Annotated in this window: 105 protein-coding genes (2 of these 105 only partly in view); 57 read left to right on the top strand and 48 right to left on the bottom strand. The window is 65.9% G+C overall.

Annotated features, from left to right (window positions below; all coding sequences use genetic code 11):
* The 6 genes from G6R31_RS13270 to paaI form a co-directional block, all read left to right on the top strand.
* Positions 1-35 carry the 3' portion of an aldo/keto reductase family protein gene (locus tag G6R31_RS13270; protein WP_017870612.1) on the top strand. The gene continues 913 nt to the left of window position 1, outside the view, so the window shows 35 of its 948 coding nt (coding positions 914-948); the start codon falls outside the window, past its left edge; it ends in the stop codon at positions 33-35.
* A gap of 305 nt (positions 36-340) precedes the next feature.
* Positions 341-955: a hypothetical protein gene (locus G6R31_RS13265; RefSeq protein WP_017870611.1), complete on the top strand. Its 615-nt coding sequence runs from the start codon at positions 341-343 to the stop codon at positions 953-955.
* A gap of 37 nt (positions 956-992) precedes the next feature.
* Positions 993-1,916 (top strand): LptA/OstA family protein, encoded by a 924-nt coding sequence (locus G6R31_RS13260; RefSeq protein WP_017870610.1) that lies wholly within the window; start codon positions 993-995, stop codon positions 1,914-1,916.
* A 24-nt stretch (positions 1,917-1,940) separates the two neighbouring features.
* On the top strand, positions 1,941-2,906 hold the full coding sequence (locus G6R31_RS13255) for an LptA/OstA family protein (protein ID WP_017870609.1): 966 nt from the start codon (positions 1,941-1,943) through the stop codon (positions 2,904-2,906).
* 71 nt (positions 2,907-2,977) lie between these two features.
* Positions 2,978-3,862, top strand: a complete 885-nt coding sequence (locus G6R31_RS13250) for a hypothetical protein (protein ID WP_152524819.1) — start codon at positions 2,978-2,980, stop codon at positions 3,860-3,862.
* A gap of 36 nt (positions 3,863-3,898) precedes the next feature.
* A complete protein-coding gene (paaI, locus tag G6R31_RS13245; RefSeq protein WP_017870607.1) occupies positions 3,899-4,279 on the top strand; it encodes a hydroxyphenylacetyl-CoA thioesterase PaaI in 381 nt (126 codons plus the stop codon).
* 60 nt (positions 4,280-4,339) lie between these two features.
* Here the strand turns inward: paaI and G6R31_RS13240 are convergent, their stop codons facing one another.
* The 3 genes from G6R31_RS13240 to G6R31_RS13230 form a co-directional block, all read right to left on the bottom strand.
* The gene (locus G6R31_RS13240; RefSeq protein WP_017870606.1) at positions 4,340-5,926 is read right to left on the bottom strand and encodes a S8 family peptidase; all 1,587 of its coding nucleotides are present in this window, start codon (positions 5,924-5,926) and stop codon (positions 4,340-4,342) included.
* A 717-nt stretch (positions 5,927-6,643) separates the two neighbouring features.
* Positions 6,644-7,966: a hemolysin family protein gene (locus G6R31_RS13235; protein ID WP_017870605.1), complete on the bottom strand. Its 1,323-nt coding sequence runs from the start codon at positions 7,964-7,966 to the stop codon at positions 6,644-6,646.
* Positions 7,963-9,249, bottom strand: a complete 1,287-nt coding sequence (locus G6R31_RS13230) for a hemolysin family protein (protein WP_017870604.1) — start codon at positions 9,247-9,249, stop codon at positions 7,963-7,965. Before G6R31_RS13230 ends, G6R31_RS13235 begins: the two co-directional genes overlap by 4 nt.
* Before the next feature lie 450 nt (positions 9,250-9,699).
* Here G6R31_RS13230 and G6R31_RS17045 point away from each other — a divergent pair, with 450 nt between their 5' ends.
* The 8 genes from G6R31_RS17045 (at position 9,700) to G6R31_RS13190 (ending at position 17,313) form a co-directional block, all read left to right on the top strand.
* A complete protein-coding gene (locus G6R31_RS17045; protein WP_164993988.1) occupies positions 9,700-10,539 on the top strand; it encodes a TM2 domain-containing protein in 840 nt (279 codons plus the stop codon).
* 53 nt (positions 10,540-10,592) lie between these two features.
* The gene (locus G6R31_RS13220) at positions 10,593-11,255 is read left to right on the top strand and encodes a response regulator transcription factor (RefSeq protein ID WP_017870603.1); all 663 of its coding nucleotides are present in this window, start codon (positions 10,593-10,595) and stop codon (positions 11,253-11,255) included.
* A complete protein-coding gene (locus G6R31_RS13215) occupies positions 11,252-12,712 on the top strand; it encodes a sensor histidine kinase (protein WP_017870602.1) in 1,461 nt (486 codons plus the stop codon). Before G6R31_RS13220 ends, G6R31_RS13215 begins: the two co-directional genes overlap by 4 nt.
* Positions 12,713-12,877: 165 nt before the next feature.
* Positions 12,878-13,672, top strand: a complete 795-nt coding sequence (locus tag G6R31_RS13210) for an NTP transferase domain-containing protein (RefSeq protein WP_017870601.1) — start codon at positions 12,878-12,880, stop codon at positions 13,670-13,672.
* A 289-nt stretch (positions 13,673-13,961) separates the two neighbouring features.
* Complete coding sequence (locus G6R31_RS13205; RefSeq protein ID WP_017870600.1) at positions 13,962-14,198, top strand: ferredoxin; 237 nt, start codon at positions 13,962-13,964, stop codon at positions 14,196-14,198.
* Positions 14,199-14,330: 132 nt separating this feature from the next.
* Positions 14,331-15,092 (top strand): metallophosphoesterase family protein, encoded by a 762-nt coding sequence (locus G6R31_RS13200; protein WP_017870599.1) that lies wholly within the window; start codon positions 14,331-14,333, stop codon positions 15,090-15,092.
* On the top strand, positions 15,089-16,060 hold the full coding sequence (locus G6R31_RS13195) for a DNA polymerase III subunit delta' (protein WP_017870598.1): 972 nt from the start codon (positions 15,089-15,091) through the stop codon (positions 16,058-16,060). The genes G6R31_RS13200 and G6R31_RS13195 overlap by 4 nt, the downstream gene beginning before the upstream one ends.
* 38 nt (positions 16,061-16,098) lie before the next feature.
* Positions 16,099-17,313, top strand: coding sequence for an NADH:flavin oxidoreductase/NADH oxidase family protein (locus tag G6R31_RS13190; protein WP_017870597.1), 1,215 nt, complete (start codon positions 16,099-16,101; stop codon positions 17,311-17,313).
* Positions 17,314-17,587: 274 nt separating this feature from the next.
* On the opposite strand, the gene G6R31_RS13185 is transcribed toward G6R31_RS13190, so the two are convergent.
* Positions 17,588-18,241: a DsbA family oxidoreductase gene (locus G6R31_RS13185; RefSeq protein ID WP_017870596.1), complete on the bottom strand. Its 654-nt coding sequence runs from the start codon at positions 18,239-18,241 to the stop codon at positions 17,588-17,590.
* A 151-nt stretch (positions 18,242-18,392) separates the two neighbouring features.
* Between G6R31_RS13185 and G6R31_RS13180 the strand changes: the two genes are divergently transcribed.
* From G6R31_RS13180 to recA, 3 genes are read left to right on the top strand one after another with little or no spacing between them, the layout of a single operon-like run.
* The gene (locus tag G6R31_RS13180) at positions 18,393-19,619 is read left to right on the top strand and encodes a CinA family nicotinamide mononucleotide deamidase-related protein (protein WP_017870595.1); all 1,227 of its coding nucleotides are present in this window, start codon (positions 18,393-18,395) and stop codon (positions 19,617-19,619) included.
* Positions 19,616-20,329: an RNA 2',3'-cyclic phosphodiesterase gene (gene thpR / locus G6R31_RS13175; protein ID WP_017870594.1), complete on the top strand. Its 714-nt coding sequence runs from the start codon at positions 19,616-19,618 to the stop codon at positions 20,327-20,329. The genes G6R31_RS13180 and thpR overlap by 4 nt, the downstream gene beginning before the upstream one ends.
* Positions 20,326-21,420, top strand: a complete 1,095-nt coding sequence (gene recA, locus G6R31_RS13170) for a recombinase RecA (RefSeq protein WP_017870593.1) — start codon at positions 20,326-20,328, stop codon at positions 21,418-21,420. Before thpR ends, recA begins: the two co-directional genes overlap by 4 nt.
* A 192-nt stretch (positions 21,421-21,612) precedes the next feature.
* Here recA and G6R31_RS13165 read toward each other — a convergent pair whose 3' ends face one another.
* Positions 21,613-22,545 carry a bifunctional biotin--[acetyl-CoA-carboxylase] synthetase/biotin operon repressor gene (locus tag G6R31_RS13165; protein ID WP_017870592.1) on the bottom strand — a complete coding sequence of 311 codons (933 nt, stop codon included), beginning with the start codon at positions 22,543-22,545 and terminating at the stop codon, positions 21,613-21,615.
* A gap of 72 nt (positions 22,546-22,617) precedes the next feature.
* On the opposite strand from G6R31_RS13165, the gene G6R31_RS13160 reads away from it, so the two are divergent.
* From G6R31_RS13160 to G6R31_RS13150, 3 genes are all read left to right on the top strand, one after another.
* Entirely contained in the window at positions 22,618-23,049 is a 432-nt protein-coding gene (locus tag G6R31_RS13160; protein WP_017870591.1) for a Fur family transcriptional regulator, read from the top strand.
* Between the two features lie 9 nt (positions 23,050-23,058).
* Entirely contained in the window at positions 23,059-23,721 is a 663-nt protein-coding gene (locus G6R31_RS13155; RefSeq protein WP_017870590.1) for a hypothetical protein, read from the top strand.
* Positions 23,722-23,880: 159 nt separating this feature from the next.
* Positions 23,881-24,534 carry a MarC family protein gene (locus tag G6R31_RS13150; RefSeq protein ID WP_025567720.1) on the top strand — a complete coding sequence of 218 codons (654 nt, stop codon included), beginning with the start codon at positions 23,881-23,883 and terminating at the stop codon, positions 24,532-24,534.
* 173 nt (positions 24,535-24,707) lie between these two features.
* On the opposite strand, the gene G6R31_RS16790 is transcribed toward G6R31_RS13150, so the two are convergent.
* The 3 genes from G6R31_RS16790 to G6R31_RS13135 form a co-directional block, all read right to left on the bottom strand.
* Entirely contained in the window at positions 24,708-25,148 is a 441-nt protein-coding gene (locus G6R31_RS16790; protein ID WP_017870588.1) for a hypothetical protein, read from the bottom strand.
* A 200-nt stretch (positions 25,149-25,348) separates the two neighbouring features.
* Entirely contained in the window at positions 25,349-26,275 is a 927-nt protein-coding gene (locus tag G6R31_RS13140; RefSeq protein WP_025567718.1) for a metallophosphoesterase, read from the bottom strand.
* Positions 26,276-26,353: 78 nt separating this feature from the next.
* Entirely contained in the window at positions 26,354-27,568 is a 1,215-nt protein-coding gene (locus tag G6R31_RS13135) for a BioF/Kbl family PLP-dependent acyltransferase (protein WP_017870586.1), read from the bottom strand.
* Positions 27,569-27,912: 344 nt separating this feature from the next.
* Between G6R31_RS13135 and G6R31_RS13130 the strand changes: the two genes are divergently transcribed.
* The 12 genes from G6R31_RS13130 to G6R31_RS13075 all read left to right on the top strand — a co-directional run bounded on the left by G6R31_RS13130 (position 27,913) and on the right by G6R31_RS13075 (position 40,849).
* Complete coding sequence (locus tag G6R31_RS13130; RefSeq protein ID WP_225983483.1) at positions 27,913-28,833, top strand: roadblock/LC7 domain-containing protein; 921 nt, start codon at positions 27,913-27,915, stop codon at positions 28,831-28,833.
* On the top strand, positions 28,830-30,434 hold the full coding sequence (locus tag G6R31_RS13125; protein ID WP_017870722.1) for a hypothetical protein: 1,605 nt from the start codon (positions 28,830-28,832) through the stop codon (positions 30,432-30,434). The genes G6R31_RS13130 and G6R31_RS13125 overlap by 4 nt, the downstream gene beginning before the upstream one ends.
* 230 nt (positions 30,435-30,664) lie before the next feature.
* Positions 30,665-32,797, top strand: coding sequence for a coiled-coil domain-containing protein (locus G6R31_RS13120; protein ID WP_025567952.1), 2,133 nt, complete (start codon positions 30,665-30,667; stop codon positions 32,795-32,797).
* A gap of 2 nt (positions 32,798-32,799) precedes the next feature.
* Positions 32,800-33,231 carry a tRNA (adenosine(37)-N6)-threonylcarbamoyltransferase complex ATPase subunit type 1 TsaE gene (gene tsaE, locus G6R31_RS13115; RefSeq protein WP_017870720.1) on the top strand — a complete coding sequence of 144 codons (432 nt, stop codon included), beginning with the start codon at positions 32,800-32,802 and terminating at the stop codon, positions 33,229-33,231.
* A 66-nt stretch (positions 33,232-33,297) separates the two neighbouring features.
* Positions 33,298-34,230, top strand: a complete 933-nt coding sequence (hemC, locus tag G6R31_RS13110; protein WP_025567954.1) for a hydroxymethylbilane synthase — start codon at positions 33,298-33,300, stop codon at positions 34,228-34,230.
* Positions 34,227-34,409: a hypothetical protein gene (locus tag G6R31_RS13105; RefSeq protein WP_017870718.1), complete on the top strand. Its 183-nt coding sequence runs from the start codon at positions 34,227-34,229 to the stop codon at positions 34,407-34,409. The genes hemC and G6R31_RS13105 overlap by 4 nt, the downstream gene beginning before the upstream one ends.
* 32 nt (positions 34,410-34,441) lie before the next feature.
* Complete coding sequence (locus tag G6R31_RS13100) at positions 34,442-35,410, top strand: asparaginase (RefSeq protein ID WP_017870717.1); 969 nt, start codon at positions 34,442-34,444, stop codon at positions 35,408-35,410.
* A 169-nt stretch (positions 35,411-35,579) separates the two neighbouring features.
* Complete coding sequence (gene pheS, locus G6R31_RS13095) at positions 35,580-36,599, top strand: phenylalanine--tRNA ligase subunit alpha (protein WP_025567956.1); 1,020 nt, start codon at positions 35,580-35,582, stop codon at positions 36,597-36,599.
* Entirely contained in the window at positions 36,596-37,318 is a 723-nt protein-coding gene (locus tag G6R31_RS13090; protein WP_017870715.1) for an aspartate/glutamate racemase family protein, read from the top strand. The genes pheS and G6R31_RS13090 overlap by 4 nt, the downstream gene beginning before the upstream one ends.
* Entirely contained in the window at positions 37,315-37,812 is a 498-nt protein-coding gene (locus G6R31_RS13085) for an NUDIX hydrolase (protein WP_017870714.1), read from the top strand. The genes G6R31_RS13090 and G6R31_RS13085 overlap by 4 nt, the downstream gene beginning before the upstream one ends.
* Positions 37,809-38,255: an NUDIX hydrolase gene (locus tag G6R31_RS13080; protein WP_017870713.1), complete on the top strand. Its 447-nt coding sequence runs from the start codon at positions 37,809-37,811 to the stop codon at positions 38,253-38,255. The genes G6R31_RS13085 and G6R31_RS13080 overlap by 4 nt, the downstream gene beginning before the upstream one ends.
* Before the next feature lie 128 nt (positions 38,256-38,383).
* Positions 38,384-40,849: a phenylalanine--tRNA ligase subunit beta gene (locus G6R31_RS13075; RefSeq protein WP_017870712.1), complete on the top strand. Its 2,466-nt coding sequence runs from the start codon at positions 38,384-38,386 to the stop codon at positions 40,847-40,849.
* A gap of 275 nt (positions 40,850-41,124) precedes the next feature.
* Here the strand turns inward: G6R31_RS13075 and G6R31_RS13070 are convergent, their stop codons facing one another.
* The 3 genes from G6R31_RS13070 to G6R31_RS13060 all read right to left on the bottom strand — a co-directional run bounded on the left by G6R31_RS13070 (position 41,125) and on the right by G6R31_RS13060 (position 44,697).
* Positions 41,125-42,189: an agmatine deiminase family protein gene (locus G6R31_RS13070; RefSeq protein ID WP_017870711.1), complete on the bottom strand. Its 1,065-nt coding sequence runs from the start codon at positions 42,187-42,189 to the stop codon at positions 41,125-41,127.
* A gap of 28 nt (positions 42,190-42,217) precedes the next feature.
* On the bottom strand, positions 42,218-42,556 hold the full coding sequence (locus G6R31_RS13065; protein WP_017870710.1) for a hypothetical protein: 339 nt from the start codon (positions 42,554-42,556) through the stop codon (positions 42,218-42,220).
* A 317-nt stretch (positions 42,557-42,873) separates the two neighbouring features.
* The gene (locus G6R31_RS13060) at positions 42,874-44,697 is read right to left on the bottom strand and encodes an acyl-CoA dehydrogenase C-terminal domain-containing protein (RefSeq protein WP_017870709.1); all 1,824 of its coding nucleotides are present in this window, start codon (positions 44,695-44,697) and stop codon (positions 42,874-42,876) included.
* A 389-nt stretch (positions 44,698-45,086) separates the two neighbouring features.
* Here G6R31_RS13060 and G6R31_RS13055 point away from each other — a divergent pair, with 389 nt between their 5' ends.
* From G6R31_RS13055 to bshB1, 4 genes are all read left to right on the top strand, one after another.
* Complete coding sequence (locus tag G6R31_RS13055; RefSeq protein WP_017870708.1) at positions 45,087-45,782, top strand: Crp/Fnr family transcriptional regulator; 696 nt, start codon at positions 45,087-45,089, stop codon at positions 45,780-45,782.
* A 110-nt stretch (positions 45,783-45,892) separates the two neighbouring features.
* The gene (locus G6R31_RS13050; protein ID WP_025568164.1) at positions 45,893-46,369 is read left to right on the top strand and encodes a universal stress protein; all 477 of its coding nucleotides are present in this window, start codon (positions 45,893-45,895) and stop codon (positions 46,367-46,369) included.
* Positions 46,366-47,280 carry an L-lactate dehydrogenase gene (locus tag G6R31_RS13045; RefSeq protein ID WP_017870706.1) on the top strand — a complete coding sequence of 305 codons (915 nt, stop codon included), beginning with the start codon at positions 46,366-46,368 and terminating at the stop codon, positions 47,278-47,280. Before G6R31_RS13050 ends, G6R31_RS13045 begins: the two co-directional genes overlap by 4 nt.
* Positions 47,277-47,996, top strand: a complete 720-nt coding sequence (bshB1, locus tag G6R31_RS13040) for a bacillithiol biosynthesis deacetylase BshB1 (protein ID WP_025568165.1) — start codon at positions 47,277-47,279, stop codon at positions 47,994-47,996. Before G6R31_RS13045 ends, bshB1 begins: the two co-directional genes overlap by 4 nt.
* A gap of 167 nt (positions 47,997-48,163) precedes the next feature.
* On the opposite strand, the gene G6R31_RS13035 is transcribed toward bshB1, so the two are convergent.
* From G6R31_RS13035 to G6R31_RS13025, 3 genes are all read right to left on the bottom strand, one after another.
* Entirely contained in the window at positions 48,164-48,523 is a 360-nt protein-coding gene (locus G6R31_RS13035; protein WP_017870704.1) for a hypothetical protein, read from the bottom strand.
* Between the two features lie 203 nt (positions 48,524-48,726).
* A complete protein-coding gene (gene rpmF, locus G6R31_RS13030; RefSeq protein ID WP_017870703.1) occupies positions 48,727-48,909 on the bottom strand; it encodes a 50S ribosomal protein L32 in 183 nt (60 codons plus the stop codon).
* Positions 48,910-49,056: 147 nt separating this feature from the next.
* The gene (locus tag G6R31_RS13025; RefSeq protein WP_025567362.1) at positions 49,057-51,084 is read right to left on the bottom strand and encodes a cation:proton antiporter domain-containing protein; all 2,028 of its coding nucleotides are present in this window, start codon (positions 51,082-51,084) and stop codon (positions 49,057-49,059) included.
* A gap of 126 nt (positions 51,085-51,210) precedes the next feature.
* Between G6R31_RS13025 and G6R31_RS13020 the strand changes: the two genes are divergently transcribed.
* Positions 51,211-51,858, top strand: coding sequence for a trimeric intracellular cation channel family protein (locus tag G6R31_RS13020; protein WP_017870702.1), 648 nt, complete (start codon positions 51,211-51,213; stop codon positions 51,856-51,858).
* Positions 51,859-51,974: 116 nt separating this feature from the next.
* Here the strand turns inward: G6R31_RS13020 and G6R31_RS13015 are convergent, their stop codons facing one another.
* A complete protein-coding gene (locus G6R31_RS13015; protein ID WP_017870701.1) occupies positions 51,975-52,451 on the bottom strand; it encodes a hypothetical protein in 477 nt (158 codons plus the stop codon).
* 285 nt (positions 52,452-52,736) lie between these two features.
* Between G6R31_RS13015 and lpdA the strand changes: the two genes are divergently transcribed.
* Complete coding sequence (lpdA, locus tag G6R31_RS13010; protein ID WP_017870700.1) at positions 52,737-54,140, top strand: dihydrolipoyl dehydrogenase; 1,404 nt, start codon at positions 52,737-52,739, stop codon at positions 54,138-54,140.
* Positions 54,141-54,282: 142 nt separating this feature from the next.
* Here lpdA and G6R31_RS13005 read toward each other — a convergent pair whose 3' ends face one another.
* The 3 genes from G6R31_RS13005 to G6R31_RS12995 all read right to left on the bottom strand — a co-directional run bounded on the left by G6R31_RS13005 (position 54,283) and on the right by G6R31_RS12995 (position 55,966).
* Positions 54,283-54,843, bottom strand: coding sequence for a DUF4126 domain-containing protein (locus G6R31_RS13005; RefSeq protein ID WP_017870699.1), 561 nt, complete (start codon positions 54,841-54,843; stop codon positions 54,283-54,285).
* Between the two features lie 80 nt (positions 54,844-54,923).
* Positions 54,924-55,559, bottom strand: a complete 636-nt coding sequence (gene pth, locus G6R31_RS13000; protein ID WP_017870698.1) for an aminoacyl-tRNA hydrolase — start codon at positions 55,557-55,559, stop codon at positions 54,924-54,926.
* On the bottom strand, positions 55,556-55,966 hold the full coding sequence (locus tag G6R31_RS12995) for a hypothetical protein (RefSeq protein ID WP_017870697.1): 411 nt from the start codon (positions 55,964-55,966) through the stop codon (positions 55,556-55,558). Before G6R31_RS12995 ends, pth begins: the two co-directional genes overlap by 4 nt.
* Before the next feature lie 559 nt (positions 55,967-56,525).
* Here G6R31_RS12995 and G6R31_RS12990 point away from each other — a divergent pair.
* Together G6R31_RS12990 and G6R31_RS12985 are read left to right on the top strand one after the other, a co-directional pair.
* Complete coding sequence (locus G6R31_RS12990; RefSeq protein WP_017870696.1) at positions 56,526-59,513, top strand: adenosylcobalamin-dependent ribonucleoside-diphosphate reductase; 2,988 nt, start codon at positions 56,526-56,528, stop codon at positions 59,511-59,513.
* 80 nt (positions 59,514-59,593) lie between these two features.
* A complete protein-coding gene (locus G6R31_RS12985) occupies positions 59,594-60,031 on the top strand; it encodes a type II toxin-antitoxin system VapC family toxin (RefSeq protein ID WP_152524811.1) in 438 nt (145 codons plus the stop codon).
* Here G6R31_RS12985 and G6R31_RS12980 read toward each other — a convergent pair.
* A complete protein-coding gene (locus G6R31_RS12980; RefSeq protein ID WP_017870694.1) occupies positions 60,028-60,336 on the bottom strand; it encodes an AbrB/MazE/SpoVT family DNA-binding domain-containing protein in 309 nt (102 codons plus the stop codon). The genes G6R31_RS12985 and G6R31_RS12980 overlap by 4 nt on opposite strands.
* A gap of 78 nt (positions 60,337-60,414) precedes the next feature.
* Here G6R31_RS12980 and G6R31_RS12975 point away from each other — a divergent pair, with 78 nt between their 5' ends.
* Together G6R31_RS12975 and G6R31_RS12970 are read left to right on the top strand one after the other, a co-directional pair.
* Positions 60,415-60,897 (top strand): GreA/GreB family elongation factor, encoded by a 483-nt coding sequence (locus tag G6R31_RS12975; RefSeq protein ID WP_017870693.1) that lies wholly within the window; start codon positions 60,415-60,417, stop codon positions 60,895-60,897.
* Between the two features lie 100 nt (positions 60,898-60,997).
* The gene (locus G6R31_RS12970; RefSeq protein WP_017870692.1) at positions 60,998-61,606 is read left to right on the top strand and encodes a TetR/AcrR family transcriptional regulator; all 609 of its coding nucleotides are present in this window, start codon (positions 60,998-61,000) and stop codon (positions 61,604-61,606) included.
* A gap of 419 nt (positions 61,607-62,025) precedes the next feature.
* Here G6R31_RS12970 and G6R31_RS12965 read toward each other — a convergent pair whose 3' ends face one another.
* From G6R31_RS12965 to G6R31_RS12920, 10 genes are all read right to left on the bottom strand, one after another.
* Complete coding sequence (locus tag G6R31_RS12965; protein WP_017870691.1) at positions 62,026-62,682, bottom strand: SRPBCC family protein; 657 nt, start codon at positions 62,680-62,682, stop codon at positions 62,026-62,028.
* Positions 62,683-62,806: 124 nt separating this feature from the next.
* Positions 62,807-63,031 carry a hypothetical protein gene (locus G6R31_RS12960; protein ID WP_017870690.1) on the bottom strand — a complete coding sequence of 75 codons (225 nt, stop codon included), beginning with the start codon at positions 63,029-63,031 and terminating at the stop codon, positions 62,807-62,809.
* A gap of 255 nt (positions 63,032-63,286) precedes the next feature.
* Positions 63,287-64,270: an IS4 family transposase gene (locus G6R31_RS12955; RefSeq protein ID WP_164994000.1), complete on the bottom strand. Its 984-nt coding sequence runs from the start codon at positions 64,268-64,270 to the stop codon at positions 63,287-63,289.
* A 497-nt stretch (positions 64,271-64,767) separates the two neighbouring features.
* Entirely contained in the window at positions 64,768-66,894 is a 2,127-nt protein-coding gene (gene paaZ, locus G6R31_RS12950; protein ID WP_017870861.1) for a phenylacetic acid degradation bifunctional protein PaaZ, read from the bottom strand.
* Between the two features lie 12 nt (positions 66,895-66,906).
* Complete coding sequence (locus G6R31_RS12945; RefSeq protein ID WP_152423670.1) at positions 66,907-67,626, bottom strand: CBS domain-containing protein; 720 nt, start codon at positions 67,624-67,626, stop codon at positions 66,907-66,909.
* Between the two features lie 56 nt (positions 67,627-67,682).
* On the bottom strand, positions 67,683-68,192 hold the full coding sequence (paaD, locus tag G6R31_RS12940; protein WP_051056496.1) for a 1,2-phenylacetyl-CoA epoxidase subunit PaaD: 510 nt from the start codon (positions 68,190-68,192) through the stop codon (positions 67,683-67,685).
* 20 nt (positions 68,193-68,212) lie between these two features.
* Positions 68,213-68,983 carry a 1,2-phenylacetyl-CoA epoxidase subunit PaaC gene (paaC, locus tag G6R31_RS12935; RefSeq protein WP_017870859.1) on the bottom strand — a complete coding sequence of 257 codons (771 nt, stop codon included), beginning with the start codon at positions 68,981-68,983 and terminating at the stop codon, positions 68,213-68,215.
* A complete protein-coding gene (locus tag G6R31_RS12930; protein ID WP_017870858.1) occupies positions 68,980-69,621 on the bottom strand; it encodes a phenylacetic acid degradation protein in 642 nt (213 codons plus the stop codon). The genes paaC and G6R31_RS12930 overlap by 4 nt, the downstream gene beginning before the upstream one ends.
* On the bottom strand, positions 69,621-70,586 hold the full coding sequence (gene paaA / locus G6R31_RS12925) for a 1,2-phenylacetyl-CoA epoxidase subunit PaaA (protein WP_017870857.1): 966 nt from the start codon (positions 70,584-70,586) through the stop codon (positions 69,621-69,623). Before paaA ends, G6R31_RS12930 begins: the two co-directional genes overlap by 1 nt.
* 327 nt (positions 70,587-70,913) lie before the next feature.
* Positions 70,914-71,381, bottom strand: coding sequence for an S-ribosylhomocysteine lyase (locus G6R31_RS12920; protein ID WP_025566903.1), 468 nt, complete (start codon positions 71,379-71,381; stop codon positions 70,914-70,916).
* Positions 71,382-71,398: 17 nt separating this feature from the next.
* Here G6R31_RS12920 and lspA point away from each other — a divergent pair, with 17 nt between their 5' ends.
* On the top strand, positions 71,399-71,965 hold the full coding sequence (gene lspA / locus G6R31_RS12915; RefSeq protein ID WP_017870855.1) for a signal peptidase II: 567 nt from the start codon (positions 71,399-71,401) through the stop codon (positions 71,963-71,965).
* A 94-nt stretch (positions 71,966-72,059) separates the two neighbouring features.
* Here the strand turns inward: lspA and G6R31_RS12910 are convergent, their stop codons facing one another.
* The gene (locus G6R31_RS12910) at positions 72,060-72,329 is read right to left on the bottom strand and encodes a GlsB/YeaQ/YmgE family stress response membrane protein (protein ID WP_025566899.1); all 270 of its coding nucleotides are present in this window, start codon (positions 72,327-72,329) and stop codon (positions 72,060-72,062) included.
* Between the two features lie 539 nt (positions 72,330-72,868).
* On the opposite strand from G6R31_RS12910, the gene thrB reads away from it, so the two are divergent.
* Complete coding sequence (gene thrB / locus G6R31_RS12905; protein ID WP_017870853.1) at positions 72,869-73,798, top strand: homoserine kinase; 930 nt, start codon at positions 72,869-72,871, stop codon at positions 73,796-73,798.
* A 32-nt stretch (positions 73,799-73,830) separates the two neighbouring features.
* Here the strand turns inward: thrB and G6R31_RS12900 are convergent, their stop codons facing one another.
* A complete protein-coding gene (locus G6R31_RS12900; protein WP_017870852.1) occupies positions 73,831-75,042 on the bottom strand; it encodes a vWA domain-containing protein in 1,212 nt (403 codons plus the stop codon).
* Positions 75,043-75,604: 562 nt separating this feature from the next.
* Between G6R31_RS12900 and G6R31_RS12895 the strand changes: the two genes are divergently transcribed.
* The 5 genes from G6R31_RS12895 (at position 75,605) to G6R31_RS12875 (ending at position 87,492) form a co-directional block, all read left to right on the top strand.
* A complete protein-coding gene (locus G6R31_RS12895) occupies positions 75,605-77,899 on the top strand; it encodes a DUF11 domain-containing protein (protein ID WP_017870851.1) in 2,295 nt (764 codons plus the stop codon).
* Positions 77,900-78,036: 137 nt separating this feature from the next.
* On the top strand, positions 78,037-80,790 hold the full coding sequence (locus G6R31_RS12890; RefSeq protein WP_017870850.1) for a DUF11 domain-containing protein: 2,754 nt from the start codon (positions 78,037-78,039) through the stop codon (positions 80,788-80,790).
* Between the two features lies 1 nt (position 80,791).
* Positions 80,792-84,397: a hypothetical protein gene (locus G6R31_RS12885; protein WP_017870849.1), complete on the top strand. Its 3,606-nt coding sequence runs from the start codon at positions 80,792-80,794 to the stop codon at positions 84,395-84,397.
* Positions 84,398-84,542: 145 nt separating this feature from the next.
* A complete protein-coding gene (locus G6R31_RS12880; RefSeq protein WP_025566895.1) occupies positions 84,543-85,463 on the top strand; it encodes a DMT family transporter in 921 nt (306 codons plus the stop codon).
* A 187-nt stretch (positions 85,464-85,650) separates the two neighbouring features.
* Positions 85,651-87,492: an N-acetylmuramoyl-L-alanine amidase gene (locus G6R31_RS12875; RefSeq protein ID WP_025566893.1), complete on the top strand. Its 1,842-nt coding sequence runs from the start codon at positions 85,651-85,653 to the stop codon at positions 87,490-87,492.
* 98 nt (positions 87,493-87,590) lie between these two features.
* Here the strand turns inward: G6R31_RS12875 and G6R31_RS12870 are convergent, their stop codons facing one another.
* Positions 87,591-88,883 carry a cation:proton antiporter gene (locus G6R31_RS12870; RefSeq protein ID WP_017870846.1) on the bottom strand — a complete coding sequence of 431 codons (1,293 nt, stop codon included), beginning with the start codon at positions 88,881-88,883 and terminating at the stop codon, positions 87,591-87,593.
* 94 nt (positions 88,884-88,977) lie between these two features.
* Between G6R31_RS12870 and G6R31_RS12865 the strand changes: the two genes are divergently transcribed.
* Positions 88,978-89,574: a TetR/AcrR family transcriptional regulator gene (locus G6R31_RS12865; RefSeq protein WP_025566891.1), complete on the top strand. Its 597-nt coding sequence runs from the start codon at positions 88,978-88,980 to the stop codon at positions 89,572-89,574.
* Positions 89,575-89,622: 48 nt separating this feature from the next.
* On the opposite strand, the gene surE is transcribed toward G6R31_RS12865, so the two are convergent.
* From surE to G6R31_RS12850, 3 genes are all read right to left on the bottom strand, one after another.
* The gene (surE, locus tag G6R31_RS12860) at positions 89,623-90,432 is read right to left on the bottom strand and encodes a 5'/3'-nucleotidase SurE (RefSeq protein WP_025566890.1); all 810 of its coding nucleotides are present in this window, start codon (positions 90,430-90,432) and stop codon (positions 89,623-89,625) included.
* A gap of 211 nt (positions 90,433-90,643) precedes the next feature.
* On the bottom strand, positions 90,644-91,579 hold the full coding sequence (locus G6R31_RS12855; protein ID WP_017870843.1) for a magnesium transporter CorA family protein: 936 nt from the start codon (positions 91,577-91,579) through the stop codon (positions 90,644-90,646).
* Between the two features lie 15 nt (positions 91,580-91,594).
* On the bottom strand, positions 91,595-92,512 hold the full coding sequence (locus G6R31_RS12850; protein WP_017870842.1) for a metallophosphoesterase family protein: 918 nt from the start codon (positions 92,510-92,512) through the stop codon (positions 91,595-91,597).
* A gap of 71 nt (positions 92,513-92,583) precedes the next feature.
* Here G6R31_RS12850 and G6R31_RS12845 point away from each other — a divergent pair, with 71 nt between their 5' ends.
* Genes G6R31_RS12845 through G6R31_RS12835 form a run of 3 tightly spaced genes read left to right on the top strand, consistent with a single transcriptional unit; the run spans position 92,584 to position 93,614 of the window.
* Positions 92,584-92,856: a hypothetical protein gene (locus tag G6R31_RS12845; protein ID WP_017870841.1), complete on the top strand. Its 273-nt coding sequence runs from the start codon at positions 92,584-92,586 to the stop codon at positions 92,854-92,856.
* A gap of 23 nt (positions 92,857-92,879) precedes the next feature.
* Complete coding sequence (locus G6R31_RS12840; RefSeq protein WP_017870840.1) at positions 92,880-93,266, top strand: MmcQ/YjbR family DNA-binding protein; 387 nt, start codon at positions 92,880-92,882, stop codon at positions 93,264-93,266.
* A gap of 9 nt (positions 93,267-93,275) precedes the next feature.
* Positions 93,276-93,614, top strand: a complete 339-nt coding sequence (locus G6R31_RS12835; protein ID WP_017870839.1) for a hypothetical protein — start codon at positions 93,276-93,278, stop codon at positions 93,612-93,614.
* Here G6R31_RS12835 and G6R31_RS12830 read toward each other — a convergent pair.
* On the bottom strand, positions 93,583-95,424 hold the full coding sequence (locus G6R31_RS12830) for an ABC transporter ATP-binding protein (RefSeq protein ID WP_017870838.1): 1,842 nt from the start codon (positions 95,422-95,424) through the stop codon (positions 93,583-93,585). The genes G6R31_RS12835 and G6R31_RS12830 overlap by 32 nt on opposite strands.
* A gap of 382 nt (positions 95,425-95,806) precedes the next feature.
* On the opposite strand from G6R31_RS12830, the gene G6R31_RS12825 reads away from it, so the two are divergent.
* On the top strand, positions 95,807-97,039 hold the full coding sequence (locus G6R31_RS12825; protein WP_164994013.1) for a transposase: 1,233 nt from the start codon (positions 95,807-95,809) through the stop codon (positions 97,037-97,039).
* A gap of 358 nt (positions 97,040-97,397) precedes the next feature.
* Here the strand turns inward: G6R31_RS12825 and G6R31_RS12820 are convergent, their stop codons facing one another.
* Entirely contained in the window at positions 97,398-98,060 is a 663-nt protein-coding gene (locus tag G6R31_RS12820) for an IS630 family transposase (RefSeq protein ID WP_164993987.1), read from the bottom strand.
* 170 nt (positions 98,061-98,230) lie between these two features.
* On the opposite strand from G6R31_RS12820, the gene G6R31_RS12815 reads away from it, so the two are divergent.
* A complete protein-coding gene (locus G6R31_RS12815) occupies positions 98,231-99,214 on the top strand; it encodes an IS4 family transposase (RefSeq protein WP_164994000.1) in 984 nt (327 codons plus the stop codon).
* 148 nt (positions 99,215-99,362) lie between these two features.
* Here the strand turns inward: G6R31_RS12815 and G6R31_RS12810 are convergent, their stop codons facing one another.
* Positions 99,363-100,235: an ISAs1 family transposase gene (locus G6R31_RS12810; protein ID WP_164993986.1), complete on the bottom strand. Its 873-nt coding sequence runs from the start codon at positions 100,233-100,235 to the stop codon at positions 99,363-99,365.
* A 170-nt stretch (positions 100,236-100,405) separates the two neighbouring features.
* On the opposite strand from G6R31_RS12810, the gene G6R31_RS12805 reads away from it, so the two are divergent.
* Positions 100,406-101,389: an IS4 family transposase gene (locus G6R31_RS12805; RefSeq protein ID WP_164994000.1), complete on the top strand. Its 984-nt coding sequence runs from the start codon at positions 100,406-100,408 to the stop codon at positions 101,387-101,389.
* Here the strand turns inward: G6R31_RS12805 and G6R31_RS12800 are convergent.
* The 8 genes from G6R31_RS12800 to G6R31_RS12765 form a co-directional block, all read right to left on the bottom strand.
* Positions 101,379-101,678, bottom strand: coding sequence for a transposase family protein (locus G6R31_RS12800; RefSeq protein WP_081608370.1), 300 nt, complete (start codon positions 101,676-101,678; stop codon positions 101,379-101,381). The two genes, G6R31_RS12805 and G6R31_RS12800, sit on opposite strands and share 11 nt — an antisense overlap.
* Before the next feature lie 32 nt (positions 101,679-101,710).
* Positions 101,711-103,096 (bottom strand): IS66 family transposase, encoded by a 1,386-nt coding sequence (gene tnpC, locus G6R31_RS12795; RefSeq protein ID WP_380026032.1) that lies wholly within the window; start codon positions 103,094-103,096, stop codon positions 101,711-101,713.
* Positions 103,097-103,143: 47 nt separating this feature from the next.
* A complete protein-coding gene (locus tag G6R31_RS12790) occupies positions 103,144-103,575 on the bottom strand; it encodes a helix-turn-helix domain-containing protein (protein ID WP_017872099.1) in 432 nt (143 codons plus the stop codon).
* A 45-nt stretch (positions 103,576-103,620) separates the two neighbouring features.
* Positions 103,621-104,466 carry a transposase gene (locus tag G6R31_RS12785; RefSeq protein ID WP_017871958.1) on the bottom strand — a complete coding sequence of 282 codons (846 nt, stop codon included), beginning with the start codon at positions 104,464-104,466 and terminating at the stop codon, positions 103,621-103,623.
* A 68-nt stretch (positions 104,467-104,534) separates the two neighbouring features.
* Positions 104,535-105,233 (bottom strand): M48 family metallopeptidase, encoded by a 699-nt coding sequence (locus tag G6R31_RS12780; RefSeq protein WP_017871959.1) that lies wholly within the window; start codon positions 105,231-105,233, stop codon positions 104,535-104,537.
* Between the two features lie 19 nt (positions 105,234-105,252).
* Positions 105,253-108,450 carry a type I restriction endonuclease subunit R gene (locus G6R31_RS12775; protein ID WP_017871960.1) on the bottom strand — a complete coding sequence of 1,066 codons (3,198 nt, stop codon included), beginning with the start codon at positions 108,448-108,450 and terminating at the stop codon, positions 105,253-105,255.
* Between the two features lie 12 nt (positions 108,451-108,462).
* Positions 108,463-109,281, bottom strand: coding sequence for a YecA family protein (locus G6R31_RS12770; RefSeq protein ID WP_017871961.1), 819 nt, complete (start codon positions 109,279-109,281; stop codon positions 108,463-108,465).
* Positions 109,278-109,634 (bottom strand): restriction endonuclease subunit S, encoded by a 357-nt coding sequence (locus tag G6R31_RS12765; protein ID WP_081608351.1) that lies wholly within the window; start codon positions 109,632-109,634, stop codon positions 109,278-109,280. The genes G6R31_RS12770 and G6R31_RS12765 overlap by 4 nt, the downstream gene beginning before the upstream one ends.
* 238 nt (positions 109,635-109,872) lie before the next feature.
* Between G6R31_RS12765 and G6R31_RS12760 the strand changes: the two genes are divergently transcribed.
* Entirely contained in the window at positions 109,873-110,856 is a 984-nt protein-coding gene (locus G6R31_RS12760) for an IS4 family transposase (RefSeq protein WP_025567528.1), read from the top strand.
* Here G6R31_RS12760 and G6R31_RS12755 read toward each other — a convergent pair.
* Positions 110,850-111,698: a restriction endonuclease subunit S gene (locus tag G6R31_RS12755; protein ID WP_017871785.1), complete on the bottom strand. Its 849-nt coding sequence runs from the start codon at positions 111,696-111,698 to the stop codon at positions 110,850-110,852. The two genes, G6R31_RS12760 and G6R31_RS12755, sit on opposite strands and share 7 nt — an antisense overlap.
* On the bottom strand, positions 111,695-112,069 hold the end of the coding sequence (locus G6R31_RS12750; protein ID WP_017871784.1) for a type I restriction-modification system subunit M. Its footprint extends 1,128 nt past the window's final position; only the last 375 of its 1,503 coding nucleotides appear in the window; its start codon lies off the right edge, out of view — the gene reads right to left on this strand; it ends in the stop codon at positions 111,695-111,697. The genes G6R31_RS12755 and G6R31_RS12750 overlap by 4 nt, the downstream gene beginning before the upstream one ends.

Genomic DNA, 112,069 nt, shown 5'->3' with positions numbered 1-112,069 from the left:
AGGGGCGAATCGAGGAAATCCTCAAGCCGTCTTGAGCGGAGGGGAGAGGGTGGAGAGGTAATACGGATTCCGCTTAATTCCTGCACAGTCGGGAAAGCGCCGCCTGTGCGTCCATATCGCAGAATCCGTATTTTTTCCTACTCGCATCCGCTCTGCTGCGCAGCTTTGCAAGTCGGATTGAATCTGAAACGACCAGATTCAATCGGAATCCGTATGAGGGTAGAGAGCAGAGGGGCACTGGCAAACGCTGGTGCCCCCACTTTTTTCTCCCTCCGCTCTCCCCTTCCCCCTCACCCCAGGTCAGCCCTGCCCCACCTCTCTCATGAGAGCGGGGGCTAGAGTGCGGCCCGTGCAGAAAGTCGGCCCACTCGCCCTCCTGGGGATTCTGGTCTTTGCGCTGGTGTTTGCCCTGCTGCCGAGTGGGAGTGGGCCTGGGGCGCAGACCGGCGTGACCCTGCGAGGCGTGGAGCTGGCCCTGTACCCGGCCCGTGACCCCGACGCGGTGTGGCAGTTCCGGGCCGCCGAGGTGCGAAACGACCCGGTGGGCAGCACCACCGAACTCAGCCGTATCGAGGGCGGTCAGCGCCTGTTGCGCGGGCGAGGGCCGGACGGCAGCTTCAGCGGCACCGAGACGCTGGACGCGACCATCACGGCCCCCGGCCTCACCATCAACGGCCAGGACGACATGGTCACCTCCCGCGCCGACATCACCCTGGTCAAGGAATGCGCCGACCTGTCGCTTTTCGGCACGCCCGAGCAGCCGGTCAGAATCGAGCAGGGCGCGGGGTTTTCCGCGTCGCGGGCCGAACTCGATGCGCCTGCGGTCAAGGGCGAGATTCTGGACCTGCGGATGGACTTTCAGTTCAACGTGGAGCAGGCCAGTCCCGAGTCCAACTGGGGCTGGGACCCCGACGCCACCGAAACCTGCCGCGACGGTCAGCGCGTGCCGCTCTGAACCCGATGTTCCCCGAAGCCCCACAAGGAGACTTGTCATGAAAAAGATTGCCCTGTTCGCCGCCGTGACCGTTGCCCTGGCTCCCGCCGTCCTCGCCGCCCAGTCCAAGCCGGGCACGACCACCCCGGGCAGCAGCACCGAGAAACGCATCATCAATTTTCAGGGCGCGCCCACCGGCAACCTGCGCACCGGGCCGCTGACGTTTACCGGCAACCCGGTCAGGGCGACGGTGAGCACGCTGCAAATCACCGCGCCCAAGGCGGTCCTCAGCGCCCCCGCCGGGACGCCCATCGTGGAAGCCAAGGGCAAGCGCACCGGCGAATTCAGCGGCCCGGTCAACGTGTCGCGGGGTCGCCTGAGCGCCAAGGGCGGCAGCCTGACCTACAGCGAAGCGTCGGGCACCGGCGTCCTGAAGGGCAACCCCAGCGCGACTTTCGTGCCGGAAGACAAGAAGGACGGCGACACCGTGACCATCACCGCCGGGCAGATGAGCCTGGACGTGGACACCAACGTCTCGACCAGCACCGGCAGCGTCAAGCTGGTCAGCGGCGACCAGACGGGCCGCGCCGACAAACTGGTGTTCGACGAGGACCGCGAACTCGCGCAGCTCACCGGCAGCCCCAGCCTGACCCGTGCGGCGGGGGCGGGCCAGAAGGAACTGGTCATCAGCGGCGCCGAGGTGCGGGCGCTGACCAAGGACAAGACGCTGTACGTGCGCGGCGGCGTCAAGCTGGTGCAGGGCACCACCACGACCACGGGCGACGCGGTGTACTACAACGACGCCAAGGACGTGGCCTACGTGGTCGGCAACGCGGTCAGCGTGGACTCCAGGAGCAAGGTGACGCTGCGGGCGCCCAAAAGCGGCTACCTGGAGCAGAACACCAAGTTCGCCCGCGTGAGCGTGAAAAACAGCGGCTTCAGTATCCCGGCGGCGCAGTTCAAGCTGCGCGGCGAGAAGTAAGGCGCGGCGGGGAGGGGCGGAGTCATGCCCGAACGCCGAGCACTTGCGGTCCTGCTCCTGACGCTGGCGCTGGGGGGGGGCGTCTGGGCACAGGACCGGGCGTCGGCCCCTCCTCCGGTCACGCCCACCGCCCATGAACAGGCCGGGCGCTGCGTGGAAGGGACCGAGCAGACCTGCATGGACCTCGTGCGCCGCAGCAAGGACGGTCAGGAGCGCCGCATCATGGTGATTCGCACCGGCAGCGACGACAGCACCGGCATCTATACCCTGTGCACCCCGCAGGAGGACGAACCCGAGGACGCCCCGAACGTGGGTGTGTTCAGCGAAAGCGGCGCGGGCGGCATCCGCATCATCATCGACAAGAACCTGATTCAGGCGCCGCTGGCGGTGGTGACCCAGCAGTCTGCCGAGGGCAACCAGGAGGGCAGCGACGGCAAGGTAGAGGCCAGCAGCGGCACCGCCCGTTTTCTCGACGAGGTGCCGGAGGGCCAGACCGACCGGCTCTCGCGCTGCGGCGTGGCGGTCGAGCGCCAGCCCAGGCCCGGTACGGTGCAGGTGACCCAGGGCAAGACCCAGCTGACCGGACAGACGCTGAACTACGACGGCGCCGACGGGATTGCCCGCATTGCCGGACCCATCACCTTCCAGCGCGACGACCAGGCAGACCCGCTGTCGGGCGAGAGCAAAAACATCGAGATCAATGTAGACACCGAGGCGACCCTGCTGGTCGGGGACGTGGTGCTGCGCAGCAAGGGCGGACGGGTAAGCAGAGCGGGCCGGGTCGAGTACGACGATCAGGCCAGCACCGCTCGGCTCTACGCCACCCCCGAGCAGCCTGCCGAAAGCGTGCGCGGCAACGACGTGCTCAGGATCACCAGCGGCGTGATCGTCTATAACCTCGAAAAGAACGAGGTCTACGCCAATGCGGGCGAGGGCGGCAACATCAGTGGCGAGTTTCTGGATGAGGCGGCGCCCGATAGAGCGCCCTGAACTTGCAACCCTTGCTGCGGCGACCCGCTCCTTTCACGGAACCTGGCGGGTCGCCGCCTCGTAGTCAAAGCATGTCACAATCTGCTGCTCCTCGGCTGCCGTTGAAGTTGCCGAACCTTTCGCTGTCCGTACTGGGCGCGTCCGGCACAGTGCTGCTGGCGCTGGCGGCGTGGGCGCTGGCGCTGCTGCGGCGGGCCTGGCCGGTCACTGCACAGGTGACGGGCCTCGTGGAGCGCGAAGAGGTGCCTGCCACCTTCGCCAGTACGGTCAGCATTCATCTGGGCACCGAGCTTCTGATAGCGGTGCTCTGCGGGCTGGCGGGCGGCCTACTCCTGACACTGCTCGTCTACCTGCGTGGACTGGCGGCGGGACAGTCGCTGTCGCGGGCACCGGTGAAGGTCTTTGCCTGGGGGCTGCGGCTGGCCGTTCTGCTGGTGCCCCTGGGTGTATTCGCGTGGCAACTCTGGGGCAGAGGGGACCCTTACGGCCCGGCCCACGCGCTGACGGCAGGCAACTTCAAGGTCATGATGCTGGCCCTGACTGTGATTCTGCTGCTGCCCCTCTCGGCATTGACCTGGCTGACCCTGGGCCGGCTCGAAGCCTGGTTGCATCAGGCCGGGTCGTTCGTGCAGACGCCGGACACCGATCGGCAGCTTCAGCGTCAGTTTCAACAGGTCAGTCACCCGCTCCTCATCAGCACCGTGGTGCTGGTGCTGCCGCTCCTGGTGCTGTTTCCGGTCATCCTGATCGGCGAGGCGCCCAGCAGCGCGATTCAAACCCCAGCGCAGCAGCTTATCGCCACCCAGCAGACCCCGCTGATGCAGCTCTACGCGCTGGCTGCCCTGGCTGCCGCCGCCGGAACGTGGCTGCTGCGCGGGCTTCTCAACCTGCTGACCCACCACCTCGATCCGCAGATCAGCCGTCTGTCGCGTTTTCTGGGCACCGCCCCCCTGTAATCCGGGGATCTGACCTCAGGGCAGGTAGGCTGGGGCATGTCCTACACCGAAGCCCTGGGGATGACCGTACTCGAAGCCTCGCCCGAACGGACCCGCGTGGCCCTGACCGTCACGGCGGCGGGGCTGAACATGCACGGCACGGCGCACGGCGGGCTGGTGTTCAGCCTGGCCGACGAAGCCTTCGCCGTCATCAGCAATCTGGACGTGCAGGCGGTGGCCGCCGAGACGCATCTGAGCTTTTTCCGCGCTGCCCGTGAAGGCGAGCGGCTGGTGGCCGTCGCGACCCCGGAACGGGTGGCCCGCACCCTGGCGACCTATCGGGTGGAGGTGCGCCGGGGGGAGGAAGGCGAGGTGCTGGCCCTCTTTCTGGGCACGGTGTCGCGGCGGGACAGGCAAGGCGAAGAGAGAACCAGTTGACAGCCAGATGAAAAGGCGGCGGCGGGAAGCACAGGCCCCCCACCGCCGGTCTGCTCAGATTTACTTCGTTTCGGTCAGGGTGTAGCTGCCGGAGCCGGAGTAGGCGTAGACCTCCCAGCGGTAGGTGCCCGAGGTCGCCGCGTAGTTGATGCTCTCGGTGCTGCCGCTCCCTTCGCTGGCAGCGACGTCCACCCAGCTGCTGCCGTTGTACTTCTGGAGGTAGAGGTCAAAATCGGTCCCGCTCGGGCCACTCAGCTTGCCGGTGAGGGTGCCGCCCGCGTAGGAAAAGCCTGCGGTGCCGGGCTTGTAGCTGTTCGCGCCGCTGCTCACGCTGCCGCTGTAGGTGGTGGTCGTGCCGGGCGTGGGGGCCGGGGCCGCCGAGCCGCTGCCGGTGTAGAGCAGACGGTTGGCGCTGCCGTTGGCGCCCGTGACCTTGCCGGTGGTGGCATTGTTCAGCAGGGCGCTCGTCACGGCGCTGTTGGTCGTGTTGCCCGCCGCGATCAGCAGGGCGGCGGCGCCCGCCACGTGCGGGGTCGCCATGCTGGTCCCGCTGATGGTGTTGGTGGCGGTGGTCGAACCGATCCAGGTGCTGGTGATGTCACTGCCGGGAGCGAAGAGGTCCAGGCAGCTGCCGTAGTTGCTGAACGAGCTGCGGGCGTCGGTCCGGGTGGTGCTGCCGACAGTGATGGCACTCGCGGCGCGGGCCGGGGACACGTTGCAGGCGTTCTGGTTTTCGTTGCCCGCCGCGACCGCCATGATGAGGTTCTTGGCGGCGGCGCTGTTGACCGCGTCGTCGGTGGCCTGGCTGGCGCCGCCGCCGAGACTGAGGTTGGCGACAGCCGCAGCGCTGCCCTTGTTGCTCACCGCCCAGTTGATTCCGGCGATGATGCCCGAGTTGGTGCCCGAGCCGTCGCAGCCCAGCACCTTCACGGCAACCAGGGACACGCCCTTGGCGACGCCGTAGGTGCCGCTGCCGACCGTCCCGGCGACGTGGGTGCCGTGGCCCTGGCAGTCGTAGTTCTTGCCGTCGCCGGTGGTGTTGGTGCCCCAGACCGCGCGCCCGCCGAAGTTGGTGTGGCTGGTGTTGATGCCGGTGTCGATGATGTACGCCTTCACGCCGCTGGCGGTGGAGCCATAGACGTAGTTGCCGTCGAGCGGCAGGTTGCGCTGGTCGACGCGGTCCAGGCCCCAGGTGGCGCCCGACTGGGTGGCGCTGGCGTACATTCTGCCGTCCTGCTCGATGTACTTCACGCGCTTGTCGGCCCGCAGCGCCTGAAGGTTCTGGGCGCTGAGCTTGCCGGAAAAGCCTTCGAGGGCCTGGTCGTAGATGTTCTGGACCGTCACGCCCTGGGGGTCGAGGTTCAGGGCGCGCACGAGCTGGTCGGCGCTGAGGCCGCTCAGGCGGCTGCCCGCACTCTGGGCGCTGAGGCCACCGCTGGACGCTCCTTCGCTGAACACCACGATGTACTGACCGGGGATGGCGTCGGCCTTGTCGGTGCCGAGCAGCGGTGCCAGGGCGCGGGTGCGCTGGGGGGCCGAAGCCGCCGCATCCGGCTGGGGGGTGGCCGCAGGCACGTTTTGCTGCGAGCCGCAGGACGCGAGAATCAGGGTGAGGGTAAGGGTGCCAGCAACCAGACGTGCGTTCATGGTGGACCTCCTGACTTCCTGCGCAGAGACCGGCACGGGCAGCCGACCGGCGCTGGCCCCCATCAGGACCGGCGCCCAGCCACCTCGGCGACTTTCTCGGGCTTGGAATTGCCCAGTAAGATAAGCGGCGCAGCCGACATTGTGAAGAGCGCGCAATCTTTCTCACGACCCACTGGCGGGGCCTAACCGCTCTTCGGGAAAGCCGCTTTCCTGTGCCCGACCATCGAAAACCCGTCCCGATATACCGAACACCCGCTTCGTGGCAGAAACTTGGCTCGAAATGCCCGGGAGGTCTTTCAGGCCAGCACAGCAACTTTATTTCCCAAAACTGTCAAGTTGACGGGGTTTAAAATCATTTTTGCCAAATTCTTCACAGTTTTTTTGCGCTACAGGACCCCGCAAGCCTCCGTGCCCCCACCTGGGCAGTCTAGACGGGAGGGAATGGAGCAACGGAGAAAGCGGGTCCAGTCCGCCATCTCCCTTGCTTCATTCTGTAATTTCCTTTGACCCGCTCCGCTCGGAAACAGAGACAGCCTGCCTCATCTCTTTTTCAAAGCGGTATCATACGGATTCCGCTTAATTCCTGCACAGTCGGGAAAGCGCCGCCTGTGCATCCATATCGCAGAATCCGTATTTTTTCCTACTCGCATCCGCTCTGCTGCGCAGCTTTGCAAGTCGGATTGAATCTGAAACGACCAGATTCAATCGGAATCCGTATCAGTCCGGCGTAGCCACCGGGCGCACCCGCACCCGCACGATTTTGATGCCCCGCACGGCCTCGGCGGTCAGGTCGTGGCCCTGAACGTGGACGGTGGTGCCCACCTCCGGCACGGTGCCGTGTTCGGCCAGGAGCAGCCCCGCCACCGTGTTCACCTCGTCGTGGTGGAGGTTCAGGTCATAGTCCTCGCGCAGTTCGGCGAGGGTGACTTCGCCGTCCAGCGTCAGCGAGCCGTCGGGATGGACCTGCACCCAGTCGCCTCCGGTCACTTCCTCCTCCTCGATCACGTCGGCAATCAGGTCGTCCATGGTGACGAAGCCCAGGGTGCCGCCGAATTCGTCCACCACCAGGGCGGCGTGGACGCGCTCGCGTTTGAACAGGGCGAGCAGGTCCTCGGCGGTGGCACTCGCGGCCACGTTCGGCAGGGGCCGCACCAGGCCCGCAAGGTTCAGGCGCTGCCCCTGCACCCGCGCCCGCATGAAGTCCTTGACGTGCAGCACGCCCACGATCTGGTCCAGCGAGCCGTCGCTCACCGGGTAGCGGCTGCGCGGCGACGCGGCGAGGCGGGCATAGACCTCGGCGGGCGCGGCCCCCGCCGGCAGCACTTCCATGCGGCTGCGCGAGGTCATCAGTTCCCCGGCGGTGCGCTCCTCCAGCTCGAAGATGTTGTGAATCAGGCTGCGCTGCACGTCCCCGATCTGCCCGCTCTCGGCGCTTTCCTCGGTCACGATGGCGAGTTCCTTGGAGGTGTAGAGCGAGGCGCGTTTGTCGGGTTCAGGAACACGCAGCAGCCGCATCAGCGCCAGCGCCAGCCAGCCCAGCACCGCCACCAGCGGACGAAACACGAACCCGAAGACCCGCATGAGCGGATTGATGCGGAGGCTGACCTGCTCCGGCGTCTGCAGCGCCAGCGCCTTGGGAATCATTTCCCCGAACACCACGTGCATGAAGGTGATGAAGCTCAGCGCGACGATAAAGCCCGCCGTGTGCGCGGCGTCGTGGCCCAGACCCCAGCGTTCGAACGGGCCGTAGAGCCACTTGGCCACCGCCGGTTCGCCGTACATCCCCAACCCGATGCTGGCGAGGGTGATGCCCAGCTGCGCGACAGCGATGTAGCCGTCCTTGCCGTTGGGCCGGTCGAACACCCCCAGCAGCCAGCGGGCCGCGCCGCTCCCGCCCTCGGCGAGCTGTTCCAGCCGCGAGCGCCGCGCCGCGACCAGCGCGAATTCGGCGGCCACGAACAGGCCGTTGACCAGCACCAGCGTCACGATGACCGCCACCGGCACCACCACCGTGCCCAGCACGTCTCCCCCGGCGCTCACGCTTCACCCCGGGGCAGGGTCAGGCCGACGCGGGTGACCGCCCGCTTTTCCATCGCTTCCACGCGCAGGACCGGGTTGTCGCCGAGCTGCACCTCGTCCCCGATCAGCGGCAGCCGCCCCAGGGCGTTCCACACCAGCCCGCTCATGGTGTCCACCTCGTCGGTGGGGTAGTCGAGATCGAAGCGGGCGTTGAGGGCCTCCACCAGCACGTCGCCGCGCACCGCGACCCGGCTCCCCTGCACGACGATGGGGTCTTCTTCGTGGTCGAATTCGTCCTGCATTTCTCCGAAAATCTCCTCCAGCGCGTCTTCCAGCGTCACCATGCCCGACACGCTGCCGTACTCGCTCACGACCACCGCGCTGTGGCGCCCGGCCTCGCGCAGCTTGCGCCACAGGTCCGGCACGCTCATGACCTCGGCCACGACCAGCGGCTGACGCATGACGGCGCGGACCAGCGTGGCCGGGTGGGTTTCGGCCACCAGATACAGCGAGCGCAGATGCACGACCCCCACCACGTCGTCGCCTTCGCCGGTCACCGGAAAGCGCGAGTAGGGACTGGCGGTCAGCCGGGGCAGCGCCTCGCCCACTCTGAGGTCCTGGGACACCGTGACCAGCCGGGTGCGCGGCGTCATGATTTCGCGCACCACGCGCTCCTCCACGTTCAGCACCCCGGCGAGCATGTCGCGTTCGGCGGCGTCGATCAGGCCCCCCGCCGCACTCTCGCGGTACAGCCCCTCAAGTTCCTCGGGCGAGTGGACGTGGGCGTGGCTGTGGTCGGCGTTCAGTTTCCAGGCCCGCATCAGGGCAAAGGCGGTGCCGTTGAACAGTTTGATGAGGGGCGTAAACAGCCACTGGCTGAACTGCATCGGCACCAGGGTGGCGAGCGCCAGACGCTCCGGGTAACGCAGCGCGACCGTCTTGGGCAACAGCTCCCCGAGGACGACCTGCAACGCCGTGATCAGGACGAGGGTGAGCAGCACCGCCACGCCCTGACCCGCCGCCCCGAAATACGGCGTGAGCAGCGGCGTGAGCTGGGCCTGACCGTAGGCACCGGCCACCAGACTCGAGAGCGTGATTCCGATCTGGCAGGCGGCCACGTAATTGTCGAGGCGCTTGGGGTCTTTGAGGATGTCGAGGAGGCTGACCGCCGCCCGGTTGCCGTTTTCGGCGGCCTCCTGCACCCGCGAGCGCCGCGAGCCGACGGTGGCGAACTCGGCGGCCACGTACAGGGCATTGACCGCGACCATCACCAGGATGACCAGCACGGGCAGGAGGGCACTCAACGGAGCCTCCCGGCGGCGCGGGGTCCGGCGTCGTGGGATACGGCGTCTTGGGGTCCGGACACGAAGCCTGCGGGCAACCCCGCCTGCAAGCGGAAGCAGGCGGAACGGGGATCACGGCGTAAATGTGAAGGGTCGGCGCTGTCACTGCTGGGCAACGTCATGACCTTCAGGTTAAAGCAAGGGGCCACCTGGCGTGCTCGTACCTTCCTTGAGAGTTTCCAGAGCTTGAGGGGTTATACGGATTCCGATTGAATCTGGTAGTTTCAGATTCAATCCGAGCGGATGCGAGTAGGAAAAAATACGGATTCCGCGATATGGATGCACAGGCGGCGCTTTCCCGACTGTGCAGGAATTAAGCGGAATCCGTATCAGAGCTTGCCCCGCCCGCTGCCCCGGCCCACAACTTTCGGAGGACGCAACCTTGACACTTGCCGGTGCGTACTATCAGGCATGACCGACAAGGACCGTGACCTGACCCCGCAAGGCAACGCCCCGTCGTGGGTGGACGAAGTGCTGGCTTCGTCGTCGCCCGCCGCCCCGCGCCCGGTGGAAGGTCGGCACGGCCCCGTGAGCGACGCGGCCCCCGACAGCGCCGGCCGCACGGCGAGCGGCTGGGAGGACTGGCCGCCCAGCCCCAGCACTTCGGGACACACCGCTCCGGGATACGGGGCTTCGGGACACGGAGCTTCGGGATACAGCGACCCGGCGCGTGACCTGCGCCTGCCCGAAGACCCCCCCCGCCCGGTGGCCCCTCCCCCCGCCGCTGCCAGGACCGACTCGCCCCGCTTCGATGCCGACGACTGGGTGGCCCGCGCCACCGGGGGACAGGTGCGCGACCCGCGCGTGGGCGGCGCACCGACCCGGACCACCACGACCACCTACGCGGCGGCGCCGCAGACCGACGCCTGGGGCGAGCCGCTGCGCTCCGGGCCGGTGCCCGGTTCCCCCGCCTCCCCGGTGGCCCTGCCGCTGCGCGAGGACATCGGGCAAAAGAAGCTGGTGGCCGGGTTGCTGGGCATTTTTCTGGGCAGCCTGGGCGTCCACAAGTTCTACCTGGGCCAGAACACGGCGGGACTGCTGATGCTGGCGGTCAACCTGGGGGTGTGGGCACTCGCCATCGTGCTTTCTCTGCTCACGCTGGGGTTCGGAGCGGTCGTGCTGTTTCCGCTGGCCGGGTTCGTCAGCAGTGTGCTGGGCGTCGTCGGGCTGATTGAGGGCATCATCTATCTGACCAAGTCCGACGCCGACTTTCAGCGCGATTACCTCTACGGCAAAAAAGCCTGGTTCTGACCCTGACTCCAGCTTTTTTCCCTCTTTTCACCGCGCCCGCCTAGACTGCCCCCATGCGCCTGCTGCTTGTGGAGGACGACCCCCGAATCGCCGAGCCGACCGCCGCCGCCCTGCGTGAGGCGGGCTACGCGGTGAGCTGGGCCAGCACCGGAGACGAGGGGCTGGAAGCGGCGATGCTGGGCGAGTTTCCGCTTATCGTGCTCGACGTGATGCTGCCGGGACTGGACGGCTTTTCGGTGGCGCGGCGGCTGCGTGAGGCGGAGGTGGACTCGCCCATCCTGTTCCTGACGGCGCGGGGTGAAGTGGAAGACCGGGTGCAGGGGCTGGACCTCGGGGGAGACGCCTACCTCGTCAAGCCGTTTGCCGTGCCCGAACTGCTGGCCCAGTTGCGGGCGCTGACCCGGCGCGAGCGCGGGCAGAGTACGCCGCGTGCCACGTTTGCGGGCGGGCGCGGCGGGCTGGACACGGTGGCCCGTACGGTGACCTGGGACGGGCAGGAAGTGGCGGTCACCGGGCGCGAGTACGAACTGCTCAGCACGCTGGCGCTGGCGCCCGAGCGCTGGCTGACCCGCGAGGAACTGCTCGACCGGGTCTGGGGGCCGGAGTTCGGCGGCGAAGCCCGCATCGTGGACGTGTACGTGCGTTACCTGCGGCGCAAACTGGCCCCCGAAGCCATCAGCAGCGAGCGGGGCCGGGGCTACCGGACCGAGAAATGAAACTGTCGCTGCGCGCGCGCTGGGCGCTGTGGGCGGCGCTGGCGACCGGGCTGGCCGCCGTGCTGGTGTCGGTGGGCCTGTTCGTGGCGGTCAGCCGCCTGCTGGCCCAGGCACAGGACGACCGGGCACTGGCGGCGGCGCGGGACGCGGGCGAGCGCTTGGAAACCCTGATCCGGCAGCGGCGCGACGACCCGCTGGGCCTGGGCGCGGGCCACGCCGGGTCCCCCCTGCCCGGCCCGCTGGACGCGCTGAGCGTACTGACCGGAAGGGTCACGGTGACGGCGGCGGACCTGGAACGGGTGGCGAGGCAGGGCGGCGAGCGGGGCACGGAGCTGCGCCTCTCGGTGTTGGGGGCAGGAGCGCAGGCGGGGCAGTGGGTCAGCGTTCAGACGGGCCGCTTTCCGGGGGGCGTTCCGGCGGGGCTGTCCCCGAGAAGCGAGCGGCTGGGCGACGTGCTGGTGGTGGTGCGTCCCCTGCGCGGCGGGGGCCTGCTCACCGTGACGCAGGACATCCGGGCACTGGGCGCGGCGCGGGAAGCGTTCGCGCGGGCGCTGGCGTGGCTGCTGCCCGCCGCCCTGCTGCTGTCGCTGGGACTGGGATGGTGGGTGGCCGGGCGGCTGCTGCGTCCGGTGGGGGCGCTTGAGGGCGCGGCGCGGGCCATCGGCGCGGGGGGGGACCTGCGCACGCCGCTGCCGAACGCGGGCGAGGACGACGAACTGGCGCGGCTGGCGCTGACCCTCCAGCAAAGTTTCGGTCGGCTGGCCGACTCGCGTGAGCGTGAACAGGCCTTCCTGCGGGCCGCCGCCCACGACCTGCGCAGCCCCCTCACGGCGCTTCAGGCGCGGGTGGACGGCACGCTGGCGCGGGAGCGCGACCCCGAACGCTACCGCCACGACCTGCGCGAACTCGGGCGCGACATCACCCGGCTCTCCACCCTCGCCAACCACCTGCTGCTGCTCGCCCGTGACCCCTCGGCGCTGGCCTCGGCGCCGGTGCCGCTGCGCGACCTCGCGGCGGAGGCGGTGGACCGCGCCCGCGAACTCGACCCCCACGCCGACGTGGACCTGCTGCCCTCTGCGCCGCTGACCGTACAGGGGGACCGCGTGCTGCTGGGGCAGGCGGTCTGGAACCTGACGGTCAACGCGGTCCGGCACGCGCCGGGGGCCAGCGTGACGGTGCGCGTTTCAGGCGACGGCCACCGGGCGCGGGTCACCGTGCAGGACGACGGCCCCGGCGTGTCCCCCGAGGTGCTGGGCAAGCTGGGGGAGGCCTTTTACCGCCCCAGCGAAAGCCGCAGCGCGGACCCCGGCGGCGTGGCCGGGCACGGCCTGGGGCTGGCCCTGGCGCGGCGGGCCGCCGAGCTGCACGGCGGCGAGCTGACGCTGCGCAGTGCGCCGGGCGCGGGGTTTTGCGCCGAACTTTCTCTGCCCTCTTCTCCCGCAGCCTCTTCCCCTTAGAGCATTTGACAAAAAGACGTTGCGTCTTTTTGGCGAGCGGACTGGGACAGCTCGCAGAGAGCGAGTGCAAAACACTGAGCAGGGCAGAGAATGGAGTGATGCGGGGTGCCATTCCGCGCATCACGTAATTCGGAGAACTGCTCTAAGCCTGCTACCCTGCCTCTCATGTCCCTGCCCCGTCCGGATCACCCCCGCTGGAACGCCGTCGTGCTGGGGGGCGGCGACCCCGGTGACGCTTTTGCCGCCGCGCACGGGGCAGCGGTCAAGGCGCTGATCGAGCTTTCCGGCGAGCCGCTGGCGCTGCATGTGCTGCGTGCCCTGCGGGAAAGTGGCCGGGTGGACCGGGTGGCCTACGTCGGCCCGACCACGCCCGAGATGAACAGCCTCATCGACGAGCGCGTGACCGACGCGGGCAGTCTGCTCGCCAATCTGGAGGCCGGGGTGCGGGCGCTGCCGGGCGGCGAGCAGGCCGCGCGGGTGCTGGTCGTGACCGCCGACATTCCGCTGGTCACGCCGGAGCAGCTGCGCGACGTTCTGGACCAGGCGGCCCACGAGTCGCCGAACGCCGCGCTGGTCTACCCGGTGGTCCGGCGTGAGGCGTGCGACGCGGCCTTTCCGGGCGTGAAGCGCACCTACGTGCGGGTCCGCGACGGCACGTTTACCGGCGGCAACCTGTTTTTGCTCGACCCCCGCCTCATCGGTCAGTTTCTGCCCCGGCTGCGCGAGGTCCTGGCCGCCCGCAAGGCCCCGCTGAAACTCGCGGGCCTGATCGGGCCGTCGGTGCTGCTGCGGCTCGTGACCGGGCGGCTGGACGTGGCGACCCTGGAGCGCAAGGTGAGCGAGCTGCTGGGCGTGCAGGCGCGGGCGCTGATTACCCCGCACGCGGCCATCGGCACCGACATCGACAAGGACAGTGACCTGGAGCTGGCGCGGCGGGCGGTCCTGACGCGCCCCGGCTAAAGCGCCTGGGCCAAGGCACCCGGCCTGACCCCTGCCCGGTCTAAACCCGACTTTTACGGATTCCGCTTAATTCCTGCACAGTCGGGAAAGCGCCGCCTGTGCATCCATATCGCAGAATCCGTATTTTTTCCTACTCGCATCCGCTCGGATTGAATCTGAAACTACCAGATTCAATCGGAATCCGTATTTCATACTCGGGTTTTTGACGGTGCAGACGCACAGTTTCGCGGCAGTGGCGCGGCGGCGTTCGCCCTTGCCATGCCCTGACGGGCTGTGCATACTGTCCCCCATGCCCCATGTGATCGCCAGCCCCTGCATCGGTGTGAAGGACCAGGCCTGCACCGAAGTCTGCCCCGTGGAATGCATCTACGACGGCGGCGAGCAGTTTTTCATCCACCCCGACGAGTGCATCGACTGCGGCGCCTGCGTGCCCGCCTGCCCGGTGAGCGCCATCTTCCCCGAGGAAGACGTGCCCGAGGGCGAGCAGGAATTCATCGTCAAGAACCGCGTCCACTTCGGGCTGTAAGGCCCGGCTCATTTCCGGCTTCTGGCCGGAGACTGTCGGATTCCGGCACAGGCACGCTTGCGGGCGTGCTTTTTTCATGGGTCGCCACACCCGTGAGCGCACACGGCGTCCCCGGACCGATTGAGGGCTATCATGGCGCGCGTGCGGCTGCTGCTGCTTTCCGACATCCACGCCAACCTGACGGCTCTCCAAGCGGTACTGGAGGACGCCGAACAACGTCGTTACGATCAGATCATTCACCTCGGCGACGCCCTGGGCTACGGCCCGCACCCCCACGACGTGCTTGAAGTGCTGCGCGACCTCGACGCCAAATGCATCGTCGGCAACCACGACCAGATGCTGCTCGAATACGCCGACGGGCAGCGGGTCTACAAGGAAAGCACGGTGGCCTCGGTCCTGAAGTGGCAACTCGGGCGACTGACCGAGCGCGACCTGCGCTGGGTGCGCACCTGGCGCGACGGCATCGACGACCCCGACGTGGGCGCCCGCTACCGCCACGGCACGCCGACCAGCCTCGACGACTACATGGACTCGGTGCCCGCCGCCCGCGACGCCTTCGCGCAGTGGCAGGGAATGCTGGCCTTCGTGGGCCACACCCACGTTCCGGCGGTGTACGCCACCCTCAATGCCCCGGTGGGCGACTGGATCAAGGGCCACGCCCTGAGCGACACCACCACCTACATGGTGCCGCCCCGCGCCCGCGTGATTCTCAACCCCGGCAGCGTGGGGCAGCCGCGTGACCACGACCCCCGCGCCAGCTACGCGGTGTTCGACACGTCGCGCTCGGTCTTCGAGGTGTTCCGGGTGCCCTACGACGTGACGCGCACCCAGAGCGCCATCCGTGAGGCCGGGCTGCCCGAGGTGCTGGCGGCGCGGCTGTCCGTCGGCAAATGAGCGCGCCCGCCCCCACGCCCCCCGTGCCCGCGCTGGCGGCGGCGGCGCTGCACGGCCCCCTGCTCGAACAGACCGGCAGTTTTGGCGGCAACGCGCTGCTGCTTTCCGGCCCGGCGCGGGTGGGCAAGCTCGACCTCGCCTACGCGATTGCCGCGCAGCACAATTGCAGCGGGGCACGCGGCATGTACGGCGAAGCGTGCGGGCAGTGCCCGTCGTGCCGCGCCCTGCTCGCCGGGGCACACCCGGACGTGCTGCGGCTCGAACCCCGCGCGACCACCAGCACCGGCAAGGCGGCCCGCAGGCGCATCATCCCCATCGGCGCGATTTTGCAGAGCCGTGACAGCGGGCGCGAGTACGAAACGCACGTCTACGAGTTTCTCGAACTTCGCCCCACCTTCCTTCGCCGGGTGGTCATCGTGGCGGGGGCCGAGTTCCTCAACCCGCAGGCGGCGAACGCGCTGCTCAAACTGGTGGAGGAGCCGCCGCACCGCGCCCTGTTTCTGTTTCTGGCCGAGGACCTGCGCTCGGTGCTGCCCACGATCGTCAGCCGCAGCGCCCGCCTGAGCGTGACCCCGGCCAGCGACAGCGCCATGTCCCGCGCCCTGCTTCAGTCGGGGCAGGAGGCCGACGACGACCTGCTCGCCTTCGCCGCCGGACGCGCCCGCGTGCTCAGCGAGACGGAAGCGGTCCGGGGCGCACTCGCCGACGCCCGCACGCTGACGGACGCGCTGAGAGAGGGTCTGCTGACCGCCCTGGACGCCGCCGCCACGCTGGAAAAAGCCTGGGACCCGGCCTGGCACCCCGAAGCGCTGCGCTTCGTCTGGCGCGGACGCCCGCCCGAGCAGCGTGCCCGCGCCGACCTCGCGCTGGGCGAACTCGAAACGGCCCTGGAAGCCTACGCCAACCCCGCGCTGAGTTTTCAGGTCTTCGCGCTGGCGCTGCGTGAAGCGTTCGGGGAAAGCCGCTGAAGGACGTTTCCCGCGCGCCCAGGTCTTACCCTGTCCCCATGACCGCCCCCACCGAACCCCTGACCCTGCCCTGCGGCGTGACCGTGAAAAACCGCCTGCTCAAAGGCGCCATGAGCGAGGCGCTGGGCACCCATGACCACGCCCCCCGGCCCGAGTTGCCCGCGCTGTATGCCCGCTGGGCCGGGGGCGGCACCGGTATCCTGCTCACCGGGAACGTGATGGTGGACGCCCGCGCCCTGGGTGAACCGGGCAACGTGGTGCTGGAGGACGAGCGGCACCTGGCCGAGTTCCACGCCTGGGCGGTGCAGGGCAGTCGGGGGGGCGCGGCGCTGTGGATGCAGCTCAACCACCCCGGCAAGCAGGCCCCGCGTGGACTCAATGCGGGCGGCACCGTCGCCCCCAGCGCCGTGCCCTACCCCGGAGGCATGGCCCGCGCCTTCGAAACCCCGCGTGCGTTGACGGTGCCCGAGATTCACGACCTGACCGCCCGCTTCGCCCGCTCGGCGCGGCTGGCGCAGCGGGCCGGCTTCGGCGGGGTGCAACTGCACGCGGCGCACGGCTACCTCTTGTCCCAGTTTCTCTCGCCCCGGCACAACGTGCGCACCGACGAGTACGGCGGCAGCCTGGACAACCGGATGCGCTTTCTGCTCGAAACCTTCGACGCGGTGCGCGCAGCGGTGGGGCCGCGCTTCCCGGTCAGCGTGAAGCTCAATTCTTCCGACTTCGTGCGCGGCGGCTTTTCGGAGGAGGACAGCCTGGCGGTGGTGGCGGCGCTGGGCGAGCGCGGCTGCGACCTGATCGAGATTTCGGGCGGCACCTACGAAAAACCGATGATGATGCTGGGGCAGGGCGAACGCGGCGGCTTTTTTGCCGATTTCGCGGGCCGGGCACGGGCGGCGGCGGGCGTGCCGCTGTGCGTGACCGGGGGCTTTCGCGACGCCGCCACCATCCGGCAAGTGCTGGCAGAGGGCAGTGCCGACGTGGTGGGGCTGGCCCGCCCGCTGGTCACCGACCCCGACTTCAGCGCCCGCGTGCTGCGCGGCGAGGACGTGAGCAGCGAGGTGCGCCCCCTGAAAACCGGCATCGGCCTGCTGGACGGCAGCGGTTACCTGGAAATCGCCTGGTACGAGGACGCCATGCGCCGTCTGGCAGGCGGGCAGCAGGTGCGGGCAGGCGAGGCCCCGCTGCTGGCGCTGGCCCGCATCGCCGCCGAAACCGGGCTGGGCGCGGTGCTCAGGCGGCGGCGGGCGTAGAGCCGCTTTCGTGGAACAGGCCACTCGACTGACCTCGGCCGCCCGGCCCGTGTTATACGGATTCCGCTTCATTCTTGCACAGTCGGGAAAGCGCCGCCTGTGCATCCATATCGCGGAATCCGTATTTTTTCCTACTCGCATCCGCTCTGCTGCGCAGCTTTGCAAGTCGGATTGAATCTGAAACGACCAGATTCAATCGGAATCCGTATTATGACCGGAACGTCGAGCAGTCCAGAGGTCAGGCTGGCCTTCCCCAACCCCTCAACCCTTTCCGTCAACCCTTTCTGGGCACCGGACGGCGAACCGTCGCCACCTGCGCCTCACTGTGCAGCGTGCCGGTGAACAGGCTCCAGAGGTTCTGCGCCTCGTGCGGGTCACGGGTCAGCTTCTCGAATTTGAAATAGGCCGCGTCCCCACTGCCGAGCACGAAGGTCGGGGTGCCGAACACGCCGAGCGCCGCCGACGCTTCCAGATCCTCACGCAGTTCGCGGCGCAGGGCCGCTTCGTCCTGGCGGTCCTTCTGCCACCCGGCGAGGTCCAGCCCCGCGTGCTCGGCGGCGTCCTGAAAGGCAGTTTCGTCCAGTTCGCGACCGTCCTCGTGGTGCAGGCGGAACAGGGCGAGGGTAAAGGCCCAGCTTTTTTCCTCGCCCTGACGGTACGCGGCGCGGGCGGCCAGAAACGCGCTCAGGCTGGGGCGCTGGTACTTCATGGAGCCTTTGCCCCCCTCGGCGCCCAGCGGCTGGTCGGTCAGCCACCACCGCACCTCGCCGCTCCCTTTCGTGTCCGGGGCGTTGTTGTCCGGGTGGTTGCCCTGGACCAGCGAGAAGTGACGCAGGCGAAACGTCTCGCCGCACCCACGCAGGGCGTGCGCCATCTCGACACCGCGCCAGGCGTAGGGGCACAGGAAATCGAAGTAGAGGTCGGTCATGCCCTGACGCTAGCACCTGCCGCCGGGGGGCAGGCCCCTGGTTCCAGCGCAGAGGTCGGAGACGGCAGATCACCTCCCCCCAACCCCCCGTTTCAGGACCGTTCCCTGTAGACACCGGTTACGCCCTCCCATATACTCCGGCGAGGTTGTTATGCTGCTAGCAGAAATTATCAGTGTGGGCACGGAACTGCTGTTCGGAGAAATCGTGGACAGCAATGCCGCTTTTCTGGCCCGCGAACTGGGCGAACGGGGGGTGACGCTTCACCGCAAGACGGTGCTGGGCGACAACCTGAACCGGGTGTCGGAAGGCGTGGCGCTGGCGCTGTCCCGCGCCGACCTGGTCATCGTGGGCGGGGGCCTGGGTCCCACCGACGACGACCTGACGCGTGAAGCGATCGCGGCGGTCATGAACGAGACGCCCGCCGAGGACCCCGAGCTGCTCGCGTGGCTGCGCGGCCTGTACGCGGCGCGGGGCCGGGAGATGCCGGAAGGCAACCGCAAGCAGGCGTGGCTGATTCCAAGTGCCGAGGCGCTGCCCAACCCCGTTGGCACGGCGCCGGGCTGGTTCGTGCGTCACGGCGAAAAGGTCATCGTGGCGCTGCCCGGCCCGCCCCGCGAGATGCAGAAGATGTGGCGCGAGCAGGTGCTCCCGCGTCTGCCGCTGCCCCAGCGGGCGCTGGTCCACACCACCGTTCACACCCAGGGCCTGGGAGAGAGCAACGTGGCCCAGCTCCTGGGCGAACTCACGCGGCAGGCCAACCCCAGCGTGGCGACGTATTTCCGCAAGACCGGCATAGACGTACGCGTGGCCGCCAGCGCCGACACCGACGCCGAGGCCCGTGCCCTGCTCGCCCCGGTGCTGGACGACGTGCGCGGCAGGCTCGCCCGCTGGACCTGGGGCGAGGGCGACGCGACCCTGGCGGGCGTGGTGGGCGAGCGCCTCGCCGGGCGCACTCTGGGCGTCATCGAGGCCGGGAGTGGGGGCGCCCTGTCGCTGCTGCTGGCCGACGAGCCGGGCCTGTCCGGGACCATGCCGCACGACGCCGCCGTGACCCAGGACCACCGCCGCCTGATTACGCTGGGCCTGACGCCTGTGACCCTCAAGGAGCAGGGGCTGGTCAGCGAGCAGGCCGCCCGCGAACTCGCTGCCGGAGCGCGCGAACACCTCGCCTCCGACGTGGGGCTGAGCGTGGTGGTGGCCGCATCGGGCGAGGAGGCGGGGCTGGCCTACGCCGCGCTCGACACCGGCACGGCGCAGTACACCGCGTCGGTCAACTGGCCCGGCGACCCCGCACAGGTGCGCGAGCGGGCCGCCGTCACCGCGCTGGGGCTGGCGTTCCGGGCGCTGGCGAATCCGGCCCAGGGGGGTGAGGGATGAAGAAGGCAGAGAGCAGAGGGCCGAGGGCCGAGGGGCAGAAGGCGCAGGCCGGGGCACGTTCCGCGCGGCCTCCGGCGTCTGGAAAACAGACGAACCGGGAGGAGCCGCACCAGCCTTCCACCTACCGCCTGTTTTACGCCCTGCGCGTGCCTGCCGAGATTGCCGCGCCGCTGGCGCAGGCGCAGGCCAGGCTGCGCGGCAACTGGCGGGCGGTGCGGCCCGACCAGATGCACGTCACCCTCTCGTACCTGCCCGCCGTGCCGCCGGAACGCGTGGAAGACCTCAAGCGACTCGGCACCCGGCTGGCGCAGGACGTGCCGCCGCTGGACGTGCGGCTGCGCGGCACCGGGTACTTCCCCAACGAAGGCAGCCCCCGCGTCTGGTTCGTCAAGACCGAAGCCGAGGGCCTGACCGAACTGGCCGAAGGGCTGCGGGCCGGGATTCGTGACCTCGGCGTCGAGACCGACGACCTCGCGTTCAAGGCGCATATCACCCTCGCCCGCAAGAAGGGACCGGCGCCGCGCCTTCCTCCCCTCATCTTCGACCAGGGTTGGACGGCCCCAGGACTGACGCTCTACCGCTCCATCCTGCGTAAGACCGGCCCGATCTACGAAGTCCAGAGCACCTTCCGTTTCCGGGGACCCGCTTCCGGGGACCTTTTTGAATCCGCCCCCCCCGCCGCGCCGAGTGCGCCACAGGAGCAACCATGAGCAAGGACAACCCGAAGGAAATCACCGCCGCCCCCACCGACGCCAAGGAGCGCCTCAAGGCCATCGAAACGGCCATGAGCCAGATCGAGAAGGCCTTCGGCAAAGGCTCGATCATGAAGCTGGGTGCCGAGAGCAAGCTCGACGTGCAGGTGGTCAGCACCGGCAGCCTCAGCCTCGACCTCGCACTGGGCGTCGGCGGCATTCCGCGCGGCCGCGTCACCGAGATCTACGGCCCCGAGTCGGGCGGCAAGACCACCCTGGCGCTCGCCATCGTCGCGCAGGCCCAGAAGGCGGGCGGCACCTGCGCCTTTATCGACGCCGAGCACGCCCTCGACCCGGTGTATGCCCGCGCGCTGGGGGTCAACACCGACGAACTGCTTGTCTCGCAGCCCGACAACGGCGAGCAGGCGCTCGAAATCATGGAACTGCTGGTGCGCTCGGGCGCGATTGACGTGGTCGTGATCGACTCGGTGGCCGCGCTGACCCCGCGCGCCGAAATCGAGGGCGACATGGGCGACTCGCTGCCCGGCCTCCAGGCCCGGTTGATGTCGCAGGCGCTGCGCAAGCTGACGGCGATTCTCTCCAAGACCGGCACCGCCGCCATCTTCATCAACCAGGTTCGCGAGAAAATCGGCGTGATGTACGGCAACCCCGAAACCACCACCGGGGGCCGGGCGCTGAAGTTCTACGCCAGCGTGCGCCTCGACGTGCGTAAGATCGGCCAGCCCACCAAGGTCGGCAACGACGCGGTCGCCAACACCGTCAAGATCAAGACCGTGAAGAACAAAGTCGCCGCCCCCTTCAAGGAAGTCGAACTCGCGCTGGTCTACGGCAAGGGCTTCGACCAGCTCAGCGACCTCGTGGGTCTGGCCGCCGACATGGACATCATCAAGAAGGCCGGCAGCTTCTACTCCTACGGCGACGAGCGCATCGGCCAGGGCAAGGAAAAGACCATCGCCTACATCGCCGAGCGCCCCGAGATGGAGCAGGAAATCCGCGACCGCGTGATGGCCGCCATCCGCAACGGCAACACCGGCGAAGCGCCGGCCCTGGCCCCGTCACCTGCCGCGCCCGAAGCCGCCGAAGCGTAAGCCTCTTTTTCCCCAGCCCCCCACCTGGCCCCCCACCTGGGGGGTTTTCCTTTCTCCGCCTTTTGGCGGATGCGCTCGCCGCGCCGCGCTGTCAGACTGGCCCTACGCTTCGGGCAGGGCTTCCCCTGTGGGCGCATCGACAACCTGCCTGAAGACGCCTCCCCTGTCCGGGTGAAGACAGGGGGGGGTTTTTTATGGCTTCGGCAGTGGGTTCAGCGTCCCGACCAGCTGCACGTCGCCCGCGCCGACGGTCTGCACGCCCGCTTCCGTTTCCACCAGCAGATTGCCCTGCTCGTCGAGGTCGCGCGCCACGCCCTCGACCACGGCGCGGGCGGTGGCGACGCGCACCGGGCGGCCCAGGGTCAGGCTGGCGGCTTTCCAGGCGGCGAGGACAGCGGGGGCCGGTTGCGCCAGCCAGTGTTCGAGCTGTCCCAGCACTTCGCCCAGGACTTCGGCGCGGGTCAGTTGGGGGACTGCCTCCTGCAAATGGGCCGCTCCCTGCGGCGCGGCGCCCACGTTGATGCCGATGCCCAGCACTGCCCGCCGCGCTTCCTCGCCGCGCAGGTCGGCTTCGAGCAGGATGCCCGAGAGCTTGCGCCCGTCCGGGGTCAGCAGGTCGTTGGGCCATTTGAGGCCGCAGGGCACGCCGAGGTCGGTGCAGGCGGCGTGCAGGGCGACTCCGGCGGCCAGCGGCATACGGGCAAGTTCGGGCAGGGTCAGGGCCTCGCGCAGCAGCAGGCTGAAGGCGAGAGTGCCGTGGGTGGTGTCCCAGGTGCGTCCCCGCCGTCCCCGTCCAGCGGTCTGCCGCTCAGCGACCACGACGGCGCCGTGGGGGGCCGGGTGGCGCTCGGCATCGGCCCACAGGCGCAGGTCGTCCTGGGTGCTGCTCACGGTGCCCCGGTAGCACAGCGCCCGCCCGAACTCGCCGCGCAGCGGCACCAATCCCGGCGCGGGGGTGCCCGGTTCCAGGGCGTACCCGGCGCGGCTGACCCTGACCGGCACGCCCTCCTCCTGAAGTCGCCGCGCCAGCGTGTTGACCGTGACTCGGCCCACCCCCAGCAGCTGGCCGAGGTGGTCTCCCGACTGCGGTCGGTCGGTCAGCAGGGGCAGCAGGCGCAGGGGCATAGGCCCAGGGTAACGCCGGAACGTCACCGGGGTCGCCCTGAAGCGGCGGGGCAATCTGCTATAAGAAAAGCGATGACGATGGTGCGGCAAACCAAGCAGCGGGCGGCGGTGATGGAGGTGCTCCGGACCGCACGTTCGCACCCCGACGCGGCGCAGGTGCATGCCCAGGTGCGCGAGCAACTGCCGCACGTCAGCCTCGGCACGGTGTACCGCACCCTCGACGCCCTGGTCCGCGACGGCGTGGTCACGACCATAGAGCGGGCCGGGCAAGCCACCCGCTACGATTACCGTCACCCCGGCGAGGAGCACCACCACGCCGTCTGCCGCTCGTGCGGCGCCATCTTCGACGTGGAGGTCACGGCCCTGCCGCAACTGCCCGCCGACGCCCTGCCCGCCGGTTTCGAGGTCACGGACGTGCGCCTGGAATTCATGGGCGTGTGCCCCGAATGCCAGCGCCGGGACGCGGGCGGCTCCCCGGCACCTGTCCCCTGGCCCCCGCGCTAGCCTCGGCCCATGACCGCGCCCCTGTCCGAGCCGCCTTCGTTTCCCGAGTTCCGCGCACAGCAGGCGCTGCCGGCATTTTTGCTGGGCTGGGGGCTGGGCGCGGCGCTGCTGTTCGGGGTGCGCGGGCTGGCCGACGCCCTGATCACCGACCCCTGCCGGGGCCGCACCCTGATTGCGCTGTTCGTGCCGCTGCTGCTGGGACCGGGGGGCTTCGCGCTCGCCGCACTGCACCGGGGCAGCATGCGCCGCGCCGCGCTGGGGCTGGGGCTGGTGGTGGCTTCCCTGTTTCCTTCTCTCTACGTGAGCGCCCTCGACATCGGCAAATTGCGGACCGGCGGCTGCGCGGGCGGGTACCTCGTTCTGAGCACGGCGGGCGAGAAGTCGGTCAGCCGGGTGCAGCTGCGGGCGGGCGAGTCGCGCGAGTTGCAGGGCCGCATCGGGGGCTACACCCGCGACACGCATCCCGGCACATTTCAGTTGCAGGGCAAAAGCAGCGTGCCGGGCATTCAGGTCATCCTGCCGCGCCCGCAGACCCGGGTGGGCGAGACTTTTCCGGTGCGTATCGTGGCGGCGCCGGGCATGCCTATCAACACCTACACCGTGAACGTGGTGGCGACCCAGGGCCAGGGCATAGGCGCCCCCGCCACGCTGGAAGTGGACGTGCGCCCCTGAGCGCAGGCAGTGCCACCCGCTCGAGCAGTGCTCCAAATTACGGCGTTCGTGGAAAGGCACCCCAGACGCCTGCATTTTCCATCCTGCTCGACATTTTGCACTCGCTTCGCTCGCCAAAAGGCTGCGCCATCTTTTTGGCAAATGCTCTAAGCTCTCCCGGTGGATTGGTCCGAGGTCTTTACCCTGAGTTACCGGACATTTTTGACCATGCTGGTCATCATGGACCCGGTGGGCCTCGCGCCCATGTTCATCGCCCTGGCGCGGGACCGGCCCGCCTTCGAGAAGCGGCGGCTGGCCCTCAAAGCCACCCTGGTCGCCGGGGGCATCATTTTCGTGTTCGGCCTGTTCGGGCGGGCGCTGCTCGAACACCTCGGCATCAGCCTCAGCGCCTTCCGGATTGCCGGGGGCATCCTGCTGTTCATGGTGGCGCTCGACATGGTGTCGGCCCGCCAGAGTGCCACCAAGGAAACGCCGGAAGAAGAACGCGAGGCGCAGGAACGCGAGGACATCAGCGTTTTTCCGCTTGCCATTCCCCTCATCGCCGGTCCCGGCACCCTCGCCAGCATCATGATTCAGACGAACGCCGCGCACGGCGACCCGCTGCTGATGTTCGCCGTGTTTCTGGTCACGGGCGTGGTGCTCGCGCTGTGCTATCTCGCCCTGCGCCTGAGCAACCAGATCGCCAAGGGCCTCGGTCTGACCGGCGTCAATGTGGTCACGCGCGTCCTCGGCGTGCTGCTCGGCGCCCTGGCCGTGCAGTACATCGCCGACGGCACCCTGGAACTGATGCGCGGCGGCCTGCGTCTCAATTGATACGGCTCCGAAAGCTGCCCAGCAGTTCGAAAGCCGCGCAGCAGAGCGCATTCGGGCGCTTTTTCTGGAGGCGCGAAGTGGAGTTCAAACCCGTACCAGTACGCTCAGACAAGAAGGACGGCAAAGCCCCCCAGACGAAAGGTGTCTGGGGGGCTTTGCCGTACCGCTGCGGCTTAGCGGCGGTTTTGGTCGTTCTGGGTGGTGGTGCCGGTCACGACGGTGGTGTCACGGCGGGGTTCGGTGTGGGTGGTGGTGTGAACCACGGGAGCGGGCTGGGGGCGGCCACGGTTCATCAGACCGGCGAGGCCCAGCAGACCCAGCAGACCCCAGGGGAAGCCGGCAGGCTCGCGCTCGTTGCCGGGAACGCCGTCGGTTTCGCTGCTGGTGGTCACGGCGTCGTTCTCGACATCGGTGGTCTCGACGCTGGTGTCGGTGGTTTCGACACTGGTGTCGGTGGTTTCGACACTGGTGTCGGTGGTTTCGACGCCGGTGTCGGTGGTGGTTTCAGTGGTGGTGGTTTCGGTGGTGGTGTCGGTGCTGGTGTCGGTGCTGGTGTCCTGGGCGTAAGCGACGGAACCGAGCAGGATGGTCAGAGCAAGAATAGACTTTTTCATGGGAATCTCCTTATCAGGTGTGGTGGGCCTCGCTAGAAGGCCTTCTCCTGAAGCTTCTGAAGTGTGGCAACTGACACAGGTTCTTGAATGAGGTGTCCTGTAAGGAAGCTTTATATGCCGCGGAACAAGACGCCGGGCCACCCAGAGCGTTTCTTTAAACTCAGGGTGAGGTGCGCCGTGCGGCAGGTCGGGAGGACAGGTCAGGTCGCCGGGGGCGTGAGGGTCAACAGCGTGATTTCCGGTTTGCAGAGGTTGCGGAAAGGCAGCCCGCTCATGCCCAGGCCGCGACTGACATAGGCCGGGGCGCCCTGCGGTCCCTGCACCCAGCCCGCCGTGAACCGGGGATCGGCGGGAACCTGAAGGGCACCCACCCACGGCAGCCGCACCTGCCCGCCGTGGGTGTGGCCGCTGAGCGTCAGCCCCGGTTGTGCGGGCAGCTGCAGCAGAACGTCGGGGTTGTGGGAGAGCAGGACGGTGGCCCGGCGACCTGCCCCCCGCAGCGCCGCCGCCACGTCGGGTTCGCCGAGCCACAGGTCGTCCACCCCACCCAGCCACAGGTCGTCGCGCAGCGGTCGGCCCCCGTTGAGCAGGACGGTCACGCCCTGGCGCTCCAGGGCCAGGCGCAGGGCTTCACGCCGGGCGGCCCAGTCGGTCACGGGCGGCCCCAGACGCCGCGTTCCGTAGCGGCCGAAGCTGCCGTAATCGTGGTTGCCCCACACCGCGTAGACCCCCAGCGGCGCCCGCAGGCGACCGAGTTCGGCCAGCAGCGCCCCGAGCGGGCGGCTCCCCTGCGCCCCGGCAAAGCGGCGGTCCACCAGGTCTCCCCCGAGCAGAATCAGGTCGGGGCGCTGCGCCAGGGTCGCGTCCACCCAGCGCCGGGCACTGCCCGCGCCGATGTACAGGCCATAGTGCAGGTCGGTGAGCAGCGCGAGGCGCACGGGCCGGGTCAAGCCCGTCAGCGCCCGCTGCTCGTGCGTGACGCCGAAGCGGTAGCCCTGGGCCACGAACGAAGCCCCCACCCCCCCGGCCAGCGTTCCGGCGAGGAGCCGACGCAGCAGGACGCGGCGCTGTGGGTCGGGGGGCGGGTCGTGTGGAAGGCGGGCAGGACCGGGCCAGGAAACGGACATGGCCGGACCCTAACAATCCAGGGGCCGGCCAGCGTCCACCGGAAGGTGGAGAGAAGGGGAAGCAGATATGGGATCAGGTCAGGCGATGACGCCCAGATCGCGGCCCACCTGTTCGTAGGCCGTCAGCGCCTGCTCCAGGTCCTCGCGGGTGTGCTCGGCGGTCACGATGTTGCGGATGCGGGCCAGATCACGCGGCACGGTGGGAAAGCCCAGGCCCACGGCAAAGATGCCGAGGTCGAACAGGCGGCGGCTGGCCTCGAACGCGGCGCTCGCTTCTCCGAAGACGACGGGGGTAATCGGCGTGACGCTGCCCAGGGTGTCGAAACCCAGGCGGCCCAGTTCCGCTTTGAAAAAGCGGGTGTTGTCCCACAGCCGCTCCATCAGGCTGGGGTCGCGCTGCACCTCGTCCAGGGCCGCTGCCAGCGCCCCGACCACCGCCGGGGGCTGGGCGGTGGAAAAGAGGTAAGGCCGGGCGCGGTTAATCAGCAGTTCGCGCAGGTCGGGGTGCCCCGCCGCGTATCCGCCCACGCCGCCCCAGGCCTTGGAGAGCGTGCCCACCTGAATCACGTCGTCGGCGTACTCGAAGCCGAAGTGGTGGACCGTGCCGCGTCCGGCTTCGCCCATCACGCCCGAGCCGTGCGCGTCGTCCACATAGGTCACGGCCCCGTAGCGGCGGGCGACCTCCACCAGACGGTCGAGCGGAGCCACGTCGCCGTCCATGCTGAACACGCCGTCGGTGACGACCAGTTTCAGGCCCTCGCTGGGGTTCTCGCGCAGCACCCGGTCGAGGTCGTCGGGGTCGGCGTGCTTGAAAATCTTCTTGGTCGCCTTGGTCAGCCGCAGCCCGTCGATGATGCTGGCGTGGTTGAGTTCGTCGCTGACCACGAGGTCGCCCTCGCGCAGCAGGCCGCCGAGCACCCCCTGGTTGGTGGAAAAGCCGCTGTGCAGCACCAGCGCACTGCCGGTGTGCTTGAACTCGGCCAGTTGACGCTCGAAGTCCTCGTGAATGCGCAGCGTTCCGGCGATGGTCCGCACGGCTCCGGCGCCCGCGCCCCACTGCTCGAGGTACTGGGCGGCCCGTTCCTTGAGGCGGGGGTGGTTGGCGAAGCCGAGGTAGTTGTTGCTCGCCAGGTTCACGACCTCGCGCCCGTCCACCCGCGTGCGGGCGTGCTGCGGCGCGTCGAGGACACGCGGCGAAATCAGCAGGCCGCTCTCGCGTAGCCCGGCGAGGTCCTGCCTGAGCCGGTCACCCAGGGTCAGGCCCGGAGCGGTGGGGTCCGTCTTGGTGGTCATGGCGAGCAGTTTATACGCACTCCGACGAAATCTCCCAGCAAGAGGGAGGAAAATCCGGGTGGAAGGAGCAGCAGAACATATGGGTTTCGGGAGATGGAACTGGCAGGAAGTCGGCAGACGCGGGTTCAGTGCCCCCCCCTCCCCCACCCACCCCCCCAGCAGACGCTTTCCCCAGGTCTGTTCTCCGGGGTCTGTGTGCTCCAGGCCGCACCCGTATACTCAGGAACGTTAAGCTTTTCTCATGACCGGCCTGGGCTTCCTTTCTCCCTGTCTGTGCTCCCTGCTGCGCCGCCTGAGACTCCCCGACCGAGGTATTTCCTGCTATGCCCAATGACGTGTACACCATGAGTCTTCAGGCCCTGGCCCGGAGCGTGTCCGAGCGGGGCGCCGACGCCCTGCTGAAGGCGGCACTGCGCGAACGCGACCTGTCGCCTGACGAGGTCACCGCCGCCCAGATGCAACTGGTGCTGACGGGACCGCTCGTTCACCGGCTGAGCACCATTCTGTCGCCCGAACAGGCCCGGGCCGAACTCGGCGCCCTCGCCGCCCGGCTGGAACACGAGTTTCCCCGCACGCCCACCCTGTTTACCGACGTGGGCAGCTTTTCCCCCTGGGACGAAGGCTCCACCGTGAACGAAAGCTCCGCCGTGAGCGACTGGGACCACGCGGGCGACCTGCGCGGGGCGGCGGGTGGCAGCAGTGGCGGGAGAAAGAACGGGCAGCCCTCCGGCGCCAGTCCACTTGGGGCCAGTTCTCTTGGGGCCAGACCACTCGGGGCCAGTCCAGTCAGGGCCAGTCCAGTCAGGGCCGACACGCTCGAGGGGGACGACTTTGAAGGCGACGAATTTGAAGGCGACGAATTTGAAGGCGACGAATTTGGAGCCGACGACTTCGAGTTCGACGACCCCGAGTACGCCGCCGCGCCGAGCACGCGGCACTACGCGCTGAGCGGCGAGGCCGGGCAGGACGCCCTGATCCGCGACCTGGGACGGATGCAGGGGGTGCTGGGCGTGATGGTGACGCGGGAAAACGGCGAGGTGCTGCGGGTGGGGGCGCTGCGCGACGTGACGCAACTGGGCAGCGTGATCGCCGCCACGGGGCTGTTGCTGCGCCAGCGCGGGCTGAAACTGCTCGCCGCCGACCTGGGACAGCAGACGGTGTGCATGCGGCCCCTGGGAAACTACTCGGTGGCGGTCATCGCCGGGCCGCAGGTCAACGTGGGGCGGCTGCTGACCGAGTTGCAACAGCTGGAGGCGAGCGGGTGAGGCGCCACCTTCTCCTGTGGGGGCTGCTGAGCAGCGCAGGCGCGGCGGCGCAGGACCTGACGGCGTACCGGACGCTGGCCTACACGCTGGACCGCGCGGCGGCGCAGGTGGGCCGCGACCCCGCAGCGGCCAAAGCCGAGCTGGACCGGGCCGACGCAGCGCTCTCGGTCCTGGGCCCCACCCTCCCCGGCGGCGAACAGGGGGCGCTGGCGAGCAACCTGCGCAGCACCGTGACGCAGGCCCACTCGGCCCTGAGCCGCACGCCCGCCGAGGTGCAGGCCCATGTGCTGCTGGCGCGGGGGCTGCTGCGCCGCGCCCTGTACGACCAGGCCCTCGACAGTTTGCAGCCGCAGCCGGGACCGGCCAACGACACTGCCGCGCTGCGCCTGCTGGGGCGTGAACTGGGGCTGCAAGGCGAGGCGCTGGCGGCCCTGAGCCTGCAAGCCCGGCTGGGCGAGCGCGACACCGTGCGCTGGCAGGTGCAGCGGGTGGCCGCCGGCAAGGTGCGGGCCGCGCTGCAGGGCACCGGCCCCGAGCAGCCGCGCACCGTCAACTACCTCGCGCTGACCCGGGCATCGAGCTGGTTCGCGCTGGTCCGTGAGCCTGGACGCGAAAGCACCCCGCCGCTGGGGGTGCCGCAGTTCGACCGGGCGCTCCGGCAGGTCAGCGGCGGCGACCAGACCGGGCTGGCCCAGTCCCTGACCGACCTGCAGGCGGGCGCCGCCGACCTGGAACGGCGACTGGCAGCGGGCGCACCCGCCCCCAGTTCCCAGGCGGTGCCCCCTGCCGGGGAATCTCCCAATGCCCAGGAACCTCCGGTGCCGGGCACGACTCCAGGGATGGGCACGACCTCGGGGACGAGCACGTCCGCTCAGAATCTCGACGCCGTTTATGCGGCCCTGGCACGTGCCCTGACCGCCAGCGGGCACGGCGACCCGGCCCAGGCGCGGGCGACGCTGGCACAGGTCACGCCGCTGCTTTCCGAGGTGCCGCCGGCGGTGCGGGCGGCCCCGGCCTTCGCGCAGTTCGGGCGCGACGTGCAGACCATGCAGCGGCGCACCGGCCTGCGGCCCGACGACGTGCAGGCACTTATCGCCACGCTGGGCAGCGCCGAGCGTCAGGCCGCCGGGCAGGCGACGGCGGGCAGCGACGGCTTCGCGGCGGGGGCGTCGCGTGCCCTGGGCGGCGGGGTCCGGGCCTGGCTGGGGCTGGGGCTGGCGGCGCTGTGCCTGCTCCCGCTCTACCTGCTGCGCCTGGCGTTCGGGGGCAGCAACGTGTACTGGCGCTCCATCTGGGCCGGGCTGCTGACCCTGACGCTGCCGCTGCTGCTCTCGGGAACGTTCGGGCTGCTGGCCTGGCTGGGCGACCTGCTGGACCTGCCGCTGCTGCGCGGCGCCGTGAACCTCACCCTGTCGCAGGGGGCGGGCGGCCTGCTGCTGCGCGGGCTGCTGAGCGCCGCCGGGCTGGCCCTGCTCGCCTACGGATTCTGGGGCCTGTGCCAGCAGTTCGGGCTGCTGGGGCGGCGCACCGTGCCCGGCCCGGTCTCGCGCCCACCGAGCCGCTACACCCAGCACGACCTGGACTGGGACGAGGAACTGTGATACGGATTCCGCTTAATTCCTGCACAGTCGGGAAAGCGCCGCCTGTACATCCATGTCGCGGAATCCGTATTTTTTCCTACTCGCATCCGCTCGGATTGAATCTGAAACTACCAGATTCAATCGGAATCCGTATGAGACGAGGAACTGTGAATGGCTGAACTGCTTTTTGCCCCCGCCCGACCGGACACGGCCCGCGCTGCCCGAAGCCCTTTTCTGACAGGATGGACCGCATGACGGCCACCACCCCACCCCACAAGCTGCCGGTCCGGATGCTCGGTGATCTGGTGTCGGCCCGCTCGCTGGAAAAGACCTTGCAGGACGCCGCCCTCTCACGCGGCGTGACGGTGGAGCAGCTCTGGCCCTCGGCGCTGGCCGACGTGCTCAAGCACGAGGTCTACCGCCGCCTGCTGCTGGGCGTCTCGCCCATGCTCGCCAAGAAGCGCATTCTCGACGTGCTCAGCGAACTCGACGCGCTGCCCGCCCAGGCCCCGGAGCCTGCCGAAGTCAGCCCGGTGGGCGGCCTGGAAGAAGCGTCGAAGCGCTTTACCCTGTATTTCGACTGGCCGGAAGCCCAGCGGCTGCGCGGCGTGCTGGGCACCGCCCGCACCGAGAGCGAGGCGGGGCGTGACATTTCGGCGCTGGTGCAGGAAGGCCAGAACCTGATCGACCAGATGCAGCGCCGCCTTCAGGAAGGGCTGGTGCAGCAGGAACAGGAACTCGGCGACCTGCGCGACGCTTTTGCCCGGGTGCAGCCGCTGGGCGGCAAGGACGTGCGGCGTCTGGAAAGCCTGATCGCGCAGCTTGAGGACGCGCAGAAACAGGGCACCCTGCTGCCCGCCGAACTGGAACGCGCCCGCAACCTGTCGTTCAAGCTGCGCCGGACCCTGGAAAGCAGCGTGATGCAGGGCACGGACGACGCCGGAGATGCCCAGGCGCGGGTGCTGGCGCTGGAACAGGAAGAAGTGACCCGCAAACTGGTCGCCATTCAGCGCGACTACGCGCCGCTGCTGCGTGCCCGCCCCGAACTGGAGCGGCAGCAAAACGAGTTCCGGGTCCGGCAATCGACGGGCCGCCTGAGCGAGACGGCGGTGGACGCGTGGCGCGAGTCGCTGGAAACGGCGCGGCTTCAGACCCTGCAGGCGCAGCGCGAGGAGCTGGCCGAACTGGCCGAGCACCTGGGGCAGCGTGCGGGCGGACAGGCCCTGAACGACGCCCGCGTGGCGCTCGACGTGGCCCGCATGACCCTGCAGGGCGGCGGCCTGGCGACCGAGGAACTGCGCGAGCTGCGGGCGGTGGCCCAGGCGCTGACGCACTCGCCCGAGCTGGCCGGGCGCATTCTGGTCGGGCAACGCGAACTGGCCGAACTCGAGCGCAGCGCCCGCGACGTGCCCGGCGCGGTCACGGCCCTGGGCGAGACCCTGAACGAAGCCCGCCGGGCTGTCGAGCGGGGCGAAGCCTACGACCTGGCCCCGCTGTGGGCGACGCTGGAGCGGCAGATGAGTCAGGCGGCGGCGCAGCGCCAGGATTTCGACGCCCGCGCCGACTTCGTGATTGCCGAGTACGACGAGGTGCGCAGTCTGGCCGGCGAAACGATTCAGCGCCTGGGCCGACTGGCCGACGCCCTGCGTGCCCAGCGCCGCCTGGGGCCGATGAGCGCAGGCGCCCGCGAGCGCTACGCCCAGACCCTGGAGGGGGCCGAGGCCCTGCTGGGCGAGGCCCGCGCCGAGTACGAAGCCGCCCAGAAGGTGACCGCCACCTTCGGCGAGGCCGCCCTCGACGACCTGCTCGACGTGTTCGACTTCGGCGGCGAGAGCCTGGACGACGCGCCGGGGGGCCAGGGCGAAGGCCTGTTCGGTTCCGGCCCGGCGAGCGGCGCGACGGGCTGGCCCGGTCTGGTACCGCAGGGCGCGGACGAACCCCCGGCCCGCGATCTGGACCACGCCGAGCTGGCGTCTTCGGCCCTGCTTTCCCCATCACCAGCTTCCACAGCCCCGGCCTCCACCCCAGCAGCGTCAGCGGGCAGCGACCCCTTCGCCGCGCTGCTCGCGCTCGGAGCGGCAGGCGCCCCGAAAGAGGAGAACCGCGTTCCCGCCGTGCGCGGTCTGCCTGCCGGAGTCCGTGCCGAGGTCTGGCAGGTAAGCGCAGGGGAACTGCGAGCCGGTACACCCGGCGCCGCCGCCCAGGGCATGGCGACGTTGCTGGCCCAGGCCGCCGCACTGGGCCTGCACCGCCTCGACATGGCCGACGACACCCACGTCTGGTCGGCCCGTTCAGTAGGCGGCGACGGCTGGCGGCTGGCCCGCGCTGCCGACTGGGACAGCCTCGACGACGCGGGGACCTGGCTCGACACGGGTGAGTTCTGAACGTGCTCGCCGCAGGAGAAACCCGGCTGCTGCGCGGGGTGCAGGAGCAGCGGGCGCTGGGCGCGGCACTGGCGCAGGCCCTCGCGCCCGGCAGTCTGCTGTTTCTGGAAGGTGAACTCGGGGCGGGCAAAACCACGCTCACCCAGGGGCTGCTCGCCGCGCTGGGCTTCGGCGGCCACGTCACGAGTCCCACCTACGCGCTGATGCAGGTCTACCCGGTGCCCGCCGGGCAGGTGCTGCATGTGGACGCCTACCGCGTGCGCGACGTGAGCGAGCTGTACGAGATGGACCTCGACGAACTGGTGGCCGGAAGCCGCCTGAGCGTCATCGAGTGGGGAGAGCGGCTCTATGGCGATTACCCCGAGGCACCCATCTACCTGCTCGAACACGTGGGCGGCGACCCCGAGTTGCGGCGCGTGACCCGGCGGCGCTGACCCCCGCATCCGGGAAGGCAAGCCCGGCACGTTCCACCGGGCCGACCCCGCTATACTGCCCCGGTTATGCGGATGGTGACCGTTGGAACGCGGGGCAGCAACTTGGCGCTCGCACAAACGCGCTGGGTGGTGGCCCGCCTGAAAGAAGAATGGCCCGAAACCGAGTTCCGGATTCAGACCATTTCGACCAAGGGGGACCGCAACCGCGAGAGCCTGGAACAGCTCGCCCAGAAGGGCGACAAGGGCTTCTGGGTCAAGGAGATCGAGGAAGCCCTGCTCCAGAAAAAAATCGACATCGCGGTGCACTCCCTCAAGGACCTGCCCACCGAGCAGCCGGAGGGGCTGGAAGTGTCCAGCATTCCCAAGCGGGTGGACGCCCGTGACGTGCTGATCGGGCGCGAGGGCATGAAAAAGCTCTCCGAACTGCCCCAGGGCGCACGGGTCGGCACCAGCAGCGTGCGGCGCAAGGCCTTCTTGCGCTCCTACCGCCCGGACCTGATCGTCAAGGACCTGCGCGGCAACATCGACACCCGGCTGGCGGCCCTGGGCAGCGGCGAGTACGACGCCATCATCCTGGCGGCAGCGGGCCTGATTCGCACCGAACAGCGCCACCGCATCGACGAATTCGTCGAGCCGGACATCCTGCTGCCTGCCCCTGGTCAGGGCGCCCTGGCCCTGGAAACCCGCACCGAGGACGACCTGACCACCGAAGTCGTCTACGCCATCCACGACCACGCCACCGACGACCGGATTACCGCCGAGCGCGAATTCCTGGCCGGGCTGGGCGCGGGCTGCATGGCCCCCGTGGGCGCCCACGCCGTCATCAAGGGCGGGCTAATTACCCTGGAAGGCTGGGTGGGCGCGCTCGACGGCTCCAAGGTCATCCGCGCCACCTCGCAGGGCGACGCCGCCGAATGCGCCGACATCGGGGCCGAACTCGCCGCCGACATGCTGGAACGGGGCGCCGCCGAGCTGATCGAATCCGCCCGCGAGAAGTGAAGATTCCGCCCCGCGCCTGGACCCTCGCGCTGCTCGCTGGCCTGCTGTGGCTGGGCATCGGCCTGTTTCAGAAGACCGGGCGCGGGATAGCCTTCGGGGAGGCGCTCCTCAGCGAATTGCCCGTCACTGCGCTGGTGTTCGTGGTGGCGCTGGTGGTGGCCGCGCAGCGCAACCGCTGAACGTGCGGGCCGGGGGCCGTTACCCTGGTCCCATGCCCGCTTCTGCGCCCCGCCTCGCCCTGATTCATACCGGCGGCACCATCGCCAGCCGTCCCAGTCCCGACGGACGCGGGCTGACGCCGCAGACGCCGCCCGAACTGCCCGGACTGGAAGGCGTCCGTGTCAGCGAATTTCAGCCGTTCAATCTGCCCAGCCCCCACGTCACGCCCGCGCACATGCGGCAACTCGCGCAGCTGATCGGGGAGCTGGCCGCCGACCACGACGCGGTGGTGGTCACGCACGGCACCGACACGCTGGAAGAAACGGCCTTTTTCCTGCACCTGTGCCTGCCCGCCGCCGTTCCCGTCGTCCTGACCGGCTCCATGCGTCACGCCGAGGAAGTCTCCTGGGACGGCCCCGGCAACCTGCTCGACGCCGCGCAGGTCGCGCTGTGCCCGGACACGGCGGGGCGCGGGCCGCTGGTCGTGTTCGGCGGGGACATCTTCGACGCCCGCACCGTGACCAAGGTGCATACCAGCGCGGTGGACGCGTTCGGCGGGTATCCCGGCCCCATCGGGCGCATCGACCGCACCCCCGCCGGGCCGCAGGTGCGCTACTTCGCCACGCCGGAGCCGCGCCCCACCTTTCGCCCGGACACGCTGGACAGGCGGGTGGAAATCCTGTACGCCTACGCGGGCTGGCAGGGCGAAGGCTACGCCGAAGCGCTGTCCAGGGCCGACGGGCTGGTGATTGCCGCGCTCGGCACCGGCAACCTGCCGCCCGAACTGCTGCCGCTGATTGAGGCGAGCGACAAGCCGGTGGTGCTTGCCACGCGCACCCACGCCGGGCCGATTCTGCCGGTCTACGGCTACGCGGGCGGCGGCGCGACCCTGGTGGCGGCGGGGGCGATTCCGGCGAGTTTCCTCAACGCCCACAAGGCGCGGCTGCTATTGCTCCTTCTGCTCAGCCTCGGCCTGGGACGCGAGGACGTGCGGCGGGTCTTTGCTGAGGGGGTGTTCTGAGGGGGTGAGTTTGCTACGCTACGGCCATGACCACCCGGACCGCGCCACTTTCGCCATTTACGCGCTCCGGGGTCACGTTCGCCTGAATTCAGGCTGAGCGAGTCACCCCGCCTACCCACAGGCGGGGTTTTTGTTGATGGTTCATGGTAGATGGTTGATGGAGGAAAACATGCAGGAACAGGCCATTCAGGACATTCACGCCGCCGAGACGCTCGAAGCGCTTCAGGCCGTCAAGACCCGCTATGTCGGCAAATCCGGCCTGGTGACCAAGGAACTCGGCACGCTGGGCAAGCTGCCCCCCGAGGAGCGCAAGGCCAGGGGCGCGGAAATCAACGTGGTCCGCGCCGCGATTCAGGCCGCGCTGGACGAAAAGGAGGCGGCGCTCAAGCGGGCCGCACTCGACGCCCGCCTCGCCAGCGAAGCGGTGGACGTGACCCTGCCCGGCCTGCCCCTCCCGGCGGGCGGCCTGCACCCCATTTCCCGCGTGTACGACGATCTCATCGGGATTTTTACCCGCATGGGCTACGAGGTGGCTGAGGGGCCGGAAGTCGAGGAGGAGCACTATAACTTCGAGGCGCTCAACATTCCCTGGTACCATCCCGCCCGCGAGCTTCAGGACACCTTCTGGCTGGAAGACGGGCGGCTGCTGCGAACGCACACCAGCAACATGCAGATTCGCTACATGCTGGAGCACGAGCCGCCGCTCAAGATGGTTTCGCGCGGCAAGGTCTACCGCTTCGAGGCCACCGACGCCACCCACGAGGCGATGTTTCATCAGCTCGAAGGTCTGGTGGTGGGCGAAGGCATCAGCATGGCCGACCTCAAGGGCACGATTGCCGAGATGGCACGCGGGCTGTACGGTGCCTCGGCAAAGGTGCGCTTTCAGCCGAGCTACTACCCGTTCGTGGAACCGGGGGCCGACTTCGCCGTGTACTGGGACAACCCGCGCGGCGAGAGCAAATGGCTGGAACTCGGCGGCTGCGGCATGGTCCACCCGAACGTGTTCAAGGCCGTGGACGACCTGCGCGAGGCGGCGGGCAAGGAGCGCGTGTATGAGGGCAAAACGGGCTTTGCCTTCGGCCTCGGCCCGGAGCGCATCGCCATGCTCAAGTACGGGATTCCCGATATTCGGTATTTCTACGCCAACGACCCGAGGGTGATTGGGCAATTCCGGGGGGAGCTGGGGTGACTCGACTCCTCGGCGTCATCGGCGGTATGTCGTGGACGAGTTCCGCCGAGTATTACCGCCTGCTGAACCTGGAATACGTGGGGCGAAAAGGCGGCCTGCACTCCGCGCCGCTCCTGCTGCATTCGGTTGATTTTGCTCAGATTGCCGCGCAGCAAAAAGCGGGCGACTGGGACGGGGCGGCAAAAGTTCTGGCTCAGGCGGCCCAGGGGCTTGAACGCGCAGGCGCGGGCGCTCTTTTGCTGGCGACCAACACCATGCACAAAGTTGCGCCCCAGATTGAAGCCGCCGTGAATATTCCCCTGATTCATATAGCAGATACGACGGGTGCGGCGATTCAGGCGGCAGGCTTGCAGAAAGTGGGCCTCCTGGCCACGACTTTTACGATGGAGCAGGACTTTTACAAGGACAGGCTACGCGAAGGCTTTGGCATTGAAACCCTGATTCCTGATGAGGCCGAACGCGCCGACATTCACCGCATCATCTTCGACGAGCTTTGCCGAAGTGTCGTTCAGGACGCATCCAGGGCACGTTACCGCCAAATTATTGCCCGCCTGATCGAGCGCGGCGCACAGGGCATTATTCTGGGCTGCACCGAAATTACGTTGCTGGTGGGGCAGGAGGATTCGTCTGTGCCCGTTTTCGATACGACGGCGCTGCATGTTCAGGCGGCGGTGCGGCGGCTCCTTGCTGAAAGTGATTCCAGAGTGATTGGGCAATGACTGAAACCTTCGCCATTCCCTGCGTCGGCGCACTTATTCCCCGCGTGGTGGACAGTCGGCCCTGCTTGCTGCTGCAAGAACGGCGCAAACCGAATATCGGCGTCGAGGACGGTCTGCTTGAATTGCCTGCGGGCAAACTGCGCGAGTACGAAAACGTCTTTGACGCCCTGCGGCGCGAAGTTCAGGAGGAAACGGGCTTGACCGTCACACGCATCAGGGGCGAGGGCGAAGGCTTTGTGCGCGGGGTATTGGGCTACGACATTCGGACGGTGACGCCCTACTGTGTGACTCAGAACCTGTCGGGCGGGTATTCCATCCTGCTGAGCAGCTTCATTTGTGAAGCGGCAGGCGAACCCTGTGCCCAGGAAGGGGAAACGGCAGCGCCGCGCTGGATACCCCTACAAGCAGTACGGCAAAAGCTAGAGCATCGGCCAGAGGCGTTTTACCCGCTGCACCTCGGCGCGTTGCACAAGTATCTGGAGGAGCATCTATGACCGACCCCGCCCCACGCCCCCGCGCCGCCGCCCTCGTTTTCAACGACGGGCACGAGCTTCTGCTGATGCTGCGGCGCAGGAACGGCAAAACGTATGCCACGCTCCCCGGCGGCGGCATCGAAGACGGCGAAACGCCCGCTGGGGCCTGCGCCCGCGAGGTGCTGGAAGAGGTCAACCTGACCGTGAAGGTGGGCAAGCAGGTGCTGGAACTCGACAACCGGCACGGCGACACCCACAGCCACGAACACTACTTCCTCTGCCACGTCGTCAGCGGCGAGATGCGCCTGGGCGACGGTCCAGAGGGCATCCGCCAGAGCGCCGAGAACTGGTACCAGCCCGAGTGGGTTTCACTGAACCGGCTGGACGAGGTGAACTTGGTGCCGGAGGTCCTGCGCGGCCTCGCCCGTCAACTTGCCACCCCCTCTGATACGGATTCCGCTTAATTCCTGCACAGTCGGGAAAGCGCCGCCTGTGCATCCATATCGCGGAATCCGTATTTTTTCCTACTCGCATCCGCTCGGATTGAATCTGAAACGACCAGATTCAATCGGAATCCGTATGAGGTCAACGCATGAAACTTCCCTATTCCTGGCTCAAAGAACTGCTTCCTGACCTGCCGCCCGTTTCTGAACTGGAACCCGTGTTCGCGCACCTCGGTCTGCCGCTGGAGGGTGTGGAGGAAGTGCCCGCACCGGTAGAAGGCGTGCTGCTGGTAGCGGTCAAAGCCGCTGAACCCATCGAAGGCACGCAGCTCACCCGACTGACACTCGACACGGGAGAGAACGGCGAAAAGACCATCGCCAGCGGCGCCCCCAACGCGGTGGGCCTCCCGGCGGGGACCATGCTGGCGCTGGTCACGCCCGGCACCACCCTGGGCGGCATGACCTACGGCGTGCGCCCCATGCAGGGCGTCGAAAGCTGGGGCATGGCCGCCAGCGCCAAGGAACTCGGCATCGGCGAGAGCAACGCGGGCGTCCTGACCTTCCCGGCGGGCACGGCCGCGCCCGGCACGCCCATGAACCGGCTCTGGGCCGCCGATAGCGTGCTGGACGTGGAAGTGACCCCCAACCGCGCCGACGTGCTCAGCGCCGTGGGCCTTGCCCGTGACCTCGCGGCGTACCTGAAACTGGAACTGCACGAGCCGACCATTCCCGCCGCGCCCACGCAGCCCGGCGAGATTCGCGTCTCGCTGCCGGACCGGGGCCGGGTGCTGGACCGCGACCCGTCGAAGAAACTGCGCTTCGGCTGCGACCACTTCGCCGCCCGCGCCGTCAGTGGGGTGCAAAACGGCCCCGCGCCGCTGTGGATGCAGCGCCGGGTCAGCCTCGCGGGGATGCGCTCCATCGACCTCATCGTGGACACCAGCAACTACGTGATGCTCGAACTCGGCCAGCCCACCGCCCTCTATGACCGCCGTGACGTGGCCGGAGACGGCCTGGTGGTGGCGTTCGGCCTGCGCGAAGGCGAGAACGTGAAAGACCTGCTGGGCAACACGCACCAGACGGGGGGCGAGGACCTGCTGATTCTCGACGCAGGCATGAGCGACGAACCCGTCATGTCGGTGGCCGAGGCGTTTTCCACCATGAAGCAGCCCAAGGAAGGCTCGCATGTGCTGGGCATCGCGGGCATCGTCGGCGGCGAGCACGGGCACGTCCGGGCCGACACGCGGGACGTGGTCATCGAGTCGGCGCACTTCGACCCGGTGCTGCTGCGGCGCACCGCCACGCGGCTGGGCCTGAAGACCGACGCCGTGTACCGCTTCGAGCGCGGCGTGGACCCGCTGCTGGCCCCCAAAGCGGCGGTGCGCGTGGCCGAACTGCTGCGCGAGTACGGCGGCGGCACCCCCGAAGCCGGGCAAACCCTGGTGGGCACGCCCGAACTGCCCTTCGAAATCACGGCGACGGGCGAACAGATTCGCGCCCTGCTGGGCATGCACATCGACACTGCCGAGATGCGCGACATCCTGACCCGGCTGGGGTGCAGGGTCGAGGGTGAGGGCGACGAGTTGCGCGTGCTGCCCCCGTCCTGGCGGGTGGATATGGTCATCTGGCAGGACCTCGCGGAGGAAGTCGCCCGGTTGCACGGCTTTGCCGAGTTGCCCGAAACGCTGCCCACCCTGCGCGTGCACGAGAGCAACCTCGGCGCGTCGGCCCCCAGCGACCGGCGGGCCGACCTGCGCCGGACCCTGAGCGGCCTGGGCTTTCAGGAGGTCGTGACCTACACCTTCACCAGCGACGAGGAAGCGCAGAAGGCCCGCGCCGAGCTTCCCGGCGTCAGGCTCCGCAATCCCATGACCACCGACCGCACCGGGATGCGCACCGCGCTGTATCCCTCCCTGCTGAAAGCGGCGGGTGCCCACGCCAAAGGCGAGCGGGTGCTGCTCTTTGAAATCGGGCGGATTTTCCCCACGTCCGGCGAAACCGAGCGCCTGGGCCTGCTGATGCGCGGCGACCTCGCGGCCCGCACCTATCAGGACGGGGTGCAGGGCGGCTTCAGCGTGTTCAAGGGCCTGGTCCAGAGTTTCGCGGCCACGAGCGGCGCGACCCTCGAAGTGCAGCAACTGCGCGGCGAGGAGGTTCCGGCGGCGCTGCACCCCGGCATCGCGGGCGCGGTGGTCTGGAACGGCGAGCGCGTGGGCTGGCTGGGCGCGCTGCACCCCGAAATCGCGCAGGAATTCGGCCTGAAGGGAGACACCTTCCTGCTGGAAGCCGCGCTGCCGCTGCCGGGCCGGGACTGGGCCTTCCGCGACCCCAGCCGCGCCCCCGCCGCGTGGCGCGACCTGGCCGTGATTGCGCCCGCAGGCGTGAGCTACGGTGAAATCGTCGGCGTCCTGAAGGGCGCAGGCGGCGAGCTGCTCGAACAGGTCGAACCCTTCGACGTGTTCACGGGCGAACAGGTGGGCGAGGGCAACCGCTCGGTGGCCGTGCGCCTGACCTACCGGGGCGCGAAGACCCTGACCGAAGAGGACATTGACCCCGTGTTTAACGCGCAGATTGAGGCGGTGAAGGCGCAGGGGTGGGCGATTCGGGAGAAGTGAAACGGTGATGGATGATAGATGATGGGTGATGGAAAAAGAGGAGGCTGGGGCGGTGGCCCTGGCCTCTTCTCATTTTGTAAGTCATAGAGTCTGAGTAATACGGATTCCGCTTAATTCCTGCACAGTCGGGAAAGCGCCGCCTGTGCATCCATATCGCAGAATCCGTATTTTTTCCTACTCGCATCCGCTCGGATTGAATCTGAAACTACCAGATTCAATCGGAATCCTTATGACGTGACTGGGAAAGCTGATTGTGTTTTCAACCTGATTGCGCGTCACTCGCCCCGCCACGCCCGCCCCGCCGGTTGCTGCTGGGTCAGGCAGTGGAAGGAGCCGCCGCCTTCGATAATCTTGCGACTCGGCACACCGATGACCTCGCGCCCTGGAAAGAGGGGCCGCAGCACGTCCAGCGCCTTTTTGTCGTTGGGGTCGCCGTACTGCGGCACCACGACGAAGCCGTTGCCGATATAGAAGTTGGCGTAGGTGGGCGGCAGGCGGCCTTCCGCGCCTTCCAGCCGATTGGCGGGCAGCGGCAGTTCGACAATCTGGTAGGGCTGACCGTCCGGCGTGCGCATTTCGCGCAGCATGTCCAGGTTGCGGCTCATCACGGCGTGGTTGGGGTCGGCGGGGTCGGGTTCCACACTGGTCACGATCACGTCCTCGGCGGCAAAGCGGGTAATGGTGTCGATGTGTCCGTCGGTGTGGTCGTTTTCCAGGCCGCCGTCGAGCCACAGCAGTTTCTTGACACCCAGCATGTCGGAGAGCAAAAAGGTATAGCCCTCCTCGGTCAGCCCCGGATTGCGGGTGTCGGTCAGGAAACAGGACCGGGTGGTGAGTGCCGCGCCGCCCCCGGCGATTTCCAGGCCGCCGCCTTCGAGGACTTCGGGCCGGTCCCAGTGCGCCATGCCCAGAACCTCGGCCACGTACTCGGGAATGCGGTCGTCGTTTTCCCACTCGAACTTGCCGCCCCAGGCGTTGAATCGCCAGTTCACGAGGGCGACTTCCTTTTCCTTATCACCGCGCACCACGAACAGTGGGCCGGAGTCGCGCAGCCAGGAGTCGTCGAGCGGCACCCGGTGAAAGCGGACATTGTGCCCCGAGAGCCGGGCGCGGGCGTCGCGTTCGCTTTCCTCGTCGCGCACCAGCAGTTCCACCCGCTCGAAGCGGGCAATGGTCTTGACCAGCCCCACGTACTCGTCGCGCACCCCGGCGAGGTGGCCGAACCACAATTCGTCGTCGGCGGGGTAGCCCATCCAGGTCGCCTCGTGCGGCGCCCATTCGGGCGGCATGGCGAAACCGAGTTCACGGGGGGTGGGGTCGGCAGGTGTGAAGTGCTTCATGGAGGGCATGTTAGCGGGGCCAGCCCACTCAGGGCCGCACCAGGTCGAAGGTGAGTTTCTGGGGTCGGCGTTCGCCCAGCCGCGTCGCCGCCGTCAGTTTCAGGGTTCCGGCGGGCGTGCCCTGCGCCTGGCCCGGCAGCCGCAGCGTCAGCGTGCGCGTGGTGTTGCCCCGCGTCACCATCACCTTCGCCGTCAGTTCTCCCGCCATGAGGCACAAGGCGCGGGGCGGGCAGCGACTATCCTGCACGCTCAGGAGCGTGATTCTGGCCGGTCCCGCCTGCGCGGTCTGCCCCGGCGCCAGCGTGAAAGGGGCCGCCGACGCCAGCGAACAGCCGGACCAGAGCAGGAGGGAAAAAAGGCGCTTCATGCCCTCCCTACGCGCTGTGGCCCGGCAGCGTTCCTGACAACCGAGCAGCGTTCCTGATACGGATTCCGCTTAATTCCTGCACAGTCGGGCCTGTACAGTTGGGAAGGCGCCGCCTGTGCATCCATATCGCGGAATCCGTATTTTTTCCTACTCGCATCCGCTCTGCTGCGCAGCTTTGCAAGTCGGATTGAATCTGAAACTACCAGATTCAATCGGAATCCGTATGAAAAGGAAAAGGGAAAGCGCCCCCACCCGACCAGGGCAGAGGCGCACTTTCCATCAACCATTAACTTTCAGCGAAGCGGACCCATCACCTCTTAGGCGTGTTCCCAGCCGAAGACGGCCTTGTCGTCCACGGCCAGAGGCTCGTTCCCGGCCTTGATGGTCGCGGCCAGCGCCTTCGTTTCGGGGAACAGCTTGGTGAAGTAGAACTTGGCGGTCTGCGTCTTGGCGAGGTAGAAGCCGTCCTTGTCGGCTCCGGCGTCGATCTTGTCGTGGGCGATCTTCGCCATGCGTGCCCACAGGTAGCCGTAGACGACGTGACCGAAGAAACGCAGATAGTCCACGGCGGCGGCGTTCACTTCGTCCGCGCCTTCCGCGCCGCTCATGGCCTTCTGGCCGACCACCATGGTGATGGAGCCGAGCTGCTGCGCGGCCTTGCCGAGCTGGTTCACGTAGTCGCCGATGTGCTCGTCGCCTTCGTTTTCTTCGGCAAATTCCTGAAGGGTTCCGGCCAGCTTCTGCAGCTTCTTGCCGCCGTCCATCAGGACCTTGCGGCCCAGCAGGTCGAGGCTCTGGATGCCGTTGGTGCCTTCGTAGATCTGGCCGATACGGGCGTCACGGACGAACTGCTCCATGCCCCATTCCTGGATGTAGCCGTGACCGCCGAAGACCTGCTGGCTCTGCACCGCCACGTTGAAGCCGTTGTCGGTCATGAACGCCTTGGCGATGGGGGTCAGCAGCGCCACCATGTCGCCCGCCTCCTTGCGCTTGGCCTCGTCGGGGTGGTGGTGCTCGGTGTCGATGCTCAGCGCCAGCCACAGCGCGAGCGCCCGGCCCGCTTCGGTGTAGGCCTTGCCGGTCAGCAGCATCCGGCGCACGTCGGGGTGCGCGATGATGGGGTCGGCTTCCTCACCGCTCACGCGGGGTTCCTTGCGCATCTGGAGGCGGTCCTTGGCGTAGGCGAGCGCGTTCTGGTACGCGACTTCGCCCAGGCCCAGGCCCTGCATGCCGGTCCCGAGGCGGGCGGCGTTCATCATGATGAACATGTGGTTCATGCCCTTGTTGACTTCGCCGACCAGCCAGCCCCTGGCCCCGTCGAAGTTCAGCACGGCGGTGGCGTTGCCGTGAATGCCCATCTTGTGTTCCAGGCTGCCGCACACCACGCCGTTGCGCTCGCCCAGGCTGCCGTCGGCATTGGGGATGAACTTGGGGACCAGGAACAGCGAAATGCCCTTGGTTCCGGCGGGGCTGCCTTCCAGACGCGCCAGCACGAGGTGAACGATGTTCTCGGCCATGTCGTGTTCACCGGCGGAAATGAAGATCTTGGTGCCGGTGATGGCGTAGGTGCCGTCGCCGTTGTCCTGCGCCTTGGTGCGGATGATGCCGAGGTCGGTGCCCGCATGCGGCTCGGTCAGGCACATGGTGCCGGTCCAGCTGCCGTCCACGATGTGGGGCAGGTAGAGCTTTTTCAGTTCGTCGCTGCCGACCGCGTGCAGGGCCGAGTACGCGCCGTGCGAGAGGCCGGGGTACATGCCCCAGGCCACGTTCGCCGAGCAGATCATCTCGTTCATGGCGATGCTGACGGTGTGGGGCATCCCCTGACCGCCGTACTCCGGGTCGGCGTCCAGCGCCGTCCAGCCCGCCGCGCGGAACTTGTCGTAGGCGGCCTTGAACCCGGTGGGGGTCTTCACGTTGCCCTGCTCGTCGCGCACGCAGCCTTCCTTGTCACCGATCTGGTTCAGGGGCTGAATCTCGGTCTCCACGAAGCGGGCGGCCTCGTCGATCACCTGGGAAAGCAGGTCGAAGTCGGCGGTGTCGTTGTCCTTGTAAAAGGGCATGGCGGCGAGTTGGTCGCCGGCACCGAGGACTTCCTGCATGACGAACTTCATGTCGCGGGTGGGGGCCTTATAGCTGGGCATACGTTCCTCCGGGAATCGGCAGACTCCACCCCTGAGGAGAGGAGCCTGAAGGTTGAAATTGAACCGAGTATAAAACTTTTCCGGGCAAATGTCACGAGGCCAGCTTCAACGCGCTGAAGCGCCGGGCACCCCGCCCCAGCCCCCCTGCCCGGCGGTTTCGGTGCGATGGGAGAATGTAAGTTTCACACTTAATACGGGTTCCGCTTAATTCCTGCACAGTCGGGAAAGCGCCGCCTGTGCATCCATATCGCGGAATCCGTATTTTTTCCTACTCGCATCCGCTCTGCTGCGCAGCTTTGCAAGTCGGATTGAATCTGAAACGACCAGATTCAATCGGAATCCGTATAAGGACGGGCAGCGGGTTTTTTCGGCTATCCTTCCGGGCAGACATGAACTACCCGAGTCTGGTCTGGCATCTCAAGCGAACTGAACTGTTCGCTGATTTTGAGCTGGCCGAACTGGAACAAGTTGCCGTGACCACTCCGTACCGTTCCTACCAGCCCGGCGAGGTCATCTACCGAATGGACGACCCGGCTGACGCGCTCTACTTCGTGCGCAGCGGCCTGGTCAAGATCAGCAAACTGTTTCCCAACGGCAAAGAAGCGATTCTGGGGGTGGTCGGGCAGCACGACACCTTCGGCGAACTGCTGCTGCAACCCGAGGAGCGCCGTCCCACCCAGGCCGAGGCGCTGGAGCGCACCACCTTGATCGTCTTGCCGCGCCAGGAACTGCAAAAGCTGCTGGCGACCAAGCCCGACCTCGCCATGAAGCTGATTCGCCTGATGGCGGCGCGGCTGTTCGAGGCGCAGGCGTGGAGCGCCACCGTCAGCGCCTACAGCGCCCCCGAACGGGTGGCGAGCCTGCTCTACCGCCTCGCCCGTGAGTTCGGACGCGCCCATAGCCAGGGCGTGGAACTCAACCTCAAGCTCAGTCAGGAAGACATCGCCCGGATGGTCGGCGCCACCCGTGAAACGGTGAGCCACAGCCTCAGCCGCCTGAAAAAAGACGGCGCCATCGTCCGCGCCCGCTCACCGATCATCGTGCAGATAGACGCGCTCAAGGCGTTTCTGGAACACGAGCACTGAGCGGCTTCGGCCCTACCTGGGCTGGTCTGCCTGGGGACATCCGCGCAAACTCAAGGCTTGCTCCGCTCAGGCATCACGCTCTGCGGACAGTGACCCTGTACCTTCAACACATGACCCAACCTGTCTCCCCGGCCCCGTCTTTCCCCGGCAGCGGTTTTCAGCGGTTGCTGGTCGGCGTGGACTTCTCGCCCGCATCGCTGCACGCCCTCGACGTGGCGCGGACCCGGTTTCCCGGCGCCCGGCTGCGACTGGCCCACGTGACCGACGCGCGGGCGCTGGGCACCCCCGACATCATCGGCGGCGTGACCCCGGTCCTTCCCGACCCCGGCCTGCTCCGCACCCTCGAAGACGCCGACTCCAGGCGCCTGCACGACCTGCTGCGTGACGGCGAAGAAAGCGAACTGCTGGTGGGCGACCCGGTCACGGGCCTGCTCGACGCGGCGCGGGCGTGGGGCGCCGACCTGATCGTGGTGGGCACCCACCCGCAGGGCGCCCTGGAGCACTTCCTGATCGGCAGCAGCGCCGAGAAACTGGTGGGCCGCAGCCCGGTGCCGGTGCTGTGCGTGCGCGAGGGAGAACAGGCATGAAAGTGGGCGTAGTCGGCGCGGGGTTCGTCGGTTCGACGGCGGCCTACGCCCTCGTGCTGCGCGGCGTGTGCAGTGAGCTGGTGCTGGTGGACCGGGACGAAGACCGCGCCCAGGCCGAGGCCGAGGACATCGCCCACGCCGCCCCGGTCAGTCACGGCACCCGCGTCTGGCACGGGGAACACAGCGAGCTTGCCGGCGCCCAGGTGGTGATTCTGACCGCCGGGGCCAACCAGAAACCGGGCGAAAGCCGCCTGGACCTGCTGGAAAAGAATGCCGACATCTTCCGCGAACTCGTGCCGCAGATCACCCGCGCCGCGCCGGACGCCGTCCTGCTGGTGACCAGCAACCCGGTGGACCTGCTGACCGATCTGGCGACGCAGCTCGCGCCGGGGCAACCGGTGATCGGTTCGGGAACCGTGCTCGACAGCGCCCGCTTCCGGCACCTGATGGCGCAGCATGCGGGGGTGGACGGCACGCACGCGCACGGCTACGTGCTGGGCGAACACGGCGACTCGGAGGTGCTGGCCTGGAGCAGCGCCATGGTCGCCGGGATGCCGGTGGCCGACTTCATGCAGGCCCAGAACCTGCCCTGGAACGATGAGGTCCGCACCGAAATCGACCGGGGCACCCGGCATGCCGCCGCCAGCATCATCGAGGGCAAGCGGGCCACCTACTACGGCATCGGCGCGGCGCTCGCCCGCATCACCGAGGCCGTGCTGCGTGACCGCCGCGCCGTCCTGACCGTCAGTGCGCCGACCCCCGAATACGGCGTGAGCCTCAGCCTGCCGCGCATTGTCGGCCGTCAGGGGGTGCTGTCCACCCTGCACCCCAAGCTGACCGGCGACGAGCAACAGAAGCTGGAGCAGAGTGCCGGGGTGCTGCGCGGCTTCAAGCAGCAGCTCGGCCTGTGACGCCGACGCTCCAGACCGTCTACGGCGAGGCGCAGCCACTCGACTGGCTGTGCCTCGCCCCCCACCCCGACGACGCCGAAATCGGCGCGGGCGGCACCCTGATTCGGCTGGCGCAGGCAGGAAAGGCGGTGGGCATTCTGGAACTCACGCGCGGCGAAAAGGGGACGCAGGGCACCCCCGCCGAGCGGCAGGCCGAGTGCGTGGCGGCGGCCCATCTGATGGGCCTGAGCTGGCGCGGACAGCTCGGCCTGCCCGACGGGGAGCTGGCCGACACGCCCCCTTTTGCCCACGCCCTGGCCGCCGCCCTGCGCACGGTGCGGCCCCGCGTGCTGGTGGTTCCCCACTGGCGTGACCGCCACCCCGATCATGTCGGCACCTACCACCTCGCCAAACGGGCCATCCACCTCGCCGCCCTGAAAAAAGCCGACCTGGGCGGCGAACCCTGGCGCGTGCAGCGCACCCTGCTGTATCAGGGCAACTCGGACATCAGCGCCAACGTGCTGGTAGACATCGGCAGCGTGATGACCGAGTGGGAGGCCGCCATCCGGGCGCACGCTTCGCAGTTTTCGGGGGGCTACGTCTCCGAGACGGTCACACCCGAGATCATCGAGCGTCGCCAGGGGAGGTTGACGTACTGGGGCACCCTGCTGCGCGTGAAATATGCCGAGCCTTTCGAAGTGGAGGAGCCGCTGCTGCTCGACCCGCTGGGTCTGTAATACGGATTCCGCTTCATTCCTGCACAGTCGGGCCTGTACAGTTGGGAAGGCGCCGCCTGTGCATCCATATCGCGGAATCCGTATTTTTTCCTACTCGCATCCGCTCTGCTGCGCAGCTTTGCAAGTCGGATTGAATCTGAAACTACCAGATTCAATCGGAATCCGTATCAGCTGGGCAGGTTGTCCGCGCAGTCGGGGCCGACGTAGCGCCCGGTGCGGTCACGCTTGGCCTTGCCCTGACCGTGCCCGTCGTCCTCGGCGGTGGCGTGCTCGTGCTTCAGGTGGGCGTCGGCGGCGGCCTGACTCACATGCACGATCAGGTACCCATTGTTGTCCACCGCGCTGGTCGCGTGGCAGATGTAGACCTTCTTCGGGTTGTCGGCCTTGTCCGACTGCGGGTTCCCACGCGGGGCGCCGGGCAGGTGCTCCTTGACCACCACGCCTTCGGGCAGGGTCACAGTCGGCGTGGTGGGCTGGGCCAGGGCAAAGCCTGAAGCCAGGGCGGCAACGGTCAGTAATGCTTTCATTTCTGTTCCTCCTGCCATGGTCGAATGGACCGAAGACTGTTCACCTCAAAGTCTAGAGGGCGGCGCGTGAGGTTTCCGGCATTTTTCACTGAGCGGACATTCATCTGGTGGCGGCAGCCGGGGGACAACGAGTGGCCGCAAAGTCGAGGGGAGCACAAAAAAGCAAAACCCCCCGGTGAGGGGGGGCATGCGAACAGGCGGGGTTAGACCGCGAGCACCTGGCGGCCGTCGTAGTAGCCGCAGCTGGGGCAGATGTGGTGCGAGAGCTTCTTGCTGTGGCACTGGGGGCACTCAGTGAGGTTGGGAGCGGTCAGCGCGTGGTGGCTGCGGCGCATGTCGCGCTTGCTCTTGCTGGTCTTCTTCTTGGGAACGGGATGCTTCGCCATGATCTTTCTCCTCGGGGAGCCACACGGCGCGTCTCGCCGGGGCCTTCTTCTCGGACCTCAGCCCCCAGCGCGGGCTGGCGGCGGTTCGAGACAACAGCCGGGAGTATACCACGCTGGGCGGCACTCTGACAAAAGGGCCTTCACGCTTCAGCGGGGAGCTGTGCGGTCGTGAACATAGCAGTAGGCCCAGGCCTCGCCCGGTTCCAGGCTGCGGATCACCGGGTGCGCGCTGGACTGGGCGTGGGCGGTGGCGTGCCTGTTGGGCGAGGAGTCGCAGCAGCCGGTGTGGCCGCAGGTCATGCACACGCGCAGGTGCACCCACGAGTCGCCCTGCGCCACACATTCTGGACAGGTGTCCAGGCTGTCCGGATGCACCACGGTGACGCTGTGGGCGTGGTCGCACATCTGCTGCTGCTCCGCGCTGAGGGTCATGGGCGGCGTGCTGGGCAGCGTCAGCAGGCCCAGCACGCCGCGCGCCACGGCGTCGGTACTCGTCAGGACGTGGGTGGCCCCCACGCCGCGCAGGGTGGCAATCTCGCCGGGTTCGTCGGTATGCGCCACGATGGTCAGCTCCGGATTCAGGGTGCGGGCCACGCCGATCACCCGCGCCGTCATCTCCGGGACGTCGTCGAGAACCACCAGCGCGCGGGCCGAGGCCAGCCCGGCGTCGCCCAGCAGCCCGGCGCGGGCATAGTCCCCGATGAGGACCGGATACCCGTGCGCGGTGACCTGCGCGGCCCCGTCCGGACTGAGGGTCAGCACCCCGAACGGGACCTGCTGCGCCGCCAGCCCCTTGACCAGCCGCCGCGCGTGGTCCCCGAAACCTGCCACCAGCACGTGCCCGCTCAGGTGCGCCAGCGGGGCCTCGGGGTTGGGCTCGGCCCGGGTGGGAGCCTCGGCGGGCGCGGCGGTAGGTGCGGGGCGCGCGCGGCCCAGGGCACCCAGGCGTTCGCCCAGGGTCGCCATGACCGGCGTGAGGGCCATGAGCAGCACCGTCGCGGCGATGAAGGTCTGGGTGCCCGTCTCGCCCAGGCCGGCCGGACTGAGGCCCAGCGCCCGCCCACTGCTCTCCAGCACGAACGAGAACTCGCCGACCTGCGCCAGCAGCCAGCCGGTCGCGGCGGCGGTCGCCAGCGGGAACCCCAGCAGCCGCACACTGAGGGCCGCCGCGAGCGCCTTGAGCACGGCGAAGACGGCCACGGCTCCCAGGACCAGGGGCAGGTGCGTCCACAGGAAACCCAGGTCGAGCTGCAAGCCCACCGACAGAAAAAACGCCGCGCTGAACAGGATCTGTAGGGGCAGGATTTCTCCGAAGGCCTGCTGCCCGAAACGGCTCTCACTGACGAGGAGCCCGGCCAGGAAGGCCCCGAGCGCCAGGCTGACCCCGGCCAGACTGGTCAGGTACGCCGTGGCGAAACACAGCGACAGTGTGCTGAGCAGAAAAATCTCCTGCGAGCAGGTGCGGGCCACCACCTCCAGCAGTTTCGGCACGACCCGCCGCGCCAGCAGCAGCACCGCCGCCACGATCCCCCCGGCCTTGAGCAGCGCCACGACCAGGCCGCCCGCCCCGCCGCCCTGTCCGGCGAGCATGGGCACCAGCAGCACCATGACCACCACCGCCAGATCCTGAAAGATCAGGATGCCCAGGCTGGCCTGCCCGGTCGGCGACCCCACCCCGCCGCGCGACTCCAGAATCTTGGTGACGATGGCGGTGCTCGACAGGCTGAGCAGAAAACCCGTGAACACGGCGTTGGGCAGGCTGACCCCGAAGGCCAGCAGCACGCCCGTGACCGCCGCGACCGTCAGGAGCACCTGAAGGCCGCCGCCCACGAAAATCAGCCGGAAGATGCGGGCGAGTTTGTCCAGGCTGAACTCGATGCCGATGGTAAAGAGCAGCAGCATCACCCCGATCTCGGATGCCGCGCCGATCAGGGCCGGGTCGTCGATGATGCCCAGCGCCGACGGCCCGGCCAGCACCCCCGCGAACAGAAACCCGATGATGGGCACCAGTCCCAGCCGGAACGATGCGAAGGCCGTGGCTCCTGCCACGAGCAGCAGCAGGGTCAGTTGCCCCATGAAGGCGGGCGGGCCGCTGGCATGACCTGCAGCGGGCGTGGCCGCCAGAGCAGAGGCCGACACAAAGGGCAGAAGCAGCAGAAACCAGGAAACGCGCATAGCCCATTGTGTGCCCTGGGGCCGTAGACCGTACCGCCCCCGCAGGCCTTCATGCTGCCCGCTGCGCGTCCGGGTCAACCGGCCCATGTACCGGTACCGGGGGTCTGCCTGCCCTAGATTGAACGGGTGAACGACACGTTGCTCACGACCTATACCCTGGCCGAGGGCCTGCACTGGCTGGACCTGATCGGGGTGCTGGCCTTTGCCATGTCGGGAGCACTGCTGGGCGTGCGTAAGCGGTTTGATCTGTTCGGCGTGCTGGTGCTGGGCGCAGTCACGGCGGTGGGTGGCGGCGCCATCCGCGACTCGCTGACCGGGCAAACCCCGCCGCTGTTTCTGCGTGACGAAACCTACCTCTGGACCGCGCTGCTCGGCGCGCTGCTGGCCTTCGCGTTCGGTGAGCGCCTCGCCCGGTTCGAGCGGACACTGAGCCTCTTCGACTCGGCGGGGCTGGCCCTGTTCGCCACGTCCGGCGCTCTGGGCGCCATCAAAATCGGGCTGGGGCCGCTGGGCGTGGTCTTTGCGGGCATGCTCAGCGGGGTGGGGGGCGGCATCATCCGCGACCTGATCGCCAACGAGGTGCCGGAAGTGATGTACCGCCGCGACCAGCTCTACGCGACTGCCGCCGCCGCTGGTGCCGGGGCGGTGTGGCTGCTCTCGCCGCACTTCACGCCCTTTCAGGCCCAGGCGGGCGGCGCGCTGCTCGTGCTGCTGCTGCGCTGGGTATCACGCCGCAAGTGGGTGCGCCTGCCGGTGCGCCGCCTGCCGGAGTAGCGACTTTTCAGAGCACAGCTTTCCTGTTCAATCCATTTTTACGAGCAAAGCGGGGGAAGCGAATCGTGTCAGGCTTCCCCCTACCCGTGTGGAGAGACCCGTGTGACCCTCTCCACTCAGGAGGCGTACTGGTCGCGCAGACGGTCGAGCAGGGGAACAAGGTGGGCGCGGCGGGACTCGGGCAGCAGCAGTTCGACGCCGATCAGGAAGTTGGCCGCTTCGTGTACAGGAACGGCACGCGGCTGGCAGCGGCTCATGCTGGCGGCGCGGGTCAGCAGGGCTTCTCCACCGGGGCCGAGGACTTCCAGGAGGCTGTCCCACAGCGGCGCGGTGTGGCCGCTCTCTGTAGGCAGCGCCGGAACCTGCACCGACAGCTCGGCCCACCCCTGCTGGTGCGCCCGGCTCGTGAGCTTGAGACAGACCTGAAGCGGCAAATGCAGCAGCTCGGCCACCTGCGTCACCGTGCGCTGGCCGTCACAGGCCCGCAGCAGCTTCCGGCACCAGTAACACGACACGTCGGCGCCTGCGCGGGGCCGCACCACAGCCTGAGCGAGAGCGGAAGTGGGGGCGGACGCGGTCAGAAGCTGGGTCATCACGTGAACTCCTCGGCACACGGGAAGGGGCAGACAGGAAGATCAGGAAGAAAGGAAGAAAGTGCAGCGGAACTTGAATCAATGGCTTTAATGAATCCTAAGTTTTTACCCGTAGAACGGCGGCGACAAATTTCACATTTTCTGCTCCCCCCCATTGGGTGGGGGTCGGCCAAAGGGGCAAGTGCCGGGTGCGTCCCGACTCACCAGTTTCAGTGGTCGGCGGGCCGTGTCCAGCTATCGTGGCAGGTCACCGTGTCGGCGCGGGGGTCACGTTAGACTGCCGCCATGACGAACAACTTCGACTATGACGTGCTGGTCATCGGCGCTGGCCCTGGCGGCTACCACGCGGCCATTCGCGCTTCCCAGCTCGGCCTCAAGGTGGCGTGCGTGGAGCGCGGCGCGGTGGGCGGGGTGTGCCTGAACATCGGCTGCATTCCCACCAAGGCCCTGCTGCACGCCGCCGAGATGGTTCACGCTTCCCACCGGGCCGCCGAATTCGGGCTGACCTTTGCCGACACCAACCTCAATATCGCCAAGCTCAACGGCTGGAAAGACGGCATCGTCAAGAAGCTCACGGGGGGCGTCTCGGGGCTGTTCAAGGCCAACAAGGTCACCCTGCTGACCGGACAGGCGAGCTTCGTGGACGACCACACCGTGAGCGTGGACGGCAAAAACTACACCGCCGCCCACTTCATCATCGCCACGGGTTCCGACCCCGCCAAGCTGCCTGGGCTGGACGTGGATCAGGACAGCATCGTGGACAGCACCGGCGCTCTGGTGATGCCCGACCCCGTGCCCGCGCGGATGCTGTGCGTGGGCGGCGGCGTCATCGGCTTCGAGTTCGCGCAGGTGTACAACAACCTCGGCTCCAAGGTCAAAATCATCGAGTTCCTGCCCACCGTGATTCCGGGGGCCGACGCCGACGCGGTGAAGGAATTTGCCAAGGTCATGAGCAAGCAGGGCATCGAAATCGTGACCCAGATGAAGGCGAACCGGGCCGAGAAAAAGGCGGACGGCGTGCACGTCGAGCTGGAAAACGTCAAGACCGGCGAAAAGACCACCGAAGTCTTCGACCGCGTGCTGGTCGCCGTGGGCCGCCGCCCGCGCACCGATGGGCTGAACGCCGAAAAAGCGGGCGTGACCGTGACCGAGCGCGGCTTCATCCCCGCCGACAAGCAGCAGCGCACCAACGTGCCGCACATCTTCAGCATCGGGGACGTGGCGAGCAACCCCATGCTGGCGCACAAGGCCATGAAAGAGGGTCTGGTCGCCGCCGAAGTGATTGCGGGCAAGCCTGCCGAGCAGGACGCCGTCGCCATTCCGGGTGTGGTGTACACCAACCCCGAACTCGCCTGGGTGGGCCTGACCGAGCAGGAAGCCAAGGACAAGGGCTACGAGGTCAAGACCGGCGTGTTCCCCATGAGCGCCTCGGGCCGCGCCATGACGCTGCAATCCACCGACGGCTTCGTGAAGATGGTCGTGGAGAAGGACACCGACCTGCTGCTGGGCGTCCACATCGTCGCGCCGCACGCGTCGGACATGCTGGCGGAAGCGGGCCTGGCTCTGGAAATGGCCGCCACCGCCACCGACATCTCGCTGACCATCCACGCGCACCCCACGCTGGGCGAAAGCATGCTGGAAGCGGCGGAAGCGGCTCACAAGCAGGCGATTCATATCGTTAATCGCTGAGGGTGGATGGCAGAAGGCAGAAGGCGGATAGCAGATGGCTGATGGCCGAAAGCTCTTTGCCATCTGCTTTCAGCCATCAGCCATCTGCAAAAAAAGGAAGCGCCCCGCCAGTTTGCCCGGCGGGGCGCTTCTCTGCGGTCTCTCAAATGCGCTGGCGGCGACCCTTGACCTTGCTGTACAGGCTCAGGGCCAGCACGCCCAGTCCCAGCAGGCCCAGCACGGCCAGAACCGGCATGAAGACCGCCAGCACGCTCAGGGTCAGGCTTCCGGCGTCCTCGGCGGCGCTGACCACCGGGTTGCCGAGGCCCGCCGTGGTGGCGGTGGCCACAGGACGCACCGCCGTGCGGGTCGCGTGGACGCCGCCCGCCACCAGCAGGCCCAGCACGGCGCTCACGGCGGGGGGCACGTCGGCCACGCCCATCTGCGAGGCGGCGAGCACCGCGCCCGCGCCCGTATTGATGACCGACCCCGCCACATGCAGCGCGTGGTCCACTCCCGGAATCTTGTCGCCCACGAAGTCCAACGCGGCCAGCAGGCCGACCAGCACCATGAAATAAGGGTTGGAGAGAATGTCGAACGGCCCGTTCAGATCCATGTAACCGAGGCGGTTCATCAGCCCGACGATGAGCAGCGGAATGTAGGCGTTCAGGCCCGCTGCACCCGACAGGCCCAGCGCAGAGAGCAGACCGGAGAAGAGTTCCATACCGCACCTGAATACGCGCGGCGGGGCGAAAAGTTGCGCGGCTCACCTTGAGTCAGCCTTGAGGCTCCCCCAATTCCGGGTCAGCTACGTTCCGGGTCAGCTTCGGCGGGCGGCACAGGAGGCGGAGGCGGGGGCTTGGGCCGCAGGTCGGTGCCGTTGTAGGCCTGCTGCGCCTCGGGAAGGCCCTGCGCGGCCCACATCTCCGCCGCGCCTGCGCCCAGCCGCACCAGTTCGGCCAGCGTCTCCCGTTCTTCCTCGCGCCACTTGCTCAGCACCCAGTCGGCGGGGTCGCGTCCGGCAGGGGGGCGGGAAATGCCGATTTTCAGCCGGGGAAAACGGTCATGGCCCAGCCGGGCGATGATGTCGCGCACCCCGTTTTGCCCGCCGTGCCGCCCGCCCATGCGGAACCGCAGCAGCCCGAACGGACTGTCGAGGTCGTCCTGCACGACCAGCAGGCTCTCGCCCTCCAGTTTGTAGAACGACATCAGCGGCCACACGGCCTTGCCCGAGGTGTTCATGAACGTCTGCGGCTTGACCAGCAGCACCTTCTCGCCGGGCAGCCCGCCCAGCCGCACCTCGCAGACCTCGGCCTCGCCGTCCTTGCGCCACTGCCCCCCGGCCCGCCGCGCCAGTTCGTCCACGACCAGCCAGCCCACGTTGTGCCGGGTCTGCGCGTATTTTTCGCCCGGATTGCCCAGACCGACAATCAGTTTCATGCCTGGGCGCTGTTCAGGAGTTCACGCCAGCGGGCTTCGGTTTCGCGCACTTTGGCGTCGTCCTTGGCGCGGGCGTAACCCCGGCGGAACTCGGCGAAGTTGGTGTCGGTGTCGGAAAACAGCAGCCCCAGCGCAAACTTCACGTCGGTCACGTTCTGCTCGGTCAGGGTCTTGTCCTTGGCGTCCAGCACTTCATCCAGCGTCGCCATCAGGCCGGAGACGGGACGCAGCCACTGAAAGGCGGGGTCGTTCACGACCAGGCTGTAGAGCTTGTAGGGGCCGTCAACCGGGCCGTACAGGAACTCGTATTCGCCCTTGGCGAAGTCCAGCAGGGCGGAGTGGTAGTGGCGCAGGGCCTTCGCGAGGGCGTCCAGTTTGGTCCGAATGGCGGCGTCGGAAGAAGTCATGGCTCAAGGATAGGCGTTGCAGGTGAGGGGCAATTTGATTTCAGGACAAATTGTTCAGCGCGGACAGGTCGAGCCGGTCCTTCTCGCGCCGTTCCGCACCGTAAAAGGCACGACCACACGCCTTTATCTCGGCGGGGTGAGTGTCCGGACTCCCTGAACAACATGCGGGGGCTGGAAGCCGGGAGGCCACCGGAGGCCCGCAAGTACGCCCGGGGTGCGCGGCGGGATGCAGCCCGGCGTTGAGGATGCCTGCCGGGGAGACAGGAGCGGCGAAGGTGCCTGGGGGCCGCATCTTGTACGTGTTTTCGGGGAGGCATACCAGCACTGGTATGTCAAGCCGTTGCCGGGGTCCGGGCGCGGTGCTACAGTCAGGCACCGAAGCACCTCCGGCTGCTTGACTCGTGACCACCAGCTTAGGCCCTGCTGTCCTTTCCCGCAAAGAGACGGGGGGGCTGCCCTGCCGGGCTGCGGCGCTGTGGGTCGGCCCTCTCCGTGTCTACTCTTCACCCTTCCCTCTTTCACGCCTCTCCCTTTTCTCTTTCCTTTTGCAAGGAGTCCCATGACCACTGCCCGCACCCCCTCGGCCCGCCCTGACAAGACCGCCCAGCACTTCGACGACAACGCGCAGCACATCGCGCGGCGGCAGTACCTGCAAGAAGGCGACGGCGACCTCAGCGGCATGTTCTGGCGCATCGCCGACTGGGTGGCCGGGGCCGAGGCGCCCGGGGCGCGGCAGGACTGGGCGCAGAAGTACTACGACCTGATGGCGGAAAAGAAGTTCTGCCCCGGCGGGCGGGTGCTGGCGGGCGCGGGCACGCAGCACGGCAACGTGCTCAACTGCTTCGTGCAGGGCGCCACCGAACACGACCCCAGCTCCTTTGAGGGCGTGATGGAAGTCGCCAGAAAGCTGGCGCTGGTGACCAAGGTGGGCGGCGGCAACGGCGTGAACCTCGACGTGTACCGCCCCCGCGCCCGCAGCAGCCGCAGCGACAACGGCGTGCGCGGCTGGGTCTACATGAGCGCCGAACACGCGGACGTGCAGGACTTCATCGAGGGTCTGATGCGCCCGCCCACCCAGCCCGACGGCGAAAAGCAGCCGGTGGCGGTCCGCAACTGGACCCGTGTGGTCTACGGACAGGCCATCGCCCCCGAACTGGTGGCGAGTGCGCGGGCCAACGGCGTGCAGATCGTGCGCACCCTGCCCGAAGGCGTGCAGGTCGTGCCCGACGACATGGGCGGCATCATCGACGCGGCGCGGGTGGTGGCCGAAACCGCCAAGCTGGGCATCGAGCCGCGCATCGACCTGAGTGCCATGCGGCCCGAGGGCGCCGAGATCAAGGGGTCGGGCGGCACCAGCAGCGGGCCGGTCAGCTTCCTGATGGAGATTTTCGACAACTTCATCGAGTGGGCCAACCGGGGCGGCGAGGACAGCGGACCGATCAACACGCTGCGCTACGTGTACGCGCCGGTGCTGCGGGTCGTTCGTCAGGGCGGCACGAGGCGGGGCGCGGGCATGGCGACCATCTCCATCGGGCATCCCGACGTGCTCGATTTCCTGACCGCCAAGGACCTCGACCGCGAGGCCGCCGAGGGCGACATCTCCACCTTCAACATCTCGATTCTGGTGGACACGCACTTCTGGGAAACGCTGGAACAGGACGGCATCTGGGCCATCGAGGCGCAGGACGTGCCCGGCAAGTACTCCCTCGCGCCCCAGAGCGGGGAGTACGCGGGCACCCTCTCCGACCTGCCCGAGCGTGCCGAGGACGGGGCCAAAGGCGTGCCGGTCTATGGCGGCGGCATTCCCGCCCGCTGGCTGTGGGACCAGATCGCGCAGCACGCCTGGAGCACCGGCGAACCGGGACTGATTTTCAACGACCGGGTCAACGAATACTCGGCGCTGAAGAACCTGGGGCAGCGGTACGAGATTCGCAGCACGAACCCTTGCGGCGAAATCCCGCTGACCGTCGGCGAACCCTGCGACCTCGGGGCCATCAACCTCGCCGCTTACGTCAGGGACAGCCAGTTCGACTTCGCCGCGTTCCGGGCCGACGTCAAGACCTGCGTCCGGTTCCTCGACGACGTGCTGGACGTGAACGTCTTTGCCCTGGAAGACAACCGCGTGGCCTCGCAGGACCTGCGCCGCCTGGGTCTGGGCGTGATGGGACTGGCCGACGCCCTCATCAAGATGGGGCTGCGCTACGACTCCGAAGCCGGACGGAAGGCGATTTACGACATCATGTCGGCGCTGCGCGAGGAAGCGGTGAATGAGAGTGAGCGGCTGGGCCAGGAGCGCGGCGTCTACCCCGTCTACCAGCGTCACGAGGGGCAGATTCCCCACGCGCCCCGGCGCAACGTCGCCGTGCTGACGGTGGCCCCCACCGGCACGACCTCCATGCTGATGGGCGTGTCGTCGGGCATCGAACCGGTGTTTTCGCCGTTCATCTGGCGCAAGATCGGCAGCGAGTACCGCGCCCTGCTCGCGCCGCTGTTCGTCGAACTCCTCGAAACCTACCCCGCGCCGGGGGGGATGGGAAAGGATGGCGGCTGGGACTGGGACAAGGTCACCGAGGCCGTGTCCGAGAACCACGGCAGCGTGGTGGGCCTGAGCTTCATTCCGGACGCGCTGCAACAGGTGTTCGTGTGCGCCCACGACATTTCGCCGGTGGACCACGTGCGGATGCAGGGCACCGTGCAGCGGGCCTTCGACGACGGTGGGCAGCACGCCGCCAACTCCTTAAGCAAGACCATCAACCTGCCCAACTCGGCCAGCGTGGACGACGTGAAATCGGCCTACGAGGAAGCGTACCGGACCGGCTGCAAGGGCATCACCGTCTACCGCGACGGTTCCCGGCAGTTCCAGGTGCTCTCCACCAGCAAGAAAAAGGCCAAGAAGGAAGAGTCGGAGGGCGAAAAGCCCCAGGCAGAAGGCCAGAAGACCGAACCCGCCGCGCAGCCTTCCGCCCCCAGCTCTCAGCCTGCGGCGGCCCCCCAGCCCCGCTACGAGCGCCCCGCCCGTCTGCGCGGCGTGACCGACATGGTCAAGCTGACCGACCCCACCAGCGGGCACCGCCGCTCCTTCCTCGTGACGGTCAACGAACTGGAAGGCAAGCCCGTCGAGGTCATGGTCATCTCGGGCCGCGCCGGGGACGAGGCCAACGCCGACTCCGAGGCGCTGGGCCGCGTGGTCAGCATCGCCCTGCAACACGGCGTTCCGGCGCAGGCACTGGTCCACACCCTGCGCGGTATCAACGGTGGTCTCTACGGCAGCTACAACGGGCGTCTGGTGGGGTCCAAGGCTGACCTGATCGCGGTGGCGCTCGACACCTTCCAGAAGGACCTGGCCGCCGCACCGCTGCCGCCCCTGGCCGGGGGAAGCGGCGACGTGGCCCACGGTGCGGCCCCCGGCGCCCCCGAAGCAGTCAGCGCGGGCGTAAGCGTGGACGGCATGCAAAAGGAAAAATGCCCGGTGTGCGACGCCAGAGCCGTCATCCGTGAGGAAGGCTGCCTGAAGTGCCAGGCCTGCGGCTACAGCAAGTGCGGGTGAGGTGAACTGGGGGGCTGCGGCCCCTCTTTTTGTAGTTGGCTGAGGATACGCTGCCCTCACGGAAATTCATGGAGCGACCTTTGCGAATCAGCCTCGACACCAACATTTTGATTGGCATCTTGAGCGGGACCCCTGAAGGCCATATCGACGATGCCTCCATACGGCAAGGGCAAGACGATGGGCACGACTTCCTCGTGTGTGGGGTCGTCTACACCGAGCTGATGGCCCATCCGGGAATGGACCGCACCACCCTGGACGCTGCCCTGCTTTCAGGCGGTGTAGAGGTCGATTTCGAGACGCCGCCAGAGGTGTATCTCACCGCCGCCGATGCCAACCGTGCTTACGCCGAGCGACGCCGACGAAGTGGCGATAAGAAGGAGCCTCGCCGTGTCGCTGCCGATTTCCTCATCGGTGCCCATGCGCTCTGCCGTGCCGATGGCCTGATGACGCGCAATCCTGGCGACTTCAAGGACATTGCAGTGACACTCATTGTTCCAGAAGCGGAAGGGAAGCGTTAAAGCTGTTCTGGCAAGGCCTGCCCCGGCTTAAGCCACACGATGTCCTGGGCAGGCGTCGGCTCTTCAGTTTCCTCTTTTCCACGAAGCTCACGCATAAAGGCCTCTACCGTCTGACCGTCCGGCAGCGGAGCAATCCCTAACCACGCACGGTGAGAGGACGTGACCAGGCGGCGTAGAGTAACCCGGTCATCTTCCACGACAATTTCCACCGGGCTACCCTGCGACAGCTGCAAGGTCTGTAACACGTCGTCCGGCAGGCTGATTTGTCCGTCCTCTCCCACAATGCGCCGAGTGATGCTCGTCATGGCCAGGTCCTCCTTATCGCGTTGCCCAGTTTAGCGTCTTCCCACTTCACCTTCCTCGCCCACCCCTACCCTGTCTCCATGACCCAACCTCTCCCCCTGACCCCCGAGGGCCTGACCCGACTCCAGGCGGCGCTGGAGCGTGAGCAGGCGCGGCGGGACGAAGCGCGGCGCGTGGTGCAGGAACAGATGGAGGCCAACGAGAACGAAAGCCTTGACCTCGCGGCGGCGCAGGAGGCGCTGAGCGGGGCAGAAGCCCGCGTCGGAGAACTGGAAGACCAGTTGGCCCGCGCGGTGCTTCTCGCGCCCAGTGGGGGCACGCGGGGCCAGGCCGCGCTGGGGTCACGGGTGCGCCTGCTCCATGTGGACCTGGGGCGGGAGCTGCCGCTGCAACTCGTGAGCGCGGCGGAAGCGGCGGCGGGTCCGGGAGAACACGGCGCAGCACTCGTCAGCAGCGAGAGTCCGGTGGGCCGGGCGCTGCTGGGCCGCCGCGCGGGAGACGAGTTTGCGGTGGACCTGGGGCGGGTGCAGGCCCGCTACCGGGTGCTGACGGTGGAGGACTGACCCGCCGGGTCTGGGCCTCTGTCGCCAAACGCCTGTTTGGTCAGGGAAAAGGCGTGCTAGTCTTCGCTGAACGCGCTGCGGCGCCTGCGTCCCCCGACCTATGACCGACACTGCCAAACCCCGCCGCGAACAGATTCACGATGTCGCCAGCCGCCTGTTTTCCGAGCGCGGATACCACGCCACCTCCATGCGCGACCTCGCCGGTGAGCTGGGCATGCAGGGCGGCAGCCTCTATGCCCACATCAGCGGCAAGGAGGAACTGCTCATCGAAATCGTGCGCGGGGCCTCGCAGCAGTTCGACGACGCGCTGTTCTCGTTGCGGGACCTCGACCTGCCTGCCGAGCAGAAACTGCGTGAGGCGATGTTTCGTCACATTCGCGTGGTGGCCGACAACATGGACAGCGCGACGGTGTTTTTCCACGAGTGGAAGCACCTCTCGGCCGAGCCGTATGCGCGGGTGGTGGCCTGGCGCGACACCATCGACACCTTTTACCGCGAACTGGTCGCGCAGGGCGTTCAGGACGGGTCGTTTCGTTCCGACCTCGACATTCGGGCGACCGCCACGCTGATTCTGTCCAGCGTGAACTGGACCTACACCTGGTACCGTCCCGGAGGCTCCCTGTCCCCGCGTGACGTGGCCGAGCAGTTTGCCGACATGCTCCTGCGCGGCCTGAGGGCAGACGGCCCGGAGGCAGGTGAGGCCCCATAGCCGTTCCGCCCACCGTCACCGTCCGGCTGCGCGACGCCCTGCGCCATGCCCAGAAGCGAGCCGCCGAGCTGGGGCGCACCCAGCAGCTCGAAATCGGCGAGGACCTGTTTATCCGCATCGGCCCGGGGGGGCGCAAGTTCCTGCTGTTCGGGCTGGGCAGCGAGCCGACGCCGCAGCAAGCCCAGGACATCGCCGCCGCGCTGGAACTGCGCGACCCGGCGTACGGCTGGCATCAGGGCGCGACCCTGCGCTCGCTGACGGTGGTGGAACCCGGAGCGGAGGCTGCGCAACCCGAAGAACCCGCGACAGGCTGACAGCCCTGTGGCCGACCCGGACGACTGTGCCGGAGATATGCAGCCGGAGGTACGCAGAACGAAAAAGGGGCGGCCCCACACGGAGCCGCCTCTTTCGGTTGTGGTTCAGGCCTTGGGGCTGGTGCCCTCGAAGGTCGCCTTGAACTTCTGGAGATCTTCGGCAATCTGCTGGCTGGGTTCCTCGCCGAACAGCTTGGCGACGGCGGCGCCCAGCGCACCCGCGGGCGGACGGTAGCTCAGGGCCACATGCACGCGGGTCTTGCCGTCGGGCAGGCTCTCGAACTGCACGCTGCCCGCGTTGTCCACCGTCGCGCCGGGCAGCGAGTGCCAGCCGATGCGCTCGCCGGGCTTGTCGTTGACGATTTCGGCTTCCCACTCGACGTGGGTGCCCAGTGGCGCCTTGGCGACCCAGCGGCTGCGCTTGTCGTCAAGGACGGTCACGCTCTCGAGGTGGCTCATGATCTGGGGCAGGTTTTCGAGCTTGCGCCAGTAGTCGTACACCGCCTGCGCGGGACGGTCGATCACAACCGAGTGCTCCACGAAAATCGGTTTGGCCGCTGCCGCGTTGCCGCTCAGGCCCGCCGCTTCCATCACAGGGTCTTTGCCGGTCGCCGCTTTGTAGGCGAGGTAGCCACCGCCCACGGTCATCAGCAGGCCCAGCACGCCGCGCTTTTTCAGTCCCATCATCAGCAGGGCGCCGCCCGCCGCACCGCTCACCACGCGGTTCTGGTCCATTCCGGCCATCACATCGTTTTTGGTCATAGTTTTACCCTCCTGCTCCTACTCTAAAACCAGAACCCCGGTCAGGTGTCCGGGTGAAGTCTTTACCAACCCCCCGGCACCGGCTGTGCGGGGTCTGCTCAGGCGCCCGACTGGAAGCGCCCGCTCACTCCTGCCCGGTCGGGACCCCCTGCTGCGCGTGCTGCTCGGTGACTTCCTGCGTCTGAGCGCGGTCCTGGGGCGCCACCGGGCCTCCCTGCATATTGGGGTCGAGGTTGGTGTTCGCCCCGTGCGTTTCGGTGGCGCTGCCGGTGGTCGTTTGGCTGGTGCTGAGGGTGCTGCTCGGCTTGCCTTCGCCCATCTGAACTTCCTCCTTGTCGTGAGGCTTCATTGTGCCGCGCAGTGGGGCAGAAAAGAAAAAACCAGCTTGAGGAAACGCTTTCCCTGTGGCGTCACGGTCTCTGCCCCTTTCTCCACACCCATGCGACCTCGGCTCAGCGAATCTCGAAAAGGATGGGCTGCGGCGCGGGCGTCAGCGTTGGCCCGTACCCCTCGTGGACTGTGCCAGCACGGTAATTCACGGGTCTGAGGCTTTGCAGTTGCTCTGGCGTGATGCGGTACTGGCCTGCCGGATACTTGCTGATGCTCAGTAGGTGACAACTTCGTCTCCAGCCGCGCCTGGCGGGCAGAAAGGACGGGTGAGCAGTTCCAGGAAAGCCCTGCATCGTTCGGGTTTCCAACGCAGGGCATCCACGAGATGCTGAGCACCGTGACGCACCAGGCTGACCGCTCTGCGACCATGTTTCAGGACGGGAATGGGATGGGTCTGGCCGAGCCAGACCCCCAGCTGCAAACAGAACATCCAGGCCAGCGTCACCAGACCAAAGAGCCGTTGTAGACGGCTTTTTTCTGTAATCCCCGTTCGCTCCAGGTCGAAGCCTCGCGTTTTGAAGCTGCTGAAGGTGCACTCAATTGACCAGCGCTGCTTGTAAAGCTTCCAGGTCTTCCGAGCATTGAAATCGGTAGCGATGATGATGAGGTCACCCACAGGTGACCTCGTCGCCACCACCCGCATCAACTCCCCGAACACAAACACCTTTTCGCTGATCTCGTGAAAATGACCGTGCTGGACATGCTCAAACCACTCTTTCCCGCTCATATCGTCCAGCATGTCGCTGTGCCGAATGCGGATGGCCCGCTTGATGCCCTGACGACGGAGAAAACGGAACCATTCCGCACCGATGAACTCACGATCAGCCACTAGGCCCAGCCAGCGTTTCGCTGGCAAGGCCCGAAGCAGCTTCAACACCAGCCACATCCGGGCGTACGTGTGACTGTTCCCGGACTCGTCGAGGGGCACCCAGATCAGGGGCAGGGTGAAGCCGTGGACCACGGCTCCAAGCACCAGAAAGTTGATGGGCGTCTCCCCGTGTTCCCAGTTGGTGCGGTCCAGACTCAGCAAAACCTTTCCTGGTGGCAGGTGGGCGACGAGCAGGGCGATGAAAAAGCCCATGTCCAGCTGCTCATCCCGGAAGGTCCGGTCTGCTCGTCTCTTCTTGCCCTGCGGGGTACTCATCCCTGGCATATGGGCACTCAGATCGTGATGATTGACGCTTCTCGCGGCAATCATCGCCAGGAGGACGTCAATGAGCCGCTGGAGCGTGTCGATGCGGAGATGACTGGCGTGCGCTTTGAAGTGCTGTGTGAGTACGGTAGCTTGTTGAGCAGTGGATTCTGTCGATTTCACACTCCCAGGAGACCGCGAACAGTCGGCCCCATCAAGCTTGATGGGGCCGACTGTTGATTTTTCCCGTCTGGGACGACATCGAACTGAAGTTGTCACCTACTGAGACGCGGCAGTAGTGCTCATGGTTTTGACCTTCGCTGGAGCATCGCTTTGCGGCCTTGGAATGTGGCTCTTGGCCCGCAAAGTTTGAGTACCCATCCAAAAGAGAAGCGGAGACCCCCTCTAGAGCATTTGCCAAAAAGACGTAACGTCTTTTTGGCGAGCGGAGCGAGTGCAAGACACTGAGCAGGGCGGAGAATGGAGTGATGCGGGGTGCCGTTCCGCGCATCACGTAATTCGGAGAACTGCTCTAGGAGACCTCCGCCCACCCGCTTGAAAGCTCAAGCCTTGGCGCTTTCGCCTTCGGCCATCTGCCTTCCGCCTTCTGCATCCTCCACCGGGTCGAACCCGTCCCGCCCGCGCTCCACCAGCGTCAGGATGTCGTAGGTCGCCACCAGCACCTCATCTTGATTGCGGATTTCGGCGTGCCATTCGACCACGCCGGTCGGCCTTTCTTCTCCGGGGCGCAGGTCCTTGCGGATTTTGCGCTTGCAGGTCAGGCGGGTGCGGATGGTGTCGCCGATGCCCACAGGTTCCACGAAACGCAGGTTTTCCAGCCCGTAGTTCGCCAGCACCGGCCCAGGCGCGGGCGACACGAACTGCCCGGCGGCGGCGGAAATCAGGAAGTAGCCGTGCGCCACTCGCTTGCCGAAGATGCCTTCCCTCGCGCCGATGTCGTCCACGTGGGCGTAAAAATGGTCGCCCGTGAGCGCGGCGAAGTTCACGATGTCGGCCTCGGTGACGGTGCGGCGGTGGGTCAGCAGGCTGTCGCCGGGCTGAATCTGGTCGAAGGTCTTGCGGAAGGGGTGAATGACGTCCTCGCGGACCTCGGCGCCGGGGATGTGCTCGCGGGTCATCGCGGCGAGGGTGGTCGGGTCGGCCTGTACCGCCACCTTGTTCATGTGGTGCCGCACGCCCGCCAGCCCCGCCATTTCCGCGCCGCCGCCTGCCCGACCGGGGCCGCCGTGCAGCAGCTGGGGCAGCGGCGAACCGTGTCCGGTGCTTTCCCCGGCGTCGTCGCGGTTGAGGACCAGCACCCGCCCGTGCGTGGAGGCGATGCCCAAGACCAGCTCGGTGGCCTCCGCGCGGTCATGCGTGATGACGGACGCCGCGAGGCTGCCGCGTCCCATCTTCGCCAGTTTGATGGCGTCGTCCAGCGTGTCGTAAGGCATCAGGGTCGCCACTGGCCCGAAGGCTTCCAGTTCGTGTGGGCCTTTGGCGGTCAGCGGGTCGCGGCACAGCAGCACGGTGGGGTCGAGGAACGCGCCCTTCTCGCGGTCTCCGCCCAGCAGGTCGGACTCGCCACCAATCACCACTTCCGCCTCCTGCCCCAGCTTTTCCAGCGTCTCGCGCACGCGCTGGCGCTGCTCCACGCTGACCAGTGCGCCCATTCGCACGTCGTCGCGGGCCGGGTCGCCCACCGTCACCTTGCCCAGTTCCTTTTTCAGCGCCTCCACTACGGCATCTACCATGTGGCGCGGCACCAGCGGGCGGCGGATGGCCGTGCATTTCTGGCCCGCCTTGCCGGTCATTTCGCGGGCGACTTCCTTGACGAAGAGGGCGAACTCGGGGTCTTCGGGTTTCACGGTCAACCCCAGCACGGAGGCATTCAGGCTGTCGGCCTCGATACTGAACGGCACGGCGCGGGCCACGATGTTGGGGTGAACGCGCAGCTTGTTGGCCGTCGCTGCCGACCCCGTGAAGGCCAGCATGTCCTGTTCCTCCAGATGGTCGAGCAGGTCGCCCGGTTCGCCCGTGACCAGTTGCAGCGCCCCTTCCGGCAGGATGCCCGACGCCACGATGTCGCGCACCATCCGCTCGGCCAGATACGCGGTTTGCGGCGCGGGCTTGACGAGCGTGGGCATCCCCGCGATGAACGACGGCGCAAATTTTTCCAGCATTCCCCAGATGGGGAAGTTGTAGGCGTTGATTTGCACCGCCACACCTTCACGCGGCACCAGCAGGTGCCTTGCCACGAAGGTGCCGCCCTTGCCCAGCGTTTCCACCTTGCCGTCGGGCAGAAAGCGTTCGTCGGGCAGTTCGCGCCGCGCCATGCTGCTGTAGGCGAACAGCGTGCCGATGCCGCCTTCGATGTCCACCCAGCCGTCGCGCCGCGTAGCTCCGGTCAGCGCGTTGAGGGCGTAGTAGCTCTCCTTGCGCTCCATCAGGTAGGTTGCTAGCGCCCGCAGCATCCGCGCCCGCGTGTGGAAGGTCAGCTTACGCAGCGCCGCGCCCTTTTCGCGCCCGTAGGCCAAAGCCTGGGCAAAGTCCACGCCCTCGGAAGAAATCACGGCGACGGGGCGGCCATACACGGCGTCGAGGAGGGTTTGGCCGTCTTTGTTGGTGTGCCACTGGCCGTACACGTAGGACGCGGGGCGGAGGATTTGGGGTTGGGGAGGGGTGGCCATAGGAGTTTCTCCTTAGAGAAGGTCAAAGGGGGATAGGATTCCTACTACTTTTCGATTCTCATGCCGTCCATCGAAAACCAGCAATGGAAGATGTCCTACTTTCAAGTAGGCCTCTGATTTCGGTGCATGACTGAGAATTTCTTCCGCGTTAAGCAACTCTTCCACAGAGAATGATTGGGATATCTTAGTATTGTATTTGGCTTTGTCGTCACCAACAAAATCTTGCCATTTTCTCGCTACCAGCGAATCACTTATGAAATAGTACTTATCAGATAGCATAACCGGAATGTAAGAGAACGAATTTTCTAGCATCAATTCCCTTACCTTCGCAAGGGTATAGAAATCTTCCGCAAAAATTACACTTTCCGACATTATGTGCTTAACTTGGACGGTCATGCTTAACAGGGATTCCTCTAGGATTATAGATAATCTGACAGACTTTTCCGCAAGGTTTCTAGCAAAGACGCCTCGATGGGAAGCTTCATTTCTGGCATCAACTACCATATCGAACATCACCGAGAATTCCTGCCTCTTCTTTTGATTAGCAAAACTTCTCAGTAGCGAGCCGTACCTCCTCAAGCTCTTAGCATTATTTCCATTTAAGTGACAACCAAACTCTTCCAGTACGAAACAAATTTCGCGGAAATTCTCTGCATCTTCGAGAGCAGCATATCGGGCACCTCTAAATAACTTGAGGAAGTAGGCAGCTTCATCTGCGCTCACTGGCTGCATCTTCTTCCTCTTACTCAGGCTGGGGCGGGGTTGGGGGCTTCACGTTTTACTCCTTCTTAAACGCTCTTGAACCCCTCAAACGGCTCCTTGCAACTCCCACACACATACAGCCGCTTGCACAGCGTGGAGCCGAAAGAGGCGGTCAGGTTCACGTCAAAGCTGCCGCAGCGCGGGCAACGGGTCGGCTCGGCTTCCAGCGTAATCAGCCCCTCACCAGCGGGGGCAGGCGGCGCAATCCCGTACTGGCGCAGGCGTTCGCGGGCGTCGGCGTTAATCCAGTCCGTCGTCCAGGGCGGCGTCAGCGTGCTCCTCACTTCCACGTCCTGCACACCCAAAGCGCGCACGGCGTCCTCGATGCTCTGGCGAATGACATGCAGCGCCGGGCAACCGCTGAAGGTGGGGGTAAAGGTGACGCTCACGCGCTCGCCGTCTATCTGCACGTCCCGCACCATGCCCATATCCACGATGGACACGACGGGGATTTCGGGGTCGGGGACCTGGGCGAGGGCCGCCCAGATGGTTGATAGTTGATGGTCGATGGTCGATGGTTCGCCGTCTTTTTCCATCAACCATTGACCATCAACCATCACCACACCTCCGCGTTCGGCACTTCCCGCGCCACCTTTTGCATCGTCGCCAGCAGCGGGGCGAGGTGTTCGGTGTGGTTTTCGCGGCTGGGGCCAGGGAAGGCTTCGCGGGACATCCGCAGGGCGCATTTGTCTTGCAGGTGGCGCACCATCAGGGCTTCCCAGCGCACCCGCACGGCGGCAATGTCGGGGAGGATGCCCGCCTCCACCAGTTCGGCTTCGCCCTCGACCGTCTGGAACAGTTGCGCCGTGTAGGGCCACAATTCTTCCAGTGCCTTTTGCGTGCGCCTCTGGCTTTCCTCGGTGCCGAGGGCCAAACGCTCGACCCACAGCGCGGTGTGTTGCAGGTGGAATTTTTCCTCGCGCAACGCCTTCTGTGCGACTTCCGCCAGCGGCGCGTAAGTGCTTTGGGCGGCAGCTTCCAGCCACAGCGCCTCGTAAGCGTCGTACAGAAATTGCCTGACCATCGTGGTGGCCCAGTCGCCTTTGGGCAGTTCGACCAGACGGGTGTTGGTGTACTCGGCGGCCTTGCGGAACATGGCGACGCGGTCAGGGTCGGAGCCGTCCAGCTCGGAGCGCAGGCCCAGATACAGCAGCGCGTGGCCCAGTTCGTCCTGCGCGATGTTCGCCAGCGCGATGTCTTCTTCCAGAATAGGCGCGTGGCCCGTCCATTCGCCGTCACGGTGGGCCAGGATGATTTCGTCGTCGGCCAGGGCGGTCAGCTTGCGAATCAGGGCTTCTCTCTGGGACTCGTTCAGGGCGGCGCTCATCGGACAGGCTCCTCGTGGTGCTGGGCGGCAGGCTGGTCGGCCCCATTTTTATCGGCCATGTGGGGCTGCTCGGTGGCGCGGCCCGGCATCAGGCCACTGCGCTTGAGTTCGCCCACGTGCCTGCCGATGGTGCCGTAGTACTGCTGCTGCTTGTAGGTCTTTTCATGCGCGGGCGCGAACCAGCTTTCCACGGTGCCGGGGTCAGATTCGGTCTGCGCCCTGGCGGCGTCAGGGAACACCAGCCACGCCAGGGCGTCTGCGTACGCGTCGCGGGCCTGCCGCAGCGCGTCGCCGGGGCCAGTCGCTTCCACCGTGCCCACCAAATCCACGAAGGTCATACTGCGTTTGTGCGACTTCTTGACGCCGACGTGGTAGGTGCCTGCCGCGCCCGCCGTCTGCAACAGCTCCGGCGTGGACGCGATTTCCTCAGGCGTGGCGGTCAGGATGTCGGCCTCGCGCACGGCCCACAGGCTCACGGCGGCGGGGCGGCGCACGAACACGTTGCGGGCCGTGAGCAGCGCGTGGTCGGGGTCCCCCGCGTGAACGCTGCCCACCGCCTGATAGGGACGTTTTTCGCTGTCCTGCTTGAAGACTTCCCAGCGGGGCCACTGGGTGTCGGGGTGCGGGGCATCCGTCATCAGTCTGCCGCCTCCCCCTTCGCAGCCCGGTTCATGTACGCTTCCAGCGCTTCCCGCACCCACGCGCCCTCGTCCTGCGCGGCCTGCCGGGTGGCGAGGCGCTCGTTGCCGAGGCCCCGCTCGCCCCTGATCACGGCCCAGAATTCGTCCCACTGAATCGGGCCGTGCTTCCAGTTGCCGTCGGCGTCCTGGTGCAGATCGGGGTCGGGGATGGTCAGGCCCGCTTCGAGCAGCTCGGGCGCGTGTTCGTTGAGGAACTCCTGCCGCACCTCGTCGTTCGTCTTGAGCTTGATGCCCCATTGGCTCAGCACGCCGGTATTCGGGCTGTCGGCGTCGTGCGGCCCCAGCATCATCAGGGCGGGCCACCACCAGCGGTTCAGGGCGTCCTGCGCCATCTGCCGCTGCTCGGGCGTGCCCTGCGCGTACAGCACGATCATTTCCTTGCCCTGCTTGTGGTGGAAGGTTTCCTCACTGCAAATCCGCACCATCGCGCGGCTGTAGGGGCCGTAGGAGCAGCCCGCCAGCATGGTCTGGTTCTTGATGGCCGCGCCGTCCACCAGCCAGCCGATCATGCCCACGTCGGCCCAGTTCATGGTGGGGTAGTTGAAGATGGAGGAGTACTTGGCCCGGCGCGTCAGCAGCGCCTCAATCATTTCCTCACGGGTCGCGCCCAGTGTTTCGGCGGCGTGGTAGAGGTACTGGCCGTGCCCGGCTTCGTCCTGCACCTTGGCCATCAGAATCGTCTTGCGCTTGAGGGTGGGCGCTTTGTCAATCCACTCGCCTTCGGGCAGCATCCCCACGACTTCGCTGTGCGCGTGCTGCGAAATCATGCGGATCAGCTGGCGGCGGTACTCGGCGGGCATCCAGTCGCCGGGTTCGATTTTCTCGCCATTCCGGATGCGGGCCTCAAAAGCGGCGTGCTGCTCGGCCGTTTCGCCCTCGGCAATGTGTTTGGGCTGGGTCATAGGACAACCTCCAGTTGTTGGACTTGTCCCAGTTTACCTAACGGGCGTTAGGTTGTCTGTAAGTTGATGCAGAAGGCGGATGGCAGATGGCAAAAGAAAAAGGCTGAAGCATTTGCCTCAGCCCCCCTCTGCTTCTTGCCTAAGCCCAAAAGCTATCTGCCATCCGCGCTTTTAGCCATCTGCCATCTGCGCCCAAGCGGCTTCCGCTCCGTTCCGCCACAGTCGGAACAGCACCGCCTGCGGCTCCACTCCACGAAACCCGTCCCTTTTCCCACTCGCATCCGCTCGGATTGAATCTGAAACTACCAGATTCAATCGGAATCCGTATTACCTCTCCAACAAAATCGTCTCCTGCACCTTCAGCCCCTTTTCCAGCACGTCGCGGGCATGCTGCCGGGCGGCGTCGAGGTCGTGGTCGCGGTAGTTGCCGCATTCGAGTTCGCTGACGCCGGGAATGGGGCGGTCATGGTCGGCAGTGTCCTGGAGGGCTTTTTCAAACGCCCGCATCACGCCCTGTTCGTCGGGTTCGCCGATGACCGCCATGTACATCCCGGTGCGGCAGCCCATCGGGGACACGTCCACCACGTCTTCCAGGTGGTCACGCATGTACCCGGCCAGCAGGTGCTCCAGCGTGTGAATCGCGGCGGGGTCGATGGTGGCCTGGTTGGGTTGCAAAAAGCGCAGGTCGTACTTGGAAATCTGGTCGCCCCTGGGCGTGGTCTTGACCCCGGCGAGGCGGACATAAGGGGCTTTGACCCTGGTGTGGTCCAGATCGAACGATTCGACGTTTGCCATGCCGGGCATTGTGACGTGTGCCGGGCGCCCAGAACGTGACCCGTATACTGCCGGTCGTGCCCACCGCCCCGCGCCGTTTTCCCCTGTGGTTTCCGCCTGTTCTTGCCCTGGTGCTGATCGCGCTCGACCAGTGGCTCAAGGCCTGGGCCGTAGGGCATCTGCTGCTGGGGGCCGACCCGATTCCGGTGATTCCGGGGTTGCTGGACTGGGAACTGACCTACAACACCGGAGCGGCCTGGAGCATGTTCAGCGGCAGCGCGGGCCTGCTCGCCCTCGGGCGCCTTCTGGTCGGGCTGGCGATTCTGGGCTACCTACTCTGGAAGCCGCAAAACCGGTTTCTGACGGTGGTTCTTTCGCTCATCGCGGCGGGCGCCGTCGGCAACGCCATCGACGGTCTGCGCCAGGGCAAAGTGACCGACATGATTCACTCGCCGCTGCTGAGCGCAGTGACCGAAGCCATCAACGGCAGCCGCTTTCCCATTTTCAATATCGCCGACATGTACGTGGTCGGCGGCACCCTGCTGCTGCTGGTCGCCAGCTTCCTGCCGGACGCCGAACAGAAAAAGACCGCTCCGGAAACGTAATACGGGACGGAGCGAAGCGGGCACACATCTCTAAACACACGAAAAAACCGCCGGGCGGCCACGAAGGGCACCCGGCGGGCAGAAACTCAAAAGCTCAGCGCAGGATCTTGAGCGCCTTGAGAATGGCGATGAGAATGACGCTGCCGATCACGCCCCAGACGATGCTGAGGAAGTTGAAGCCGCCGCCCGCCGCGTAAGAGCCGCCGATACGCAGCAGGTCACCGAAGACGAACTGCGCGAGCAGAGCGCCGACGATCCCGATGAGAATGTTCGCCACCGCGCCCTGCTGGGCGTCGGTCTTCATGATCATGCTGGCCAACCAGCCGCACAGTGCACCAACCAAAATCGTAACGAGCCAACCCATGATTCCTACCTCCGTGAGTGTTTGAGCTTAAGTCGAGAAAACTGTGTTGCCTACGAGCTTTCCCGCTGTCGTAAGTGGCAGAATGAGACCCGCTCCCCCTCGACAACGTTGCCTGGCTCACTTTCTCAACAGTGGGCAAAGGCGGGATGGATGTCCCCCAAATAGCGACTCAGGGTCAGACCTGGGGGCGGGTCGGCCCAAACCCCTCTCTGACTGGAAGGAAGGTCACGTCGTCGAGAATTTGTCTTGCCCTTACGGGAAACGGCGCCGGCAGACCGTTAGGATGGGCGCGGCCCCGCTTGCGGCGGCGAATGGAGACCCATGCCCGGACTGCCAGAACACGCTTCCCGTTCGACCCCACGCCTGTTTCCGTTTTCCTCGGCTGAGACGCCGCCGAAAAATAGAGTGGTCCCCCCCTGTGGCTCTCCGAACAGGGTGAGCAGGAGCCGGTGCGGGACCAGAGGGCGCAGAGGAGAGAGCAGCGTTTTCCCACTGTCTCCGAAGAGCAATTCAACCCTCGCCATGCCCAGGGACGCGGCGTGAGCGGCCCGGCAGCCCTGCGGCCCTTCGTGGTTCGCGCTCCGGCGTCGAGCGCCAACCTCGGCCCCGGCTTCGATAGTCTGGGCCTGAGCGTGCCGCTGTACACCACCTTGCGCGTGACCCCGCAGGACCGGACCGAGGTGGTGCCGCTGGGGCCGGAACTGGCAGGCACCCCCGCCGACGAGAGCAACTACGTGTACCGGGCGATGGAACTCGCCGCCAGACGTGCCGGACGCGTGTTGCCCCCAGCCAGAATCGAAATCGAAACCGAGGTGCCGCTGGCCCGGGGCCTGGGCAGTTCGGCGGCGGCGCTGGTGGCGGGCGTGGTGGCGGGCAACGAGCTGCTGGGCCGCCCGCTGGACGACGAAGCGGTGCTCGACGTGACCGCGCGCGAAGAAGGCCACCCCGACAACGTGGCCCCGGCGCTGTTCGGCGGCATCGTGGTCGCCACCCTCGACAAGCTGGGCACGCACTATGTCCGGCTCGACCCACCCGCCCACCTCGGCGTGACCGTCCTGATTCCCGACTTCGAGCTGTCCACCAGCAAGGCCCGCGCCGTGTTGCCGCGCGAGTACAGCCGCGCCGATACGGTCCATGCCCTTTCACACGCCGCGCTGCTGGCGGCGGCGCTGGCACAGGGACGGCTCGACCTGCTCAGGCACGCCATGCAGGACTACGTGCATCAGGTCTGGCGGGCGCCGCTGGTGCCGGGGCTGAGCGACATTCTCGAACATGCCCATGAATACGGTGCCCTGGGCGCGGCCCTCTCCGGCGCCGGGCCGACTGTGCTGTGCTTCCACGACCAGCGGGACAGCACGGCGACGTTGCACAGCTACCTCAGCGGCGTGATGAAGAAAAACGGGCTGGAAGGCCGCGTGCAGGATTTCCCGATAGACGCGGTGGGGACAATCGTGGAGCGGGAAGGGTAGAGAGGAGAAGGCGCTCACCCTCTCCCCTCCCCTCAGTTCATCACTTTCGTCTTGTTGGTCATAAAGTCCTGCAACACGTATTGCCCGATGTTCTGCGGCGTGGTGAAGTACGCCTTGCCCCGCGTCATCTCCGACACCCGCTGCACGAAGCCCACCAGTTCGGGGTCACGGGCCAGCATGAAGGTGTTGATCTGGATTCCCGAGCGGCGGCAGTTGGCGACCTCGCGCAGGGTGGTGCCGAGCACGTAGGGGTCGAGGCCGTAGGGGTTCTTGTAGATGCGGCCGTCGGGCAGCGTGAGGGCCGAGGGCTTGCCGTCGGTGATCATCACGATCTGCTTCATGTCTTTGTTCTCGCGCTTCAGGAGCTGCTGCGCGAGCCGCAGGCCCCCCGCCGTGTTGGTGTGGTACGGCCCGATCTGCGCCTGCGCGAGCTTGCTGACCGGCACTTCCTCGGCGGAGTCATGGAACAGCACAAATTTGACGGTGTCGCCGGGGTACTGGGTGCGGATGAGGTGCGCGAGGGCCAGCGCCACCTGCTTGGCGGGGGTAAAGCGGTCCTCGCCGTAGAGAATCATGGAGTGCGAGCAATCGAGCAGCACCACCGTCGCCGCCGAAGAGTTGTACTCGGCCTGCCGGATGACGAGGTCGGCTTCCTCAAGCTGATCGAAGCCCTTGGAAATGACGTTGCCCAGCGTCGCCGTCGTGTCGAGGTTGAGGGTGTCGCCGAACTCGTAGTTCTTGAGTTCGCCGGTCATTTCCACACCGCTGGCGTACTCGCGGGTGTCGTGCGCGCCCGCGCTGGAGCGGCCCAGACCCCCCATCAGGTCACGCAGCGACTTGTAGCCGAGGAAATCGATGCTCTTGTCGGTGAGCTGGAAGGTGGCCTCGCCGGGGTTGCCCGCGCCGCCCTGCCCGTCCTCGTCGTCGAATTCCTTGCGGATGAACCCGTCTTGCTGGAGCTTGTCCATCAGGCGCTCGATCTGCTGGCCCAGCGCCGTTTCGCGCACGTCCTCGGCCTGAAGCGCTTCGAGCAGCTGCTCTTCGGGAATCATGTTGCGCTCGGCCAGCGCTTCCAGAATCGCGTCGAACAGGTCGTCCATGCTGGGCCGCGCGTTGGGGTCGGGGTCCCAGGGGTCGTTCATGCCCTGCCCGAGCAGCGCCTCCTGAATCATCTGCATCAGTTCGGAGGACTCCAGTTGGTCGAGTTCCCCCTCGAATTTGCTGTAGCGGGTGATGCGTGCCATATGTGTCCTCCTCGCCTGCGCGTGGGCTTCAGCATGACGCACAGCCGTGCGGAGGTTTGTAAGGTTGCGCGGAAGCGCTCCCACGGTAGCCCCCAAATGGGGGAACTGGACACAAGGCCAAGGTCAGTCCTGGGTTTTCCGTCTGCCAGCCTGCCAAATGCAAGGTTTGCGCCAGTACGGACGCACAGGACTCATCAAGTCTTGGGTTTTGCTTGAGCCGAAACTGGGGGTGTGGGGAGAAATTGCCCCCAAAAAGCGCCTCTCTGACGCTCTGTACTCACGGCGGCAAGTAAGCAGGATGTAAGAGGGCGGCCCCTATACTGCCGACGTCGCTGAGGGTTGATCTCAGGAAGGAAGACCCCGACAGGTATCCGGCCAAAAGCCCCCGGTTCTCCTTTTTCTCTCTTGGCCCGGCGCCTGAGCACTTCAGGCGACACGACAGGAGCAAAAGGACGATGCGGGCCGAGGTCCACTGAGATTTCACCTTCCAGCCCCCGTCCTTTCTCGTCCCTCAGACGCACTGAGACTGCACGGCCCCCAGTGGTCAGCCAGGAGGAACACAATGAAACTCAACACCAAAGCACTTGCCCTCATGACCGCTCTCGCCGCTGGTGCCGCTTCTGCGGCCACCACCCAGACCACCGCTGGCACCACCATCACCAACGTCGCCTCGGCAGAGTTCACGGACCCCACCAACCCCGGCAGCACCACCCCGCTGACCGCCACCTCGAACACCGTCAGCACCACCGTGCTGCCCAAGCCCAGCTTCGACATCGTGTACACCGACGGCACGGCGGACGGCAACACCCTGGACAACGCGGCGAAGACCACGACCGGCGCGGTCCCTGGTCAGAGCATCCCCACGAACTACTCCCTGGTCAACACCGGCAACGTCGCTCTGGACGTGGTGCTGAACGCCGACACCACCGGCAGCGCCGCCGGGGCGACCGTGCAGTACTTCCGCCTGAACGCCGACGGCTCGCGCGGCGCGGAAATCCCCCTCGGCAGCACCGTGACCCTGGCCGTGGACAACCCCGCCACCCCCGCCGACGAGGGCCTGGTCAACATCGTGCAGGTCATCACCCTGTCCACCGACCCCACCAAGATCAGCCCCAACAGCGTGTTCGGTGCCTCGCCTGAAGGCACCGTGGCAGGGACTCAGGGCACCGACGTCCTGACCCAGCCCGGCAACGGTGTGCCCACCGGCACCACCATCTACGAAGAGAACAAGGCCGTGAACACCGACCTCCAGTTCACCAAGGTCACGGTGTACGCCCCCGCGCTGGACAACAACCCCAACGGCAGCACCACCACGCCCGTGGACAGCGCCGGCAACCCCATTACCGACACCACCAAGATTCCCCCCGTGACCAGCGTGGACGTGCCCACGGAAACGACGGGCAAGACGGGTGACAACACTCCTGTGGTCTCCACCCCCGGTTACGTGACCCCCACTGCCCCGGCAGGCGACCCCACCACCGGCGGCACCCCCATCGTGCCCAACGTGGGCGGCGACGTGCAGATCGCTTACCCCAAGGCCGACACCAACAGCACCCCCGACACGGTCGTGTTCACCAACACCCTGACCAACACCGGCGGCGCTGCCGACAAGGTGCAGCTGTTCCCCGCGCTGGCTGACGGTACGCCTGACCCCGCCTACGTCTTCAACCCTACCGACGGCACCTTCACCAACGGCACCACCGGCGTGGTCATCCGCTTCCTGGACCCCATCACCGGCGCACCCATCCCGGTGTCCACGGACCCCAGCAACCCCACCGCGGCGACCTACCCCACGGTGACCGTGCCGAACGGGTCGAGCGCCGTGTACCGCACGGAAGTGACCTACCCCGACACCAACGACAGCGACCCTGTTCAGCCCGTCACGGTCCTGATCGGTGCCGACTCGCTCAAGGACGCGGACACCAAGTCCAACAGCAACACCACCAACACCATCCTGCCGCCCGCCGCGCAGTTCGGTGACACCACCCCCAATCAGGGCGCCGACGCGCCTCAGGCCCCTGTGCAGACCGTCAACCCCGGTACGGTGGGCACCCCCACCCCCATTGCTGGTATCAGCAGCCCCGACATCACGGACCGCACCGCCGTGTTCCCCATGGACGTGGTCAACAACGGTCAGTACAACGACAGCTTTACCCTCAGCGGCAGCGTGAACTTCGGTGGCACCACCGTTCCCGTGCTGTACTACGCCGCCGACGGCTCCCTGCTGCCCCGTGTCAGCACCGACCCCGCCAGCCCCGACTACAACAAGTTCATCACCCCCGTCGTGGCTCCTGGCGCGGAAGTCAAGGTGTACGCCGTCATCGACACGCCCGTTGCCCAGATCGCCGGTGAGTACACTGTCAGCCAGACCGCTGTCGGTAACTACAGCACCATCACGATGACCGACAACAACGACATCATCCGCGTCGCTCCGGCCGGCAGCATCGCCGTCGCCAAGTTCGTCGCCAAGACTGGTGTGACTGCGGGCAGCAACCCCATCAACGGGATCGCCAACCCCGCCGACTACACGGCCACCGGCGCCAACGGTGCGCTGCCCGGTCAGACCATCAGCTACAAGATTATCGGCAAGAACAACTACAACACGGCCGTCAGCAACTTCAGCCTGTGCGATACGGTGCCCACCAACACCACCTTCGCCAGCATGACCCTGAACCCGGCCCCCACCAAGACCATCTACCGCGTGAACGGTGGTACCTGGAGCGCCACGGCCCCCGCCGCTGGCCTGGCTGCCGGAACGGTCATCTGCATCGCCCCCGACGCTGACGGCAACAACCTGCCTGACGCCCTCGCCGCTGGCGCCACCCTGACCGCCGACTTCGGCGCGACCGTCAAGTAAACCTTCTCGCAGGCGCACCTCTGCTACAGGCGGGGTGCGCCTTTGTCGTAAAACAGACTGATTTTTTTCCGCGCATATTTGAGTGCCGACCTTCCCCCGCGACCCCTTTTTCCTCGCGGCGCTGTCAGGAGAGACCCATGACCCTCCCCTCGTTGCTTCAACGTTCCCACGTACCCCTGCTCACAGCCGGCCTCGCCGCTCTGTCCTCGGCATTCGCCGCCACCCCAGCCGGAACCCTCATCACCAACCGGGCCGTCGCCACCTTCACGCCCACAGAATCCGGTGGCCCGAGCCAGTCCGAGAGCAACTTGGTGACCACCACCGTGCAGGCGGTGTGCGCAATCAGCGTGTCTGGACTGGGCAGCCTGGACCAGAGGGTGCAAGCCGATGACCAGGTGACGTTCAAACTGACGGTCACCAACGCCGGCAACGAGACTTCGGACCTGCCACTGGACCTGCGCCTGAGCGGCAGCTTTCAACCGGCGGTGTCGCTGTACCTCGACAGCAACGGCAACGGTCAGGTCGACGGCGACGACGCGAAGGTGCAGAGTCTCGAGCTGCAGCCCGATGCCAGCGCCGCACTCCTGATGGTCGTGGACACCCCCCTCGCCGCACAGGGCGAGGCCAGCGTGAACCTGACCACCTCCTGCGGCGGCTCGGCTGTCGCCACCGTGCGCGTTCTGCCTCCTCCCGAACTGCGTGTCCAGAAGAGCTTCACCCCGACCCAGGTGCGCCCCGGCGAGGAAACCACCGTGACTGTCACGGCCCGCAACCCCAGCAACGACGAGGCCCGGCAGGTCGTGCTGACCGACCCGCTGGCCGAACAGATCGCGCGCGGCCTGACCTATGTTCCGGGCAGCGCCCGCGCCAGCGGCGGCACCCTGGAATACAGCGACGGCGTGAGCTGGAGCGCGCAGCCGGGCGCGGACGTGCAGGGACTGCGCGTGGTGGCTTCCCGACTGGCCCCGGGCGCCGAACTCGGCCTGACGTTCCGCATGGTGGGCACGGAAGCTGCCGACGGACAGCAGTACACCAATGTCGCCGTCGTGCAGGTGCCCGGACGCGACGCCTCGGCTTCGGCCAGCGTGGAGGTTCGCTACAACCCCGCCGTCGCCCTCGGACCCGTCGGCACGCCGCAAGCCGCCGAGGGCAGCGCCGCCGATCAGCAGACCCAGCCCTTCGCCGTGGTGGGACAGCGCGTGTGCTTTGACCATACCCTGCAAAACACCGGCGACGTGGCCGACAACTTCCGCGTCACCGTGACTTTTCCGCAGGGCGAAGCCAGCGCCGACCTCCTGGGCGAGGACGGGGAAGCGCTGAAGCAGCCGCTGCGTCTCGAACCCGGCCGCAGCACTGTGGTGCGGGTGTGCTACGTGCCTGCCACCGCCGGTTCCCTGAAGGCAGTGATCACGGCCAGCGGTGAGCGCGGCACCTCCAACGCCACCGAAGACCTGATCAGCCGCATCGAAGCCGGCTTGCCCGAACTGAAAAAGAGCGTCGTGGCGACCACACTGGACGTGGACGGCAAACCGGTGACCCTGGGACCCGGGCGGACCGTGGCGACGGACGACACCCTGACCTACACGCTGGAAGTCCGCAACCCCTATGACCGTCCCCTGAGCGACGTGGTCGTCACCGACCCTATTCCCGCGCACCTCGATTTTCTGGACGCGAGCAGTGGCGGTACCCCCAGCGGGACTCTCGACGAGCAGAGCGTGACCTGGCAGCTCGGCACCCTCGCCCCCGGGGAACGCCGGACCCTCACGTTCCGGGTCCGGGTCACTGACCGGGCCGTAGACGGGGAGAGCCTCAAAAACATCTTCCAGCTGGTGTCGTCCGAGTTCCTGTCCCCCGTCAGCAGCAACGAGGTGAGCACGCCGGTCTGGAGCGCGCGCCTGGTGATCGACAAGGCCGTGTCGGCCCAGGAAGCCACCTACGGCGAGCGCCTGACCTACACCCTGCGTATTCGCAACACCTCGAAAACCACGGCAGTCGTGCTGCCGGTCATCACAGATACCCCTGCACCGGGCCTGGAATACATCGCGGGAACGGCCACCCTCAACGGTCAGCCGCTGGCCGATCCCGGCAAGGAAGGCGGCAGCCTGCTGTGGACGATCGAGAACATCGAGGCGGGGGGCGAAAGTGTGGTGACCTACGAAACCCGCGTGACACCCCAAGCCACCGCCAAGCTGAGCAACACCGTGGTGGTCGAGGGACGTGGCGGCGAACGGGCCGTCGCGAGCAACCGCGCCACCGCCGTGACCAAGCTCAACCCGCTGAAGTTCGCCGCGATCAGCGACATCGTGGGCACCGTCTTCGTGGACCGCAACCGCAACGGGCTGTACGACAAGGGCTTCGACACCCCCATCGAACGCGCCCGCATCATCCTGGCCGGTGGGCAGCAGGTGCTGACCGACAAGCTGGGGCGCTACAAGTTCGGCAACGTGCCCTTCGGAACCCATGCCCTGCGGCTCGACCCCAACACCACGCCCTACCTGCCGCTGCACGTCGCCCAAGACGGCGGGCTGGCTGGCACCCGGACCGTTCAGGTGGGCGGTCTGACCATCCTGGATTTCCCGCTCTCCCCCCTGACGGGGGAGGTGGCCGAGGTGCGCCGCACCACGCTGACCCAGGGCGACCTGCAGGTCCAGAAGGTCGTTTACGCTGGCCGTGACGGTGAGTACGTGGTCGAACTGCGGCTGACGGCGCAGCGGGCACTCAGCGATTTCCAGCTGAACGACCCCCTGCCTGCCGGAGCCGTTTTGAAAGAAGGAAGAAATACCCTGAGCGCTACCTTGGCTGCCGGTGAGACCAAGCTGACCTACCGCTTCCAGTGGGCGGGTGAGCAAAGAGCGGTCACCACGGACCCGGTGGTCCGCTGGAGGTACTGAAGTGAAACCTAAAGCCAAGCGTACAGTCAACCTGATCAGTGCCCTGCTGACGGCCGGGGCCCTGATCGGGACTGCGGCCCAAGCTCAGGACCTCAGCACCCCCCTGCCCCTGAACAGCGCGGGCAGCGAACTGACCTGGGCCGCGGGAGACTCCAGTCTGTTCCTGACCGTCGCGGCCTCCGGCCCGGTCAAGCTGGAACTGCAGGAAACCCCTTCGGACACGGCTGGCTCCCGTGATGCGGCCGCCGGACTGACCGTCAGCCTGACCGACGCGGCGGGCCAGGACGTGCCGACGCAGCCTCTGACCGTCGGTGAGCAGGGCTGGCAGACCCTGATCGAGCAGGAACTTCCGGCCGGCACCTACCGCCTGCGGGTGCAGGGTGACGCGGCGAGCCGCTTTTCCCTGCGGCTGACCGGTGAAGGCGCCGCGCTGGGAACGGACGCCCCGGCCCAGGACCGACCCGCCCCCGCAATCACGCGCAGCAGCACGGTGTCGCTCCCATTCGACGTGCCGAGCGAAACGCAGCAGATCACGCTCGCTCAGCGGCTGCCTGCCGGAGCGACGCTGGTCAGTGGCAGTGGCCGACTCGACGGCAAGGTGCTGCCCGACCCCCTGCGCGGTCCCAGCGGCACGCTGTACTGGGTCGTGGACGCGCCGACCGGCAACCGCACCGAGCAGGGCGCGGCGCTGCGCGGGTCGATCAGCTACGACCTGACCCACACCGAGGCGCTGGGGGAATTGCCCCCCGCCGCCTTGCAGGTCTCGCTGCGCGGCAACCGCACCGAGCTGCTGCAGGGCCAGCTTGACGCCGGGGACCTGCGGGCCGCCAGCAAGCTCACGGCCGCCACGGACGGTCAGCAGGTCGAGAACGGGGGCGCCATCAAGCTGCCCGCAGACGGCGCCGTGTACCGCATCCGTGACCGCATCAGCGTGACGGTGGAAGCGCCCCAGGGACCTGTTCCTGCCCTGACGGTCAACGGTGTGACCGTCGACGAGGACAACATCGGCACCAACGTGCAGGACGGCGTCCGGGGCGTGCAGCGCCTGACCTACGTGGGGGTTCCCCTCAAAGCGGGCACCAACGTCCTGCGCGTTCTGAACGACGAAATCAAGGTCGTGCTGGTCGGCCCCACCGCCAAGACCGAGGTCAAGCCGCTGGAGTTGCAGGCCGACGGCAGCTCGCCGGTGCGGGTGCAACTGCGTACCCTGGACGCCTCCGGGCAGCTCACCAACCAGCCGACGGTGACGGTGCGCACCAACCTCGAACCCCGGTTGCCCGACGCCGACCCCGGTCAGCCCGGCTACCAGGTCCGGCTGGTCGGCGGGGAAGGCACGCTGGAACTCCAGCCCCAGGTTTCGCCGGTCGCCCTGAAGCTCGACGTGCTGCAGAACGAGGAGGTCAAGACCTACCGCTACGAGGTCACGCCCGACCGCAGCCGTGTGGGCATCGGCGTGGTGAGCGCGACGGTGGGCCTTGACGGGACCTTCACGCCGCAGGACGACCTGACCTGGCAGGCCCGGGGCGCCTACGAGGGACCGCTCGGCGCGGGCAAGCTGTACATCGCTGCCGACAAGGACGGCCTGCCGACCGACCGCAACACCCTGATTCGCAACACCGTCTACGGCGACGCCAGCACCGAGAACGTGCCGCTGCAGGGCATCGATCCGGTGGCCTTCACCTACGACCACCCCAACTTCCGGGCCGAGTACCGCCGCCGCAGCCTGCCGGTGGACGTGCTGCCGGTGGGCGAGGAACTCACCGCGCTGACGGCCTATTCCAAGACCAACCCGCAGGTGTCGGGGTTCGTCGCGCTGGTGCCCGAAGACCGGGTGGTCAACCGGCCCCTGACGCCCGAAGGCACCCGTGTGCTGCGGCTGGGCGACACCGGCATCACCCTGGGCAGCGAAACGCTGGAACTCGTGACGCTGGAACGCAGCACCGGCAAGGAACTCGAACGGGAAAAACTGGTCCGCAACGTGGACTACGTGTTCGACCCCCGCAGCGGCGTGGTGACCTTCAACCGCGCTGTGGACCGCCTCGACGCGCAGCTCAACGAGCATGTGGTGTACGCCAGCTACCGTCTGGACAACCCCCTGGGCAAGCGCCGCACCGTGTACGGTGCCCAGATCAAGACGACGGGGACCAACTACAGCGCCGGAATCGCCGCCGTTCACCTGGATGGACGCACGACCTACGGCGTCAAGGCGGACTACCAGAAGGGAGCGCTCAAGGCCAGCGGTCTGGTCGCGTACTCGGGCGGAGTTCAGGCAAGCGCCGACCTGGGCACGGTGCTCGACCAGAACCACGACCTCAGTTTCCGCGTGCGCTACCAGCAGGAAAGCTACCAGGGGCTGGCCCCCTTCAGCCCCGGTCTGGTGGTCGGTGGGCGCTACAACGGACACCTGACGCCGCGCCTGAGCGTCGTGGCCGAAGCCGAGTACCGTGACCTGCCCGCGCCGCGCTCCAGCGACGTGGAAAACGCGGACCGCACCCGGGGCGGCAACGTCACCGCCCGCGCCGTGTACCGCCTCGACCCCTTCACGGTGGGCGGCGGGGTGACTTACGCCTTCGGGGACCGCTCGGGTCTGGGCGTGGTCGGCAGCGTGGGGTACCAGCGTGACCCGATTTCGGTCGACGTGGTTCACACCCAGCCGATCATCGGCAACCTGGACCCCACCACCGACATCAGCACCAAGTTCCGCATTCGCAAGAACCTCACCCTGGGCTTCAACGACAAGATCACCTGGGGCGTGGGTCAGGCCGCCGCGCTGACGCTCGACACCATGCTGGGCAACGTGAACTACGCCGTGGGCTACGAATTGCCCACCGCCAGCGGCGCCGGCAACCGCGCCCGCTTCGGGGTGACCACCACCCTGCCGCTGAACGACCGCACGGCGCTCAACCTGCGCGGCAGCGTGCTTTACGACGTGGCGAAGGCCGCACTGGAAAGCGGCGCCGGGGCCGATGTCAACTACAAGACCGACCGCCTGAGTGCCACCGCCGGCACCGACGTGTCCTACCGCAGCGATGCGGGCTTCGGTGTCGTGCTGCGCGGCGGCGTGACCGGCAGCGTCAACGACGAACTGACCCTGAACGCGGGCGGCATGGCCGAGTTCGGACAGGGGCGCGGTGGGCAACGCCTGGAAGTCGGCTACGCCTACCGGGGCCGCACCCTGAGCAGCCTGGGCTATGGCCGCTACGTGACCGGCTCGCTCGCCGGGGGCCAGCCGGAACTTGCCTTCGGTCTGAGCGCCGCCTACCGTCAGTCTCAATGGGGAGTGCGCGGCGGAGTGGAAAGCCGCACCCAGCTCGACGACCGCGACAGCTTTACCCTCCAGGGCTGGCTGGGCGGCACCGCGTACCTCTCCGACCGCATTGCGCTGACCGCCTGGGGCCGCGCCCTGACCCAACCTGCCACCCAGACCACCCTGTTCGGTTACGGCGTGGAAGGCAGCGTCCGTGCCCTGCCCGGCACCTGGGTCACGGCGGGATATAACCTCAAGGGCTTCGAGGGCTTCCAGAGCGCGTACACCTACACCCGTCAGGGACCGTACCTGCGCCTCGACCTGACCCTCGACGAAACGGCGGGCCAGCGCCAGCCCTGACCCTGAGTTTGAGCTGACCGGCGGTCCACCTTGACGAGAGGGGCCGCCGTATCCTCTTGCCCTCTCGGTCTGTCCGGCCTGTGCATTCGGGCGAGTGGATGCCGGTCAGGTCTGTGGCCAAGTTCGGGCTAAAGTTCAAAGCCGTATGACCTCTCATTTGCGCGGCATCGTTCTTCTGCTGGTGGTGACTGCCATCTGGGGAAGCACGTTCGCAGTCGTCAAGGAACTCGGGAAGCTGCTGTCTCCGGCCGCGCTGCTCGCCTGGCGCTTTTCCATCGGGGCGCTGGCGCTGCTGCCGGTGCTCGCGCTGGGGCGGCGGTCCGCTCCTGACGCGGCGCACCCCGCAGAAGAAACTGGCCGGCGAAGCTTGGTGCGCGACGGATTCATCCTCGGCCTGTGGCTGATTGCAGGGTACGGCACCCAGACCATCGCCCTGCAAAGCACCACCGCCAACCGCGCGGCCTTTTTCACGGCGCTGAGTGTGGTGCTGGTCCCGCTGTGGTTGACCCTGGTGCAGCGGCGGCGGCTGCCCGCGTTGCTGTGGGCGGCGCTGCCGCTGGCGGTTGCCGGACTGGCCCTGCTGTCCTGGGAAGGGGGAGCCTGGGTTCAGGGCGACGCCTGGGCGCTGGCCTGCGCCGTGACCTATGCCGGGTTCATCGTGACGCTGGAAAAGCTGGCGTCCCGGCACGCGCCGCTGCCCTTTACGCTGGCACAGGTCCTGACCGTGGCGCTGCTCGCCTGGGTGTGGGCGCTGCTGAGCGGCGCGGCGCTGTGGCCCCCGGCGGCGGCGTGGGCGCCCCTGCTTTACCTCGGTGTGGTCGCCACCGCCGTGACCACGCTGCTTCAGACGGTGGGCCAGCGCCACGTCAGCGCCACCGAAGCCAGCCTGATCTACGCGCTGGAACCGGTCAGCGCCTCGCTGTTCAGCTTTCTGCTGATCGGTGAGCGGGTGGGCGCACGCGGTGCCCTCGGCGGAGCGCTGGTCGTTCTCGCCACAGTGCTCAGCAGCGGCGCGAACGACGCGCAGCAGGCCGAAACGGACGTACCCGACCCGCAGAACACTTGAACAGGGTTCGTTCAACAACAGATTTGAATTGATTAATATGCAAGTGCAAGAATTCATTCAAACGTGCAGGCAACGAAGGAGCCGAGGTTTTCCTGAAGCGGTCAAACTGCCAGGACGCCCACAACTGCATAAAGAATGAGCTTCGTGATTAAATTTCTCACCGCCACAACCGACAAGATGGAAGCACATGAAGCTGCCTGCCATGCTCCTCTCATCAGCGCTGCTGCTCGGGTCATGGGCGGCGGCTCAAACAGACCCCTTTTTGCGGACCGCTCCTGCTCAGGTCAAACCGACGGTGCGCGGCGCGGCGGTGGGTGGAGTGGTGCCCGCCGCCGCGCCGGTACGTGCTTCAGCGAATTCTTCCAAAAGCTCTCCGGCTCCTGCGGGGGGTGCCGAAACGCTGGCCCAGGCCAAGACGCCGAGTTTCGGAAGCCCGCGCATCAGCGGCACGGCGGAAGGCACCAAGCTGGTGTTCGACCTGCCCAAAGGCATGACCTACACGCTGGTGCCGACCTTCGGCGGGCTACGCATCGACGTGGGCGGGGTGCGGGTGGTGCCCGCCTCGGCGCTGCGGCTGGCCGAGCACCTGACCGAGTACCGGGCCAGCAGCGGGCAGATCATTATGGGCACGCCCTTTCCCCTGTCGCTGAGTGACGGCTGGCGGGCGACGGAAGCCACCATCGCGAGCGGTAGCCGGGTGCTGATCGTGGAACTCGGCCCACGGCTGCGCGGCGGCGCGGGCAACGTGGGCGGGCGCGTTCTCGCCGCCGCGCCTGCCGACGCGCGTGCCCAGGCCAGCCTGCAGGCGCCGGTGCCCGTGACCGACACGGCGGCGGGCAGCGTCCACACCACCGACCTTCCGCCCGGCGACAGCGTGCGGCAGCAGCCCGGCACCCCGCCGCCCGCGCCCCCGGCCCCACTCCCCGGCGCCGACACCGCCCGCCCCAGCACGTTGGTCGGGCGCATTCCCGGCCCCCTGAGCAGCGGCGCGACCATTCAGGCCCCGCGCATCGGCAAGACCCCCGGCGTGACCCGCATGGTGCTCGACCTGCCCCCGGGGGCGGGCTACCGCATCGTGCCCGGCACCCTGGGACTGCGGGTGGAACTGCTGGGTGTGGGCCTGGGCAGTACCCCCACCAACGAGCAGGACACCTCCGCCGAGGTGCGCTCGTGGCGTTACGAACCCTCGTCCGAAGGCGTGAATCTCAGCATCGTGACCGGGTCCCCGACCACCTCGCGCAGCGGCTGGCGTGCCCAGGTGCTGCCTCCGCTCAGCGGCGAGCGCTCGCGGCTGGTGCTCGACATTTCCCCGGCGATGGCGAACCTGACCCCGCTGGCCCCCCGGGAAAAGACGCTGGCCGCCGTGCCGCCCATGTCCGCGAGCAGCGGCGCGGCGGTGCTGTCGCTGCGGGCGAGTTCCGTGCGTCCACGCGTGGTGATCGACCCCGGCCACGGTGGCAAGGACCCCGGCGCGGTGGGCACCATCGTCGAGAAGGTCGTCACGCTCGACGTGGCGAAGCGGGTGCGCGACCTGCTGGTGGCCGCCGGGGTGGACGCCGTCCTGACCCGCGACACCGACCGCGAGCTGCACCCCGACAAGAACACCGACCTGCAGATGCGGGCCAAGATGGGCACCCCCGGCACCCAGATGTTCGTCAGCATTCACGTCAACGCCACCGAAGCCAGCACCGCGCTCAAGGGCTACGGCATCGAAACCTGGTGGAACCCCAACCACGACCTGTCCTACCAGCTCGCCACCGTCTTGCAGCGCGACATGGTGGACATGACCGGCGCCTTCAACCGGGGCATCAAGGGCTACCGCTCGCTGAGCGTGCTGCGCAACAGCCGCATTCCGGCGGCCCTCGTCGAAATCGGGTTTACCAGCCACCCGGTGGACGGCCAGAACCTCACGGACAACAACTACCTCGAGCGCGTGTCTGTGGGCATCGCCTCGGGCATCCGTGAAGCCCTGATGACCGGCGTGAGCGCCTCGGGCAAGCCGGCGGCCTCGGCCATGAGCGGCCCGTAAACAGCGGCCCACCCGAAAGAGAACCCCCCCTGATCTGCGCGTGATGCGTCAAGCCAGGGGGGGGGTTCTCTGGAAGTCCACTTCGAACGGGGGTGGGGTTATGACCCCAGGGGCACTTCCGGCGCGGTGTCCTCGGGGCTGGTGTCCTCGGGGTTGGCCGCCACCGCCCTGTGGACCAGCGGCATGATGGTCAGGCCCTGCACGGCGATGCTGAACAGCACGATGATGTAGGTCGCCGTGACGAGGTGGGTGCGGTAGGGCGTTTCGGGCAGGCCCAGCACCAGGCTGATGGCGATGCCGCCGCGCAGCCCGCCCCAGGTGAGCAGCCGCACGGTGTAGGTGCCGTAGTTCTCGCGCCGCCGAAGCAGTGAAAAGGGCAGCGCCACGCTGATCCAGCGGGCGAGCAGTGAGACGAGCACCAGCAGCCCCCCGGCCACAAGCTGCGGGCCGGTGGTTTCGGTCAGCAGCACGTCCAGGCCGATAAAGGCGAACAGCAGGATGTTGAGCACCTGATCGGTCGTTTCCCAGAAGCCCTCGATGTGTTCACGGGTGTCTTCCCCGAAGGCGACGTGCCGCCCCGCCGAGATGATGAGTCCGGCCACCACCATCGCCAGCGGGCCGCTGATGCCCAGCGCCGAGGCCGCCACGTAGCCGCCGACCACCAGCGCCAGCGTAATCAGCACCTCGACCGCCTGCTGCTCGATCTCGCGCAGCATCAGGTAGCCGAGAGCGCCCAGCAGCGCCCCGAACACCATGCCGCCCAGCGCCTCGCGCCCGAACAGCTCCAGGGCGCCCAGCACGCTGCCCTCGCCGTGCCCGTGTCCGATGCCCGCCATCCCGGCAATCACCAGAAAAATCACCACGCCCACGCCATCGTTGAACAGACTCTCGCCCGCGATCAGGGTTTCGATGCGTTTGGGCACCGCCGCCCGCTTGAGCAGGTCGAGCACCGCCACCGGGTCGGTGGGCGAAATCAGCGCCCCGAACAGCAGCGACCACAGCAGCGGCACGCTCAGGCCCACCAGCCCGAAGATGCCGTAGGCGGCAAAACCGATCAGAAAGGTGCTGAGCAGCGTGCTGACCACCGCCAGCGTCAGGATGCTCAGGCGCTGACGCAGCAACTGCCGGGCGTCGAGGCTCAGCGCCCCGGCGAACAGCAGGATGCTCAGAATCCCGTTGAGCACGAAATCGGTAAAGTCCAGGGTTTCCAGCAGGCCCGCCGCCCAGCCGCGCGGCCCGGTCAGCCCCAGAGCGTCGAGGGCGATGAGGAGCAGACTCGCCAGCGCGCCCGCCAGCGTCACCCCGACGGTGGTCGGAAGTTTAAAGAAACGTTCATTCAAGAAGGCCAGCACTGCGGTAACGCTGAGCAGAAGGGCAAATGCCGTGAGCATGTCCGTTAATCTAGGCCTCCCGACACGCGATGAACGCACCTCCTCCATCCAGGGGTATCCCGACATTGTGTCAGGAAGTGCTACACTGCCGTTTATGCCTGAACCCCGTAGACGCCTGAGCGCGGACGTGCGCCGTGAACAGATTCTGGAGGTGGCCTCGCAGCTCTTTATCGAGCAGGGCTTCGAGAACATCAAGATGGCCGATATCGCCGAGCGACTCCAGACCTCGCGGCCCAACATCTATACCTACTACCCCTCGACCGAGGCGATTCTCGACACCCTGCTCGAACGCCGGGTGGCCGAGTGGCTGCAGGAAATCGACCGGCGCGTGGCCGAGGACAGCCTGTTTCCGCCGGTGCAGTTGCTTGCCGCCCTGCTCGAACACCGCGAGCTGCTGCTGCTGCTCCACAGCGGCGGTGGTCCCCACTTTCAGGCGCGGCGCCAGCGGGTTCTCGATTCTCTGGACCGCCAGACCATCGACTACCTGCCGCCCGAGATCAGCGCCGCGCACCCCGACCTGATTCTGATGCAGCGGACCCTGGTCCTCTCCATTGCCCACGAACTGCTCCTCAACCCCGACTACGACCGCGAGCAGGTCGGGCGCCTGATGTCGGTGATGTTGTTCTCGGCCTACGAGAGCCGGGTGCCCGACATCGCAGAGCGCATCCGGCAGCACCACAGCCGCGCCTGAACTTGCGGCGGTGGGCCTGCGCCCGTGCTGGCCGGTCAGGGAGGCAGGTCAGCGAAGGTCGGTGTCGAGCGGGGGCAACCCCTGCGCGAGTTCCCCGAGCAGGTCGCGCGCCGTCAGGTCGAGCCGCACCGGAGACACGCTGATAAACCCGGCCTGCACCGCGCCGTAATCGGTCTTTTCGTCGGTCCCGTCGTGGGCGGTGCTGACCCCGGCGACCCAGTGGTAGTCGCGGCCTTCGGGGTCCTGGCGGGTCAGGACGCTGTCTTCCCAGCGGTGACGGCCCACCTCGGTCACGCACACCCCACGCGGGGACACGCGGGGAAAATTGACGTTGAGCAGCACCCGTGGCGGCAGCCCCCGGGCGCAGATTTCTCGCGCCAGCCTGGAAGCGTAGGCTGCCGAAGGCCCGAACTCGTACTCGCCCGATTCATTGGCGAACTGGCTGAAGGCGATGGCGGGCAGCCCCAGCGTCAGGCCCTCGATGGCCGCCGCCACCGTGCCCGAGTGCGTCAGGTCCTCGCCGAGGTTGGGACCGATGTTGATGCCACTGACCACGAGGTCGGGTCGCCCCAGCAGATGCACACCCAGCACCACGCAGTCGGCGGGGGTGCCGTCCACCCGGTACGCCGGAATGTCACCGAAACCCGCCGACGCCGTGTGCTTGAAGCGCAGCGGGCGCCGGATGGTGATGCCGTGTCCCACCGCCGACTGCTCCACGTCGGGCGCCACCACCACCACGTCGGCCCACTCGCCCAGCGCGAGGCCCAGCGCCTTGATGCCGGGCGAGAAGATGCCGTCGTCGTTGGCGACGAGCACTCGGGGACGGGCAGAGGGAGGCGCTTGGTCAGGCGTGGTCATAGCCCGCAGGGTAGCGCGGGGGTGTCATACGGATTCCGATTGAATCTGGTCGTTTCAGATTCAATCCGACTTGCAAAGCTGCGCAGCAGAGCGGATGCGAGTAGGAAAAAATACGGGTTACGCGATATGGATGCACAGGCGGCGCTTTCCCGACTGTGCAGGAATTAAGCGGAATCCGTATCAAGGCAGCCGCCGGCTTTCCATCCTCGGCTCACCACCATCCCCGGCGCTTGAACGTGTACGCCAGCAGCCCGCCCACCAGCAGAAAACTGCCCCAGGCCAGCGCGTAGCCGTAAGGCGAGGCGAGTTCGGGCATGTGCTCGAAGTTCATGCCCCACACCCCGGCCAGGAAGGTGAGCGGCAAAAACACCACGCTCACGGCGGTCAGGGTCCGCATCACCTCGTTCATGCGCTGGCCCTGAAGGGCGAGGTGCAGGTCGAGCAGGCTGCTGAGCGAGTCGCGCAGCCCGTCCAGGCGGCTGCCCACGCGGGTGAAGCTGTCCTGCACGTCGCGGAAACGGACCTGCTCGGCGTGCAGGCTGGTCTGGCGGCCCAGCAGCGCACTCGCCTCGCGGGCGTCGGTCGCCAGCCGCCGCGCCTGCCCCAGCAGATGCTTGAGGTCGAACACCGGCTCCACCGGGTTGAAGCGCGGGGAGCGGAAAATCTGTTCTTCCAGCGTGTCCACCTGCGTCTCCAGCGCGTCGGCGGCGAGAAAAAAGCCGTCGGCGGTCTGATCGAGCAGCTCGTAGGTGACCTCCTGCGCGGTGTTGACCGCTTCGCGCCCCACCTGCGCCCAGACCGCCCCCAGCGCCCGCGTCCCGCTGCGGCTGTGGGTCAGCACGGCGCCGCAGGGCTGGTCGGGTGCCGGAGCAAAGGCGAAGATGCTGACGCGCTCGGTAAATTCGTCGGGCTGCTCGGGGTGGGCGAAACTGCGCACGGTCACGAAGGTGTGTTCGGGGTACTGCTCGGCGCGGGTCCAGTGGCCCTGTTCCAGCGCGTCTTCCAGCGCCAGCCGGTTGAGGGGAAACGCCGCCCGCAGCCGGGCGAGTTCCTCGGGCGTTGGGTCCTGCGCGTCCACCCACACGCCCACCGTCTGGCCGGTCCAGTCCAGTTCCTGACCACTGGCGAGGTCCTTGGCACGAATCATGAGGGTCAGGGTAAATCAGCGCAGGTCGCCCACCCGCTCCAGCGTTCCGCCCAGGCCCGAGACCCGCGCAGGCAAGGTGGACAGCGGCACCTCGCGCCCGGTGTCGGCGTCGTAAAGGGTCAGGCGCAGGCGGTCCCCGTCCACGTCGAGCACGGTCACGGTGCTGCGGGCGGTGCCGGGAAAGCCGACGTAATCGCGCCCGCCGATGCCGCCGCTCGCCAGCACGTTGAGCTTGCCCAGGCGTCCGGGAAAAAAGGCGGCGTGGTGGCCCGACACGTAGGCCGTCACCTGTCCCCGCTCCATCACCTCACGCAGCGCCCCGGCCTCACGCAGAACCTCGCCGGGCCTGTTTTTGCCGGCACTGACCCCGGAAAGCGGCAGATGCCCGAGGACCAGTCGGAAACGGGCGGCCCTGGCCTGGGGGGTGGCGAGTTGCGCGGCCAGCCAGCGGCGCTGCGCGGCGTCCACGTTCGGCCCGGCAGCGTCCAGCACCGCGAAAAACAGCTCCCCGAAGGTGAAGGAGGAGCGGAAAGGAAACGCCGAGTGGTCCACGTACCGCAGCGCCGGAGGGTGGGCCTGCCAGTACCGCGCCGCTTCCCGGCGGTCCTGCGCCAGCCCCGCGTCGTGGTTGCCGAGCGTGAAGGCGAAGGGAATCCCGGCCCTCGCCAGCGGCCCGCGCACGTCCCGCTCGAAGGCAGCCCACATCGCCCGCACCTGCGTGTCGGTCAGGCTGGCCTTCTGCCCGGCCACGAGGTCGCCCGCCGAGACCACCAGGTCGGGTTTCCAGTCGTTCAGGATGCGCCCCACGGTGCGGGTCAGCGCGGGCGGATAGCTCACCTCGCCGTACGCCCCGTTGAAATCGCTGAGCAGCACCAGCCGGGTGGCGCTGGCGGGCGAAAGCAGCAGCAGGGCGAGGGCGAGCAGACGGCGCATGCCCCCAAGTTCAACACACGCTCAAGGCCGGGGGGTCAGCCGGGCTGACAATCGGGTGGCATGCTGCGCGAATGACCGATGCCAAACGTGACACCGTGCCGCCCATCGCCGCCGAACTCAGCGTGCACGCCGACGAACACGCCGTTCCCAGCGAGGTCGTGGCCGAGCAGGGACCGCCCCCTGCCGACTATGCCCAGCGCCCCGCCAGCGGGGTGGACGTGACCCCCGGCGAGGGCCTGAGCGCCGAACAGGTCGTGACCATGACCGGCGGCGACGCGGAAGCCGCCGACGCCAACGTCGAATTGCAGGAAGCACAGGGCCTGGACACCGGCGCACACGGCTGACCCTGGGGGCTATCCTCGGCGCCATGCGGACGGTAGAAGACCTGCGTGGCGTGTGTGACCCCCTGCCCCACTCGCTCGAAACCTTTCCCTTCGACGACCAGACGCTGGTGTTCAAGGTCGGCCACCTCACCAAGTCCAGGATGTACGCCCTGACCGATGTCACCCAGGAGCCGCTGCGCCTGAGCGTCAAGGTGGATCCGGAGCGCGGGCACGAACTCCGGCAGGCGTACCCGCAGAGCGTGGTGCCGGGCCACCACCTCAACAAAAAGCACTGGGTCACGGTCACGCTGGACGGCAGCGTGCCGGACGACTTGGTGCGCGAACTGCTGCGCGGCAGTTACCTGCTGGTCACGAAAAAGGGCTTCACGAAGGCGGAACGGGCAGAGTTGGGACTGCAAGACAGCCTGTAAGCTTGCGCTATGGACCAGACCATCAATCTCGGCAGCGGCACCGGCCTCGTTCTGGGGGTGGTGGCGGCGGGCCTGATTCTCGGCTACGGCGTCTGGACCGGGCAGCGGGGCGCGGGCCTGCGTGGAGCGCTGGGCGTGCTGCTCACCACGCTGCTGTGCGGGCTGCCTCCCCTCCTACTGGCGACGGCGGCGCTTCCACTCATGAACGGGGTCAGCGGCGCCGCCGAAGCGACCCTACGCCTCTTTCTGCTCAGCGCCCTGTCGCTGGTGCTGGCCTTCTTGCCGCTGCTGGTCGCCGCCAACTGGTTAGGAGTGCTCAGGCACCGGGCCGCGCCGGAACAGGGCTGACGTCTCCCCCGTACTGACTCGCCTGCAACTGCCACAGCTCGGCGTATTCCCCGCCCCGCGCCAAGAGTTCAGCGTGGGTGCCGTCCTCAATCAGGCGGCCCCGCTTCATCACCAGCACGCGGTCGGCCATCAAGACGCTGCCGAGGCGGTGGGTGATCAGCAGGGTGGTGCGGCCCTGCGACAGCGCGGCGAAGGCGTCGAAGACTTCCTTTTCGCTGCGGGGATCGAGCGCCGCCGTCGGCTCGTCCAGAATCAGCACGCGGGCCTCGCGGTACAGGGCGCGGGCGGTGGCGAGCTTTTGCCACTGCCCCCCCGAGAGGTCCACGCCGCCGAACGCCTGCCCGATGCGGGCATCCAGGCCGCCATTGACCCGGCCCAGCGCCGCGCCCAGCCCGCTCGCCTCCACCGCGTGCGACAGCTTGGCCGGGTTCTCGGGCTGCCCGAGCGTCACGTTGTCGCGCAGCGTCCACTCGAAGCGGGCGAAATCCTGGAACACCGCCGCCACCTGAGCGCGCCACTCGCCTGCGTCCAGGTCGCGCAGATCGGTCTGCTCGCCTGCTCCGCCCACCAGCACGCGGCCCTGTGAGGGGTCGTAAAAGCGCAGCAGCAGCTTGACCAGCGTGGTCTTCCCCGCGCCGTTTTCGCCCACGATGGCGACGGTCTGCCCCTCGGGAATGGTCAGCGAGAGGTGCTCGATGACGGGCGCCTGGTCGCGGTAGCCGAACGACACGTCCTCCAGGGTCAGGGTCAGTTCACGCGGCAGCGGGCGCGGGTCGGGCGAAAGGGTGACGGCGGGCGTGGAGTCCAGAAAGCGGTGAAGTTTGGCAAACCAGTTCAGGTGCTCAGTGCCGGAACTGATGAGTTCGGAAATGGTCTGCAACTCTCCGCGCAGCCCGGCGAGCGCCGTGATGACCAGCACCACGCTGCCCGCCGAGTACACGCCCTGTTCGGCGCGGCCCACCACGTACACAAACAGCCCCGCCGTCACGAGCAGCAGCAGCAGTTGGTAGGGCAAGATGCCCACCAGTTGCCGGTTTCTCACGCCGCGCATGGTGCGCTGGTAGTCCAGCGTGCGGGTCAGGTACTGCGACTGCAGGTAGGGCAACAGGCCGTAGAGCCGCACTTCCTTGGCGTACTCGTGGCGCAGGGCGACGCGCTGAAGATAATTGACCTCGCGCGAATCCTGGGTGCGCTGAATAAAGATGCTCCAGCCGAGCTTGTAGAACTCCATCTGCTTGAGCAGCGCGGGCAGCATCCCGGCGACCACCACCAGCGGCACCCACCAGCCGATGCTCAGCAGCGTGGCCGACACGCTCAGGGCGCTGATGACCGACCGGATGAGAGACAGCATGGTGGAGACCAGATTGAGCGGGCGGCGGGGAGCGCCCATCTGCAAAATCTCGATGTCGTCGTGGAAACGTGGGTCTTCCAGCACGTCCAGTCCGGGCAACTGCCCGACCTTGTCCATCAGCCGCCCCATGGTCTGCACGGTGAAGTGGTCGGCGGCGTAGCCCTGAAGGACCTGCGCGGCCACCTGCGTCACCTGCCCCAGCAGCGCCGCGCCCGCCCACGCCGCCGCCAGCAGCGACAGGTTGGCGTCCCGGCCTGCCAGCGCCGCGCCCACGCCGTCCACCGTCCACTTGCCGAGCAGGATGGTCAGCGCGGGCATCACGCCCTGAATCACCGCCATGCCCAGCATCAGCGACACCAGCACGGGCGCACTGCGAAGCAGGTCGGGCAGGGTGCGGGTCAGCACCGCGAGCAGTTCACGGTTGCTCAGATTTTCTTTCTGGGGAAGGGGACGCAGCATCTGCGGGGCAGTCTAGGGGCCGCCGCGCTGCCAGAAAGGGCGCTGGGGGGATGGAACGGGCGGAGGCCGCGTGAGACAATACGCGCACCACAAAGAGCGGGCCGCAAGCGGGGGCGCGCAGACGGAAACAGCCGTGTGCCCTCCCGGACAGCAAAAAACCCCGTCACGAAGACGGGGAATGTTTGGCGGGCCCTGAAGGACTTGAACCCTCGACCTACGGTTTTGGAGGACGGGAGGAAAGTTCTGCCCACTTCTATGAATTCCCAAAAATCTCCTGCTGGACGAGGATTTGGGACCTTTCACCTTCTACCAATGGTTCGTGCAGTTTTGAGGTCACAAAGAAAGACCCACCGAAAATGGGGCTGTGAACACACCGCTTCCAATGGGTCTAATGGCCATCCTACAGTACGTTCTCAGCGCGGTCCCGCTGCGCAAGACGCAGCGGAATTTTCTGACCGTGCTGCTTAGCGTATTTCTCGCTGTTCCTGGACGGCTGAACGTCCTGAACCTCTCCCGATATGCGGCCTGCTCGGAGAGTACGATCCGTCGTTGGCTGCACCGAAGTGACCCCGGGGCCATTCCCTGGGGCGCAGTACACCGGGCGACTGTGAGCACGGCGATTGAGAGTGGGCTGATCAGCCCACTGTGCGTTCTGGCCATCGACGCCTCTTTTCACCGCAAATCTGGTCAGCACACCGCACACCTCGGCTCGTTCTGGAATGGCTGTGCCGCACGGACCGAACGTGGGATCGAGCAATCCTGCTGTGCCCTGATTGACGTCCAGCACCGACAGGCATTTACGGTCGATGTCCGTCAGACCCGGACCGGGTCTGAGGCCCCGAGTCGTCTGGAACAGGCCGCTGACCAGCTGGATGACGTGTTGCTCGATCTCCGGACTGTTCCACGGCTTGATCTGGCCGCTGTGGTTGCGGATGGGAACTATGCGAAAGAATCCATGGTGGAGACCGTGACCGGTCACGGTCTCCCATTCATCTCCAGATTTCCTCGCAACGCCAACCTCAAGTATCTCTATACCGGCGAGCATCCCAGACGACGCGGACGGCCAAAAAAGTTCGACGGCAAGGTGGATTTCAGCGACTTGCAGCGCTTTGACCTCGTTTCTGAAACGTCGACCGAGCGGGTGTGGACTCAGGTGGTCTGGAGCGTGCAGTGGGCGCGAGAAGTGCGTGCAGTCGTCATCCAGCAGGTCGGTAAAAAGGGTCAAGTGACGGGTTACGCGGTGCTGTTCAGCACCGCTGTGACGATGCCCGCTCATGAGATCATGGCGCTGTACCGGAGCCGTTTCGAGATTGAACTGATCTTCCGGGATGCCAAGCAGTTCCTGGGGAGCCAGGATGTGCAACTGCGCTCACAGCAGGGCATTGAAGCGCATTGGAATGTGGTGTTGCTGACCCTGAATCTTTGTCGGCTGGAGGTCCTGCGGGCGGCCGGTGGCGGGCAGGATCTGGTGTTCAGTCTCGAAGACATGAAACGCAGGGCGTATAACGCCCTGCTGGCCCAGGTGATTTTGTCCAACTTGGACCTCTCGGCCCGCTTTGCAGAATTAGAGCATTTGCCGTTCAGTCCGCTAAATTTTGGCCTCAAAGCCGCCTAAAACTGCACGAACCATTGCTGAAAGGAGTAGGAAAAGATACGGATTTCGCGATATGGATGCACAGGCGGCGCTTTCCCGCCTGTGCAGGAATTAAGCGGAATCCGTATAAGCTGGCGAAGATCCGTGCAGAAACCAGGTTGAAAAACGGAGCGGCAAATCAGATTGGGCAGTTCATGCTGATGATAGAAAGGCTGACAGACATCTTCCAGGAGACTCTTCCGCCCGACGTACACGCGGCGTTACAGGCCCGGCTGGCGAAGGAATTCGAAGCCCTACCGAACGTTCAGGCTTGAGTGGGGTTGCCACCCTAGTATTTAGAACCTCGAGTGCTAGTGGATGACCAAGGGCATGATTGAGGCTATTCGACTTGCTTGTAGTGACGCGCCATTTTGCCTCTTGCTGCCTGGGTCGTGAATTCCCAATTCACTTTGACTGCCCTGGCGTTTCTGTGCCGCTCCCAGGCGGCAACTTCCGTCTCAAGTGCTTCTTTCGCCGCTATACGGCGATCCAGACACTGACGTTGCAGAGCGGCCCATTCCATCTCGGCCATATTCAGCCAGGACGCGTGTTTTGGCGTATAGATCCACTCGAACCGCTTTCTCAAGCGGTTCGCTTCTTCTGCGGGCAATGTGTCGTAGAGCGCTGCTGGTGAATGGGTCGAAAGCTGGTCCTGGATCAGTCGGATTTTCTTCGCCTCTGGGTAGCGTCGATCCAATGCTTGCAAACGAGCTGCGTATTCCTGTGACGTTCGCCGCTCAGTCACCGTCACACTGCGCTGCCCCGTCAGCGGCTCAAATTCGATAAAGAGATTAACTGTCCCACAGCGCTTGTACTCGTGATCGACCCGTGCCGGGATACCCGGCACGGGTGGGAGCGGCTCACGAACATGATCGAGAAGCTGGACAGATTTTTCATCGAGGCAGACCACTGGATATTCAGGGTCATAGGGCAAAGCGTACGTATCCAGCACCTCAGTAGGTGACAACTTCAGTTCGATGTCGTCCCAGACGGGAAAAATCAACAGTCGGCCCCATCAAGCTTGATGGGGCCGACTGTTCGCGGTCTCCTGGGAGTGTGAAATCGACAGAATCCACTGCTCAACAAGCTACCGTACTCACACAGCACTTCAAAGCGCACGCCAGTCATCTCCGCATCGACACGCTCCAGCGGCTCATTGACGTCCTCCTGGCGATGATTGCCGCGAGAAGCGTCAATCATCACGATCTGAGTGCCCATATGCCAGGGATGAGTACCCCGCAGGGCAAGAAGAGACGAGCAGACCGGACCTTCCGGGATGAGCAGCTGGACATGGGCTTTTTCATCGCCCTGCTCGTCGCCCACCTGCCACCAGGAAAGGTTTTGCTGAGTCTGGACCGCACCAACTGGGAACACGGGGAGACGCCCATCAACTTTCTGGTGCTTGGAGCCGTGGTCCACGGCTTCACCCTGCCCCTGATCTGGGTGCCCCTCGACGAGTCCGGGAACAGTCACACGTACGCCCGGATGTGGCTGGTGTTGAAGCTGCTTCGGGCCTTGCCAGCGAAACGCTGGCTGGGCCTAGTGGCTGATCGTGAGTTCATCGGTGCGGAATGGTTCCGTTTTCTCCGTCGTCAGGGCATCAAGCGGGCCATCCGCATTCGGCACAGCGACATGCTGGACGATATGAGCGGGAAAGAGTGGTTTGAGCATGTCCAGCACGGTCATTTTCACGAGATCAGCGAAAAGGTGTTTGTGTTCGGGGAGTTGATGCGGGTGGTGGCGACGAGGTCACCTGTGGGTGACCTCATCATCATCGCTACCGATTTCAATGCTCGGAAGACCTGGAAGCTTTACAAGCAGCGCTGGTCAATTGAGTGCACCTTCAGCAGCTTCAAAACGCGAGGCTTCGACCTGGAGCGAACGGGGATTACAGAAAAAAGCCGTCTACAACGGCTCTTTGGTCTGGTGACGCTGGCCTGGATGTTCTGTTTGCAGCTGGGGGTCTGGCTCGGCCAGACCCATCCCATTCCCGTCCTGAAACATGGTCGCAGAGCGGTCAGCCTGGTGCGTCACGGTGCTCAGCATCTCGTGGATGCCCTGCGTTGGAAACCCGAACGATGCAGGGCTTTCCTGGAACTGCTCACCCGTCCTTTCTGCCCGCCAGGCGCGGCTGGAGACGAAGTTGTCACCTACTGAGATCCAGCACTTCCTCCATACGCCAGACAAAGTCTGCCCCTACTTTGGAGACGCACCAGCTCTCGACCTGCCAGGGTTTGAGTGCGTTTTTTTGTAACTGCTCAGCACGAGAAGTCGAGTTTGGGTAAGACGCCACCAGGTTTTTATCTCAACCGAGTTCAGGAAGAAGAAGCCGTAGGCCAACGATGGGTTTAACGCGAATTTGACGCACTACAGCGGTTAAAGAGCGTGAATGACCAAGCAGTATCCCAAGGACGACTCCATTTAGGGCTGCCCGACCCTGTACGCCTCGTCTCATACGGCAACGATCTTCATGCAGCACGGTATCTCGGGCATGATGGCTGCGGTTTTCAATGCCCCAGTGACCTCGCCAAATATCCTCAGCCTGTTTTGCCGTCAGCAGCATGCTGCTGACGGCATACCGTATTTCCACAGTCTGCTTGCCGTTTCGGCGTGTCACTTGGTGCTCACGTCGTATCAATGTCTTCACATCAGGCAACGCTTCCCGGATTGCTTCGGGAACAGCAGTCAGGATATCCGTGCGTCGTTCCCAAACTTCGCCGCTCCTGTTTTCTACGTCAACAACGCCGTTTTCTGTTGGATATGAAAAGGCGATAACGGCCCATTCCTTGAGCACCTTCGTGTTGTTCTTCAGGGGAACGAGATAGTCCCCACCTGCTGCAACCACTTTGCTGGTCAGTTCGTGTTCAGTGTAGGCAGCGTCCAGTGTCAGGAGCCAGGATTCACCAAAAAGGTGGTTCAGGTCAGCGAGAACGTCTTGAATGGCTTTGGCCTCATGTCGTCCGCCTTGCTCCACCTGAGTCACGGTCAGCGAGAGTTCATGGAAAAAGACGGAGAGGAACGAGAGAGCCGACTGGCTCTCTCGGGCACTGCCTTTCAACACCTTGCCATCACCAGCAAGGACAGCAACTCGGTCTTGCATTTCAGGGCATTGCTGTTTGACCCAAGCCTCAGTAGGTGACAACTTCAGTTCGATGTCGTCCCAGACGGGAAAAATCAACAGTCGGCCCCATCAAGCTTGATGGGGCCGACTGTTCGCGGTCTCCTGGGAGTGTGAAATCGACAGAATCCACTGCTCAACAAGCTACCGTACTCACACAGCACTTCAAAGCGCACGCCAGTCATCTCCGCATCGACACGCTCCAGCGGCTCATTGACGTCCTCCTGGCGATGATTGCCGCGAGAAGCGTCAATCATCACGATCTGAGTGCCCATATGCCAGGGATGAGTACCCCGCAGGGCAAGAAGAGACGAGCAGACCGGACCTTCCGGGATGAGCAGCTGGACATGGGCTTTTTCATCGCCCTGCTCGTCGCCCACCTGCCACCAGGAAAGGTTTTGCTGAGTCTGGACCGCACCAACTGGGAACACGGGGAGACGCCCATCAACTTTCTGGTGCTTGGAGCCGTGGTCCACGGCTTCACCCTGCCCCTGATCTGGGTGCCCCTCGACGAGTCCGGGAACAGTCACACGTACGCCCGGATGTGGCTGGTGTTGAAGCTGCTTCGGGCCTTGCCAGCGAAACGCTGGCTGGGCCTAGTGGCTGATCGTGAGTTCATCGGTGCGGAATGGTTCCGTTTTCTCCGTCGTCAGGGCATCAAGCGGGCCATCCGCATTCGGCACAGCGACATGCTGGACGATATGAGCGGGAAAGAGTGGTTTGAGCATGTCCAGCACGGTCATTTTCACGAGATCAGCGAAAAGGTGTTTGTGTTCGGGGAGTTGATGCGGGTGGTGGCGACGAGGTCACCTGTGGGTGACCTCATCATCATCGCTACCGATTTCAATGCTCGGAAGACCTGGAAGCTTTACAAGCAGCGCTGGTCAATTGAGTGCACCTTCAGCAGCTTCAAAACGCGAGGCTTCGACCTGGAGCGAACGGGGATTACAGAAAAAAGCCGTCTACAACGGCTCTTTGGTCTGGTGACGCTGGCCTGGATGTTCTGTTTGCAGCTGGGGGTCTGGCTCGGCCAGACCCATCCCATTCCCGTCCTGAAACATGGTCGCAGAGCGGTCAGCCTGGTGCGTCACGGTGCTCAGCATCTCGTGGATGCCCTGCGTTGGAAACCCGAACGATGCAGGGCTTTCCTGGAACTGCTCACCCGTCCTTTCTGCCCGCCAGGCGCGGCTGGAGACGAAGTTGTCACCTACTGAGGACCCAAGCGAGTAGAGCAACCTTGAGTTGCGGCAAATGGGCATCCAATTTCCAGAAAAACCGATAAATCGTGGCTTGTCGCGGTACATCTTGGAGCTTGAGGCGCTGCGTCAGTTCGTCACGTTGCAACTGAATCCATTGGCTCAGGGCCAGAATATTTTCTGGCCCCGCCATAAGACCGACGAGGACGACGACCCAGAGCGCATTCCAGGGGTAAGTGCTCCGTTTGTGGTGACGCCAGTCAGGAATTTGGGTTAAAAATGGAACCGGGCTGATGGGTTGTCGCACAACTTCCTATCAGCCCAATTTTTGTACTCCTGTCAAGATAAAAACCTGAAGACGCCACGAAAAACGTCAACCAAGCCAGTCCAAACTGATAAGCCCTGCTTCTGAAGGGTAGAAATGAAGCTGCGAATCCGGCAGAACGCCTGACCTCCGACCTCCGAGCGAAACCCACCCGAAACCTTGCGTTTTACGCAGGCCATCCTGATGTCACGTTCCGCCTGATTGTTGTCAAACGGCACGTCAGCACGCTCCAGGAAAAGCAGCATCGCTGCGCGGTGCTGCTGACACCGCAAGGCCAGGTTGCGTCCCGGAAGCTGTTTGGGTTTACCACGCCGCTTTGGAACAGGTTCCTGTGCCGGATTTGCTTGCAGGCCAGCCCGCACCAGTTCATCAAATCGCGTATAGAACGCAGCTCTTTGCTCATTCGTCAATATCCCCGTCTTCTGGGCATGGTAGACCTGCTGCAATTCCCGCCGCAGTTCACCGGCCCAGGGCTGCTGGTCATGCTCATCCAGTTTGCGCAGTTCGCGCAGCAGGTGAGCATTGCACAGCGCGTGTTCTCCAGGGAGACGGAAATAGGTGTTCCAAGCGTCGTGAACCACGACGCCCGTAAAGTCGGTCAACACGCCAGCCGCCTCAAGAGCCGCGTAGCCGCGCTTCTCGTGCAAGGTATAGAGCGTTCCCCTGGCAAAACAGGCCACATGAAACCAGTTCAGCTTCCCATTCACCTTGGTGCCCGTTTCATCCGCATGGAGTACGGCTTGTTGCCTCAGGCCAGCTTTCAGCTCGTCCTCGAAAGGCTCAAGGCGTTCTGAAGCCAGGTTGATGTTGAGAACCACCGTACCATCGCTGATGGACGCGCCAAAAAGCGCGTCCGTAATCTGGGTGACCCGCTCCAATGGAATGAAATGCCCCACATTCAGCAAGGTCGTGAAGGCATGGAGTTGCGGACCGTATTGCACCTGACCAGGGACATGCTCGGGGAAATTGGCCTGTCCACGACAGCCACAGTTCGGGCAGAGTTTCACTTCGGCCTGGTACTCGGTGATATGGAGACGCAGTTCTGGCAAATCGTGAACCTGTCGAGCAAGATGATCGGTGACATCCACCTCGTCCCAGACAGTCCCACAAGAGCAGGCTCCGGTGAGCGATAGCGTTTGGATTTCGTCGGGCTGGTCACTGAATTTCAGCGTTTTCCCTGGGTGTCCCTTTTGTCCACCAGAAGAGCGTTCGCTCTTCTGACGCTCGCTCTTGGGTTTCCAGGGGGGGTCTTTGCTCGGTGGTTGATTGGAGTTGCTGCTATTCAGACCGAGCAGGGTTTTGATAGCCCGCAACTCGGCTTGCAATGCGGCGACTTCAGCCTGGAGGCGAGTCACCTCGGCAGCAAGTCGTTCGCAGTTGGGACAGGTCTCTTGCGTGATGCCCCTACTCTACCCGTTTCCGCTTCGCAAGTCCCCCTGCTGAGCAGTTACGTTTTTTTAAGCGTTTTTCGGACGGTCTCATCAGAAATACTGTCTACGACGCCTAAAGCGACAAGACGATCAGCGAGAAGCTGCATCGTCCACTTCGCGTACCCCTCTGGCGCATCCGAGCAGGTTTCTGCGATCAGGATCGCCGTGGCTTTCGGATCAAGTTTTGGGGGCTGCTTGGGGCGCGGTTTTTCGTAAAGAGCAGCAGCTACCCCGTCAGTCGCATATTTTCTGCGGATTTGACCGATCATTCCTTTGCTGACGGCCAGCCGTTCAGCGATCACCTTGTCATGCAGCTGTTCATCTGCCAGGAGAAGGACACGTGCGCGAGTCATGACTCGCGCACTGATCATTCCCTTCTTCGTCATATCGATGAGCTTCTGACGCTCAGCTTCAGGAAGGTTGACGACGAATCGCTTTTGGCGTCCCATGCAGCATTATAAGCCTTCTCATGCCCTTGGTCATCCACTAGGGGGTTAGAGACCTCCAAAGAAGAGGGCGAGATTGTGAGCGGCAATCTTGCGGCACACATGAGCGCGGACAGAGCGGAACGAGTTGAGCTGTGGAAGCATCAGATGAAACGTACGGTCTAGACGCGAGAAAACAGATTCAATCGTTTTCCTGACCCACCTCATCGCGCCCCACCAGGGGCGCGGATTCTTCATGTTTGAACGTGGTTGCGCGTATACCCCACACCCTTGGTACCCACGGTCGCCAAGGACCAATTCCCCTTCTCCCTCTTCCAGCAACGCTCTCGCGAGCGGTGGGTCACTCTCGTTCCCCGCAGCAATAGCAAACCGAACCACCATGCCGTGGTCGTCAATGATGGCGTGGAGCTTGTACCCATAGAAGCGTCCTTTGACGCTGTATCCACCGTTTCCCCCTCTACCACTCGCGGCCTCGCTCATGGCACGAGGACGCGCAAAGCGTGTCCCAGCGCAGTAAACGAGCGGTTTGCTATCAATCACATAGACCGTTTCGTCATCAACATGTGGCAACCGCAGTGCAAGGTCAGCGTAAATGGTCTCGAAGTTCAATTGAATGCGCAGATACCGCGTCCTATCCGGCAAACGCGGGAAAAGAGGGCGGTAGGTGGTCTGTACTTGCTGGTACCACTTTTCTTGCGATGCCTCACCCAGCCATTCCCCAACAAGAGCAATCGTCATCAACTCCGCATAGGTCGCCTTCTGGTGTGGCTCATTTGGAAGTGTGAAGAGGCCGCTGTGTACAGCGGCCTTGAGATAATCGTCGATGTACACGTAGGCGAGCAGGAAGAGGTCTTCTACGCTAACCTGTTGCAGCGGAAGCAGTTTGGTAGGCATACCTTGAGCTTCCGCTTTTTCCTGCCGTCAGATATCCCCTAGCACTCGGGGTTTAGAGGGAAGCCCACTCACTGGGGCAGCTCAACCAGCCTGTTGAGCCGTTCCCACCGCCGCCGCCAGTCAGGAAGCACCCGGCCGAGTAACTGGTAATACGCTGCCGAGTGACTGAATTCCTTGAGATGGCACAGCTCGTGCAGGATGACGTAATCCATGCAGTCTTTCGGTGCCTGAATAAGGCGGGGATTGAAGGTCAAGCGGCCTGCGCGTGTGCAGCTGCCCCACTGGGTCTTCATCAGGCGTAGGGAAAAGTCGCCGCTGTGCTGCACCCCAAAGTGCCCCGCGTGTTCCAGACAAGCGGCCATACGGTCAGTGAGCACAGCCTGCGCTCGCGCCCTGAGCCAGTGGTCAAGCACCCGCGGCACCCGCTCCGGGCTCTTGGTTGTGACCAGCAACTCGCCGCGAATGACGCGTACACCTTCGGCATCACCAGTAAGCACACGCAAGCGGTGCTGGCGACCCAGATACCGCCAGGATTCTCCACTGACGTATCGACGCTCGGGCAAAGGCGGGGGCAGCTTGGCGAGTTCCCGTTGCTGACGCAGAATCCAGCTGCCCCGCTTCTCTACTTTCCAGCGGATCTCGTGTTCAGCAGCGTCTAACGGTGCGGTGACCTGCACTGTGCCATCGGGCTTCACTTCGATGCTCAGTGTCCGCCGCTCCATACGCTTTAGCAGGTAAGGAATACGGGTCGTGCCATATTCCGCCACCCTCCCCCCGCTTCCGCCTTCATGCGTCACGGTGCCGAGCCACGGAAAGGATCTTCTCGAACAAGTCGTCGCGCAAGCTGTGCGGGATTCGCCTCCCCGCCTGCTGTTCCAGTTCGTACAGGTGGTCGTCCATCGCATCCATCATGCGGTGGCGCACTCCCTGATTACTGTGCCAATCCCGGATTTTCAGCTCCTGAATGCTGTCGTCGAAGGTCAGGGCCGCTGTGGTCAGCTGCTCCGCGAAGTCCGGCAACTCGCCCAATGTCTCACCTAGTGCCTCTTCCAGCAGGCCCCGGTACGCCTGGGCCGTTTCCCGCCCGTGCAATCTGGGGTCACTTTCGCTCTCCCCACGCTCACGGGCCTGCCGGGTGAGTTCCTGAGCACGTTGCAAATATTCCAAGTCAGCCAGTCGCCCGGCGCGGTGGTCGGCGATGGCCTCGTCCACCAATTCCGACAGTCGTTTGTAGAAAGTGGGGTCCTCCTCCATGCGCTCGGTGACGGCGCGGCGGATGCGGCTCGTCATCGTGTCGGCCTTCGCCGCTTCCCCTTCAATTTGGGCGTCCTGTTCCTCGGCGGCCTCAATGTCGAAGAGACTGACTGGCTCGGCCAACTGGGTCACGGTGTCCGCCCCCACGTGCTCCTGCACCATCTTGCGCAGCTGGGCTTCCAGGGGGCCGAAGTCCACGCTCTCGCCGTAGCGCCGCTTGACGGCGGTGCGCAGATTCAGGAAAAAGCGCAGGTCACGGATGTAGACCCGCCGCTCGGCTTCGGGGGTGGAGTCCAGAAAGTTCGGCGTACTCAGGGCGAGTTGCAGCGTCTTGGCGAAAGCGGTCAGCGTCTCATAAAAGGCGTCACGGCGGTCTTGCGGCTCCAAATGGCGCTGCATGGCCTCCAAATCCTGACGGTCTACGCCGCTGAACACGTCCCAGACATGCCCGTGTCGGGTCTTCAGCAGGCCGATTTCCACGTCCACACTTTCAAGCGTGCCAGCCACGTCCGCCGGGTCGAAGCCTTCCGCTTCAAGAGCAGCATAGATGTCGAGGGCCTCGCGCATCTCGTTGAAGATGCCCCGGTAGTCCACGATCAGGCCGTAATCTTTGCCGTCGTAGAGGCGGTTCACACGGGCAATTGCCTGGAGGATGTTGTGCTCCTTGAGTCGCTTGTCGAGGTACAGCACGGCGTTGCGTGGCGCGTCGAAGCCAGTCAGCAGCTTGTCCACCACAATCAGCAGTTCTGGCCCGTCCTGACCTTTGAACGCGGCGATGAGGCTGTCCTGGTAGTTCTTTTCGCTGCCGTAGCGCCCCATCATGTCGCGCCAGAACGCCTGCACCTCGGGCACGTCGGCCTCGTCCACCGTTTCACGGCCTTCACGGGTATCGGGGGCCGACATGACGAGGGCCGCACTTACCCGTCCCCAGCGTTCGAAAATCTTCTTGTAACGCACGGCGTCGAGCTTGCTGCTCACGGCAAACTGCGCCTTGAGGCCGCGCCCCTGGTAGTTCTGGACGTAGTGCTCTCCGATGTCGTAGGCGATTTCTTCCAGTCGGGCCCCTGCTCCCAGCACCGTCTCTGCCGTGCGGAACTGGCGTTTCACATCCGCCTTCTGCTGCTCGGTGAGGTTGCGGGTCACGCGCTCGAACCAGCGGTCTATCTGCTCCTGTGCGCCGCGCAGCTCGGCGTGCCGGGCCTCGTATTTCAGCGGGGCCACTGCGCCGTCTTGTACAGCCCGCCCCATGGTGTAGCTGTGCAGAATCCCGCCGAACTTCTGGGCGGTGTTCTTTTCTTTCTTCAGCAGCGGTGTCCCCGTGAACCCAATCAGGCAGGCATTTGGCAGCACGGTTCGCATCAGGGCGTTGGCGCTGCCGTACTGACTGCGGTGCGACTCGTCCACCAGCACGAACACGTCGGGACTGGTCACTTTCAGCTTCTCGCGGGCCACTGTCTCGAACTTGTCGATGACCGTCGTGATGACCTGGGTGCGCTCGGACGAGAGCAGGTCGAGCAGATGCCGTCCGTCTTTCGCCTGCACGGGCTTAACTCCAGTGTTTTTGAAGGTTCCAGCAATCTGGTCGTCCAGGTCTACGCGGTCAGTCACCAACACGATTCTGGGGGCCAGAGCGTCTGGAAGGTGGGTCAGCGCACGGGCCAGCATCACCATCGTCAGGCTCTTGCCGCTGCCGGTGGTGTGCCAGACCACGCCGCCATGCCGTTTGCCGTCTGGCGTGCGCTCCTGCACCTTGCTTACGATTTCCCGCACGGCATAAAACTGCTGGTAGCGGGCGACCTTCTTCACCCCGGCATCGAAGACCACGAAGCCGCGAATAAAGTCCAGCAGACGGGCTGGAGACAGAAGAGAGCCAATCAACTCGTCCTGAGCGCTCGGGAGGCGTGGCCCCTCATGCCAAGCTTGGTCAAGCTGTGAGCGCAAAGGCTCGTCGCGCCAGCCCAGAATCTTCTCGCGCACTTTGGCGGGTAATGGTGTGCCGACCAGTTCGGGCAACTGCGCTGTCACCGCTGGGTCTTCCTCGCGCCAGGTGGCCCAATATTTGGCGTCTGCACCTGTCGTACCGTATTTTGCTGCGTTCTGAGCCACGCCCAGCAGCAACTGGGAAAAGGCGTACAGCAGCGGAATCTCGTGGCGGGCATGGTTCCGTAAGGTCTGCGAAATCGCCTCGGCCAGCGGCTCCCCCATGTCGGGGCGCTTGCACTCGATGACCACCAGCGGAATCCCGTTGCAGGAAAGGACGATGTCAGGACGCCGGGTAGCGGTGCTGCCCTGCCGTTCGACGGTGAATTCCTCGGTCACGTGCCAGACGTTGTTTTCGGGCGTGTCCCAGTCAATGAACTTGACGCTGAAGCTCTTGCGGTCGCCGTCTATCGTCTGCTCTACCGTCACGCCCAGCGTCAGCAGGTCATACGCCGCCTGAGCCGTCGTGTACTGCGCCTCAAAGGGCAGCGTGAGCAGCGCGTCTGCCGCTTTTTGCAAGCCATCGGACGTGAATTCGCGCTCCTGGTTCAGATACCGCACCCGGTTGAGCCGCGCCAGCGATTCAAGCAGCACGTCCGTCAGAATCACCTGCCCGCGCCGCCCACGCCGCTTGTCCAGAGCTTCAGCGGGCGTCAGGAAGGAGTAGCCCAGATTGACCAGCAGCCCCAAGGCAGGCAACTGGCTGGACACGATTTCGCGGAAGTCGGCGGGCGGATCGGTGCGGGTCATGGTTACCTCAGGTCAGGGAAGTGGGTCTGCGCCAGGTGCGCCGTGACACTTCTTGTACTTTTTACCGCTGCCACACGGGCAAGGTTCATTCGGGCGAATCTTGCGCCCTTCACGGCGAAGAGGTTCGAGTCCAGCCCTCCCCCCCTGGCCCAACAGCGCCGGATTGACATTGAACTGTTCCAGCAGCGCCGAGAACCCGTAGAACGTGTCCACATCCATAAGCATCAGTTGCAAGACCTGGGCCAACCCTTCCGGCTCCGCCTCGTCCAGCGAAGCCAGCGCCCCACGCTGAGTTTCCTGAAGTTCCTGCCACTCTGGGGTTTGCTGCCGCTCCTGTGGCATATCGGCAAAACTGAGCACCAGCATCATGCTTCTCAGGGCTTCTTCTCCGACCACCTGGGTTGTCATCGGTGAACTCAGCGCCCGCAAAGGCTCGGGGTTAAGCCGCAGGGTGAAGGCAAACCCGCGCAGCCACTCGACAAACAGCGCCTCCGTGCCCACCAATTCCGGGTCAACACTCGCATCAAACTGCTCCGAGTCACTTACATCCAGCCGCGCCCAGATGCTCGCCGCATACGCCCTGACCTCGGCCTGAAGTTCTGGCGGTTCCTGCTGCAATTCCAGCACTTCCAGCAACACTTCGGCGTCTGGGCACAGTGAAAAGACCAGGCCATACACCACGCCGTCCCAGTACGTCAGGCTGCGCCCATGCCGCGCCGCTACCTCTGTCAACGCCGCCACCCGTTCGGGCGGGCTATGGGGCGTAAAGTCCTTGAGCCTCTCCAGCTTGGCCTCAAGCCGTTCCTCTGACGTTTTTTGCTTCCTTGTCATTCCTGCACCCTAACCCGTATCCGCCCGGTCAGCAGTTCATCCATCAGCCCGCGCTTTTGCTCCTGCACTTTAGCCTTCAGCGCCTCCAGCGAAGCAATTTCGCCGTCAAGCGTGGAAAGGATAGAGGCAATGCCTTGCTGCTCGGGGAGAAGATTGGGGAGCTTAATCTTGATTTTTGAGAAGTGAGTGAATTTCAGATTCCATGTATCAGAGGTCAAACCTTGCGAATGCCGTTCAAAAATCCGAATCATACCCTCTGTTTTGAATAAGTGGGCCGCAAACTCTGCGTTTATGGTTCGGTTTGGAATACATATTGTGTAAGCGGGACTGACAATGCCTTCAAAGCTTGACAATGCGGATACGCCTTGCCCTCAGTAGGTGACAACTTCGGTTCGACGTTGTCCCAGACGGCAAAAACCAACAGTCAGCCCCATCAAGCTTGATGGGGCTGACTGTTCGCGGTCTTCTGAAGGTGTGAAGTCCACAGAATCCACTGTCCAGCAGGCTACCGTACTCACCCGGCACTTCAAAACGCACGCCAGTCACCTCCGCATCGACACGCTCCAGCGGCTCATCGATGTCCTCTTGGCGATGATTGCCGCGAGGAGCGTCAATCATCACGACCTGAGTGCCCATATGCCCGGTATCAGTACCCCACAGGCTAAAAAAAGGCGGGCAGACCGCACTTTCCGGGATGACCAGTTGGACATGGGCTTTTTCATCGCGCTGCTCGTCGTGCATCTCCCACCAGGGAAGGTTTTGCTGAGTCTGGACCGCACCAATTGGGAGCACGGGGAAACGCCCATCAACTTTCTGGTGCTTGGAGCCGTGGTTCACGGCTTCACCCTGCCTCTCATCTGGGTGCCTCTCGACCAGTCCGGGAACAGCCACACGTACGCCCGGATGTGGCTGGTGTTGAAGCTCCTTCGGGCCTTGCCAGCGAAACGCTGGCTGGGTCTGGTGGCCGATCGGGAGTTCATCGGCGCGGAATGGTTCCGCTTTCTTCGTCGGCATGGTATCCGAAGGGCAATTCGTATCCGACAGACCGACATGCTGGACGACATGAATGGGAAAGAATGGTTTGAGCATGTCCAGCACGGACATTTCCATGAGACTAGCGAAAAGGTGTTCGTGTTCGGCGAGTTGATGCGGGTGGTCGCGACGAGGTCACCCACAGGTGACCTCGTCATCATCGCCACGGATTTCAGCGCTCGGAAGACCTGGAAGCTCTACAAGCAGCGCTGGTCGATTGAGTGCACCTTCAGCAGCTTCAAGAAGCGAGGCTTCGACCTGGAGCGGACCGGAATAACGGAAAGGAGCCGTCTACAGCGACTCTTCGGCCTGGTGACACTGGCCTGGATGTTCTGTCTGCGCCTGGGGGTCTGGCTGAGCCAGACCTGGCCCATCCCCGTTCTGAAGCATGGTCGGAGAGCAGTCAGTCTGGTGCGGCACGGTGCTCAGCATCTCGTGGATGCCCTACGGTGGAAACCCGAACAGTTCATGGCGGTCCTAGAGGTGTTAATCCAGGCTTTTTGCCCGCCAGGAGCGGCTGAAAGTGAAGTTGTCACCTACTGAACGCCTTGCCACATTCGCATTGTGTTGTAACCAATGTCGCCAGGTGCAATGCGGAGATACTTGGACTTATCCTCGTTAGAAGTGTCTTTCCGATCAACTTCATCTCTTGGTATGAGTCCACGATCACGGGTGATAGAAAGCAAAGGTAGGTCGTAACGTCCGGATTCTCGACGCTCAGAGAATACTTCCCCCAGCTTCTTCTCTTCCCACTCCCCCTCAAACCCCTTCAATCTCTTTTTCCCCATCAGCAGCGCCTCGGCCAGCCCGCGCTTTTGCTGTCGCTTGGCGTCCAGCAGCCGCGCCAGGGTGGACAGTGAATCGTCCCAGGTGGAGAGGATGGCGGCAATTTTCCGCTGTTCGGGGAGGGGGGGGAGGAGGAGCGGAAAACTTGCAATTTGTCCGTTACTTATGTGCGGGACATGTCCACCAGTCGCAGATTCTCTTAGATACTGAGAGAATTCATCCGAGGATACAAGTTGCTTCAGATAAACCTGCGCTAACTCCGGCTTGCCTCTAAGCCGCGCAACTCGTTGAACAAGCAAGCACGGCAAGTCCGAATCTTGAACGCTAGCCCATTTCAATCCCGCCGTTACCCATGGCCTATCCATGGCGATAACGATGTCACCGGCGCTCAAATTAAATTTATCTGGCGCTTCGCTATTCCAATATTTGGCATCTTCCCAACGAAGGCCACCTTGAGCAATATTGTCGCCTCTTAGCAAAGGAATACCCGCATCTGAAAAATCACCGCTGCTGAAAGCCATTCCAGCCAGTAGGTCGATAACGTTACCGAGCGACTTCTCCCTCCACCCCTCCGGCACGCCCCCAACCCCGCCGGTCACAAGCTCAACTCCTGCAAATACTGGGCCATCTTCTGCCGCTGCTCCTGCCACTGGCGTTCCAGGGCTTCTATTTCGGTCTGTACGGCGCTCAGGTCTATGGCCTGCGCTTCCTCGGCGGTATCCACGTAGCGCGGAATGTTCAGGTTGTAATCGTTGGCGGCTATTTCGGACACGGGAACCACGCGGGCGTACTTGTCCACGTCATTTCGGGCGCGGTAAGTATCCACGATTTTCACGATGTCGGCTTCGCGCAGTTGGTTCTGGTTCTTTCCAGCGGCAAACTCGCGGCTGGCGTCGATGAACAGCACATCTTCACCTTGCTGCCCCTTGCGGAACACCAGCAGCGCAGCGGGAATACCCGTGCCGAAAAA

Source organism: Deinococcus wulumuqiensis R12, from assembly GCF_011067105.1.
In the GTDB taxonomy this organism is placed as follows: domain Bacteria; phylum Deinococcota; class Deinococci; order Deinococcales; family Deinococcaceae; genus Deinococcus; species Deinococcus wulumuqiensis.
Note: the sequence above shows the minus strand (reverse complement) of the source record. Positions and strands in the feature narration are given on the sequence as shown.

Bases quoted from the DNA above. Each gene is read 5' to 3' on its own strand.
- G6R31_RS12880 (WP_025566895.1), top strand. From the start codon at position 84,543: ATGACCTCTCATTTGCGCGGCATCGTTCTTCTGCTGGTGGTGACTGCC.
- G6R31_RS13085 (WP_017870714.1), top strand. From the start codon at position 37,315: ATGACTGAAACCTTCGCCATTCCCTGCGTCGGCGCACTTATTCCCCGC.
- G6R31_RS13165 (WP_017870592.1), bottom strand. From the start codon at position 22,545: ATGCCCCTGCGCCTGCTGCCCCTGCTGACCGACCGACCGCAGTCGGGA.
- G6R31_RS13065 (WP_017870710.1), bottom strand. From the start codon at position 42,556: ATGAAGCGCCTTTTTTCCCTCCTGCTCTGGTCCGGCTGTTCGCTGGCG.
- G6R31_RS13045 (WP_017870706.1), top strand. From the start codon at position 46,366: ATGAAAGTGGGCGTAGTCGGCGCGGGGTTCGTCGGTTCGACGGCGGCC.
- G6R31_RS13215 (WP_017870602.1), top strand. From the start codon at position 11,252: ATGAAACTGTCGCTGCGCGCGCGCTGGGCGCTGTGGGCGGCGCTGGCG.
- G6R31_RS12760 (WP_025567528.1), top strand. From the start codon at position 109,873: ATGATTGCCGCGAGGAGCGTCAATCATCACGACCTGAGTGCCCATATG.
- G6R31_RS12890 (WP_017870850.1), top strand. From the start codon at position 78,037: ATGACCCTCCCCTCGTTGCTTCAACGTTCCCACGTACCCCTGCTCACA.
- G6R31_RS12845 (WP_017870841.1), top strand. From the start codon at position 92,584: ATGACCGATGCCAAACGTGACACCGTGCCGCCCATCGCCGCCGAACTC.
- G6R31_RS12960 (WP_017870690.1), bottom strand. From the start codon at position 63,031: ATGAAGCCTCACGACAAGGAGGAAGTTCAGATGGGCGAAGGCAAGCCG.
- paaA (WP_017870857.1), bottom strand. From the start codon at position 70,586: ATGACCCAGCCCAAACACATTGCCGAGGGCGAAACGGCCGAGCAGCAC.
- G6R31_RS12930 (WP_017870858.1), bottom strand. From the start codon at position 69,621: ATGACGGATGCCCCGCACCCCGACACCCAGTGGCCCCGCTGGGAAGTC.
- G6R31_RS13055 (WP_017870708.1), top strand. From the start codon at position 45,087: ATGAACTACCCGAGTCTGGTCTGGCATCTCAAGCGAACTGAACTGTTC.
- G6R31_RS12995 (WP_017870697.1), bottom strand. From the start codon at position 55,966: ATGACTTCTTCCGACGCCGCCATTCGGACCAAACTGGACGCCCTCGCG.
- paaC (WP_017870859.1), bottom strand. From the start codon at position 68,983: ATGAGCGCCGCCCTGAACGAGTCCCAGAGAGAAGCCCTGATTCGCAAG.
- G6R31_RS12990 (WP_017870696.1), top strand. From the start codon at position 56,526: ATGACCACTGCCCGCACCCCCTCGGCCCGCCCTGACAAGACCGCCCAG.
- G6R31_RS13200 (WP_017870599.1), top strand. From the start codon at position 14,331: ATGGCGCGCGTGCGGCTGCTGCTGCTTTCCGACATCCACGCCAACCTG.
- G6R31_RS13135 (WP_017870586.1), bottom strand. From the start codon at position 27,568: ATGACCACCAAGACGGACCCCACCGCTCCGGGCCTGACCCTGGGTGAC.
- paaZ (WP_017870861.1), bottom strand. From the start codon at position 66,894: ATGGCCACCCCTCCCCAACCCCAAATCCTCCGCCCCGCGTCCTACGTG.
- G6R31_RS13015 (WP_017870701.1), bottom strand. From the start codon at position 52,451: ATGACCCAGCTTCTGACCGCGTCCGCCCCCACTTCCGCTCTCGCTCAG.
- G6R31_RS13255 (WP_017870609.1), top strand. From the start codon at position 1,941: ATGCCCGAACGCCGAGCACTTGCGGTCCTGCTCCTGACGCTGGCGCTG.
- G6R31_RS13250 (WP_152524819.1), top strand. From the start codon at position 2,978: ATGTCACAATCTGCTGCTCCTCGGCTGCCGTTGAAGTTGCCGAACCTT.
- G6R31_RS12910 (WP_025566899.1), bottom strand. From the start codon at position 72,329: ATGGGTTGGCTCGTTACGATTTTGGTTGGTGCACTGTGCGGCTGGTTG.
- G6R31_RS13155 (WP_017870590.1), top strand. From the start codon at position 23,059: ATGACCGCGCCCCTGTCCGAGCCGCCTTCGTTTCCCGAGTTCCGCGCA.
- pheS (WP_025567956.1), top strand. From the start codon at position 35,580: ATGCAGGAACAGGCCATTCAGGACATTCACGCCGCCGAGACGCTCGAA.
- recA (WP_017870593.1), top strand. From the start codon at position 20,326: ATGAGCAAGGACAACCCGAAGGAAATCACCGCCGCCCCCACCGACGCC.
- G6R31_RS12855 (WP_017870843.1), bottom strand. From the start codon at position 91,579: ATGATTCGTGCCAAGGACCTCGCCAGTGGTCAGGAACTGGACTGGACC.
- G6R31_RS13070 (WP_017870711.1), bottom strand. From the start codon at position 42,189: ATGAAGCACTTCACACCTGCCGACCCCACCCCCCGTGAACTCGGTTTC.
- G6R31_RS13240 (WP_017870606.1), bottom strand. From the start codon at position 5,926: ATGAACGCACGTCTGGTTGCTGGCACCCTTACCCTCACCCTGATTCTC.
- G6R31_RS13060 (WP_017870709.1), bottom strand. From the start codon at position 44,697: ATGCCCAGCTATAAGGCCCCCACCCGCGACATGAAGTTCGTCATGCAG.
- G6R31_RS13025 (WP_025567362.1), bottom strand. From the start codon at position 51,084: ATGCGCGTTTCCTGGTTTCTGCTGCTTCTGCCCTTTGTGTCGGCCTCT.
- G6R31_RS12805 (WP_164994000.1), top strand. From the start codon at position 100,406: ATGATTGCCGCGAGAAGCGTCAATCATCACGATCTGAGTGCCCATATG.
- G6R31_RS12815 (WP_164994000.1), top strand. From the start codon at position 98,231: ATGATTGCCGCGAGAAGCGTCAATCATCACGATCTGAGTGCCCATATG.
- G6R31_RS13160 (WP_017870591.1), top strand. From the start codon at position 22,618: ATGACGATGGTGCGGCAAACCAAGCAGCGGGCGGCGGTGATGGAGGTG.
- G6R31_RS13210 (WP_017870601.1), top strand. From the start codon at position 12,878: ATGTCCCTGCCCCGTCCGGATCACCCCCGCTGGAACGCCGTCGTGCTG.
- G6R31_RS12790 (WP_017872099.1), bottom strand. From the start codon at position 103,575: ATGGGACGCCAAAAGCGATTCGTCGTCAACCTTCCTGAAGCTGAGCGT.
- G6R31_RS13185 (WP_017870596.1), bottom strand. From the start codon at position 18,241: ATGACCGACCTCTACTTCGATTTCCTGTGCCCCTACGCCTGGCGCGGT.
- G6R31_RS13140 (WP_025567718.1), bottom strand. From the start codon at position 26,275: ATGTCCGTTTCCTGGCCCGGTCCTGCCCGCCTTCCACACGACCCGCCC.
- G6R31_RS13005 (WP_017870699.1), bottom strand. From the start codon at position 54,843: ATGGAACTCTTCTCCGGTCTGCTCTCTGCGCTGGGCCTGTCGGGTGCA.
- G6R31_RS13080 (WP_017870713.1), top strand. From the start codon at position 37,809: ATGACCGACCCCGCCCCACGCCCCCGCGCCGCCGCCCTCGTTTTCAAC.
- G6R31_RS13195 (WP_017870598.1), top strand. From the start codon at position 15,089: ATGAGCGCGCCCGCCCCCACGCCCCCCGTGCCCGCGCTGGCGGCGGCG.
- G6R31_RS12975 (WP_017870693.1), top strand. From the start codon at position 60,415: ATGACCCAACCTCTCCCCCTGACCCCCGAGGGCCTGACCCGACTCCAG.
- G6R31_RS13220 (WP_017870603.1), top strand. From the start codon at position 10,593: ATGCGCCTGCTGCTTGTGGAGGACGACCCCCGAATCGCCGAGCCGACC.
- thpR (WP_017870594.1), top strand. From the start codon at position 19,616: ATGAAGAAGGCAGAGAGCAGAGGGCCGAGGGCCGAGGGGCAGAAGGCG.
- G6R31_RS12895 (WP_017870851.1), top strand. From the start codon at position 75,605: ATGAAACTCAACACCAAAGCACTTGCCCTCATGACCGCTCTCGCCGCT.
- G6R31_RS13205 (WP_017870600.1), top strand. From the start codon at position 13,962: ATGCCCCATGTGATCGCCAGCCCCTGCATCGGTGTGAAGGACCAGGCC.
- G6R31_RS12850 (WP_017870842.1), bottom strand. From the start codon at position 92,512: ATGCGCCGTCTGCTCGCCCTCGCCCTGCTGCTGCTTTCGCCCGCCAGC.
- G6R31_RS13075 (WP_017870712.1), top strand. From the start codon at position 38,384: ATGAAACTTCCCTATTCCTGGCTCAAAGAACTGCTTCCTGACCTGCCG.
- G6R31_RS17045 (WP_164993988.1), top strand. From the start codon at position 9,700: ATGACCGACAAGGACCGTGACCTGACCCCGCAAGGCAACGCCCCGTCG.
- G6R31_RS12965 (WP_017870691.1), bottom strand. From the start codon at position 62,682: ATGACCAAAAACGATGTGATGGCCGGAATGGACCAGAACCGCGTGGTG.
- G6R31_RS13120 (WP_025567952.1), top strand. From the start codon at position 30,665: ATGACGGCCACCACCCCACCCCACAAGCTGCCGGTCCGGATGCTCGGT.
- G6R31_RS13190 (WP_017870597.1), top strand. From the start codon at position 16,099: ATGACCGCCCCCACCGAACCCCTGACCCTGCCCTGCGGCGTGACCGTG.
- paaD (WP_051056496.1), bottom strand. From the start codon at position 68,192: ATGGAAAAAGACGGCGAACCATCGACCATCGACCATCAACTATCAACC.
- lpdA (WP_017870700.1), top strand. From the start codon at position 52,737: ATGACGAACAACTTCGACTATGACGTGCTGGTCATCGGCGCTGGCCCT.
- G6R31_RS13100 (WP_017870717.1), top strand. From the start codon at position 34,442: ATGCCCGCTTCTGCGCCCCGCCTCGCCCTGATTCATACCGGCGGCACC.
- G6R31_RS12920 (WP_025566903.1), bottom strand. From the start codon at position 71,381: ATGGCAAACGTCGAATCGTTCGATCTGGACCACACCAGGGTCAAAGCC.
- G6R31_RS12980 (WP_017870694.1), bottom strand. From the start codon at position 60,336: ATGACGAGCATCACTCGGCGCATTGTGGGAGAGGACGGACAAATCAGC.
- G6R31_RS12770 (WP_017871961.1), bottom strand. From the start codon at position 109,281: ATGACAAGGAAGCAAAAAACGTCAGAGGAACGGCTTGAGGCCAAGCTG.
- G6R31_RS13130 (WP_225983483.1), top strand. From the start codon at position 27,913: ATGAGTCTTCAGGCCCTGGCCCGGAGCGTGTCCGAGCGGGGCGCCGAC.
- G6R31_RS12840 (WP_017870840.1), top strand. From the start codon at position 92,880: ATGCGGACGGTAGAAGACCTGCGTGGCGTGTGTGACCCCCTGCCCCAC.
- G6R31_RS12945 (WP_152423670.1), bottom strand. From the start codon at position 67,626: ATGCAGCCAGTGAGCGCAGATGAAGCTGCCTACTTCCTCAAGTTATTT.
- G6R31_RS13050 (WP_025568164.1), top strand. From the start codon at position 45,893: ATGACCCAACCTGTCTCCCCGGCCCCGTCTTTCCCCGGCAGCGGTTTT.
- G6R31_RS12875 (WP_025566893.1), top strand. From the start codon at position 85,651: ATGAAGCTGCCTGCCATGCTCCTCTCATCAGCGCTGCTGCTCGGGTCA.
- pth (WP_017870698.1), bottom strand. From the start codon at position 55,559: ATGAAACTGATTGTCGGTCTGGGCAATCCGGGCGAAAAATACGCGCAG.
- G6R31_RS12970 (WP_017870692.1), top strand. From the start codon at position 60,998: ATGACCGACACTGCCAAACCCCGCCGCGAACAGATTCACGATGTCGCC.
- G6R31_RS12835 (WP_017870839.1), top strand. From the start codon at position 93,276: ATGGACCAGACCATCAATCTCGGCAGCGGCACCGGCCTCGTTCTGGGG.
- G6R31_RS12830 (WP_017870838.1), bottom strand. From the start codon at position 95,424: ATGCTGCGTCCCCTTCCCCAGAAAGAAAATCTGAGCAACCGTGAACTG.
- G6R31_RS12900 (WP_017870852.1), bottom strand. From the start codon at position 75,042: ATGGCACGCATCACCCGCTACAGCAAATTCGAGGGGGAACTCGACCAA.
- paaI (WP_017870607.1), top strand. From the start codon at position 3,899: ATGTCCTACACCGAAGCCCTGGGGATGACCGTACTCGAAGCCTCGCCC.
- G6R31_RS16790 (WP_017870588.1), bottom strand. From the start codon at position 25,148: ATGAAAAAGTCTATTCTTGCTCTGACCATCCTGCTCGGTTCCGTCGCT.
- G6R31_RS12825 (WP_164994013.1), top strand. From the start codon at position 95,807: ATGGGTCTAATGGCCATCCTACAGTACGTTCTCAGCGCGGTCCCGCTG.
- G6R31_RS12785 (WP_017871958.1), bottom strand. From the start codon at position 104,466: ATGCCTACCAAACTGCTTCCGCTGCAACAGGTTAGCGTAGAAGACCTC.
- G6R31_RS12775 (WP_017871960.1), bottom strand. From the start codon at position 108,450: ATGACCCGCACCGATCCGCCCGCCGACTTCCGCGAAATCGTGTCCAGC.
- G6R31_RS13035 (WP_017870704.1), bottom strand. From the start codon at position 48,523: ATGAAAGCATTACTGACCGTTGCCGCCCTGGCTTCAGGCTTTGCCCTG.
- rpmF (WP_017870703.1), bottom strand. From the start codon at position 48,909: ATGGCGAAGCATCCCGTTCCCAAGAAGAAGACCAGCAAGAGCAAGCGC.
- hemC (WP_025567954.1), top strand. From the start codon at position 33,298: ATGCGGATGGTGACCGTTGGAACGCGGGGCAGCAACTTGGCGCTCGCA.
- G6R31_RS12865 (WP_025566891.1), top strand. From the start codon at position 88,978: ATGCCTGAACCCCGTAGACGCCTGAGCGCGGACGTGCGCCGTGAACAG.
- surE (WP_025566890.1), bottom strand. From the start codon at position 90,432: ATGACCACGCCTGACCAAGCGCCTCCCTCTGCCCGTCCCCGAGTGCTC.
- G6R31_RS12955 (WP_164994000.1), bottom strand. From the start codon at position 64,270: ATGATTGCCGCGAGAAGCGTCAATCATCACGATCTGAGTGCCCATATG.
- G6R31_RS13180 (WP_017870595.1), top strand. From the start codon at position 18,393: ATGCTGCTAGCAGAAATTATCAGTGTGGGCACGGAACTGCTGTTCGGA.
- G6R31_RS12870 (WP_017870846.1), bottom strand. From the start codon at position 88,883: ATGCTCACGGCATTTGCCCTTCTGCTCAGCGTTACCGCAGTGCTGGCC.
- G6R31_RS13260 (WP_017870610.1), top strand. From the start codon at position 993: ATGAAAAAGATTGCCCTGTTCGCCGCCGTGACCGTTGCCCTGGCTCCC.